Here is a 112,885-nt window from a genome sequence, read left to right as displayed (position 1 = left end):
CCGTGCCCAGGATCACGGGCAGGGCCCGGCGGCGGCCGCCGTCGGCCACCTGCTGGAGCAGCAGGGTCAGGCTCGTCCCGGGGGTCGCCACCAGGGGGAAGACGGCCGCCAGGAATCCGGCGACGGTGCAGACGGCGCAGGGGTGCTTCATCGGCGTCGCGGTCAGAGCACGACGCGGTAGTGGGTGGTCAGACGCAGGTCGTCGTCGAGGATGTGGAAGGCCAGGCCGGGCGGCTGCTCCCGGTCCGCGGGGTGGTCGCCCTCCCAGGGCAGGCGCAGGGTCCAGGTGACCGCCGGGCCGACGAGCAGGGGTCGCCCGGCGAAGCTGGAGGCGGCGGCGGTGTGCGCGTGGCCGGTGATGACCGCGGCGATCTGCGGGTACGCGGCCAGCAGGGCGGCGAGGTCCTCGGGCTGCCCGAGCCGGCTGGCGTCGGGGAGCGGGTGGTGGAGGTCGACGGGCGGCTGGTGAAAGGCGATCAGGGCCGGCGTGCCCTGCGGGAGGCCGTCCAGGGTGGTGGTGAGCCAGCTGAGGGTTTCGGCGGAGAGGAGCCCGTCGTCCTGTCCCGGGATGGTCGAGTCGCACATCAGGATGGCGGTGCCCGCGATGTGGTGCAGCTGGTTGACGGGAGCGTCGGAGGCGGGTTCGCCGAGCAGCGCCGTGCGGTACGGGGATCGGATGTCGTGGTTGCCCGGGCAGGTGAGCACGGGGAAGGGGGCGCTGAGGATGCGTGCGGCCTCCTCGTACTCGGCCGGGGTTCCGTGGTCGGCGATGTCCCCGGTGACCAGGACCGCGTCGACGGGCGTGGGGAGCGCGCGGAGGTGGTTCATGACGCGGTTGGCGCGCTCGGTGGCGCGCTCGCTGCCGTCGAGGTGGAGGTCGCTGATCTGGGCGAGCAGGAGCACGGGCTGGTCCACTTCGTCAGGTGCTAACGGATAATTGCAGTGTTACCGTTAGGGACGGTAGGGCATCCGGCGCGCTGTGATCAAGTGGCCCCGACAGACTTCTCGAGGAGGAACGCAGTGGATCGCCACCTGGCACTGGAACTGGCCACCACCATCCGCCACGACGGGCACGGCGGAGTCGCCGACGATCTGGCCACCGTCCAGGGGCTGGCCGACTGGCTGCGCGCGCAGTCCGACCTGCTCGATCCATCCCTGGGCACCGGCGACTTCGCCGCGGACGAGGCCGCCAGGGCCGAGGTCGTCGCGGTGCGCGCGGCGGTGCGCAGCCTGTTCGCCCGGGCGGTGAGCCCCGAACCTCCGAGCCCCGCAGACGCCGACCGGCTGCTCAGCACGGAGGACGCACTGCGCGCCCTCAACGCGGCCGCCGCCCGCCAGTCGGTAACTCCGCAGCTGGACTGGCCCGTTGGCGCCGATCCGCGGAAGTCGCTGCGCAGCGGGGAGCCCGATCCCGTCGTACGGCTGACGGCCGCCCTCGCCCGCGCGGCGATCGACTTCCTGACCGGACCGCAGCGCGAGCTACTGCGTGCGTGCACCGCACCCCGGTGCGTGCGCTACTTCGTCAAGGGGCACGGCCGCCAGGAGTACTGCAAGCCGTCGTGCAGCAACCGCGCCCGCGTCGCCCGCCACTACCAGCGCGCGAAGCCCACGGCACAGAAGCCCACGGCATAACGGACGGTCCGCGTCAGGCGCTGCTGTCGTCGCGCACGGTGATGGCCGCGATCCGCCAGCCCGCGGGCGTCCGCACCAGCTGGGTGCAGGCCGCGCCGCCACCGGTGAAGGGAACTCCGCGCAGGACACCGGACTTGGCGAATCGGACCAGGCGCTGCGCGACGTCGCCGGAGACCAGCGTGGTCCGACTCGTCTCCCACTCCCGGAAGTTGGTCAACTCACCATCCATTAGCAGTTTCTGTCGAGGCATCAGGAAGTTGGCCAGTGACTCGGTCCGCACCGGATCCGCGTGGGTCACGATGACGGCACCCGGGACGAACGAGGACTCCAGCGCGCCCGCCAGGTCGACCTTCCGGCCGTCGGCGTTGGTGAAGGCGTCGAAGAACGCCGCGCCCAGCGCGTCGATCTGGTCCTCATCCGAGGACTGGCTCGACCGCCGGCCGAGCCAGTCGTCGGCGGTGATCGACCAGATCTCCCTGGGGTGCTCGCCGGAGTCGTCCGCCTCCTGGAAGGTCAGGCCGAGGCGGCGGGCCGTGCTGATGCTCGGGACGTTGTCGGAGCGCGTGTCCCAGATGACCCGGCGCAGCCCCCGTTCGCCGAAGGCCCGGTCGAGCAGCATCCCGACCGCGCGCGTGACCAACCCGCGCCCCTGCGCCGCGGGCTCCAGCCAGCAGCCGACCTCGGCGACGCCCGTCACCGTGTCGATCGAGACGAACATGACGCCGCCGACCAGCACACCGTCCAACCGTATGCCGTGGACGCCGCCGCCGGTCAGCGCCTGCGCGTCCCAGTAGCGGCGCAGCACCGCCTCGGCCGACTCCAGGTCGGTGGCGACGAAGCTGCGCCCGACCCAGGGCGCGATGTGGGTGCGGCACCGGTCGAGGTTGGCGAGGAACTCCGCGGCCTGCCAGGGCTCCAGAGGAGCGAGGTGTGCTCCGGGACCGAGCGGGCGTGCGTACATGCGGACTCTCCTGTGGATCGGTGCCGTACCGCGGGTCAGAGCACCGTACATGCCGAGCCGTCGCAGCGTCAGGCGCGGGGCTTCGCGCGGACGTGCATGCGCTCGCCCTGCCGCCCGAAGAGGCTGAGGATCTCGACCGGCCGGCCGTCCGCGCTGCTGAACCAGTGCGGCGTCCGGGTGTCGAACTCGGCCGCCTCGCCCGGGCCGAGGACCAGATCGTGCTCGGCGAGGACGATCCGCAGCCGGCCGTTCAGCACGTACAGCCACTCGTAGCCCTCGTGCGTCCGCAGGTCCGGTTCGGTACCCCGGTCATTGATGATCATCTTGTACGCCTGAAGCGGCCCAGGGCCCCGGGTCAGTGGGACCACCGTCCCGCCGTTCGGCAGGGCGCGCGGGGTCAGCCGCACCCGGGGATCCCCCACCGCCGGGGCGCCGACCAGATCGTCCAGGGGGACCTGGTAGACCTCGGCGAGGGGCAGCAGCAGCTCCAGGCTCGGGCGGCGCTGTCCCGACTCCAGCCGGGACAGCGTGCTCTTGGAGATGCCGGTCGCCTCGGAGAGCGCGGCCAGCGTGAGACCGCGCTTGGCGCGCAGCCGGCGCAGCCGCGGGGCGACCTCGTCGAGGACCGCTTGGTAGGGCGCTGGGGTGTCCATCCGGGCATTCCACACCACTGTCCCGGAAACAGCAACGGAGGTTGCCACCAGCTGAACCGCCGGGCACGCTTCCCGGCATGAGCGCACACAACCACTCCGGACACGGACATGGACACGGACACGACGGCACCGAGCTCGACTGGGAGGCCATGGCCACCCACCTGGAGGCGAACGGCGAACTGCAACTCCCGGTCCTCCGGCAGGCGGCGGCGCACCTCGCCGAACTGGTCGGCCCGCGGAAGCAGGCCCGGCGCATCCTCGACATCGGCAGCGGCCCGGGCGTGATGACCTGCGTGCTCGCCGAGGCCTTCGCGGACGCCGAGGCGGTCGCCGTGGACGGCGCACCCGGGCTGCTGCACCGCGCCCTGGCCCGCGCCGAGCAGCTCGGCCTCGGCGACAGGGTGACCGTCCGGCACGCTGAGCTGCCCGAGGGCCTCAACAGCAGCGGCGGGCACGGACAGGACGGCCTCGGCACGGCCGACCTGGTCTGGAGCAGCAAGGCCGTGCACCACCTCGGCGATCAGCAGAGCATCCTGAACGCACTCGCCGGAGTGCTCAGGCCCGGCGGAGTGCTCGCCGTGGCCGAGGGCGGCCTGCCGATGCGCTTCCTCCCCCGCGACATCGGCATCGGACGGCCCGGCCTGCAGGCCCGACTGGACGCCGTCCAGGAGGACTGGTTCACGGACATGCGGGCCGAACTGCCCGGCAGCACGGCCGTGGTCGAGGACTGGCCCGCGATGCTCACCGCCGCCGGGCTCACCGACGTCGGCAGCTTCACCGCCCTCCTCGACCTGCCCGCCCCCCTTGACGCCCCTGCCCGCGACTTCCTCCTCGCCCAGCTGACCCGGCTGCGCGAGATGGCGAGCGATGCCCTGGACGCCGAGGACTGCGAGACCCTCGACGTGCTGCTCGACCCCGAGGACACGCGGGGCATCCTGCGCCGGCCCGACGTCTTCCTGCTCTGGGCCACCACGGTCTTCACCGGCGTGCGCCCGGCGCACTGATCCGGCCCGGATCAACCCTCCATCTCGTAGTCGAAGGTCTTCTGGTGGGCTTCCGTCAGCGTTTTCGCGAGGCTCAGGCAGCCCTTCTCGAAGTCGGCCAGGTCGTTCGGGTCGAAGCCGTTGCGCCGCAGGAGGCGGGCTATGTTGTCGTACTCGGCCACCGCCTGCTTCAGGAAGGCCTCGGTGGTGGTGTCGACGCCGGTGTTCCGATGGAACTGGGACTGCATCGAGCCACCGTTCGTCGGGCCGAAGAGCGTGGACTTGTAGATGGCGTCGGATATCCCCACCGTGCCCGAGGAGGAGATCACGCTGTTCAGGGCGGCGACCGCCGCGAGCGGGTTCATGGCAGCGCGGCGGAACTCCGCTCCCTGGAACAGCGCGACCATCTTCAGGCACTGCTTGACGGCCGCTTCGTCCATGCCCTCGAACGCCTTGGTGTTCCCTCCGAGGTAGGTGATCAGCCGTTCGGCGAGGGCCTCCTCCTTCAGGCCGGAGTGCGTCACGGCTTTCTCGACCAGGTCGTCGTAGCTGTGGCCGGTCCCTGTTCCGCCCAGCAGGAAGTTTCCGCCGGTACCGATCGTGTAGTACGGGTTCTGGCTGTTGGAACCACCCGTGAGAGGTTTGAACGAGGTGACCATCTGATTCCGATTGCGGAAATCGTGAAGCGCGGACGGAACGATCGCCGAGACCTCACGGCGAAGCGTGCTGAGCCGCTCGACCTTCTGCTGGTCGCTGAGCTGATCCCCGGAGTCGGACGAGTTGGACGGGTCGGACGGGTTGGACGAGTTGGACGACTCGTTGGACTGGTTGGACGAGCTCAAGGCTCCGGTTCTGATCGTCGTGGACGTGACCGTGCCAAGATTCTTCGCCAGCTTGGCCCGGTGCAATGCGAGAGCCGCGTTGATGAGGGCCTCGTAGCTGCCGAAGCGCTGGTGGTTCTCCTCCGAGCTCGCCATTTCCTGAATCTGCGCCCAGACATCGTCCTTCGTCCCGTCCGGCCAACTCTTCTGCTGCCCGACGGCTTTCGCGAACACCGACTCCCGGTTGATCGTGTGGATGTTGCCCGCGTTGAAGTCTTTTCTCGTCAGAGTAAAAACCCGCTGCACAGGCACAGGCACAGGCTCGGCTCGGCGCTGCTGCTCGAGCATCCGGACCACCGCCGCGTTCCCCGCCGTCCGCTGAAGCGCCAGCAGCGCCGCAGCGGACGGCGCGCCGCCCGGTCGCAGGGCGCGCTGGGGTGCGGCGCGCTCCTGCGCGACCTGCGCGTGGACGTGCGGTGCCCGGACGTGCGGTGCCCGCGGGCCGTGGCCGTGTGCAGACTGCTGCTCGACATCGTGCATCCGCCGATGTGACCACCGCCGCGACGAGTTCCGCAACGACCGAACGGGCAGCCGACAGGGCAGTGCCCGAGATGCGCGTCAGCCGGACTCCTCAGTCTCCGGCCACGCTCCGACGTACAGGCCGCGCGGGCGGTGTCGGCCGGCCGGTGCCTGGTACTCCTCCAGCGCGTGGGCGATCCAGCCCGCGCTGCGGGCCACGGCGACCACGGCTTCGGTCGAGTCGGCCGACATCCCGCCCAGATGGGCCAGGGCGGCCAGGGCGAAGTCGGAGTTGGGGAAGGTGCCGAGACGGTCCCGCGCCGCCTCGACCAGGGCCTGCACCACCGGGCGCACGCCGCCCGGGTCCGGCAGCGGCTCGATCAGCCGCAGCAGGGCCTCCGCGCGCGGGTCGGCGGCGCGGTAGAGCGAGTGCCCGAGCCCCGGCACGCCGCCCTCGCCGCGCAGGCGTTCGGCCAGCACGCCCAGCGAGTCGCCGCTCGCCACCGCGTCGGCGATCATGCGGTGTGCCAGCGCCCCGGCGCCGCCGTGCTGCGGTCCGTCCAGCACCGCGAGACCGGCGGTGATCACGGCGTACGGGTGCGCGCGGGTCGAGGCGGCGATCCGGGCGGCATAGGTGGAGGCAGCGATGTCGTGGTCGGCCAGCAGGATCAGGGCGCCGTCCAGTGCGCGCAGGCCCACCGGGTCCATCGGCCGGCGGGTGAGCCGGGGCCAGAGCAGTTCGGCGATCGGCGCGTCCGGCCGGTCCTCCCCCTCCGCCGGCAGGGCGGCCACCATGGTGGCGATCAGGCTCCGGGCGGTGGCGATGACGCCGACCGGCTGGATGTCGAAGCGCAGCGGATCGGTGACGGCCGCCGCGATCACCGCGGCCTGCAACCGGTCGACCACCCGCGCCCGGTCGGGCAGCACCTCGGCAGCGGCACGGGCGGCGGCGAGGGCGGTCGCGGAGGCGGTGAAGCGCCGGCCCGACACCTCGCCGCTCCAGAGCCACTGAGCAACCGTCTCGAACGAGCAGCCGCCCGCCAGGAACTCGGTGACGTCCCGGCCCCGGTAGCTGAGCCGGTCGGCCTCGATCAACGTGAGGCCGGTCCGGATCGGCTCCGCGGCGACGGCCGTCCGCCCGGCCGCTCCCCGCCCGCCCCGGACGGCCAGCGCCTCCACGGCGGCGGCGGGGTACAGGCTGCCCTTGCCGTCCGGTGCCCGCACCCGCTCCAGCAGGCCGCGGCTGACGTACGCGTAGAGCGTCTCGGGCTTGACGCCCAACCGCACCGCGGCCTGCTGGGTCGTCAGCAGCGGCTCGCCGTCGCCCGCGCCGCCCGAGTGCCTCCGTACGCCTGCCATCGTCCGTCCACCCTCCATCACATTGATCCAATCAACATTGACAAGGATTGACCGGATGGACGAGATTCGCAAGTACCGCGACACACCCGGACCGGACCCCCTACGAGGAGGACCCAGCCATGACCGTCCAGACCCCCACCTCCACGACCCCCACCCCCGCGACCCCCACTCGCGAGCTCAGCACGGTCGACGTCCCGCGCGGGCTCGCCGGCGTCGTCGTCACCGAGACCCGGGTCGGCGACGTCCGCGGCCGCGAGGGCTTCTACCACTACCGCCAGTACTCGGCGATCGACCTCGCCGAGCAGCGCGGCTTCGAGGACGCCTGGCGGCTGCTGCTCGACGGCTCACTTCCCGTCGACGCCGCCGAACGCGCGGCCTTCACCGCCGAGACCCTCGCGCCGCGCCGACTGCCGGACGAGCTGCGCCCGCTGCTCGCACCGGTCGCGCACGGGGTCGGCGCCAACGGGCCGCTGGCCGGTCTGCGCGCGCTGCTGCCGATAGCGGCCGGCCTGCGCGGCACCCGCCCGCTCTACGACACCGACCCGGACGGCCGCCGGGCCGACGCCCTGTACGTGAGCGCGCTCGCTCCGACCCTGATCACCGCGCTGCACCGGGTCGGCCAGGGGCTGGAGCCGGTCGAACCGCGCGAGGATCTCGGCTTCGCGGCCAACTACCTGTACATGCTGACCGGGCAGGAGCCGACCCCCGAGCACGCCCGGGCCATCGAGCAGTACCTGACCTCCACCATCGACCACGGCTTCAACGCCTCCACCTTCACCTCCCGGGTGATCGCCTCCACCGGCGCCGACCTCGCCGCCTGCGTCGTCGGGGCACTCGGTGCGCTCTCCGGACCGCTGCACGGCGGTGCCCCCAGCCGTGCGCTGGACACCCTGGACGCCATCGGGACGCCGGAGCGCGCCGAGGCGTGGGTCCGCGAGCGGGTGCTGAGCGGCGAGCGGATCATGGGCTTCGGCCACCCCGTCTACCGGACCGAGGACCCCCGCTCGCGGATGCTCCGCTCGGTGGCCGAGCGGCTCGGCGGCGGCTTCTCCGAGCTCGCCGTCCAGGTCGAGCGGCACGTGCTGGACGCGCTGACCGAACTCAAGCCCGGGCGCGAGCTGTTCACCAACGTCGAGTACTACGCCGGGGTGGTCATGGACCAGTGCGGCGTCCCGCGCGAGATGTTCACCCCGACCTTCGGCGCTGCCCGGATCGTCGGGTGGTGCGCCAACATCCTGGAGCAGGCCGAGGACAGCAAGATCATCCGCCCGGCCGCCCGCTACGTCGGCCCGACACCGCCTCAGCCCCTCCCCACGCTGGCGTGACCGGGTTGCCCCAAAGGGCAGCAGTCGCCGCTCCCGTGCCCACCCCTGCGCCTGTTCCGTCGCCGGCCGCCCGCGCGGTACGCATGACCCACCACGAGGGAGCAACCGGAGGGGTCCGCCATGCACGCTCACCAGCCGGAGCAGGCGCCGGACGTGTCGCCGTCCCGTCCCCCCGAGGCGCGCAGCGCCGTAGCGGTCCCCGGGCCCAGCGGCGACCTGTCGCCCGCCGCCGTCCTCGCTCTGCAACGGTCCGTCGGGAACGCCGCCGTGTCCCGCCTGCTGAGCGGGACCCGGCCCGCGCCGGTCCAACGGTCCGCCGTCCACGACGTGCTGCGCAGCTCCGGCCGGCCGCTCGACGCGCCGATCAGGAGCGAGATGGAGGACCGCCTCGGCGCCGACTTCTCCGACGTCCGGCTCCACACGGGTGAGGCGGCCCAGCGCTCGGCCGCCGAGATCGGCGCCCGGGCCTACACCTCGGGCCACCACGTCGTGATCGGCCCGGGCGGCGCGGACAAGCACACCCTCGCGCACGAACTCACCCACGTCATCCAGCAGCGCCACGGCCCGGTTGCGGGCGCCGACAACGGCTCGGGGCTCGCAGTCTCCGATCCCTCCGACCGCTTCGAACGCGAGGCCGAGGCCAACGCGTCACGGGCGCCGGCGGCGCCTGCGGCGCAGCGCACGGCGGCGGGTGCCTCGGCCCAAAGGGCCATCGTTCAGCGGTTCTACGACCCTGCGGTGACGGCGGCGAACCGCGCGGCGGCGACGGGATACCTCGAAGCGAACACACGCGCGATCATGAAGCGCTTCCACACCATGAACGAGACGTTCCTCTTCTCCACCCTGACACTCGCCGAATGCGTGCAGGACGCCCTGACGTCCCAGATTCGGGCCTCACCGCACAGGACCGCCGTGATCAGCCAGATGAGACTGCTCACCCGCGGGGTGCCGCTCGTCCCGGACCCGAACCCGGACCTGGACGCCGCGATCCTGGCCGAGCTGGTCCGGTGCACCAACCTGCTTGAGGAGCAGTGCCTGACATCCGACGCGGCCCGGAGGGAGATCGGCGACATCAGGTTCGGCACCGAGTTCACCTTCACCGACCTCGTCCTCCAGGGCCGGACCACCACCAACGGCAAGAAACCGAAACAGATCCCCGCGTTGCGCATGGTGAACGCGAAGGAGACGACGACCGAGCGGGACGAGCAGGCAGCGGTTCGCGCCCACGCGGACGAGATCATGGAAAGGTGGGAGACCCTGGTGGTGACGCGTCCCATCAAGGATGTCCCGACCCCGCGTACGAGCATCCCGCCCGGCGCCAAGGCCGGTCCCGGCAAGGGCATCCAGTTCAACTACCAGAAGGGGGAGACGACCTGGTACTGGATCCTCGACATCGACAACGCCTGCCTGGAGACCCAGACCATGCCGGTCACCGTGGCGGGCATCGGCCCGAGGAGCTGGATCTCCCAGGTGATCGACCAGCACATCTTCGCCATGGCGGCCGAGGCCGGCGTACGTCCGGACACCACGGTAGCCGGTGGCAGCGGACACATCTCCGTGGACATGGACACCGCCTTCGGCGGGAGCGTGACCCTGTTCACGAAGACCCTGCAGAGCCTGCAACGCAACGTCGACGACTGGGACAGGCGCTTCCACCGGACCGCGCAGGAGGGCTACGACAAGCGGAACTCCCCCTGGCTCAAGGATCTCGGGCTCGGGAAGTCCACGGCGAGCGCTGTCGACACGTACCACGCCGTGATCGCCCGCATCGCCGAAGCAGCCAACCGGGGCGACCTCGACATCGCCCGGGCGATGGAGCAACTCATCGCCTTCAACAGGGAACTCGACAACAAGGAGCTGCACAGCGGGTCCAAGGACGACCGGGAGATGCTGGCCGACATGGGCCACTACCAGGCAGTCAACATCGAGCACGCCGCCGAGGGAGACGGCCGGGCCCGCCTCGAACTGCGCGACATCCCCGCCCAGACCGGACTCGCCCGGCTGCGGGAGGACCTGACGGCGATCCAGGCCTTCCTGCAGTCGGTCCGGCGCAGTGTGACCGGCTGAGCCCCCGCGTCTCAGGAGGAGTGCCTAGAGCTTCGCTCCGTTGCCCCCCGGCCGCCGCCGCGCGGCAGCCGCTGAGCGCGGGCCCTGGGAGTACCCCCGAGGCCGCCTGTGCGCACGTATGAGTGCCAACAGCCCGCCGGTCGCAACAACCGCGCCGCCGGCGATGCCCCACCAGAAGATGCCGGTGTCGTCGGACCGCAGGTCGTCGTAGGAGTCAAGCCGCCTGCTGCCGTCGCTGGAGTGCGTCACGCAGACATCGCCTTGCGACATCCGCTGCCCGTTGCAGACGGGGTTGTTCGGGTCAGGGGCGGCTAAGAGTGCGAAAATGCACAGCGCAACGATGGCCATGCCGACCGTGACTACCTTGCCTGCTACTTTGACGGCGACCGGGTTGGGCTCTGTCATGGGTCCCCCCAACATGAGTGCTGACGACTCCCCCGCACCCCAAAGGTATTGGCGACGGAGGCGACGGGACAACCCGATCGAGACTCCCGTGATCCCCAGCCACCGCTGGACATGGCGCCGCCCCACCCGGGAGCTCGTTCCCCAGGTCTGTACGGTCTTCAGCTCGATCCCGCAGTCGGCAGGTGGCTTGTGGGGCCCTGGTGGTCCCAGCCCGGGGAACGGATCTCTATGCCGATGTCCGGGCCGCGCACCTCCGCCCCGCAGGTGCGGCAGGTCCAGGCCGCGTCCAACGGGTGGTCGGGGTGGTCCGAGTGGTCCGGGTGGTGCCGCAGCACCACCGGCGGCTCGGGCGACAGCCAGCGGTCGCCCCAGGCGAGCAGCGACTGGATGAGCGGGACGAGGTCCCGACCGGCCTCGGTGAGGTGGTACTCGTAGCGCGGCGGGCGCTCGCTGTAGGCGCGGCGTTCGATCACTCCCGCTTCCTCCAGGGCGCGCAGCCGGGCGGTGAGCCGGTCGCGCGGGGCACCGGTGTTGCGGACGATCCGGTCGAATCGGTGATTGCCGTAGAAGAGTTCGCGCACCGCCAGCAGTGCCCACTTCTCGCCGAGGACGTGGAGCGCGGCTGCGATGGAGCAGGGGCGGCCCGGCAGCGACTTGGCGGGGGAACGGTCGGCCGTGGGCTGGTCATCGGTGTGCGGGGTCACTCCACCAGCCTGCCATAGAGGGTTGCGTATTCAAACTCCCAGCCACTAGCGTTCCGCGCCATGGAGATAGTTCCAATATCAAACCCAGTGACTGCACCGACCGACCCGGCTCGGCCCCACCGCCGGGCCGCGTTCGCGGTGGTCGCCGCCGCGGTCTTCGTCTCGAACCTCGACCTGTTCATCGTCAACGTCGCCCTCCCGGCGATGCAGCGGCACTTCCACGGCAGCAGCCTGGCCACCCTGTCCTGGGTGTTGAACGGCTATGCCATCGTGTTCGCCGCACTGCTGGTCCCCGCCGGACGGCTGGCGGACCGCATCGGCCACCGCAGGGTGTTCCTCGCCGGGCTGGCCGTCTTCACCACCGCCTCCGCACTCTGCGCACTCGCCCCGGCCGTCGGCTGGCTCGACGCCGCCCGGGTGGTCCAGGCGGCGGGCGCGGCCGCGCTGATGCCGACCTCACTGGCGCTGCTGCTGGACGCCACTCCCCCGGCCGAGCGCCCAGGAGCCATCCGGGCCTGGGCCTCGATCGGCGGGATCGCCGCCGGGCTCGGACCGGTCCTCGGCGGACTGCTGGTCGAGGCCGACTGGCGCTGGGTGTTCATCGCCAACGTCCCGGTCGGCGTCGCCGCCATCGCCCTGGGGGCCCGAGTGCTGCCCAGGCTGCGCGGCAAGGAGAACGGACCGCTGCCGGACCTGTTCGGCGCGGGACTGCTCACCGCCGCCATCGCCGCCCTCGCCGTGTCCCTGGTCAAGGGCGACGACTGGGGTTGGGGCTCGGCCCGGGTCCTCGGCGGCCTGCTCGCGGCCGCCCTGCTGAGCGCCTGGTTCCTGCGCCGGTCAGCACGCCACCGCGCCCCCATCGTCGAACTGCCGCTGCTGCGGGTGCCCAGTTTCGCCGCCGCCAACACCGCAGCCCTGCTGTTCACCGCCGCCTTCGCCGGCATGCTGCTGACCTCGGTCCTGTGGTGCCAGCAGGCCTGGGGGTACTCGGCGCTGCGCACCGGACTCGCCATCGCCCCGGGACCGCTGCTGGTGCCGCCGGTCGCACTGGGCAGCGCCGCACTGGTGCGCAGGCTCGGCCCCGGACGGCTGGCCGCGCTCGGCACCCTGCTGTTCGCCGCAGGCATCGGCTGGTGGACCACCGCCATCGCGGTCCCGCCCGGCTACGCCACCGAACTGCTGCCCGGGATGCTGCTCACCGGCCTGGGTGTGGGACTGACCCTGCCCACCCTCATCGGGTCCGCCGCGGCGGCGCTGCCGCCCACGCGCTTCGCCACCGGCTCGGCGATCACCACGATGGCCCGGCAGGTCGGCGCGGTGGTGGGCGTGGCGCTGACGGTCAGTCTGATCGGCACCCCGCACGGGCCGCAGGCCGCGCTGGACGCCTTCCGGCGCGGCTGGACGGCGGTGATCGCGGCAGCGCTGCTGGCCTCCGCGGCCTCCCTGGTACTCGCCGCCGCCCAGCGCCGAGCAGCGGCGAGGTAACCCTCCGACCCAGTGGGGGCTCGCCCTGACGCACAGCAGCCCCACCGGCAGCGCCACGGCCGACGCCTTCACCGGGTCCGGCTTCGACCGTCACTCCGCCAGCAGCCGGACCGCCTCCTCGCGCATCTCCACCTTGCGGACCTTGCCGGTGACGGTCATCGGGAACGCGTCCACCAGGTGCACGAAGCGCGGGATCTTGTAGTGTGCCAACTTGCCGTCGCAGTAGGCCCGCAGAGCGTCGGCAGTCAGCTCGGGTGCGCCGGGGCGCAGCCGGATCCAGGCCATCAGCTCCTCGCCGTACTTCTCGTCGGGCACCCCGATCACCTGGGCGTCCAGGATGTCGGGGTGGCGGTAGAGGAACTCCTCGATCTCGCGCGGGTAGACGTTCTCGCCGCCGCGGATCACCATGTCCTTGATCCGGCCGGTGATGGCCAGGTAGCCGTCCGCGTCCATCACGGCCAGGTCGCCGGTGTGCATCCAGCCGTCCGCGTCCACCGCCTCGGCCGTCCGCTCCGGCTCCTCCCAGTAGCCGAGCATCACCGAGTACCCGCGGGTGCACAACTCGCCTGCGGTACCGCGCGGGAGGGTCTCGCCGGTGGACGGGTGGACCACCTTGACCTCCAGGTGCGGGCCGACCCGGCCGACGGTGGAGACCCGGTGCTCGAAGGAATCGTCCGTGCGGGTCTGGGTGGAGACCGGCGAGGTCTCGGTCATGCCGTAGCAGATCGACACGTCCCGCATGCCCATCCGCTCCATCACCTGCTTCATCACCTCGCTCGGGCAGGGCGAGCCGGCCATGATGCCGGTGCGCAGCGTGGAGAGGTCGTGCTCGGCGAAGGACGGGTCGTTGAGCTCCGCGATGAACATCGTCGGGACGCCGTAGAGCGAGGTGCAGCGCTCGGCGGCCACCGCCGCCAGCGTCGCCGCCGGATCGAAGGACGGCGCCGGGATCACCATGCAGGCGCCGTGCGAGGTGGCCGCGAGGTTGCCCATCACCATGCCGAAGCAGTGGTAGAACGGCACCGGGATGCAGATCCGGTCCTGCTCGGTGTACTCGCAGGACTCGCCGACGAAGTACCCGTTGTTGAGGATGTTGCGGTGCGAGAGGGTGGCGCCCTTGGGGAAGCCGGTGGTGCCCGAGGTGTACTGGATGTTGATCGGTTCATCCGCGCTCAACCCGGCGCCGACGAGGGCCGGTTGGGCAGGGTCGCCGGCCTGTCCGGCGGTCAGCAGGGCGTCCCAGGAGGGCTCGCCGATCAGCAGCACGTCGCGCAGTTCGGGGCAGTCCGGGCGGGCCTCGGCGAGCATGCCGGCGTAGTCGGAGGTCTTGTACGCGGGCGTCGCGACCACCGTGCGGACGCCCGACTGGCGCAGCACGTAGACCAGTTCGTGGGTGCGGTAGCCGGGGTTGATGCTGACCAGGACGGCGCCGATCCGGGCGGTCGCGTACTGCAACAGCACCCACTCCGCGCAGTTCGGCGACCAGATCCCGACCCGGTCCCCGGTGGTGACGCCCAGCGCCAGCAGTCCGCGGGCCACCACGTCCACGTCCTCGACGAGCCGGCGGTACGTCCAGCGCCGTCCGGTCGGCAGGTCGACCAGCGCCTCGCGGTCGGCGAAGGCCGCGGCGGTGCGGTCGAGGTTGGCGCCGATGGTCTCGGTCAGCAGCGGGGTGCCGGTGGCTCCGCGGGCATGGCTCAGATCAGCGACGGGCACAGGCTCGGACACAGGCACGGGCACGGTTCACTCCTGCAGAGGGTTTGGGACGGCTGCGGGGGCGATACCCACCCGTGCGACCGTCCATACCCCGCTCTTCGCCGGCTACTTCAGCAGGCGGGAGAGCCGGCGGTCGGCGAGGGGTTTGCCACCGGTCTGGCAGGTCGGACAGTACTGCAGCGCGGAGTCGGCGAACGAGACTTCGCGGATCACGTCCCCGCAGACCGGGCACGGCTGCCCGGCCCGGCCGTGCACGCGCAGGCCGGTCTTCTTCTCGGCCTTCAACTCACCGGCGGCCAGGCCGCGCGATCGCTCGACGGCGTCCCGCAGTGTGCTGCCGATCGCCGCGTAGAGGGTGGCGCTCTCGGCCTCGGTGAGCCTCCCCGCGATCTTGTACGGGGAGAGCCGGGCGGCGTGCAGCACCTCGTCCGAGTAGGCGTTGCCGATCCCGGCGATGGTGGCCTGGTCGCGTAGGAAGCCCTTGATCCGGCGCCGCTCGCCGCTCAGCAGCCCGGCGAAGAGCTCCTCGGTGAACGCCGGGTCCAGCGGGTCCGGGCCGAGCCGGGCGATGCCGGGCACCTCGTCGGGGTCGCGGACGCAGTAGACGGCGAGGCCCTTGTGGGTGCCGGCCTCGGTGAGGTCGAAGCCGGTGCTGGGAGGGTCGGCGAGGCGCAGCCGCAGGGCGAGCGGCCCCTTGCCGGGGTGCGGCGGTTCGGGCGGCAGGTTCTCCCGCCAGCGCAGCCAGCCGGCCCGGGCCAGGTGGACGACCAACTGGAGCTCACCGGTGCCGATCACGAGGAACTTGCCGCGCCGACCGACCTCCGAGACGGTGCGGCCCTCCAGGTCGCCGATCGGCGGCTGGTAGGTCTTGAGCGCGTTGATCGCCACCGGGTACACCCGGCCGATCGCGCGCCCGACCAGGCGCTCGGTCAAGAAGGCGCTGAGTGCTTCGACTTCGGGCAGCTCGGGCACGCCCTCCATTGTGCCGCAGCCCCAGCGCAGGCGCAGGGTGACCGGCGCCCGCTCGGCGCGCCACGCCCCCGTGCAGAATGATCGTATGAACTACCAGCTTGAACTCCAGCGCGCCGCCGAAGCCGCGCTGCCCGTGCTCGGCACCGGGCGGGTCGCGGACTACATCCCGGCCCTCGCCGAGGTCGACCCGGCCTCGTTCGGCCTGGCGCTGGCGACCGTCGACGGTGCGGTGTACGGCGCCGGCGACTGGGAGCAGCCGTTCTCGGTGCAGAGCATCTCCAAGCTGTTCACCCTCGCGCTGGCCCTGGCCACCGGGGGCGAGTCGGTCTGGCACCGGGTCGGCCGGGAACCCTCCGGCACGCCGTTCAACTCGCTGGTCCAGCTGGAGTCCGAGAACGGCATCCCACGCAACCCCTTCCTCAACTCCGGCGCGATCGTGGTCACCGACCGGCTGCTGACGCTGACCGGCGACGCCGGCCGGACCGTCCGGGACTTCCTGCGCGCCGAGTCCGGCAACCCGCTGCTCGACACCGACCCCGCGGTGGCCGCCTCCGAGGCCGCACACGGCCACCGCAACGCCGCGCTCGCCCACTTCATAGCGAGCTACGGCAACCTGGAGAACCCCGTCGAGGACGTGCTGAGCAACTACTACGCGCACTGCGCACTCACCGCCAGCTGCCGGGACCTCGCGCTGAGCGGCCTCTTCCTGGCCCGGCACGGACTGCTCGCGGACGGCAGCCGACTGCTCTCGCGCAGCGACGCCAAGCGGATCAACGCCGTCCTGCTGACCTGCGGGACCTACGACGCGGCCGGCGAGTTCGCCTACCGGGTCGGCCTGCCGGGCAAGAGCGGGGTCGGCGGCGGCATCCTGACCATCGTGCCCGGCCGCGGCGCGCTCTGCGCCTGGGGACCGGCCCTGGACCGGGCCGGCAACTCGGTAGGCGCCGTCGCGGCCCTGGACGCCTTCACCACCGCCACCGGCTGGTCGATCTTCTAAGACCTGAGCGACACGTCCTGGCGACCTCCTCGACACCCCCGGTGAACGTCTACGCTGAGCCGCGTCAGCCCGTCCGCACGGCGGCCACAGGAGGCGGAAGCCGATGACCCCGACGCCACGCGAGGTACTGCAGAGCATCCGCCGGGAGTTCGCCCCGGAGGACGGCGCGAACCGGCTCATCGCGCCGATCGAGCAGGGCACCGCGCCGCTCGCCGTGCTGCGCGAACTCGCCGCCCAGCAGCACCACGTCATCACCAGCGACCGGCGCAGCTTCCTGCTGCTGGCCACCCGCTGCTCCGACTCCCCCGTCGGCGGCTACTTCAGCCGGCTGGCCGACGGCGAGTCCCGCGCGCTCACCGCGCTGGCGTCCTTCACCGCCGGCTGCGGACGGGACGCGGCGACCGGGCCCGGGCGTGAGCCGCTGGCCGGCTGCCAGAGCTACCCCAACTACCTGGCCTGGCTCGCCCTGAACGGCGACCCGACCGCCGTGGTGCTGGCGCTGACCGCCAACTTCGCCGCCTGGGGCGAGTACTGCGCGATCACCGCGCGCGCCCTGCGCCGCCGCTACGGCTTCGACGACGCCTCCTGCGCCTTCTTCGACTTCTTCGCCGTACCGGCCCCCGAGTTGGAGGACGAGGCGGTCTCCGTGATCACCGCCGGCGGCCTGACGCCGGAGCGGATCGCCCTCGGTCGGCGCTACGCGCGGTTGTTGCAGCACTACGAGCTGCTGTTCTGGAACACCCTGGCCGAGCAGGTCCCGGGCCTTGGCTGAGTTGCCCGCCCCCGCGCGGAGGGCGCACGCTGGATAGGTCGGCGGGGACCCACCAGCAAGCTGGAGAAGGCGAGGCGCCGGATGAGCAGGCTCGAAGAGCAGATCGATGTCGACGTGCCGATACAGGTGGCCTGGGAGCAGCTGCACCGCGTCCACGACTACCCGCGCTTCGTCGACGGCGTGCTGCACGCCCACACCCACGGCGGCAGCAGGGCCCACCTCGACATCGAGGTCGACGGCAGTGAGCGGGCGTTCGAGACCGAGATCACCGACCGCGGCCAGAACCAGGTCATGACCTGGCAGACCATGGACGAGGCCCACCTGAAGGGCACCTTCGCCCTCCTCCCGATCGACGCCAGCACCACCCGCGTCCAGGTCCGCGTCGAGTACGAGCCGGACGCCGTCCGCGAGGTCTTCGGCGGCCCGCACGGCTTCGCCCAGGTCGCCGCGATCGAACGCACCGTCCGCGGCGACCTGGAACACTTCAAGCAACTGGTGGAAGAGGAGCGCCCCCTCCCAGGCAGCTGACGGCCCGCTACGCACCCTCCCGCGTTCGCTCGGCGGTGACGAAACGGGCCTGCGGGGACACGTAGTTGGGACGACCGTACGAGGCGGCGGCCGCCGCGCGGTCGTGCCGGGCCGCGCGCCAGCCGTCGCGGGCGAGCCAGGTCACCGGGTCCTCGTCCAGGCCGCCGCGCCACAGGGCGGCGACCGGCGCCAGTTCGGGTGCCACCTCGTCGCCGCTCAGCAGGTCGCGGTCACGCCGGCCGGGGCCGTGGGTGAGGGCCAACCGGCTTCCGGGGGCGGACAGTTCGCCGACGGTGGTGAGCAGCTGGGCCGCCTCGTCCGAGTCGAAGTAGATGAGCAGCCCCTCGACCAGCCAGACCGAACGGGCCGCCGGGTCGAAGCCGGCGCCGCTCAGCACGGCGGACCAGTCCTCGCGCAGGTCGGCGGCGAGCGCGGTGCGGCGGCAGGCGGCGACGGCGCCCTGCTCCGCCAGCACCCGCTCCTTGAACGCCAGCACCTCGGGCACGTCGAGTTCGAAGAACCGCACGCCGTCCGGCCAGGCGAGCCGGAAGGCCCGGGTGTCGAGACCGGCGGCGGGCACCACCACCTGTCGGCAGCCGTCCGCGGCGGCCTCCAGCAGGTAGTCGTCGAAGAACCGGGTGCGCACCACCAGGTTGCGGGCCATCGCGATCATGCCGGGCGAGACCTCGCCGGGCTTGCGCTCGGGCACCTCGCCGTACGCGGCGGTGACGAATCCGGCGGCGTACGGGTCGTCGAAGAGCCGGTCCGGGCGGCTGCTCTCGATCGCCCGGGTACGTGCCACGCCGATGGCCGTGCGGCCGACGCCTTCAGGGATCCCATGAGAGGTCATGCTGCGCATGCTACGCAGACGGCCGCCGCCGCCCAGGGTGGGGGTCCTGGGCGGCGGCGGCCGTCATGCGGGGAGTTGCGAGGTTGAGCGGGGCTGTCAGTGACCGCCCTCGTCGACCACCTCGACGTCGGCGATGTTCCGCTCGATCTCCTCGGCGGGCAGCGCGACCGCGCGGGCCCAGTAGTAGATGCCGAGCGAGAAGGCCGCGATCAGGCCCATGTCCACCCAGAGCGGGATGTTGCCCTGCGCGCCGACACCGAAGCCGCCCTGCCAGGAGATCACGCCGAGGCCGATCAGGTAGACCGGCAGCCACTGCGCGGACTTCCAGTTGAGCCGGGGCGCGTTCGGCAGCTGCTTCTTGATCGCGTACGCGGCGTAGGAGCCGAGCAGCAGGTAGCCGAGGATGATCGCCAGGCCCAGACGCCACAGGGTGTCCCAGCCGGACCAGTAGATGATCAGGCTGGCGACCACGAAGGACAGCGGGGCGACGATGTCACCCAGCGGCAGCCGGTAGGGGCGCTCGCGGTTCGGGAGCTGCTTGCGCAGGACACCGAAGGCGAGCGGGGCGCCGGCGTACATCAGCACGCTGGCGGAGGTGATGAAGCTGACCAGCTGCTGCCAGCTGGGGAACGGCAGGAAGCAGATCACACCGGTGACGAAGGAGATGATCAGGCCGAACCACGGCACGCCGCGGGCGTCGGTGCGCTCGAACAGCTGGGGAGCGTAGCCGTTCTTGCTCAGACCGTAGGAGATCCGCGAGGTGGAGGTGGTGTAGATGAGGCCGGTGCCTCCGGGGGAGATCAGCGCGTCGACGTAGAGCACCCAGGCCAGCCAGCCCAGGCCGACGACGGTGGCCAGACCCGCGAACGGGCCCTTGATGCCTTCGTAGGCGAGGTTGGTCCAGCCGTGGACGAAGGAGGCACCGGGCAGCGCGCCGATGTAGACGACCTGGAGCAGGGTGTAGATGACCGCGCCGATGAAGACCGAGCCGATGACCGCGCGCGGGATGTCGCGCTTGGGGTTCTTGCTCTCACCGGACAGCTGGATCGCCTGCTCGAAGCCGAGCAGCGCGAAGATGATGCCGCTGGTGCTGATCGCGCCCAGGACGCCCTTGACACCGAACGGCGCGAAGCCGTGCGAGGTGAAGTTGCCGAAGTGGAAGTTGGTGAGCGCGAGCACGAAGATCGTCACCAGCGGGATGGCGATCTTCCACCAGGTGGCGGCGCTGTTGGTGCGGGCCAGCAGGCGGACGCCGAGGAAGTTGACGGCCACGAAGACCGCCATCAGGAGCACCGAGACCACGAAGCCCGACTTGGTCAGCGTCCCGTTGTTGTTCAGGAAGTGCGCGGCGAAGGACCAGTGACCGGCGTAGCCGATCATGGCCTCGACCTCGATCGGCGCCACGGTGGCCGCCTGGAGCCAGGAGAACCAGCCGAAGGACATGCCGGCCAGGCCACCGAAGGTGTAGTGCGGGTAGCGGGCCGTGCCGCCTGCTACCGGGAAGAGCCCCCCGAGCTCCGCGTGGACCAGTGCGAGCAGCACGATCGCGACGGCCCCGATCCCCCACGAGATGACGGCCGCCGGTCCGGCGACGATCACCGCGTTCTTCGCTCCGAACAACCAGCCCGAACCGATGATCGAGCCGACCGAAGCCCAGAGCAGGCCGATCAGTCCGATCTCGCGGCGGAGCTTGGTCCCCGATCCGGAGGTCGGCGGAGATATTGTGTCAACAACTGCCATGTCACGAACCCTCTTCAATGACGGCGGAGTGAGAGTGGCCAAACGCTAACCGGCGATTAGGGATCTGCAAAGACCCAATGGCCGAATAGTTACGTTCGAGTGACCTCATAGCATGAAACTCTTAATACGTCGCGGGATGGCCACCGGGGCCCATCTGTGCAGGTCAAGCGGTATCGTGGCGCTCGCTGACAACTTTAGGGCTAAAGTCTGGACCAATATTTGAGGATGCCTTGAGCTTTCTCGCGCCGGGGCTCATAGCCTTCGCGCGAGTCGCATAGCAATGCGGATCGCAATTCATCCCACGAAATACTCGCCCTGCACGCCCCGTGCCCCCCGTCAAGCTTCTTGACGGACCGTCAGATTTTCGCGACTTGCCGCCTGCACCCCGGGCCCACCTTGATTGCACGGCCGGGCTGCGGCAGGCTCAGAGCCTGTGTCGACACCTAGAAGGACGGGACCCATGACGACCGACCGGAGCGCCGTGCCCCCGCTGTTCAGCGGACTCTGCGACGACGCCGCGATCTTCCCGCCCGGGGAGCTGCCGCTCGAGCAGGCCGTCCCCGCCCACCTGGTGCACCGCGCCGCCTGGTACGCGGAGCTGGTCGGCCCCTTCCTGTGCGGCGCCGGCGGGCTGGCGACGCTCGTCGCCCAGGATCCCGAGGAGCTGCGGATCGGCGTGATCGTGCCCGGCGGCAGCACCGGCCTGGAGCCGGCGCTGCGGGCCGTACGGGCCGGGCGCGGCCTGCGGGTGGTGGGCGCCGAGGTCGCCGCCGACCCGGGCGTCGAACCGGCCGAGGGGGTCCGCCGGGTCGTGGCGGCCTTCGAGCAGCTGCTGCCGCCGGAGGCCGCGGGCGCCGTCGAGGTGCCGCGCGGGCCCGGGATCCCGGCCGCCCTGGACGTGCTGGCCGGCACACGGTACCGCGCGAAGTTCCGCACCGGCGGGACGGCGGCCGCCGCCTTCCCGAGCGAGGACGAGCTCGCCGCGTTCCTGCTGGCCTGCGCCGAGCGCGAGCTGGCGTTCAAGTGCACCGCCGGCCTGCACAACGCGCTGCGGCACACCGACCCGGCCACCGGCTTCGAGCACCACGGCTTCCTCAACGTCCTGCTGGCCACCCACGCGGCCGCCGAGCGCGCCACCCCGTCCGAGGTGACCGAGCTGCTCGCCGAGCGGTCCGGTGCCGTCCTGGCCGACCTCGCCGCCAAGCTGACGGACGATCAGATCGCCGCCACCCGCCGGGAGTTCACCGCCTTCGGCACCTGCAGCGTGCTCGAACCGCTGGACGACCTGATCGCCCTGGGCCTGATCACCGCCCCCTGACGCAACAGCACTGAACGGCGTGCCGGCAGCAAGCCCCCGGCACGCTGTTCGCATGTCCGGGCAGGTCCAAAAGTTAAGTGTCGAGATTTGTTGACGCTTTCTCGGATTCCATGATCTACTCATGCCGAAGCGCACCGCCGCACACTTCCAGGGGGAACCACCATGGCCCAGCTCCAGCCCGCCGAGATCACCGCCATCATCGGCGAGACCAGCAAGCTGGTCACCGAGCGCTACGTCTTCCCCGACGTCGCCGCCGAGATCACCGCGGTGCTCGACGACAGCCTCGCCGCCGGCCGCTACCACCAGGCCGCGGACGCCGAGGAGTTGGGCCGCCTGGCCACCGAGGACCTGCAGTCCGTCAACAACGACCGCCACCTGCGGCTGAAGTTCCACCCCCGCACGATCCCGGCGGGCGAGGACGGCGCGGCGATGGCCGAGATGACCCGCGCCGCCGACCTCTCGATGGGCGGCGTGCCGAAGATCGAGCGGCTCGCCGGCGGTGTCGCGCTGCTGGAGCTCTCCCCGATCCTCTTCCCGCTCTCGATGACCGGCGAGTCGGTGACCGCCGCCCTCAACCTGGTGGCCCGCGCCGAGGCGCTGATCATCGACCTGCGCGCCTGCGTCGGCGGCGACCCGAACACCGTGGCCCAGATCGCCAGTTACCTGCTGGACCGGCCCACCCACCTGAACACCCTGTACGACCGCGAGGACGACGACTACAGCCAGTTCTGGAGCCGGCCGTTCGTCCCCGGCGCCAAGTTCGGCGGCACCAAGCCGCTCTACCTCCTGACCAGCCGGGCCACCTTCTCCGGCGGCGAGGAACTCACGTACGACCTCCAGCAGTTGGGCCGGGCCGTGGTGGTCGGCGAGCGCACCGGCGGTGGCGCCAACCCGCGCCAGGGCTTCACCATGCACCCGCACCTGGAGGCGACGATCCCGACCGCCCGCGCGATCAACCCGACCTCCGGCGTCAACTGGGAGGGCGTCGGGATCACCCCCGACATCGAGACCGCGCCGGCCGACGCCCTGGCCGTCGCGTACCAGGCGGCGCTGGCCGCGGTGGCCGCGCGGGACGTCGACTCCCCCTCCGCCGAGGAGGCCCGCCAGGCCCTCGCGGCACCCGGCACGTCCGTCGACTCCTCCGCTCCGACCGCACTCTGAGCCGCCTCCAGCGCCCGGAAGATTTCCTGGTCAGACCCCTTACCAGTTGATCTACCAGGCAGTAACCTCACCGGGTCCGACCCGCGCCGCGCCACCCGGGCGGCGGGCGGGTCACTTCGGGAGGGTCCATGCGTTCACTCAAGTCCGGTCGCAGACACCGGGCGGCCTGCGCCGTCCTGCTCGGCGGCGCCCTGCTCGGCGTCTCGGCCGCCCCCGCCTCGGCGGCGGCCCCCAGCCGCACCCCGCACTACTACCTCGCGCTCGGCGACTCGCTCGCGGCGGGCTACCAGACCCTGCCGGGCGGCGGCAGCGAGGTCGGCCACGGCTACGCGCAGGACCTCGCCCGCACCCTGGGCGAGCGCGCCGAGCACTCCGGCCACCCGTTCTCCTTCACCGACCTGGGCTGCCCGGGCGAGACCACCGGATCGATGATCAACGGCGGCTGCCCCTACCCGCACCCGTACGCCGGTGCGCAGGTCGACGCGGCGGTCGCCTATCTGAAGGACCACCACCGGGACGACGTCACGGTCACCCTGGACATCGGCGCCAACAACGTGGACGGCTGCGCCACCGGCGGCAACCTGGACATCGTCTGCGCCGGCAAGGGCATCGTCACGGCCGGCAAGGACCTCGGCACGATCCTGACCCGGCTCAGGGCGGCGGCCGGCCCGCACACGAAGATCGTCGGGATGAACCTCTACGACCCCTTCCTGGCGGCCTGGATGACCGGCGACAAGGGCAAGGTGCTGGCCGGCCTCTCGGTGCCGCTGGCGGACACCCTGAACACCACGCTGGACGTGGTCGACGCCGTGCACGGCGTGCCGACGGCCGACGTCGCCAAGGCGTTCAGCACCAACTCCTTCCTGCCGCTGGTCCCGCTGGCCGGCCAGCAGGTGCCGCTGAACGTGGACCGGATCATGACCTGGACCAACATGGCGCGCGGCGACATCCACGCCAACGACACCGGCTACCAGGTGATGGCCGACGCCTTCCTGGCGAAGATCTGAGCCCGACCGGGCTGTTCACCGCCGCCCGAGTGCGGCGGCGGTGAACAGCCCGGCCCTGCGGGTGATCGCGGCCCAGTCGCCGGCCGCCACCAGCTCCGGCGCCACCACCTCCGACCCCGCGCAGACGGCCAGCGCGCCGTGGGCCAGGAACTCGGCCGCGTTGCCCGCGCTGACGCCGCCCGAGGCCACCAACGGGACGTCCGGGTAGGGGCCGCCCAGGTCCCTGAAGTACCCGGGGCCGAACGCCCGGGCGGGGAAGATCTTGACGGCCGCAGCCCCCAGATCCACCGCTCGGCCGACCTCGGTGGGCGTGAGCGCGCCGAGCACCACCGGGACGCCCGCGCCGCGCGCCGCCCGCGCGACCTCCGGTCGGCAGCCCGGCGTGACCAGGAAGGACGCGCCCGCGGCGATCCCCCGCTCGGCCTGCTCGGCCGTCAGGACGGTGCCGACGCCGATCCGGCAGCCGGTGCCAGCCGCCACCGCCCGGGCCAGCTGATCGGTCACCCCCGGTGTGGTGAAGGTGAATTCGACCCAGTGGACGCCCCCCTGCGCGAGCGCGGCGCAGAGCGCGACGGCGTCGGGGATCCGCGGCGCCCGGACCACCGCGATCACGGGGTCGGCGGCCAGCGCGGCCCGCAGCTCCAGGGCCTGATCGGTGGGTGGAACGGTCATCGGGCTCTGGTCCCCCGCTCGGTACGGCGCAGCGCGCGGCCGGGGAGCGCTCCGGTGGGCCGGGCGTCCCGCAGCACGGCGGTGCCGTTGACGTAGACGTGCTCGATACCGGTGGCCGGCCGGCACGGATCCTCGAAGGTGGCGCCGGCCCCGACCGTCTGCGGGTCGAAGAGCACCAGGTCGGCGTGGTAGCCGGGACGGATCAGGCCGCGCCGGTGCAGCCGCAGCCGGCGGGCCGGGCGCCCGGTCATCCTGGCCACCGCCTCCTCCAGCGTGAGCACCCCCAACTCCCGTGTGTAGTGACCGAGATACCGCGGGAAGGTGCCCCAGGCCCGGGGGTGCGGCCGGGCCCCGACCAGCAGGCCGTCACTGCCCACGGTGTGCGAGCGGTGGCGCATGATGGCCCGGACGTTCTCCTCGTGGCCGACGTGCTGGAGGATCGTGGTGCCCAACTCGTCCTCGCGCAGCAGCTGGAAGAAGACCTCCGCACCGCTGCTGCCCCGCTCGGCCGCCAGCTGGGCGACGGTGGCGCCGACTGCCGGGGCGAGCCGCTGGTCGCGCACTCCGGAGATCTGGACGGTCGCCCAGTCCACCACCACGCCGTGGCAGCCGTCGCTGCCGGTCTGCTCCAGCTCGTACGCGATCCGCGCCCGCACCGACGGGTCGCCGAGCCGGGCCAGCGCCGCCGTCGGACCGCCCTCGGCCGCCCAACCGGGCAGCAGGGCGGCCAGCGTGGTGGATCCCGGCAGGTAGGGATAGCTGTCCAGGGTGAGGTCGCAGCCGTCGGCGATCGCCCGGTCGAGCAGGTCGAGCAGCTCCCCGGCCCGGCCCGCGTTGACGCCGAAGTTCATCGTCGCGTGCGCCAGGTGGAGCGGGCAGCCGGACCGCCGGGAGATCTCGACCATCTCCGCGTAGCCCTCCAACGCCCCTGCGCCGTACGAGCGCTGGTGCGTCGCGTGGAACCCGCCGTACGCGGCCACCAGTTCGCAGAGCGCGACCAGTTCGTCGGTCCCGGCGTACCGGCCGGGCGGGTAGCTCAGCCCGCTGGACAGGCCGACGGCGCCCTCGCGCAGCCCCTGCGCGAGCACCTCGCGCATCCGCACCAGCTCCTGCGGTGTCGGCGGGCGGTCCTGCCAGCCCAGCACCAGCATCCGCAGCGAACCGTGCGGGACGAGATAGCAGGCGTTCACCGCGACACCCCGGTCCAGCCGGTCGAGGTACTGCCCGACGGTGCGCCAGTCCCACCCGAAGTCCTCGGGATCGCCGTTCCAGCCGGCCAGTTGGCGGCGCAGCTGGGGCAGCGTGGTGTCGTCCACCGGCGCGTAGGAGAGGCCGTCCTGGCCGAGCAGCTCGCAGGTGACGCCCTGGGTGATCCGGGAGGGGTGAGCCGGTTCCACCAGCATCCGAAGGTCGGAGTGCGCGTGCATGTCGATGAACCCCGGTGCGAGCACCAGGCCTTCGGCATCAATGACCTGATGCCCAGTCAACTCTCCGCCCACGCCGGTGATGACGCCCGCGTCGACCGTGACGTCGGCGCGCCTCCGGTCGGCGCCCGTGCCGTCGATCACGGTGGCGCCGCGGAAGAGCAGCTCGGGCATCAGAAGAACGTCCGGACCAGGTCGACCACCCGGGGGTCGGCGCCGTCCGCGTCGTCCAGCACCGGGATCAGGGTCCACTTGTCGAAGGCGGTGCACGGGTGCGAGAGGCCCAGGCGCACGACCGCGCCGACCGCCGCCAGGTCGCCCGCACCGCGCAGGAAGGCGTGCTGGTCGTTGAGCGCCGTCACCGTGCCGGTCAGCGCGACCGGCCCGTCCGCACCGCGCACCAACTGCGGCTCGGGCAGGCCGAGGTCGTACGGGAAGTCGCGCTTCCCGCCGTCCAGCAGGGCGAGTTGGTCCTCGGGCCGGGAGAGCACCCGGGCCCAGCCGTGCATCGCCGAGCGCAGCGGCTCACCACCCTCGGCGCCGCGTACCAGCGGCGAGATGGAGCGGTAGAAGCCGTCGTCGTGCACCAGGTAGGCGCCGGAGCGCAGCACCACGCAGGTGTCCGGGTGGGCCCGCGCGATCGGGGTCAGCACCCGGGCGACCTGGTCGAAGTACGCGCTGCCGCCGGCCGTCAGCACCACCTCGTCGGCCTGGTCGAGGAGCCCCTCGGCGCGCATGAGGTCGTGCAGCGCTGCGAGTTGCTCCAGGTAGTGCTCGACCGTCGCCAGCCCGGCCGCGGTCGCGTCCTTGGCGAGCGCGGCTTCGTAGCCGCCCAGGCCGCAGAGCCGCAGGGTGTCCGCGGCGTGCGCGGCCCGGGCGATGTCGAGCGCGGCGTCCAGGTCGCGGGCGCCGGTCCGCCCGCCGGGGCCGCCCAGTTCGACCTGTACGTGGACCGGACGCCGGGCCCCGGCGGCGCGCAGCGCCCGGTCCATCAGCTCCACTCCCTGCACCGAGTCCACCCAGCAGCTCACCGAGAACTCCGGGTCTGCGTCCAACTCTCCTGCCAGCCAAGCGAGTCCGGCCGCATCCAGCAGGGAGTTGGCGAGCAGCACCCGGCGCACCCCGAAGGCGCGGGCGACCCGCAGCTGCGGCAGGTTGGCCAGCGTGATCGCCCAGGCGCCGGCCTCCAACTGGTCGCGCCAGAGCGCGGGCGCCATCGTCGTCTTGCCGTGCGGGGCCAGCCGGACCCCGGCTGCGGCGGCCCAGTCGGCCATGGTGCGCAGATTGTGCGCCATCGCGCCCGCGTCCAGGGTCAGCAACGGGGTCCCGAAGTCGGCCAGGGTGGGCGCGGTGGCCAGGTACTCGGCGACCGTCAGCCCCCAGGCCTCGGGCGGCAGGGCCTTGAAGCGCCAGTCCAGGCGTTCCTCGGCGAGCGCGGCCACCCGCACCGCATCGATTCCACGTGCATCGGACTGAGTCACCACTGCGCCTCCGAACTGGGATGTTGCAACATACGCAATCTGCGTTGCATATAGTGCTCGTCCCGTTCTAGCATCGACCCGCAACCAGGGTCAACGAAGGGGCGTGCGTTTCGGTGGCGGCAGCAGCAGTGGCAGCGGTCTGCCTCGGCGAGTCGATGGCCGTCCTGCTCCCGGACCGGCCCGGACCGCTGGAGAGCGTCGAGAGCTTCCGGCACACCATCGGCGGCGCGGAGTCCAACGTCGCCTGCACGCTCGCCGCCCTCGGCACCCCGACCGCCTGGATCAGCCGGGTCGGCGACGACGGCTTCGGCCGCCGCCTGACCGCCGAACTGGCCGCGCACGGCGTGGACACCTCCGCCGTGGCCGTCGACCCGCTGCGCCCCACCGGGCTGTACGTCAAGGAGGTCGGCTCCCCCGGCACCCACCCGCGCGACCTCGGCCCGGGCCGCAGCCGCCTGCACTACTACCGCACCGGCTCGGCCGCGGCCGCCCTCGGCCCCTCGCTGCTCGACGACCCGTCAGCGGCCGCGCTGCTGGCCGGGGCCGGCCTGCTGCACCTGTCCGGGATCTCCGCGGCCCTCTCCGACAGCTGCCTCGCCCTGCTCCACGCCCTGCTCGCGGACCGCCGCCCCGGACGCACCGTCAGCTTCGACCTCAACTGGCGCCCTGCCCTCTGGCACGGCCGCGACGCCTCCGTACTGCCCGCCCTGCTGGACGCCGCCGACCTGGTGCTGCTCGGCGCGGACGAGGCCGAGGCCGTGCTCGGCACCGGCGACCCGGCCGCCCTGCGGGCCCTGCTGCCCTCCCCCGCCACGCTGGTGGTCAAGGACGCCGATCGGCAGGCCACCGCGATCGGACGGGACGGCCGGACGGTGACCGAACCCGCGCCGGCCGTCGCCGTGGTGGAGGCCACCGGAGCCGGCGACGCGTTCGCCGCCGGCTACCTGCACGCCACCGCACGCGGCCTCGACCAGCGCCGCCGGCTGCGCCTGGGCCACCTCTGCGCCGCCGCCGCGCTCACCACCCCCGGCGACCGCGCCCGCCCACCCGCCCCGCAGGTCGTCGCGCGCCTGCTGGACGCCACGCCCGCGCAGTGGGCCGCGACCAGGGTCGACGCGTCTGGCATCGTCTCCCCACTACTCGTACAGACCAGGAGAGACGACCGATGAGCCAGACCGTCACCCGTGCCCTGCGGCTGCTCACCGAGCTGGGCGAGGGCGAGCGCTCGCTGGACCAGCTCGCGGCCCTGCTCGACGTGCACAAGACCACCGTGCTGCGACTCCTGCAGAGCCTGGAGGAGGCCCGGATGGTCCACCGCGACGCCGACTACCGCTACCACCTGGGCGCCGGGCTCTTCGCCCTCTCCAGCCGCGCCCTGGAGCAGCGCCCGGTCCGCCGGATCGCCGCCGCCCACCTGGCCGAACTCAACGCCGCCACCGGGCAGACCGTGCACCTGGCGGCCTACGAGGGCGGCGAGGTGGTCTACATCGACAAGTACGAGTCCCGCCAGCCGGTGCGGATGTACTCGCGGATCGGGCTGCCGGTGCCGCTGCACTGCGCGGCGGTCTCCAAGGTGCTGCTGGCCGACCTGCCCTTGGCCGAGCGCCGCAGGGCGGTGGCCCGGATCGACTTCACCCCCTTCACCGCCCGCACCCTGCGCACCCCGCAGGCCCTGCTCGCCGAACTGGCGACGGTGGCCGACCAGGGCTGGGCGCAGGACCACGCCGAGCACGAGCCGTTCATGAACTGCGTGGCCGCACCCGTCCGCGATGCCGCCGGACGGGTGGTGGCCGCCGCCTCGATCTCGGTGCCGGACCTGGTCCTGCCGTACGAGCGGGTGCTCGACCTGCTCCCGCAGCTGCTGGCGACCGCCGCCGCCGTCTCCGCCGACTGCGGCGCCACCCCCGGCCCCCCGTTGTGAGACGAACGAGACGAACGAGATGAGCGACATGACCGACAAGACCGAGATCCGTACCGACGGCGCCCCGGCCCCGGCCTGGGCCTACTCCCAGGGCGTCCGGAAGGGCCCGTTCCTCCAGGTCTCCGGCCAGGGCCCGCAGGACCCGCAGACCGGCGCCCACGTCCACCTCGGCGACGTGAAAGGGCAGACCCGGCGCACCCTGGAGAACGTCCGGGCGATCCTGGAGGCGGCCGGCGCGAGCGTCGAGGACGTGCTGATGTTCCGGGTCTACCTGACCAAGCGCGCGGACTTCGCGCTGATGAACGAGGCCTACTCCGAGTTCATCGAGGAGTATGTCGGCTCCGGGGTGAAGCCCTGCCGCACCACGGTCTTCGTGGAGCTGCCGCACGAGGCGATGCTGGTGGAGATCGACGCGCAGGCCGTGCTTTCCTGAGGCCGGCGGGCCCGCCCGCTCCGGGCGGGCCCGCAGCCTCAGCCCCGACGGCTCCTCGGGACGGCGCCCGAGCGCGACCTGGCCCGCGGCACCTTGGGCAGGGACGTCTTCTTCGGCTGCACCGGCCTCGTCTTCACCTGTGTCTGCGCCAGATGCGGACTGTCCGTCAGATAGTCCGACAGGAACCGCCGCTCCGACTGGCTCAGCTTCCGCGACCGCCCGGACGTACGGTCCCGGGCGACCACGACCGTGCGGGCCGTCATGTAGGTGAAGGGCTCGCGGCAGACGTCCACCCTGACCTGGGCGGAACTGCGCCCAAGCCGTTCCACCTGCAAGCGCACCAGCAGCGGCTCCGGCCGGTGGTGCAACTGCTCCAGATAATCGATCTCGTGGCGGGCGATCAGGAATCCGGCCGGAAAGAGTGAATCCTGGACCGACCGAGCGTGGTGGTAAAAGAGGTCGTGGATTCCCTCCTGGATGTAGCCGACCAGTCGGGCATTGTTGATGTGCCCGTTCTCGTCAACATCGCTCCAGCGCGTCGGGCAGGCCAGCACGTGCGCGTTCTCGTCCGACTCCGCAACGGTCGCGGGCGCGGTTTCGGGCGCGGCTTCCGGCTGCACGGTCGGCCGCGTGTCCAGTCGGCCCCCGTTCATCGCTGTGCTCCGGCGGTGACACGACGGCGGTGAGGACCGTCGGCGGCGAGCGCGTTCACCGCGAGCCGGCGACCGGCGGATGCGGCCGCACTGCTTTCCGGTTGGCAATTTTCGTGCACGGTGTCTCCCGGGAAATAGCGGATGGGCATGACAAGTGGTCCGGACGATTCCGGAGGCCACCCCACTGACGCAGCGGAGACGACGCTAGCCCAGCCCAACCGCCCCATTCGCGGTTTATGCACCTCCGGGGGGAATGAACCCACGTCCGGAGTAGTGGGAATTCACCGTGACCAATGAAGTAACCAGCCAATCGGCGGCACCGCACGGGTAAATCACGAGGAATGTGAAGAAATCTTGCGCAGCGGGCTTCGCTCAGACCGGTCGAGCTCCTTGCCCAGGCAGATGCTCAGCGGGGATTCCCGGTAGAAGCCGAACTTGGTGATCGGCTGGTACCCCTCCGAGGTGTAGAGCGCCACTGCCTCGGGCTGCTCGCTGCCGGTCTCCAGGATCACCCTTGCCCGCCCCGCCTCGGCGGCGGCGGCCTCCAGGTGGCGCAGGACGGCCCGGGCCAGCCCCTTGCCGCGGGCCGACGGGACGACGAACATCCGCTTCAGCTCGGCATCGCCGTCCTGCAGGCCCGGCCCACCGCTCTCCTTGGCGCGCCAGCCGCCGCAGGCGACCGGCGCGCCGTCCAGGTAGGCCACCACGAAGATCCCCTGCGGCGGCACGAAGTGCTCCGCGTGCATCACCGTCTCGTCAATCTCGCCGTAGCGGCGGATGTACTCCTGCTGGACCTCGGCGGTCAGCAGCTCGGCGTCGGGGTGGTCATAGCCAGTGGTACGAAGCTCCATAGCAGACAAGCATAGGACCTGATGATCTACGGTCCGTCAGAGTTTTCGAGCCTTCCGGGACCGGGTCCGCGGAGCGCCTCAGCGCGCGGCGAACCGTGCCAGCAGGTCGTCCTTGCCGAACATCTGCGCGGTGGCGACGGCCGACGGCTGGCCGGCCTCCGGGTCAGCGCCGCCCTCCAGCAGGGCGCTCAGCACGTCGTCGGCACCCTTGAAGACGGCACCGGCGAGGGGGGTCTGCCCGCGGTCGTTGGCCCGGTCCGGGTCCGCGCCGCGCGCCAGCAGCAGCCGGACGGCGTCGGCGTGCCCGTGGTAGGCGGCCAGCATCAGCAGGGTGTCGCCGCTGTCGTTCGACAGGTTCGCCGGCGTGCCCGCGTCCAGGAAGGCGGCCAGCGCCGCCTGGTCACCGGACCGGGCGGCGCCGAAGATCCGGCTGGCCAGCTCGATCAGCTCGGCATCGGCACCCTGGTCGTCTGCAAGGTTCTGGGGGTCGCGCTCGTCGGCCATCACGGGCCCTTCACTACGGAGGGTTGACAGGAGAGGGCGCGGCGGCGCGCACCGGCCCGCCGCGTGGTGCCCCCGCACCGTAACCGGCCGGTGACGGCCAGGGCCAGCGGTTGTCCGCAATGCGGGCATTCGGTGACGACACTCCGGGCGATCGGTCACGCACCCGTTCGGGGGAATTGCGCCGATTCCCCATCAACCCCACCCATCACATCCGTCACTCCGGAAACCACGCCGGAAAACCCCCGGGCACCGGGTCCCCCAGGGTCGCCGGGACCGCCGGGTCGATGCCCCGTTACCTCCCGACCCGCCTCCGGCCTGCGGCTTCGCGCAAAGTCCACCCATTTGCGCCGTTCCATCATCTATTACTTTTTGTCACGATAAGGGAACTTTCCGTGACACTGTCCCCTGTATGGCTTCGCGGACCGCTCACCGCCGCCATTCCCACGGCAGTGGTCCTTCCTGTCCCCCCTCTGAGGAGCAGACCCCGTGATCCTGTCCATCTCCGGCATCGTCCTGTTCGGCACCATCGCCTTCCTCTTCTTCCGCCGGGACGGACTCAAGGTGTCGCACGCCTTGGTCTGCGCCCTCTTCGGCTTCTACCTCGCCGGCACCGCCATCGCCCCGAGCATCCAGGCCGGCGGCGCGAGCCTCGCCAACCTGCTCGGCGGCATCAAGTTCTGACCTCTCCGGTCCCCGGGCCCCTCGTCCCGAGGTAGGCCCACCGGCCCGGGCGCGGATCCCACCGCCCCGGGCCGTCCTTCGTCGTCCCATCCGCCCGGGGAGTCAGGACCATGTCCCTCAACCGCCACCTCACCCGAGGGCGCGACATCGCCCGCACCGCCGGTGACCACGCCACCGACATGTTCGCGCCGCTCGCCCTGATCGGACGCGGCATGCGCCGCCACGCCGACTGGGCCAGGAGCCGCTGGCAGGCCACCCCCAAGGACCGCCGCGGCCCGACCCTGCTGCTCACCGCAGCCGCCCTGGTGGGCATCGTCCTACTGCCGCACGGCCCGCTGCTGGCGGTGGCCGCCCTGATCGGCAGCGCCGCCTGGGTCGGCCGCCAGCCCAAGGCCGCCGCTGCGCCGGAGCCGGACGTCGCCGATCTCAAGCTGAGCGCGCTCTACGCCGCCCTCACCCCCTACCTCGCCTCCCCCGACGAGGTCTGCCCGCTCTACAGCCCCGACGGCAGCTACAAGAACGCCTTCGCCGGCTGGGAGTTCGACGGCGACGGCCGGCTCTGCGCCCTGGAGCTCGGCTACCCGGCCTACTTCACCGACACCGAGCCGGCCGCCCGCGCCAGGATCGAGCAGGTCGTGCAGGGCAAGGCCGGCCGGGCCCGGGAGTACCGCTTCGACTGGGACGAGGAGTGCAACAAGCTCCAGGTCACCGCACTCGCCCCGCTGCCCGTCGACCTCCCCGCGCAGAGCTGGGTGACCGCCCCCGGCGAGATCGTGCTCGGCTTCACCGACACGCTGGCCACCCAGCGGATGATCCCGGTCAGCCAGGACGGCGGTCCCAGCCACCAGCCCCCCGTCATCTGGCGCACCGGCCCCCGCTCCTCCGAGCCGCACCTGCTGGCGCTGGGCGCGGCCGGCTCGGGCACCTCCACCCTGCTGCGCACCGTCGCCCTCCAGGCGCTGGTCCACGGCGACCTGCTGGTGATCGACGGCGCCGGTACCGGCGAGCACGCCTGCCTGGTCAACCGCCCGGGCGTGCACACCGTGGAGACCAGCCTGCACGGCGCGCTGGCCGCGCTGGACTGGGCGGCCCAGGAGACCGAGCGCCGGATCGCCGCGCTCAACACCGCCCGACACAACGGCACGCCCGCGCCCGCCGACGTCACCCGCCCGCTCTGGCTGCTGCTCGACCACCCCACCGAGCTGAGCGAGCTGGCCCAGGCGGAGGGCCGGCCCGACCCGCAGGACCTGCTGGAGATCCCGCTGCGGCACGGCCGCGCGGCCCGGGTCACCGTGGTGGTGGTGGACGCGATCGAGGCGGCCGACCGGATCTCGGCCACCGTGCGCGCCACCACCCGGGCGCGGGTGGTGCTGGGCAGCACCACCCAGGACGACCTGCGGATCGCCCTCGGCGTCCCGCTGGACATCGCCCCCGCCGCGAGTACCCCGCCCGGCCGCGGCTACGCCCGGATCGGCAGTACCGGCCCGGTCCGCGTCCAGGTCCCGGCCACCGTCGACCCGCTGGACGAGGAGGCCCCGGCCCGGCTGCGCGACGCCGTCATCTCGCTGCTCCCGCACCGCGACACCCGCACCGAGGCGGCCGCCGCCCCGCCGAGGCCGCAGGCGCCGCCCGAGGCGGGCCGCGAGCCGGCCAGGGTGGAACTGGGCAAGGAGCGCCCGGTGCGCCCCGCCCCCCTCCGGTGAGACGCGGTTCACCCGAACGGAATGGCCAATTCAGGTATCGCACCAGTACCCTCCGGAAGGCCATTACGCTCCGGAAACAAGAGACATTCGGTCACAGGGTGCGAATTTCGCGGCACTCAGGGTGATATCCGGCTCCAGATGTGACAAATCGGACGGAGATGGGTACAAACAGGGGCGGCACGACAGACGACGCATGTCCCGGTACGGGAATCTTCGTCGGCGGCCGAGCGTTGACCGAACGACGAAGACAGCGACCAACTAGTCCTGTGGGCCATAAGCCCTGGAGGCACGATTCATGAGCGAGCGAGCTCTCCGCGGCACGCGACTTGGGGCCACCAGCTACGAGACCGACCGTGGCATCGACCTGGCCCCCCGCCAGACCGTCGAGTACGCATGTCAGAACGGACACCGCTTCGAGGTGCCCTTCTCCGTCGAGGCGGAGATCCCCTCGGCGTGGGAGTGCCGCTTCTGCGGCACCGAAGCCGTCCTGCTGGACGGTGACGAGCCGGAGGAGAAGAAGACCAAGCCAACCCGGACCCATTGGGACATGCTGATGGAGCGCCGGACCCGTGAGGAGTTGGAGGAGGTGCTGGCCGAGAGGCTGGCCGTGCTCCGCTCCGGTGGGATGAACCTCGCGGTTCACCCGCGGGACACCCGTAAGAGCGCCTGAGTAACCGCCCCCGGGCGGACGAACTGCCGAAGGGCCCCGAACCAGAGTTCTGGTTCGGGGCCCTTCGGCAGTTCAAAAGCTCTAAGGACGGTCGGTGGGGTCCACCACCTCGCCCTGGATCACCTTGCCGTCCGGCCGGTGGATCCGCAGCTGCTCCTGAAGGCGCAGCGCGTCCGCGAGCGGCGCGGCATCGGCGGGGGCGGTGCCGCGCAGCGCGGAACTCGCCACCCGGCGGCCGACCAGCCGCCAGAGCGCCCTGGTCGGCGGGAAGAGCAGGGTCAGCCCCACCAGGTCCGACAGGAAACCGGGCAGGATCAGCAGCAGGCCGCCCGCCACGGTGAGGCTGGTGCCCGTCTCTGGAGCACCGGACGGCGGCACGGTGCCCTGCTCGAAGGCGGCGGTGGCGGCCCGGAAGGCCTTCAGCCCGGCGCGCTTGATCAGCGAGACGCCGAGCGCGGCGCTGAGCACCAGCAGGGCCAGCACGGGGAGCCAGCCGATCAGCGAGGCCACCTGGACCAGCAGCCAGATCTCCAGCACCAGCCAGGCGGCCAGCGTGAGCGGGACCACCCGGCGCAGCCGGCTGCGGCGCCCGGCGGGACGCCCTGCCGGACGCCCGGAGGCGGGGGTACTGCCATGGGCGGGGAATGCTTGGTGGGTCACGGTACGGGTCCACTCCATCGCGGCGCGCGGCACGCCGCAGGACGGGGTTCCTGACCAGCTAGGGCGCCACACTGGTCAACGGTTCGGCCCGGCCGGGTGTTCCGTCCGAGGTGCGCCGGCGGCGGCCCAGCAGGACGCCCGCGCCGCAGGCCAGCAGGCCGATGACGGACAGTGTCCACTCGGGCGCCGCGCCGACCTGGTCGGCGACGGTCTTGCCGTCGCGCAGCGGCACGTCGGCGCTCAGCTCGGCGGGTACCAGCTCGGCGGTGCGGCTCTCCACCGTGCCGTCCGGCCGGATGATCGCGCTGATCCCACTGGTCGCGGCGATCACCACGGCCCGGCCGTGCTCGACCGCGCGCAGCCGGGACATCGCGAGCTGCTGGTCCGGCTGGCCGCTGCGGGCGTAGGTGGCGTTGTTCGTCTGCACCACGATCACCCGGCCGCCGTCGTTGACGGTGTCGCGGACGATCTCGTCGTATGCGACCTCGAAGCAGATCACGTCGCCGATCCTGGCCGGGCCCAGCTGGAGCACGCCGCTCGACTTGCCGGGGTAGAAGTCCCGGGCGACCCGCTGAAGGCGGGTGATGACCTTCATCAGCACCGAGCGGAACGGCACGTACTCGCCGAACGGCACCGGGTGCTGCTTGGTGTAGTGGGCCCCGGGTCCGATCGCCGGGTCCCAGACGATGCCCTCGTTCTGCACGTGCTGGTTGTCCGGGCCGTCCACCAGGGCGCCGACCAGGGTCGGCACGCCTATCGCCTTGACCGCCTCGTCGATCCGCTCGTAGGCGGCGGGATCGCTGTACGGGTCCATGTCGGAGGAGTTCTCCGGCCAGATCACCACGTCGGGCTGCGGGGCCTGGCCGGCCTTGACGGCGGCGGCCAGCCGGTCGGTGGCGTCGGCGTGGTTGTCGAGCACCTGCATCGGGCGGCCCAGGAAGTCCATCCCCGGGTGCGGGACGTTGCCCTGGATGACGGCGACCTTGGTGGTGGCGTCGGCGTTGGTGGGGACCGGGACGGCGTAGCCGGCCACCGCCACCACGACCGCGCAGGCACCCGCGAGGACCGGCACCAGCACCGGACGGCGCGTGACGGGCGCAGCCTCGGGGACGCCTCGGCGCGCGAGCAGCGGCAGGTACGGGAGCGCCAGGAAGGCCAGCAGGGCGCCGGTCAGCGCCACCGCGAAGGTGACCAGCGGAGCCCCGCCCAGCGCGGCCAGCGGCGTGTACGGGCTGGCGGTGTTGGCGAAGGCGAGGCGGCCCCACGGGAACCCGCCGAGCGGCAGCCGGTCGCGGGCCCACTCCTGGGCCACCCAGAGGCAGGCCGCCCAGAGCGGCCAGGCGCGCAGCCGGGAGGTCAGTGCGAGCCCGGCGCCGAGCGCGCAGACGAACAGCGCCTCGACCGCCGAGAGCCCGACCCAGGCGTCCGACCCGATCACCCGGATCCAGTCGAGCAGCCCGAGGAAGAAGGGGAACCCGAAGGCGAAGCCCGTCCAGGCGCCCTGGCGCGCGGTGCGGCCGCGGGTCAGCAGCGAGAGCAGCGCCACCGCGACAATCGACAGCGGCCACACGCCGTAGGGCGGGAAGGCCGCGGCCAGCAGCAGGCCGGCCGCGGCGGCGACGGCCGTCCGGGGCAGCCCGGCCCGCATCACGGCCCTGCGCCGGGCGAACCGACCGGGCCGGACGGGCGCAGTCGACCCGGAGTCGGCGGACGCCTCGTCCGCGCCGTGGACCCGGGACTCCGAGTCGAGCGGCAATGCCACCTGCGCACCATCTCTCTGGCTGTATCGCCGGGGCCCGGCGGGTATCCGACGACGGTACCTCCCGCCGGAGGCCACCGGTAGTCGCGGTCAGGTGAGAATCCCCAGGTCAGCCGGGACGTCCGAGCTGGTGGACGGTCCGCCCGCGGACCACCGTGCGCAGACAGGTCGGCAGCGGGCCGCCCGGGGTGAGATCGGGCAGGCCAGGGGTGCCGGAGCGGGGGTCGGTGGACCAGCCCGCCACCCGGGAGTCCGGCGCCTGAACGACGAGGTCGCCGGTCTCCCAGACCGCGTAGCTGGCCGGTGCGCCCGGCACCAGCACGCCCTCGTGGTCGCGGCCGATCGCCCGCCAGCCGCCGCGGGTGTGCGCGTTGAAGGCGGCCCGCACCGAGATCCGGTGCTCGGGGGTGCGGTGGAAGGCGGCGGCGCGCACGGTGCCCCAGGGGTCCAGCGCGGTGACCGGCGCGTCCGAGCCGAAGGCCAGCGGCACGCCGGCCCGCAGCAGCGCCGCGAACGGGTTGAGTCCCGCCGCCCGCTCGGCGCCCAGGCGCTGCACGTACATGCCGTCCGGACCGCCCCAGGCGGCGTCGAAGGCCGGCTGCACGGAGGCGACCAGGCCGTACTCGGCGAAGGCCGCGACCGCCTTGTCGTCCAGCGCCTCGGCGTGCTCGACCCGGTGCCGCAGCGCCTTGACGGCGGGCAGGCCGAGCCGGGCGACCGCCGCGCCGACGCCGGCCAGCACGGCGCCGAGCGCTGCGTCGCCGATCGCGTGGAAGCCGGCCTGGAGGCCCGCCTCGGTGCAGGCGGTGACGTGGTCGGCGACCTGATCGGCCGTCAGATAGGCGGTGCCGGTGTGCTCGGCGTCCCGGTAGGGCGCGTGCAGGCAGGCGGTGTGCGAGCCGAGCGCGCCGTCCACGAAGAGGTCGCCGCCGGCGCCGACCGCGCCGAGCCGCCGGGCGGTGGCCACGCCGCCCAGCTCGCCCCAGTAGCCGTAGACCTCCGGGCCGTCGTGTTCGGCGGCCAGTGCGAGCAGCGCGGTGAGGTCCTGCTCCGAGGAGATCTCCGGTCCGGCGCACTCGTGCAGCGAGCCGATGCCGAGGGCGGCGGCGCGCTCCAGGGTGGCGAGCTGGGCGGCGCGGCGCTGAGCGTCCGTCAGGCGGGCCAGGGCGGTGCGGCGGACGGCGTGGTGGGCGTCGCGGGTGAGCGGGGCCTCGGGGTGGAAGCCGGGCTCGGCGTCCAGGCCCGGGGTGAGCGCGCGCAGGGCGGTGGAGGCCAGGGCCGAGTGCACGTCGGTGCGGGAGAGGTAGATCGCGGCGCCGCCCGCCGCGGCGTCCAGCTCGGCGCGGGTCGGCGGACGGCCCTCGGGCCAGCCGCTCTCGTCCCAGCCGTGGCCGATCAGCACGCCGCCCGCTGCGCTCTGGGTCGCGGCGAACGCGGTGATCCGGGTGAGCGCCTCGGCGAGGGTGGGGCAGCCGGTGAGGTCCAGTCCGGTCAGCGCGAGGCCGGCCGAGGTGGCGTGCACGTGGGCGTCCACGAAGGCGGGGGTGACCAGCGCACCGGCGAGGTCGACGACCTCGTCCGCGACCGAGGCGTAGCCGTCGGCGGCGCCCTCGCTGCCGACCCAGGCGACCTGTTCGCCCTCGATCAGCATCGCGGTGGCGAAGGGGTCGGCCGGGCTGTAGACGGTTCCGCCGCGCAGCAGCACGGTGCGGGAGGTGCGTTCGGTCATGGGCACTAGTCTGCACCCGGTTTGTCCGCCCCTCGGACACTGGGGCCGGAGCGGGGCTAGAGCTTGGGCGGCCGGGCCTCGTAGGGCGTGGAGAGCACCACGGTGGTCCGGGTGGAGACCCCGGCGGCACTGCGGATCCGGGCGAGCAGGTCCTCCAGGTCGCCGGGTGCGGAGACCCGGACCTTGAGGATGTAGCTCTCGTCACCCGCGACGCTGTGGCAGGCCTCGATCTCGGGCAGCGGGGCGAGCCGGTCGGGCACGTCGTCCGGGGCGCTCGGGTCAAAGGGCTTGACCGAGATGAAGGCCGTCAGCGCGAGGTCGACGGCGTCGGGGTCGATGATCGCCGAGTAGCCGCGGATCACCCCTCGCTGCTCCAGCCGGCGGACCCGCTGGTGCACGGCCGAGGTGGACAGGCCGGTCGCCTTGCCCAGGTCGGTGTAGCTCATCCGCCCGTCCTGGACGAGCAGCTGGACGATGCGTTGGTCGAGATCCTCCACAAGACGTCAACCTACCCCAGATCCCCGACCCGCTCGGCCCACTCGGTCGCGCCCCCGCGGGTCCACTGGTGGCACATGCCAGGGGAATGTGGCCAACGCCACACCGCAGTGCATCACCCTGCCGTCACCTGCAGGGTTATGAGCCCCCGTCGGCGGGAAGTGCTCGTGTTGGCCCCGGCCGAGCCGGCCCGGCCAGATCCAAAGGGGGATCAGATGCCTGCAGCTGACCAGCGCGCCCTCAGCGCCGACGGCACCCGGAACGAGCTCGACGGGCCGGAGGGCGAGGAGCTCTCGCCGGGCCTCGACCGCGCTCCGGGATCCGACCCCGGCGAGCCCGAGTCCTGGGAGATCTTCCGCGTGCACTGCCCGGAGTGCGACCGGCCGATCGCCCTGGTGGGCGAGGAGGAGCGACTGCCGCAGCATGCGGTGCTGCGGACCGCCTGGCACCCGTTCTCCCCCGCGCTCTGCCCGGGGTCGGGACTGCCGGCCGACGACCTGGAGGAGACCGGCCCCGAACCGGGTGCCGACACCGACACCGCGCTCGCTCTCCTGCTGACGCGGCCGGCCGAACTGGACTGGCGCACCCAGCCGTTCTCGCACGCGGGCGGCCCGGGCGCGGCGCCGGGCACGCACCGGGTGCCGCCGATGCGCAAGGCCCCGGCCGGGCGGCTCGTGCGGCACTAGGGAATGAGTCGGGCCCGGCACCGGAAGTCGGTGCCGGGCCCGCCTCATGCTCGGAGCGCGGTCAGCCCTTGGTGAGGTGGCGGCCGATCACCAGGCGCTGGATCTGGTTGGTGCCCTCGACGATCTGCAGCACCTTGGCCTCGCGCATGAAGCGCTCGGCCGGGAAGTCCTGGGTGTAGCCGTAGCCGCCGAGCACCTGCACCGCGTCCGTCGTCACCCGCATGGCGGTGTCGGTACAGAACAGCTTCGCCATCGCGGCCTCCTTGGAGAACGCGAGGCCGCCGTCGCGCAGCCGGGCCGCGGCCAGGTAGAGCGCGCGGCCGGCCTCGATCTGGGTGGCCATGTCGGCGAGCATGAAGGACAGCCCCTGGAAGTCGGCGATCGGACGGCCGAACTGCTTGCGGGTGCGGGCGTAGTCCACCGCGAGGTCCAGCGCCGCCTGGGCCACGCCGATCGCGCAGGCCGCGATGCCGAGGCGGCCGGAGTCCAGCGCGGAGAGCGCGATCTGGAAGCCCTGGCCCTCCTCGCCGATCAGCCGGTCCGCGCTCAGCCGCACACCGTCGAAGTGCATCTGCGCGGTGGGCGAGCTCTGCATGCCCATCTTGTGCTCCGGCGGCGCGGACGACAGGCCGGCGCTGTCGCCCGGGACGAGCAGGCAGCTTATGCCGCGCGGGCCGTCCTCGCCGGTGCGCACCAGGGTGCTGTAGAAGTCGGCCTGGCCGCCGTGGGTGATCCAGGCCTTGGTGCCGCTGACCACGTACTCGTCGCCGTCCCGGTCGGCCCGGGTGCGCAGCGCGGCCGCGTCCGAGCCCGACTGCGGCTCGGAGAGGCAGTAGGCGCCCAGCTGCGCGCCGCCGAGCATCCCCGGCAGCCAGCGGGAGCGCTGCTCGGCGCTGCCGAAGGTGGCCAGTGCGTGGCAGGACAGCGTGTGCACGCTCACCCCGAGGCCGACCGCCAGCCACCCGGACGACAGCTCCTCCAGGACCTGGAGGTAGACCTCGTAGGGCTGCTCGCCGCCGCCGTCGGCCTCCGCGTAGGGCAGCGAGAGCAGGCCCGCCTCGCCCAGCGTGCGGAAGACCTCCCGCGGGAAGCGACCGGCCGCCTCCTCCTCGGCTGCCCGGGGAAGCAGTTCACGGTCGACCAGGTCGCGAGTGAGCGCGAGCAGTTCGCGGGCCTCGTCGCTCGGCAGCTGACGTTCCACGGGCTTGGGGGGTGCGGCGTTCATGAGGGTGGGTCGCCTCCTCGATCGGGCCCCGGGGTCTGGGGCACGGCGCATTGGGGGGTACGGGGTGGCTCGGCCGCCACCGCTGTCAGCAGTAAACGGTCGTTCACACAGCTGGCGATGCGAGTATGCCCGATCCCGGGCCGCCCGTCACGAGCTGCCTGACCTGGGCATCCTGCGGCTGGTCAGCGGCCCGCCGCAGGCCCGCGTCGGGCACGTAGAGTGGCGGGCATGGATCACCCGGACGGCCTGGCAGCGCTCGCCGACCAGCTGGGGGCGCTGCCGCCGTCCTGCGGACCCGTCCGGCTGGTCGCCGTGGACGGCCACGCGGGTTCCGGGAAGACCACCTTCGCCGACCGGCTGGCCCGCGCGCTGGGCGGAGCGCCGGTGGTGCACCTGGACGACCTGGCGACGCACGAGGAGCTGTTCGAGTGGACCGGGCGGCTGCGCGCTCAGGTGCTGGAGCCGCTGGCGCGCGGGGAGCGTGCCAGCCATCAGGTCTACGACTGGGTGAGCCGGCGCTTCGCGGGGGCGCGCGAGGTGGCACCCGCGCCGGTCGTCCTCGTCGAGGGGGTCGGCGCCGGACGCCGCGCGGTGCGGCCGCTGCTGGCCGCGCTGATCTGGATGGAGCTGCCCGCCGAAGCCGCCCGCGCCCGGGGCGAGTTGCGCGACGGGCCGGAGCTGGCCGCGTTCTGGGAGCGGTGGTCGGCCGCCGAGGCGGCGCACTTCGCGCAGGACCCCAGTCGGCCGTACGCCCAGCTCCTGGTGGACGGGCGGACCGGTCGGATCACCCGGACGGCCGTACGCCGTGAAGTGGTTGACCAGGTTCCAGGGAGCAACTAGGTTCTCCTCGCAGTGGGAATAGTTGAGCCCGCAACCATAGACCCGGCACCTCCGACTCGTCCCCCGTGAGCCGGAGGTGCCGTTCTGCTGCCCCAGGTCCAAATCCTTTGTGCGCATTGACCGTTCGTTCACATACCTGGTGCGGCACCCTTCCGGATCAGCCCGGCGCCGGTACGATGAAGTGCAGGCGCATATGCGCCCCGGGGGCGCGGTGCTGACATGCATGCCAGCAGGCGGCCGCGTCTCGGTGCACACCACGGGGGGCGTGAGTGACCACTGTCGACAGTTCCGGCACCACGGGTCCGCACGGACCGGCCGACCGCGCATGGCTGCGCGCCATGGACGCGTACACGGCTGGCTCCTACGCCCGCGCCGAGGAGGAGTTCCGGACCGCCGTGCGGCTCGACCCGGGCATGGCCGACGCCTGGCTCGGCCTGCACGCCCTGCGCTGCGACACCTCGGGCGCGCTGCTCGCCATGCACCGGCACAAGAAACGTTTCGGCGAGCAGCGCCGCCACCACCAGCGGCCGCTGAGCTCCTGGTACTGGCTCGGCTGGTGGGTCCAGCCCGTCCTGGAGGACGCCCGCGACCTCGCCCTCGCGCACGCCTCGCACTGGTTGGACGGCCGGCACCTGGCCGAGCTGGACCGCGCGCTGGACCAGTGCCCGCCGGCCGACCAGGACGCCTCGGTGCGCTTCCTGCACGCCTGCCGCTCCTACCTGCTCAAGGACTGGGAGCAGCTCATCCGGGACACCGACCAGCTGCTCGACGACCCGCTGCTCGGCATCGAGGCCGGCCTGTTCGGCGGGATGGCCCGGGTCCGGCTGGACATGTGCGCGCAGGCGCAGTCCCCGCTCGCCGCCTCGCTGACCCGCTGCCGCTCCGAGCAGCCGCAGCGCAAGGAGCTGCGGTACTGGCTGGCCCGGGCGTACGAGGGCGCCGGGCGAAGCGCCGCCGCCCTGCCGCTCTACCGGGCGGTGCACCGCGCCGATCCGGCGTTCATGGACACCGCCGCCCGGCTGGCCGCGATCGCCGCCGAGGACGGGCTCGGGCTGCTGGACGAGCTGCCCGGCTTCACCGTCGTGGAGGACGCCGCCGACGCCCTGGGCGCCGCGGACTCGGCCGAGCCGCCGACCGCCGCGTTCGAGGCGCTGGCGATGGACGGACTGGACGGGCTGGACGGACTGGAGGGGCTGGAGACCTTCGACGGGCCGGGCATCGCGGACGCCCAGGAGCGCGCAGACCAGCTGGCCGAGCCGCTGGAGGCCACCGACACCGACGAACCGGACGCGGGCCCGCTGCAGCTCGGCGGTCGGCCGGGCGGCCCGGGACGCTCCGAGTCGGGGCCCGGCTTAGCTCCCGGTTCGGGATCCGGGGATGCCGCGCCGAGCGCCGCCGCCGCCGTCCGGGAGAACCTGGCCGCCACACCTGCCGAGGGCGGCGGCCCCGCACCCGTCGGCTCCCCCGCGGGCCGGCGCCAACTGGACGCCGCGCTCGCCGCGTTGGAGCAGATGGTCGGCCTCGACCCGGTCAAGCGCCAGGTCCGGGCGCTCTCCGCACAGCTGCGGATGGCCGGGTTGCGCGCCGACCAGGGCCTGCCGGTCCAGCCGCCCAAGCGCCACTTCGTCTTCTCCGGCCCATCCGGCACCGGCAAGACCACGGTGGCGCGGATCCTCGGCCAGGTCTTCCACGCGCTCGGCCTGCTCTCCGGCGACCACCTGGTGGAGGCCCAACGATCCGACCTGGTCGGCGAGTTCCTCGGCCAGACGGCGGTCAAGGCGAACGAGCTGATCGACTCCGCGCTGGACGGCGTGCTCTTCATCGACGAGGCCTACAGCCTCGCCAACTCCGGCTACAGCAAGGGCGACGCCTACGGCGACGAGGCGTTGCAGGTGCTGCTGAAGCGGGCCGAGGACAACCGGGACCGGCTGGTGGTGATCCTGGCCGGCTACCCCGAGGGGATGAACCGCCTGCTGGCGACCAACCCCGGCCTCAACTCCCGCTTCACCACCCGGGTGGACTTCCCCAGCTACCGCCCGGCCGAACTCACCGCCATCGGCAGCACCCTGGCCGCCCGGGACGGCGACGGCTGGGACGAGGACGCGGCCGAGGAGCTGGCCAGCATCTGCGCCCACGTGGTCGCCGAGGGCTGGATCGACGACCTCGGCAACGGCCGGTTCATCAGGACCCTGTACGAGAAGTCCTGCGCCTACCGCGACCTGCGGCTCTCCCAGGCCCGCAGCCTGCCCGGCCGCGAGGACCTGGCCACCCTGCGGCTGCCCGACCTGGTCCAGGCGTACGGCGAGCTGATCGACGGCCGCAGCTGAGAAGCCACGGCAGCCGGTCTACGCCCGCTCGGCGGCGGTGTGCCGGTGGTCCGGGTCGTGCATCTCGCCGACCAGCTCCTCCAGGACGTCCTCCAGGGTGACCAGGCCCAGCGTGCGCCCGTCCGGCGCGGTCACCGCGGCCAGGTGCGCGGCCGCCCGGCGCATCGCGGTGAGCGCGTCGTCCAGCGGGAGCCGCTCCCCCACCACCGTCATCGGCCGCCACAGCCGCACCGGGACGGCGGCCTCGCGGTCCTCCGCCTCCAGCACGTCCTTGACGTGCAGGTAGCCGAGGAAGTCACCGGAGTCGCCGACCACCGGGAAGCGGGAGAAACCGGTGGACACCGCCAGCTCCTCGACCTGGCGGGCGGTCACCGAGGAGTCCACGGTGACCAGCCGCGACATCGGCAGCAGCACCTCGGCGACCGGGCGGTGGCCCAGCTCCAGGGCGTCCTCCAGGCGTTCCTGCTCGCCCTTCTCCAGCAGCCCGGCGGCCCGCGACTCGGCCAGGATCCAGAGCAGTTGCTCGCCGTTGTAGACCGACTCCACCTCGTCCTTCGGCTCGACCCCGAAGATCCGCAGCACCAGGTTGGCGAAGGCGTTCAGCAGCCGGATCACCGGGTTCAGCAGGCGGGCGAGGCGGTCCAGCGGCGGGCCGAGCCAGAGCGCGGCGCGCTCCGGCGTGGCCAGCGCGATGTTCTTGGGCACCATCTCGCCGATCACCATGTGCAGGAAGACCACCAGGGCCAGCGCCAGCGCGTAGGCGATCGGGTGGATCAGCGCCGCGGGCAGGCCGAACGCGTGGAACGGGGTCTCCAGCAGGTGCGCGATGGTCGGTTCGGCGAGCGCGCCGAGCAGCAGCGAGCAGACCGTGATGCCCAGTTGGGCGGCGGCCAGCATCGCCGAGACGTCTGTGAGCGCGTGCAGCACGGTGCGCGCGCGGCGGTTGCCCGCGTCCGCGAGCGGCTCGATCTGGCTGCGGCGCACCGAGATGACCGCGAACTCGGCTCCGACGAAGAACGCGTTGCCGAGCAGCAGCAGGGCCGAGGCGAGGAGTTGGACGAAGATCACCGCTGGCCCTCCATCCCGCCGAGCCGGACCAGCCGGACCCGGGTCGTGCGGTGCCGGTCCACCGCCTGCGCGGTCAGCTCCCAGCCGGGCAGCTGGGCGCGTTCGCCGGGCTCGGGGATCTTGCCGAGCAGATCGGCCAGCAGTCCGGCCAGCGTCTCGTACGGGCCGTGCGGTGCGACCAGGCCGATCGGGCCGAGCTGGTCGATCCGGACCCGGCCCTCGGCCAGCCAGGCCGGCCGACCCTCGACGGGCGGCACCGAGAGCAACTCCGGGACGTCGCCCGGGTCGTGCTCGTCCTGCACCTCACCGACGATCTCCTCGACGATGTCCTCCAGGGTCACCACACCGGCCGTCCCGCCGTACTCGTCGATCACGATCGCCATCGGCGTCCGACTGCGCAGCTGATCGAGCAGCCGCTCGGCCGGCAGGGTCTCGGGGACCAGCAGCGGCACGCCGGCCAGCTGCGCGATCCGCACGCTGGCGCGCTGCTCGGGCCGCACCGCCAGGGCGTCCTTGAGGGTGACCGTGCCGGTGACCTCGTCGAGGCTGTCCCGGTAGACCGGGAAGCGGGAGAAGCCGGTGGCCCGGGTGAGGTTGACCACGTCGGCGGCGGTGGCGTCCTGCTGGAGCGCGGCCACGTCCACCCGCGGGGTCATCACGCTCTCGGCGGTCAGCTCGGCCAGGCCGAGCGAGCGCACGAAGAGCAGCGCGGTGTCCTCCTCTATGGCGCCCGCCCGGGCCGAGTGCCGGGCGAGGAAGGCCAGCTCCCCGGGGGTACGGGCGTGCGCCAGCTCCTCGGTCGGCTCCAGGCCGAGCGCCCGGACCAGCCGGTCGGCCGAGCCGTTCAGCGCCGTGATCACCGGTCGGCAGGCGGTCGAGAAGATCCGCTGCGGTCCGGCCACGGCACGGGCCACCTGGAGCGGGCGGGAGATCGCCCAGTTCTTGGGGACCAGCTCGCCGATCACCATCTGCACGACGGTGGCCAGCAGCATGCCGACGACCACCGCCACCCCGGTGGCGGCCGAGGAGGGCACGCCGATCCGTGCGAGCAGCGGGCCGAGCAGCGTGGAGAGGGCCGGTTCGGCCAGCATGCCGACCACCAGCGAGGTGACGGTGATGCCCAGCTGCGCACCGGAGAGCTGGAACGACAGCCGGCGCAGCGCCGCTCGGACGCCGATCGCCCGGCGGTCGCCGCCGGCGGCGGCCCGCTCCACGGCGCCGCGGTCGACCGTGATGAGGGAGAACTCGGCGGCCACGAAGAGGCCGTTGGCGAGGATGAGCAGAACGGCCGCGAGCAGCATCAGCCAGGCGGTGATCACAGTGCCGCCTGCTCTCCGTGCTGCGGGAGGGAGGCGGCGGGGGTACTACCGGACGGATCGTCCATCGAGGGGAGGGTTCACTCCTCAGGTCGCGGGCGGGCGGGGCTGCTTTGCCCCGGCTTTACCAGCGTAGACGATACCTGTGCGCATTCGGTTCTGGTGTTCTAGGGGCTAACGAGCCGCGCTGGGCTCCGACGCGGCACCGCGTGCCTCGACGAGGTCGCGCAGCCCGAGCGCGGCCCGGACGGCCTGCTCGCGCCCGCCGCCCGGCTGGATGCCGACGGCTGCCAGCGAGGTGCCGTCGGCCAGGTCCAGGGTCACCCACGGATCACCCTGACGGAGGTTCACCCGGACGATCTGCGCCCAGTGCAGCCGCCGGGTGCGCACGAAGTTCACCACGGTGATCCCGTCCGCATCGGCGACCACCTCGGGGCGCGCGAGCATCGCACCGGCCCCGGCGAAGATCAGACCGGTGGTGATCAGGGCGGCCCGGTCGTTGAGCTGCCAGCTGGCCGGGAGCGCCAGCGCGACGGTGACGAAGACGACCACGATCAGTCCGCTGACCGGGAGCAGCACCGCGCGGTTGCGGCGCGGCGCCCAGGTCACGGGCAGGGTGGGCAGGTCGGCGTCAGGCATGGCGGTGGCGCTCCCGGAACAGGCTGATCAGAGACGGCAGGCGTGGATGTTGGTCACCAGGATGGCCCGGGCGCCGATGCTCCAGAGGTCGTCCATGATCCGCTGGGCCTCCTTGCGGAGCACCATTGAACGGACCGCCACCCAGCCCTCGGTGTGCAGCGGCGAGACGGTCGGCGACTCCAGGCCGGGCGTCAGGGCGACCGCGTCGGTGACCTTCTCGGCGCGGATGTCGTAGTCCATCAGCACGTAGCGGCGGGCCACCAGCACGCCCTGCAGGCGGCGCAGGAACTGGTCGACCCCGGCGTCCTGGCCGGCGCCCTTGGGGCGGATCACCACGGCGTCGGAGATCAGGATCGGCTCGCCGAAGACCTCCAGACCGGCGTTGCGCAGGCTGGTCCCGGTCTCCACCACGTCGGCGATCACGTCGGCGACACCGAGCTGCACCGCGGTCTCGACCGCGCCGTCCAGCTTGGTCACCGTCGCCGTGACGCCGTGCTCGGCCAGGTGCTGCTCGACCAGGCCGGTGTAGGAGGTGGCGATCCGCAGGCCCTGCAGGCCCTGGACGTCCTTGGGCGAGCCGACCGGACCGGCGAAGCGGAAGGTCGAGCCGCCGAACCCGAGCGCGAGCACCTCCTCGGCGTTGGACGCCGAGTCGAGCAGCAGATCGCGGCCGGTGATCCCGACGTCCAGCCGGCCGGAGCCGACGTACACCGCGATGTCGCGGGGGCGCAGGAAGAAGAACTCCACCTGGTTGTCCGGGTCGACCAGGACCAGTTCCTTCGGGTCCTTGCGCTGGCGGTATCCGGCCTCATGGAGCATCTCCGCCGCGGGACCCGAGAGCGAACCCTTGTTGGGGAGGGCGATGCGCAGCATGAGAGGGGAATCCTTCGCTTGGTCGCGGATGGGGTGGGACGGCACTGCTTCAGAGATAGGCGTAGACGTCGTCGAGCGTCAGCCCGCGGGCGATCATCATCACCTGAACGTGGTACAGGAGCTGGGAGATCTCCTCGGCGGTCTGCTCCTGCGACTGGAACTCAGCCGCCATCCAGACCTCGGCGGCCTCTTCGACCACCTTCTTGCCGATGCTGTGGACGCCCTGCTGGACGAGCTGAGCCGTACGGGAGGACGAGGGGTCGCCGGTGGCGGCCTTCTGCTGGAGCTCGGAGAAGAGCTCCTCGAATGTCTTCGAAGCCATGATGGACTCACCTTACGTGCTGGACCTGGACGGACGGTAAACAGTCCCGGACCGTGGACAGTCCGCTGGACGGTCGGCCGTCCCTCCGGCCCACCGGGTGAGACTCGGGTCTCAGTGCCAGGGCTCGGAGACCGAGCGCAGCATGGCGGCGGTGGCGACCGCGGCGGTGACCGCCTCGTGGCCCTTGTCCTCGGCCGAGCCCGGCAGACCGGCCCGGTCCACGGCCTGCTGCTCGTTGTCACAGGTCAGCACGCCGAAGCCGACCGGCACCCCGGTGCTCACGCTGACCTCGGTGAGGCCCAGCGCCGCGGCCTGGCAGACGTAGTCGAAGTGCGGCGTGCCGCCGCGGATCACCACGCCGAGCGCGACCACCGCGTCGTAGCCGCGCCCGGCCAACTGCTTGGCCGCAACCGGGAGTTCGAAGGTGCCGGGGACCCGGACGATGGTCGGCTCCTCGATCCCCAGCTCCTTGAGGGCGCGCTGCGCGCCGTCCAGCAGGCCGTCCATCACCTTGGTGTGCCACTGGGCGGCGATCACCGCGACCCGCAGGTCCTGGCAGTTCTTGACGGTCAGCTCGGGTGCTCCGTGGCCGCTCACTGGTATCTCTTCCTTCGTCCGCGAATGTGTGGTGTGGAGGGGGATCAGGCGTTGCCGAGCCACGGCAGGTCGTGGCCCATCCGGTCGCGCTTGGTCAGCAGGTAGGCGAGGTTGTGCACGCCCGCCTCGACCGGGATCGGCTCCCGGCCCTTGACCTTGAGGCCGTGCTCGGTCAGCGCGGCAAGCTTGTCGGGGTTGTTGGTGAGCAGCGTCAGCGACCGCACGCCGAGGTCGGTGAGCATCTGCGCACCGATGCTGTAGTCGCGGGCGTCCGCGGGCAGCCCCAGGTCGAGGTTGGCGTCCACGGTGTCACGCCCCTCCTCCTGGAGCTGGTAGGCGCGCAGCTTGTGGGCCAGGCCGATGCCGCGGCCCTCGTGGCCGCGCAGGTAGAGCACCACGCCGCGGCCGGCGGCGGCCACCTTGGCGAGCGAGACCTGGAGTTGGGGGCCGCAGTCGCAGCGCAGCGAGCCGAGCACGTCGCCGGTCAGGCACTCGGAGTGCACCCGGACCAGCACGTCCTCGCCGTTCGGCAGCAGTCCGTCGGCGTCCAGGCCGCCCGCGACCAGGGCGATGTGCTCGATGCCGTCCAGCGTGCCGCGGTAGCCGACGGCCGTGAACTCGCCGTAGGCGGTGGGCAGCGAGGTGACGGCGACGCGGTCCACGTGCAGCTCGGTGCGGCGACGGTAGGCGATCAGGTCCTCGATCGAGATGATCGCCAGGCCGTGCTCGCGGGCGAAGGCGACCAGTTCGGGCAGCCGGGCCATCGTCCCGTCGTCGTTGACCACCTCGCAGATGGCCGCGGCCGGGGGCAGGCCGGCCAGTCGGGCCAGGTCGACGCCGGCCTCGGTGTGGCCGGGGCGCACCAGCACGCCGCCGTCCATGGCGCGCAGCGGGAAGACGTGGCCGGGGCGGGTGAAATCGCCCGGGCCGGAGGCCGGGTCGCCCAGCAGGCGGACGGTCATCGCGCGGTCGACCGCCGAGATGCCGGTGGCCTCCACGTCGCGGGCGTCCACCGAGACGGTGTAGGCGGTGCCCTTGCGGTCCTCGTTGACCCGGGTCATCGGGGGCAGCGCGAGCCGGTCGGCCTCGGCGCCGGTCATCGGGACGCAGATCACGCCGGAGCTGTAGCGGATGGTGAAGGCGAGCAGTTCGGGGGTCGCGGCCGAGGCGGCGAAGATGATGTCGCCCTCGTTCTCGCGGTCCTCGTCGTCGACCACGATCACGGCCCGGCCGGCCGCGATGTCGGCGATGGCGCGCTCGATCGGGTCCAGGCTGAGGTCCGGGCCGAGGCTCTGGGCACTGTCTTGGGTACTCATGCTGTGGCTCCCTGGAGGGTCGCAGTGGAGGAGGTCCGGGGGGTGCGGGTGCTCAGCCACCAGGTGCGCAGTCCGAGCAGGACCAGGACGAAGTAGATGCTGTAGGTGAGGCCGGAGAAGGCGTAGCCGCTGTTGAAGGCGAGCGGGACGCCGACCACGTCGACGGCGATCCAGGCGATCCAGAACTCCACCCAGCCGCGGGCCTGGGCGACCATCGCCGCCAGTGTGCCGACGAAGATGTAGGCGTCGGACCACGGGCTCCAGGACATCCAGGAGTAGTGGGTGAAGAGCAGTGCCACGCCCACCGTGGCCAGCGCGGTGGCGCCGACCAGCACCGCACGCTCGGTCCAGTTGGCGAACCGCACCTGGACCTCGCCGGTGTCGCGGCGGCCGCGCTGCCACTGGAACCAGCCCCAGATCGCGGTGACGATCACGATCACCTGCTTGCCCGCGAGGCCGGACAGGTGGCCCGTCGCGAAGGCTCCGAACAGCACGACCCCGGAGAGGAGTTGGGCCGGCCAGCTCCAGATCGAGCGCCGCCAGCCGAGCGCCAGCGCGCCCAGGCCCAGCAGGTTGCCGATCATGTCGGTCCACTTCACGTGTTCGCCGAATATCGAGAAGGCGACACTGTTGAGCCAGTTCACGAGGCGTCCTTCGAGATCGCCGGAACGGTACGGGAGTCGAGCAGGCGCTCGACGTACTTCGCCAGGACGTCGACCTCGAGGTTGACGGGCTCGCCAACGGCCCTGGCACCCAAGGTGGTCAGAGCGAGCGTGGCGGGGATCAGGCTGACCGTGAAGCTGTCCGCGGCGGCCTCGACCACGGTGAGGCTGATGCCGTCCACGGTGATCGAGCCCTTGTCGACCAGGTAGCGCGAGATGCTCTGCGGGAGCGAGAAGCGCAGCACCTCCCAGCGCGGCTTGCCCTCGGCGTCGAGCTCACCGGGCGAGCGCTCCAACAGCCTGCCGGTGGCGTCGACATGGCCCTGGACGAGGTGTCCGCCGAGCCGGGCGCCGAGCGCCATGGCCCGCTCCAGGTTGACCCGCGAGCCGGCCACCAGCGCGCCCAGGCTGGACCGCTGAAGAGTCTCCGCCATCACGTCCGCGCTGAACTCGCCGCTGTCCGCGGCCAGTTCCTCAGGGCTGTCGACAACGGTCAGGCAGACGCCGTTGACCGCGATGGAATCGCCGTGCCGGGCACCGGTACAGACCACCGGGCCGCGCAGACGGATGCGCGAGGAGTCGCCGAACTCCTCGATGGAGACGACCTCGCCGAGCTCTTCGATGATGCCGGTGAACACCCGGGTTCTCCTCGCGCTGTAGGGGCGCGGACTCCGGGGCGGCAAAGAACGGGAGATGACACGGATCGGTAGTGACAGGTGTACGCGGTCAACTCCACTCCGTCGCCGAAGAAGAGAGCCCTGGCCGTGCACCTTGAACACGGACCCCGAGAGGGACCCGTGGCACTGCTCGATCCGTCGCGCACGCCTCCCATCCGGACTTTAACCGTCGGTCCAGGAGTTTCACCTGGTCAACCGGCCGCTGGCTGCGGACGGGTCGCGGACTGTAACCGCCGGTTCGGATTTTCACCGACCCCGGAGTGCGCTGAACGTCACTGCTACTACTGCGCTCATTGTGCCACGGCCCGCAACCGTTCAGGGAGAGGGAGACGTTGTGGTCTGTTTCACTCATCCTCCCGGGAATGTCGGGGGTTGCGCCTACGATGCGGAACAACCCAAGGGGAGGATTCCAGTGAAGCACCAACTTCGGGGCCTGAGCCGGACGATAGGGCTCGTCGCCTTACTCTCGATGATCGCTGCGGGCACCGGCGTGGCGGACGCCGCCGGCGTCCGCAGCGCCGCACCCGCCACCGTCTACGACGGCACGACCGCCCTCGGCTCCACCTTCTTCCCGTCCTCGGTGGTCGTCGCCCCGGGCGGGCGGCAGGCCTTCGTCGGCGTCACCGCCACCAGCACCGGCCCGACCGGCTACAGCGCGGCGCTGGACGTCCTCGACACCACGACCGGCGCCGTGACCGCCACCATCGCGCTCCCCGCGCCCTCCTCGGAGGTCATCGAGCAGCTGGGGTTCAGCCCCGACGGGAGCCGGCTCTACGCGCTGACCGGACAGACCCTGTCGGTCGTCAACACCACCACCGACACCGTGCTCACCAGCGTCACCGCGCCCGCGCAGACCACCGCCCAGGGCTGGCTCCAGGGCACCCTCAGCGGCCTGGCGGTCAGCCCGGACGGCAGCTCGGTCTACGTCAGCCAGAGCGGCGCCACCGCCTACCGCCAGAACGGGCCCGCGCGACTGCTGGTCTTCTCCACCGCGGCCTCGGCCTTCACGACCTCGGTGCAGCTCCCCGGCGCATACGGGTACGCGGACGACGTGCTCGTGCGCGGCAACGGCCGGGACGCCTACGTGAGCACCGGTGCCGGCCTGGTCCACGTCGCCGTCGGCGGCGCACAGCCCACCGTGGTCGCGACCGTCGCGCAGCCCGCCAGCGAGCACGGCACGGACGGCGCGGTGATCAGCCCCGACGGCACCAAGGTCTACGCCATCGCCAACGGCACCGGCCTGGTGCACGTGATCAGCACCGCCACCGACACCATCACCAGCACGATCACCGTCGTCAGCGGCTACGCCGACCTGCGCTACCCGACGGTGAGCAGCGACGGCAGCACGCTGTACGCGGTGAACGACGACGTCAGCAACGGCCCGTCGGTGGCGGTGGCCGACATCGCCACCGGCCGGCTCGGCGACCCGCTCACCGACCTCGACGCCGACGAGATCTGGGGCGCCGCGCTCAGCGCCGACAGTGGCACGCTCCTGCTGGCGGGCACCTCCGCCGACAGCGGCGGCCTCCTGCAGTTCCAGCCGACCAGCTGAGATCCGGCCGGTGGCGGGGTGCGCGGCAGCCGCGCACCCCGCCACCGGTCTCTGTTTGCGCGGGCGCAGTGATCGTTGGAGGATGCGGAGCCATGACCACCGAACGCATCGGCCCACCCCTGGTCGGCGGCGAGCGCGAGATGCTGCGCGCCTTCCTCGACTACCACCGCGCCACCCTCGCCATGAAGTGCGACGGCCTCTCCGACGAGGAGCTGCGCCGCCGGTCGAGTCCGCCCTCGACACTCACCCTGCTGAGCCTGGTGCGGCACATGGCCGAGGTGGAGCGCACCTGGTTCCGCATCGTGATCAACGGCGAGACCTCGCTCCCGCTGGTGTGGTCCGAGGAGATGGACTACCAGGTGGCGTACGACGCGAGTTCGGCCACCCGCTCGGAGGCGTTCGCGGCCTGGCAGGCGGAGGTCGAGCACTCCCGCCGGATCGAGCGGGAAGCCGAGTCGCTCGACGTGACCGGCCACAACGCCCGTTGGGGCCAGGACGTCTCGCTGCGCATGGTGATGCTGCACATGCTCCACGACTACGCCCGGCACAACGGTCACGCCGACTTCCTGCGCGAGGCGATCGACGGCACCGTCGGCGCCTAGGAGGTGGGGGCCTACGGGCTCTGCGCCCCCGCACTGACGCACGAAGGCGAGGCGAGGGAAGCCGCCGAGGAGGACGACTCGGTGCTCGCAGAGGACGCGGTGCTCGCGGAGGACGCGGACGACGCGCACGACACGGACGGCCTGGCGCTGGAGCCGGAGCCGGAGCCCGACCCCGAGGCCGACTTCGTCGAGGCGGAGCCGGAGGTGAAGGACCCGGACCCCGAGGCCGAGTGGGACGACGAGGACGAAGAGGCGGACGAGGCGGACGACTCCGAGGACGAAGCGCTCCCCGAGGGCGAACCGGAGGACTCGCTGCCCGATGCGGAGGCCGAGGTCGAGGTCGAGGTCGACGTGGAGGCGGACGCGGACGTGGACCCGGACGTCGACGTCGACGTGGAGGCCGAGGTGAGCGGGCTCGGGGTCACGGTGGCGCGGGTGTCGTGACTGCCGGAGCTGCCCACCGGCCGGGAGATCGCCTTGCCGCTGTCCTGGTCGACGATCACGATCACGATCACCGGCGTCGGCGCCGGTTGGACGATGACCACAGTGTTCGCGTGGAACGAGGGCCAGGCGGTACCGCTGAAGGTCGGCGCCACGTTCAGTACGGCCGGCGGCAGCAGCGGGTTCCCGCAGGCGCAACGCGTCCGCAGCACACCGCGGTTGTCCACCAGCACCGCGGTGCCGGCCTGCAGCACGGACTGGAAGCCGTTGGCCACGCCGTTCGCGAAGCCGTGGTTGGTGACCCGGGTGTCCACCCGCAGCACCACGGGGGTCAGCGACTGCAGGTAGGAGGCGATGGAGTCCTGCGGGATGCCCTCGACCTGGGCCCATGCCCTGCCCTTGTCCGAGTGCGTGGTCAGGAAGTCGGAGAGCTGCCCGACGTCGCAACTGGCGGTCCGCTCGGTGCCGCCGTAGAGGCCGACCGAGCCGCCATCCACAGTCCCGCCGGCGCCGGTCGGCAGGACCGAGACGGCCGCCGCGGACGGCGCGCCGGTGGTCGTGGTCCGTGCGACGGCGACCGAGGCGGTGAACGGGTTGGGACCGGGCACGGTGGCCGACTGCAGCATCACCTGCGGCGAGGCGGCGGTTGCCTGGTTGCCGGTGCTCTTCGGCTGCCGCTCGGCCAGCGCGATGCCCACCCCGGCGGCGATCACGACGGCACCCGCGGCGGCCAGCAGCGCACGCCGTCGCCGCCACCACGGCTGGTGCGGCCCGCCACCGCTGCCCGACGCGCTGACCAGCGTGCGCGGCGGCGGCCCAGCCGGCGGCTGCGCCGACCCGACGGACGTCGGCTCCCCGGCCGCACCCGAGGACGGCGGTCCCGGCGGCCCGCCGGGCTGCGGGCCCGGCTGCGGTCCCGACGGCGGGCCGGGCACCTGCCCCGAGGGCGGCGGACTCCACGGGGGCCCGGACGGCGGACCCGAGGGCGGACCGGACGGCGGCGGCGGACCGGCCGCCCCGGACGAGCCCGAGGACCCTGACGGTTCCTCGGGCGACTGACCGGACGGCTGGCCTGACGGCGTTTCGGAGCTCACGGGTCATTCTCTGCGTGCGTCCGGGCCACCCCGCAACCGCAACCGACCTCACGAACCGCCACCCCATCGGGCCACTGCGCCCCCGTCCCCCGCGCCGATCCCGCCGCCCCGACGGAAGCTGGAGCTGCCGACAGCCCCGGCCCGACCCGCCCCCACCCGAGTAGGAGACAGCGTGCGTCCGAGTGACGGTCCCCCCGGCGCCGCCCGCCCCGACCACCCGACGGCCGGCTGGCTGGAGGCCCTCGGCGCCGCCCTCGCCACCCTCGCGGCGATGGCCGCCGTCGCCGCCCTCGGCCTCTGGTCGGCCGGCGCGGCCGGGCTGCCGTCCGGCTCGTTCCTCCCGGTGGTGGCCGCGACCGTGCTGAGCGCGCAGGGCGTCCCGCTCCGGCTGGACGGCGACGCCGGGTTCCTGGCCCAGGCCAGCGCGGCCATCGACGTGGTCCCGCTCTCGGTGGGCCTGGTCGGCGCTCTGGTGCTGGGGTGGGCGTTCCTGTGGCCGCTGCGGCTGCGGGCCGTGCTGACGCCGCGCGAGCTGGCGGCGCGGGTGCTGCGGACGGCGCTCTTCTGGGTGGGCGCCCTGCTGCTGCTCACCCGGCTGGCCCGGCACAGCTTCAGCATCTCCACCGGCAGCCCGGAGGCCGACCTGATCGGCGGCGCGCTCGGCATCACCCCCACCGTCGGGTTCCACGCCCCCTGGTCGGCCGCGGTCGGGTGGGGGCTGCTGTGGCTGGCCGTGGTGCTGCTGCTCGCCTTCGTGGTCGCCCGGCGGGCGCCGCTGCCGTCCGCCCTGCTGCGCCGCCAGCTCTGGGTCCGCCCGGCGGCGCACGGGGTGCTGCTGGTCCTGCTGGCGTACGTGCTGCTCGGGGTGGTCGCCGCGATCATCGTGATGATCAACGGGACGAACGCCCGGGACACCCTGGCGCTGGTCCTGCTCGGGCTGCCCAACCTGGCCTGGATGGCGCTGGGCGTCGGCCTCGGCGGCTCCTGGCACGGCCGGGTGACCGGCGGCAGCATCGGGTTGCCCGTCCCCGAGCCGCTCGCCTCGGTGCTGGGGGTCGGCGGCGACAAGGAGGCCGTCCTGGATCTCTCCTCCCTCGCGCAGCAGGACGGCCGGGCCTGGCTGCTGCTGCCGCTGGCGGCAGTCCTGGTGCTGGGCGCGGGGGTGCTGACCGCCCGGCAGACCGCCGCAGCGACACCGGACCCGGGCGCCGTCTCACCCTGGCAGCACGCGGTGCGGATGGCGGTCGGGCTCGGTGCGGCACTACTGGTGGTGGGGCTGCTGACCCGGATCGCGGCGAACTACGGGCTGTCGTTCCTGGGCGTCGGCGACCTGACCGGCCCGGCCGCCGCCGTGGCGCTGCACTGCGACCTGCTGGTGACGGTGGCCGCCGGCGTGGTCTGGGGTGCGCTGGCGGGCTTCGTCGGGGCGCTCAGCGTCCGCCCGTCCCGTCGCGGGAGTCCGTAGCACCGACACCGAACACCGGCGCAGCCCAGGCGGGCGGCGCCGGCGGGCGCGGCGGCAGGCTCGGCGGCTCCACCAGCTGCACCACCTGCGTCGGCTCCGGCGCGGCGACCTGCGCGGGCCCGGGCGCCTGCGCGCGCAGGTCGGTGGTGAAGGCCACGCAGGTGTCGTACCGGTCCTCCGGCGCCTTGGCCAGCGCCCTGGCCAGCACCGCCGCCACCCCGGGCCCGAGCCCGACCGGCGAGGGCGGGTCGTGCAGGTGGGCCCAGAGCAGCGCCATGTCGTCGTCCCGCTCGAACGGCGGATGCCCGCTCAGCGCCTCGTGCACCACGCAGCCCAGGCTGTAGACGTCGCACCGGCCGTCGACCGGCTTGCCCGCGATCTGCTCGGGGGCGACGTAGTCGAGGGTGCCGACGAACTGGCCCACCGTGGTGAAGCCGGTCAGCGAGAGCGACTTCTTGGTCAGCCCGAAGTCGGTGAGGTAGACGTGCTCCGGATGGTCGCTGTCGGTGCCCTCGGCGATCAGGATGTTGCCGGGCTTGACGTCGCGGTGGACCAGGTCGTGGTCGTGCGCGGCGTCCAGCGCGGAGGCCACCTGGCCGGCGATCCGGGCCGTCTTCTGCACGCCGAGCGGGCCCTCGCGGTCGAGCAGCGCGCGCAGGTCGCTGCCGTGGACGTAGCGCATCGCGATGAAGAGCACGCCCTGCGCCTCGCCGGCCTCGAAGACCGGGACGATGTGCGGGTGGTCGATCGAGGCCGCGATCCGCGACTCGTGCGCGAATCGCTCGCGGAACACCTCGTTGCGGGCCAGTTCGGGGGCGAGCACCTTGACGGCCACCATCCGGCCCAGCCGCAGGTCCTCGGCCTGGTAGACCACGGCCATGCCGCCGCGGCCGATCTCCCGTTCCAGGCGGTAGCCGGCGATCGTGCGGCCGAGCAGGTCCGACGGCATCGTGGTCATCGGCTGTCGGCCCCCCGATCGCGGCCGTCCGGCGGCGGCTGGACGGTGGCGTAGGTGCGCAGCCTGCTGCCGTCGCAGTAGTACCAGCTGCCCTGGTCCAGGTCGAGCAGCCAGGCGGCGGCGCCGTCGACCACCGCGCCCAGCCGGACGCCCGCGCTGCGGCGGCGGAAGGACTCCAGGTCGCAGCGTCCGGCGGCGAGCTCGTCCACCAGTCGGCGGTACTCGGCCAGCGCGCGCTCCAGCCTGATCAGCAGCGGGCGCGGGTCCTCCAGCACGTCCAGCGGGCGGGCGGCCGCCTCGGGGCTGTGCGGCAGCGCGACCAGCAGCCGCCCGTCCACCCACGCCGACCAGCCGTTGGAGCAGCGCACCTGCGCCCAGTCCCCGCGCAGCTCGGCCAGCTGGACGGGCAGCAGCGGGTCCAGCCGCGCGGACGGGTGCGCCGGGTCCGGGTCGGCCCAGGTCGGCAGGCCGCCGGGCGGGACCACGTGGGTCGCCAGGAAGCCGCTACCCCCTTCGCCGGTCTGGCTCATCGCCGCATGACGGCCGGCTCGTGCCGGCGCAGCAGGCGGGCGACCAGCACCCCCAGCACGGCGGAGAGGACCACCAGCATGCCCATGTCGAGCAGCCAGGTCCCGGCGCTGTGCCGGAAGATCGGGTCGGTGGTCAGGCTCCCGGGGACGATGGCGCGCAGGTCGATGGTGGAGGCCATCGCGCCCAGCGCCCAGCGTGAAGGCACCAGCCAGGAGAGCTGGTTGAGGCCCGGGACGCTGCTGACCCGGAGCAGCGCGCCGCAGAAGACCACCTGGACGATCGCCAGCAGCACCAGCAGCGGCATGGTCACCTCCTCCTTCTTCACCAGGGCGGAGATGAGGAGGCCGAGCATCATGGCGGTGAAGGAGAGCAGTGCGACGGCGAGGGTGATCTCGATCAGCGGTGGCAGGAAGACGCCGCTGCCGCCCTGTGGTCGCAGCTTCACGCCGCCGAGACCGACCAGGGTGAGGACGACCGCCTGCACCACCGTGACCGTGCCCAGCACCACCACCTTGGAGCAGAGGTAGGCGGATCGGGACAGGCCGACGGCGCGTTCGCGCTGGTAGATGACACGTTCCTTGACCAGCTCGCGGACCGCGTTGGCCGCGCCGGTGAGCACGCCGCCGACGCACAGGATCAGCAGTGCGTTGAGCGCGGTGGTGTTGGTGAGCTTGCTGCCGGCCAGCGCGTGTGCCATCGCGCCCATCACGAAGGGCAGCGCCACCATGATCGCCAGGAAGGTCCGGTCGGCGACCAGCGCGGTGGCGTAGCGGCGGACCAGGGTGCCCAGTTGGGAGTGCCAGCGCTGCGGGCTGGGCGGCGGCGAGGTCGGCCGGTCGGCGGCCCCGCTCGGTGCCCGCTGCTCGGTCATCGGCGCGACGTACCGGCGGTAGGACGCCGAGGAGCGGAACTGCCCGGCCCAGTCGCGGTCCTCCTCGGTCTCGAAGGCCTCGAAGGCCTCCGGCCACTGGCTGTAGCCGAAGTACGCCAGCGCGTCGGCGGGCGGGCCGTAGTAGGCGATCCGGCCGCCGGGGGCGAGCAGCAGCAGCCGGTCGCAGACGTCGAGGCTGAGCACGCTGTGGGTGACCACGACGACCGTGCGGCCGTCGTCGGCGAGAGCGCGCAGCATGTGCATCACCGAGCGGTCCATGCCGGGGTCCAGGCCCGAGGTCGGCTCGTCCAGGAAGAGCAGGGAGGGCTTGGTGAGGAGTTCCAGGGCCACGCTGACGCGCTTGCGCTGGCCGCCGGAGAGGCTGGAGATGACCAGGCCGGCCCGCTTCTCCAGGCCGAGTTCGCCGATCACCTCGTCGATCCGGGCCTCCCGCTCCGCCTCCGCGGTGTCGCCGGGGAAGCGCAGTTCGGCGGCGTAGCCGAGCGCCCGGCGCACGGTGAGCTGGGTGTGCAGGATGTCGTCCTGCGGCACCAGGCCGATCCGGCGCCGCAGTTCGGCGTAGTCGCGGTAGAGGTCGCGGCCGTCGTAGCGCACCGTGCCCTCGTCGGCCGGACGCAGCCCGGTCAGCGCGTTGAGCAGCGTGGACTTGCCGGAGCCGCTCGGTCCGGCCACCGCGAGCAGGCACTTCTGGCCGACCGGGAAGCTGATCCCGTCCAGCAGCAGCCGCCCGTCGGGGACCTTGACGATCAGCCCCTGGACGTCGAGCGTGACGTCGCCGGTGTCGACGAACTCCTGCAGCTCGCCGTCGACCAGGCAGAGCACCGAGTGCCCGATGCCGACCAGGTCCTGCGGGCCGACGATGGCCTGGAGCACCGGCTGGCCGTTGAGGTAGGTGCCGTTGTGGCTGCCGAGGTCCGCGATCTCGTAGCGGCCGTCCGCGCGGGCCCGCAGTTCGGCGTGCAGGCGGGAGACCGACAGGTCGTCCAGGACCAGGTCGTTGCCGGGCGCGCGGCCGATCCGCACGGTGCGGGCGGGCAGCGGCAGCACGTTGGTCGGCTGGCGGTAGGAGCCGGTGAGCGAGGTCAGCGCGGACGGCCGGGGCCGGGCGCGGACGGGCTCCGGGGCGCCGCTGAGCGCGACGCGCGGTCCGTCGCCGGGGCTGCCGAAGCGGATCACGCAGCCCGGCCCGACGTCCAGGTGGCCGACCCGGCGGCCTTCCACGTATGTGCCGTTGGTGCTGCCCACGTCGTCCAGCGTCCAGTGGTCGTAGTCGACCTGGAGCAGCGCGTGATGCCAGGAGACCCGGGGGTCGGCCAGCACGATCTCGCTGACCGGATCACGGCCGACGTGGTACGAACGGCTCGGGCTCAGAACCTTCGAGTCGTTCGCTGTCTCCAGGACCAGCTGGGGCGCGTTGGGCGCGACCTGTCGCTCTCCCATATGTCCGACGATAGCCCCGGAGCCCGGGGGCCTGCGATCGGAGCGATCGGAGCGGGCGGGCCGGGCTTCAGGGCTATCGTCGGACATTCGCACAAGCTGCCTGCGCGGCGCCTTCCGTACGGGCGCGCGATTTGGCATCGTGAAACCCCCCTGTCGAGGCGAGGTTGGCACGTTGACGGACGCAGTGGCTCCGGAGGTCCCGACGGTTGATCAGGTCATCGCACGAATGCGGGCGCTGGCTCCCGGATTCCCGGCCGGCGACGGCGTCGGCGTCTTCCACCGGATGTACCTGACCGTCACCGAGCTGGTGCACGACCGGCTCGCGGCCGCCTACTTCGCCGACCCGGACGCGATGGCCGCCCTCGACGTGGTCTTCGCCGGCCGCTACCTGGCCGCGGTCGACGCCGACGCGGCCGGGCGCCCGACCCGGCCCTGCTGGCGACCGCTCTTCGAGCTGCGCCGCCACCCCGGCATCCACCCGCTGCAGTTCGCGCTGGCCGGGATGAACGCCCACATCGAGCACGACCTGCCGCTCGCGGTACTGGACACCGCCCGACTGCTCGGCCGCGATCCGCTCTCCTTCGAGGCGGACTACCACCGGATCAACGACCTGCTGGCGCAGGTGGAGGCCCAGGTCCGCGAGGAGCTGCTGCCCGAGCCCGAGTCGGCGAAGGCCGCCGAGGCGCTGCTGCACGTGCTCGACGTCTGGAGCATCGACCGGGCCCGGGGCGCCGCCTGGGCCACCGTCCAGGTGCTGCACGGTCTGCGCGACGCGCCCCTCGCCGCCGCCGCTCTGGTCAGCGCGCTCGACGACTCGGTGGGCATGGTCAGCCGCGCCCTGCTGACCCCGATCGGCTCCTGACGGACCCTCACCGGACCTGCCCCACGGCGAATCCCGCTGCTCGGGTGTATTGACGCGCCCTATTGGTCTGTACCACTGTAAGGGAGCCGCGGCACTCCCCCACACTGTCCGGCGGCGTGCCCAGCGCCGCCCTTCGCCAAGGAGGACCCGCCCATGAGGCGTGTCACCCTGCCCACCGTCATCGCCACCGCACTGCTGGCGGGAGGCGCCCTACCCCTTACGCTGCCCGCCACCGCACAGGCTGCGAGCGGCGTGTCCGGCCTGGTCGCGACACTCACCGAACCGCAGAGCTGGAGCACCGGCTTCGAGGCGGACTACACGATCACCAACAACACCAACACCACGGTGTCCTCGTGGTCGCTCTCCTTCGACCTGCCCGCCGGCGAGAGCGCCGGCAGCGCCTGGAACGGCACGCTGACCCAGAGCGGCACCCACTACACGGTGACCTCCCCGAGCTGGGCCTCACCGCTCGCGCCCGGCGCCAGCGCCCCCGTCGTCGGGATGGACATCTCGACCACCGGCACCCAGGTGCTGCCCGCCAACTGCGCCATCAACAACGCCCCCTGCGCGGGTGCCCCGGCCGACAACACGCCGCCCACGGTCCCCGCCGGGGTCAAGGTCTCCGGCACCGGGCCGGAGAGCATCTCGCTCGCCTGGACGCCCTCCACCGACAACGTCGGGGTGGCCGGCTACCGGATCTACGAGGGCAGCAGCGTGGTGGCGACCACCACGACCGGCGCCTCGACCACCCTCACCGGCCTGCTGGCCGGCAGCAGCCACACGTTCACGGTCACCGCCTACGACGCGGCCGGCAACGAGTCGGCTCAGTCCGCCCCGGTGAGCGGCGTCGCGGGCAGCGGCACCGCCGCCGGAGTGGCCGCGCCCTTCGTCGACCTGGGGGCCTACCCGACGCCCAACCTGGCGCAGATCACCGCCACCACCGGCCTCAAGCAGCTCTCGCTCGGCTTCATCGTGAACGGCACCGCCGCCTGCACCGCCAGCTGGTTCAACGCCTACGACCCGGGCAGCGGCTGGGACAAGGCCGACTTCGACGCCGTCCGCGCGGCCGGCGGGGACGTCCGGCCGTCCTTCGGCGGCGAGGCCGGCACCGAGCTGGCCCAGTCCTGCACCGACGTGCCGAGCCTGACGGCCCAGTACCAGAAGGTCGTCGACGCCTACGGCCTGGACCGGATCGACTTCGACATCGAGGGCTCCGCGGTCTCCGACCACGCCTCGATCGACCGCCGCTCGGCCGCGGTCGCCGCCGTCCAGGCCGCCCAGCGGGCCAAGGGCCGCGACCTCAAGGTCAGCCTCACCCTCCCGGTGCTGCCCAGCGGCCTGACCGCCGACGGCGTCTACGTCCTGCAGTCGGCCAAGGCCGCGGGCGTCGCCGTCGACGTGGTCAACGTGATGGCGATGGACTTCGGCGACACCGAGGCGCCCAACCCGTCCGGGCAGATGGGCAGTTACGCGATCAAGGCGGCGCAGTCCACCCGCGCGCAGATCGCTCAGGTCTGGCCGGCCCTGACCACGGCGCAGACCTGGGCGATGGTCGGCGTCACCCCGATGCTGGGTCAGAACGACAACGCCGACGAGGTCTTCGGCCTCGCCGACGCCCAGCAGCTGCTCACCTTCGCCCAGCAGAACCACCTGGGCGAGCTGGCCTTCTGGGAGGTCACCCGGGACGCCAACGCCTGCACCGGCGCCCTCTTCAAGTGCACCAACATCGCCCAGACCCCGTACGAGTTCTCCAAGCTGTGGGCCGGCTTCACCGGCTGACGGACAGTGCGAAGCCCCCGGCCGTTGCTTCCAGCGACCGGGGGCTTTTCCGTTTGAGGGATCAGGCCCAGCTGGAGTGCAGCGGCTTGCCCTCGGCGTAGCCGGCCGCGCTCTGGACGCCGACGATCGCCTTCTCGCGGAACTCCTCCAGGCTGTTGGCGCCCGCGTAGGTGCAGGAGCTGCGCACGCCGGCGATCACCGAGTCGATCAGGTCCTCGACGCCCGGGCGGGCCGGGTCGATGAACATCCGCGAGGTGGAGATGCCCTCCTCGAAGAGCGCCTTGCGGGCCCGGTCGTAGCCGGACTCCTCGGCGGTGCGGTTGCGCACCGCGCGGGCGGAGGCCATGCCGAAGCTCTCCTTGTACTGGCGCCCGTCCGGAGCGGTCTGCAGATCGCCCGGGGACTCGTACGTCCCGGCGAACCAGGAGCCGATCATCACGTTGGACGCGCCGGCGGCCAGCGCCATCGCGACGTCGCGCGGGTGGCGCACGCCGCCGTCCGCCCAGACGTGCTTGCCCAGGCGGCGGGCCTCGTCGGCGCACTCCAGCACGGCCGAGAACTGCGGGCGGCCGACGCCGGTCATCATCCGGGTGGTGCACATCGCACCCGGGCCGACACCGACCTTGAGGATGTCCGCGCCGGCCTCCACCAGGTCGCGCACGCCCGCGGCGGAGACCACGTTGCCGGCCACGATCGGGATCTGCGGGTCGAGGCCGCGCACCGCGCGCAGCGCGCTGATCATCGACTCCTGGTGGCCGTGCGCGGTGTCCACCACGAGCACGTCCGCGCCGGCCTCGATCAGCGCCTTGGCCTTGCCGGCCACGTCGCCGTTGATGCCGACGGTGGCAGCGATCCGCAGCTTGCCGGCGGCGTCGACGGCCGGGGTGTACAGGGTGGCGCGCAGCGCGCCCTTGCGGGTCAGGATGCCGACCAGCAGCCCGTCCGCGTCCACCACGGGGGCGACCTTGCGGTGACCCTCGTTCAGGCGCTCGAAGGCGGCGCGCGGGTCGATGCCCTGGTCCAGCAGCAGCAGGTCGCGGGACATCACCTCGGCGACGCTGGTGAAGCGGTCCACCCCGTGGCAGTCGGACTCGGCCACCACGCCGACCGGCCGGCCGCCCTCGACCACGACCAGCACCCCGTGCGCGCGCTTGGGCAGCAGCGCGAGCGCGTCGGCGACGGTGGCGCCCGGGGCGAGCGTGACGGGGGTGTCGAAGACCAGGTGGCGCTGCTTCACCCAGCCGATGACCTCGGCGATGACCTCGGTCGGGATGTCCTGCGGGATGGCCACCAGCCCGCCGCGGCGGGCCACCGTCTCGGCCATCCGGCGACCGGCGATCGCAGTCATGTTGGCGACCACCAGCGGGATGGTCGTCCCGGTGCCGTCGTTGGAGGAAAGGTCGACGCCCTGCCGGGAGCCCACTGCGGAGCGGCTGGGGACCATGAAGACGTCGTCGTACGTGAGGTCGTACGAACCTGAATAACGGTCGTCGTAGCTGCCGGTCTGGGGATTCAAGAAGCGCATGAAGAAGGCTCTCTGGCTGCGGGAGGGTACACCTCGGGTGCGGTTAGGGCCGGCCGGCCGAGCGCACTCGGGCGCCCCGCACCCAACCGTCAATACTTGCCGATACCCAGTTCGAAAGCCAGTTCACTCGCAATCCTTGAAGATCCACCCAAAGATCACCAATTGACCGAGGAGTCACCTTGTAGGAAGCTACAAAAAATACGCCTGCAGCAGCCTACGGTCCAGCTTGCAAGCGGGTGGGGTGTGTGCATCGCAAGGCGGAGGAGGGAGTAGTAGCAGAGCTGCGGTGACAGACGAAAACGCGGCGAGGTGCGCACCCCACCACCGCTCCTTCATCCGGCAGCCACCCGGCCGGCACTGCCCGTCTGCCTGGGGCAGGCCAGGGCGAGTGAGCGGGTACATGGCGGGAGCTGGCTGTCGGCGGCCGTGGCAAAGTCCAGGTGTGCGGCCAGTCGAGTCCAGGCTGATGGCCACCGGGCGACACCGCCTGGCGGGCGCACCGCAGCCCCACCTTTGTCCGCAAGGTGTGGACCACGATGGATGGAGGCCACCGGCAAGACTCCCAATCATCGCCGCAGTCATGATGGGACCCCGCTGCAAGCGTGCGAGGACAACCGCCTCCCTGATGAATCCGGCGCACCCTGACCAACTTCCTGCCCTCAACAGGCGAGTAGTGCGCCCTCCGCCCTCTGGGCAGTAATGCCTGTCACCGGCAGGGCGGGTTGAACGGGGCCTCCGGAACGTGCTGGTGCCATTGCTGGACTGTCAGAGCGTTTCGGGTGGCGGCACAGATCCTCTGGATGTCCTGATTGGCATCCATCCCCCACAGGCGCACGACACCACCACTGAGGGTGGCGAACGTGCTTCCGTCAGAGCTGAACGCCACACCGGTGACGCCATCACTATTGGTGGCACCGGTGATGCTCAGGGGCTGGCCCAGCGCCGCGGGGTGGGACAGGTCACGGACATCCCACATCCGCACCGTACTGCCGCCGGTGGTGTCGCCTGTGACGCTGACCAGGGTGCTTCCGTCCAGGCTGAAAGCCACCGACCCGATGGGGCCGTTGTTCTCGGTGAGGGGCTGGCCCAGGCGCGCTGGTCGCGACCGGTCTCGGACGGTCCAGAGCTGGATCTTTCCACCGGCCCCATCGGCTTCTCTGTCCACCGCACTGCCCAGGGTGTTTCCATCAGGACTGAAAGCCACCGCCGTGACGCTGGCAGTCTGACTGCCGAGGGGCTGACCCAGCAATCTGGGGTGGTGTCGGTCCCCGATGTCCCACAGCTGCACGCTGCCCTCGAGGTCGGGGCCGGCGGTGGCAGCGGTCAGGGTTTTCCCGTCGGGACTGAATGCCACCGCGGTGACCGCCTGAGCATGAGTGTCGAGTGGATCGCCCAGCGGCACGGGGTTCGCCGGATTTGCGACGTCCCACAGCTGAATCGTGTTGCTAAAGCCAGCGATGGCCAAGGTATGACTGTCGGGACTGAAAGCCATCGATCGGATTTCGTCACCATTGATGCCAAATGGTCGGCCCAGCAGCACAGGGTGAGTCGGATCCCTGACGTCCCACAGCAGTGCAGGACCAACGACACCGCTGCTTCCGGCGATTCCGCCGGCGGCGGCAAGAGTGTGTCCGTCAGGGCTGAACGCCAAGGAGGTGACGCTCGCGGCCAGTGGCTGGCCCAACGGCTTCGGCTCACCTGAGTTCCTCACATCCCACAGCTGCACCGTTCCGCCACCGTCTCCATCAATGCCGATGGTCGAATCAGCCAAGGTGTGCCCATCGGGACTGTACGCCATTGCGGTGACGCCACCCGTGCGGCCGTTGAGAACGGTATCCGGGATACGCCACAGCTGCACGGTTCCATTACTTGCAATGCCTGCCAGAGTTCGCCCATCGGGGCCGAACACCATCGATCGGACGCTTCCGTTCGGGTCGATCAGGGGCTCACCCAACAGCGTTGGCTGCCGCGGGTCACTGGTGTCCCACAATTGGACCGTGCCACTGGCATCGACAGTTGCCATGATCTGTTTGGCGGTACTGAATACCACCCAGTCCGCTGATGTGCCGCTGACGGTCGGGAGCTGGTCGAGCAGACGAGGCTCGGTCGGGTCGCGGATATCCCAGACCTGCACCGCACCACCACTTATGGCCCCGGCACTGGCATCCGTCAGGATATGGCCGTCGGGGCTGAACACTGCCGAGGTGGCACCCCCCTGGATGCTGGCCAACGGCTGGCCGAGCCGTGTCGGCCGCGTACGGTCATGAAAATCCCACAACTGCACCGTCCCGCCGTAGGCAGCCTCGGCCAGAGTGTGCCCGTCCGGACTGAACGACACCGACGTGACAGCAACACTGGAGATGGCCATGGGATTGCCGATTGGTACGGGCTGAGCCAGGTCATCGAGATCCCACAACTGCATCGTACTGTGGCTGTTCCCGGGACCGGGACCACCGTCGACCAGGGTGTGCCCGTCGGGGCTGAACGCAAGCACGACGGATCCATCGATGGGGGTGGAGAGGGGCCGGCCCAGCAACCCTGGGCGAGTCAGGTTGTGGAGGTCCAAAAGCTGCACCGCACCGTTGACTGCGCCACCGAGCTGGTCGCCGTCACTGGCTGCCGCCAGCGTCTGCCCGTCAGGACTGAACACCATCGACGTGACAGCAAGGCTGGTAACCAGAGGCTGACCCAGCGGTAGCGGGTGAGCCAGATCGCGGATGTCCCACAACTGCACCGTACCGCTGTTCCCGGGACCGACGTCCGCAGTGGCGAAAGTGCGCCGATCAGGACTGAACGCCACCGAGCCCGCTACGGAACTGGTGCTACCCAGAGCGGTCGACTGCGGAACGTTCGTGTCGGCGACCAGTTGGGTGTAGAGATCCGGACTCGGTCGCAACCGGTAGGCGGCGATGTCTAATTGGGCTGACAAGGCGGGATCGGTGGTCCGCAGCCTATCGGCTTCGGAGATGATCTGACTCGCGGTGGCGATGTCGCGTTGGGCGCGCGCGCTGGCGCGCTGCTGGACTGCGACTACCGCCGTCCCGGAAGCGATGACAACCAGCGCAGACAGCGTGGAAATGACAACGCGTCGTAGCCAGGCGCCCCTGCGTTCCTGCTGTATCGAAGCGGCGAGAAACCTCGATGCGGTCGAACTAGTCTCGCCCTCGTGAGACAGGGCGGACCAATCGCGGGCCTCTGCCAGCAGACTACCCCGGTAGACAGTACTGCTGTCGCGGTGGCTGCGTTCCCAGACCGCGGCGGCTTCCTCAAGCTTCTGACGGGTGAGGCTGTCGGCCCGGTCGATGTCGATCCAGTGGCAAAGTCGCGGCCACGCGTGCAGCAGGGCTTCGTGGGTGATCTCGACAGTGTCACGACTACGGGTCAGCAGTCGGCCCTGGGTGAAGACGTCGACAACAGCAGCTGTCGAGCCCGAACGGGCTCCGGCATCCAACAGATCGGCGTGCGGGACGCGTCGGCGCGTGTCCTGGGCCTCGTCGCCGATCCTGACCAACCGGAGAAACATGGTCTGTGCCGCCCGCTGGCCGGCCGGGTCCAGTCCTGCGAAGAGGCGATCCGCGGTGGTGGCGACGGCGTGGTGGATTCCTCCCGTGGCACGATAGCCGTCCACCGTGAGGGTATGACCGTGCCGCTGCTGCCAGGTGGCCCGCAAGGCGTGCGCCAGCAGTGGAAGGCGCCCAGCCTCGTAGCTGGCTGCCTCACGGACACCTGGCACCTCACCTGCCGAGTGGTCGCTCGTGACCTGTCGGAGGTCACTCAGCAGAAGCTCGACCAGGCCCGGCTCCACATGCAGGCCCACCGCACGCGCTGGGAAGAGGATCGCTTCCCTCAACCCGGCTTCAGACATCGGTCCGACCAGCACCTGACCATCCTGCAGCACAGCCCGCAACTGTGGGTAGCCCGTGCACGCGGTATAGAAGTCCGACCGCAACCCGTACACGACCAGGGCCACCGGTCGTTCGCCTCCCGGCCTCACCCGGGTCAGCGAGGTGACCAGGTCAAGAAAGCCGTGCCGCTCCCGGTCGTCCGCGCAGAGCGTGAACAGCTCTTCAAGCTGATCGATCACGATGACTAACCGAACGTCATTGTCGTCGCCGTCGCACGGCATCGCATCAAGTGCCTTGCTCACCAGGCCGGTGAATGCGGTCTGTCCGGTCTCCAACACCTCGGCCAACGCGTCCAAGTCGACGCCGAGGAGCGGCGCCAGATGAACGGCCAGAGACAGGAGCGGGTGAGCTGTCGGAGTGAGCAGCACACAGGGCCATTGCGAGGACCCGGCGGTGGGAAGAGCGCCGCGCGTGATCGCAGGAAGCAGGCCTGCGCTCAGTAACGAAGACTTACCCGCTCCGGAGGGAGCGACCACTACCAGCGGGCCTCCCGTTCGCAGCCGATCGTCCAGACGCGCCGTCAGTTCCGCGGTCAGCCCCTCACGTCCGAAGAACCATCGAGCCTGCTGGGCGCCGAATGCGGCCAAGCCCGGATACGGGCACTCCTCTACCGTTGCGCCCGATCCAACACGTCGTGCGTACCGCACACCATCCTCGTAGTGCAGGTGTACGTCTCCCTGTTCAGCGATGTGCTGATCACCGCCAGCCTGATAGATCCGAGCCGAATCGGACGCCGCGGCGCGGAGATGCATGTGCTCCTCGCCGCCAGGTCGCTCGATCCGCGGATTCAACGGTCGATGATGTGCTGGTCGCGACCTGCCTGGTACACGCGGCCATGCCCGGAGACTTTCGCCCTCATCGTGATCATTGCGGACTCGATTGGACCGTCCGCTGCGAGCGCCGGGGCGAGCTGCTCGTCCAGCAAGCGACGCAGATCACCCTCAAGCGTTGGATCTGTGGCCAACAACTCTCTCAGCCGCAACTGCCAGTTCCCAGCGAGAACCTGCTCCGCCTCGGTGTTCCCAGCGCCCCGCGCGGCGATGACCTGGGCACGGACCTGGGCGAGTTCCACCTCGATCGCCCCGGCTTGGTCCTGGTGCACACGCCGCCATAGTGCGACCAGAGCGGCCCGGGCGCCCTCCCAGCTATCCGTGGCCATCGCTCCCACCAGCGCGGTGCCCGCCGCCAGCACGATCGGGTCCATACATCGCTCCCTACTCAGATGATCCGAGCAATCACGGTAAGAGAGTAGGGGTACCCGCCTTGATCTACTGCCAACTTCCTTCGAGAGAGCGCTATGTGGCTTTTCTGCGGGGACGAGCGGTCACGCCGTCTGTCTCCGCGTGCTGGAGCGGCCGGCCCCGGGCAGCGACTTCCTCGACTGCGAGTTCATCGTGTCGGCCGGGACAGTCAACGGCAGCTTCCCCGTCGGCATCACGTCCGATGACCTGGACAAGTAGGAGGAAGTCCTCGACAGGCTCGCCGGAAACCGGTTCGTCTCGTGGCTCAGTGTCGCTTCAGGACGCTCCTTCCTCGCAGGTGACGGTCAGTCTGCCTCACTCACCGTCGGCCGGCTGGATCGAGAACCAGCGTGCGCGCCTTGATCATGTGCGGCGTGCGTTCGCGGGCTGTCTGTCCCGGGCGGTGTTCGAGGGACGCTGCCAGGTGGCGACATTCTCCGAACACCGGGCTCAGGGCAGTCCTCAGCCGACGGCTTGCTGTTTGGTTTCCCCATCCCGTCCTTCTGACTGTCAGTATGTTTAGAGGGCGCAGCCAAAGGGGCAGACTTCCATCGCAGCGTCGGTTCATGGTGCGTCCAAATCCAGCGCCGCAGAGGCCCATTCCAGGGTGGACGGTGGCACAAGTCCGGCCTGCGTATTGAACTCCCACGCTCCCCGCCCCTTGCCACCGGCTGCCCGGCTGTCGCACCCTTGACCTTCGGGTCAAGCGGCCGATCGAGTCGACTACCAGGGGTGCCCGGTTACCCGAGCGCACATCCTGCTTTCGACCGGACCACGGCTGTCCCGTTCTCTCAGCAGACTTCTTCCGCATACGCGACAGCAGCCAACGCGTCTTCCCTGGGTGAGGCCGGCCCGAACTGTGCACGCGACGCCACTGGCGTGTTCTTCGCCTTGGTGGGAGCCGGGTCGACCCATACGGCGAGCCCATACTCGATCATCAGCTGGCCTCGCCGCTCGTCCGAGAGACCATGCCACACCTCGGCCAGGGACCGCCCGGTGCGGTGCTCCTCCCAGTGTGGCTCGACCTGAGGCACCGTCTGAAGAACCTTGCGGCGCTCGACCAAACGGGCCATCCGCTCTCGATAGTCGTCCTCGTCGTCATCGAAGAGGCCCACATCCCGGTCGTCCCGGAGTCGTCTGATGGCAGCCCGAACATCGGACAGCTCGCGGGTCGCATCACTACCGGGGACCCATCGCCGTTCCACCTCGGGCAAGATGCCGTACACAACCGGGAACTGCTCTCGGGCCCAGTCCGCCACCAGCGCCGCCGGAACGTAGACCGTCGGAGTGTGTGCTGCAGTCTCGCGGCCTCTGCAGGTGAACGCGCGCAGCCCTGTCCCGGAGACCCATTGCTTGAGATTGCCGCCGCACACCGTGCACTTGAGGACACCGGACAGCCAGTGCGAGGCAGCCGGCGCCTTGCGCGGGCCCTGCTCCATCTCGGCCAGGCATGTCTGCAGGGTGTCCCATTCGTCACGGCTGAAGACCGGGTCCCAGACGAGCACGGAATGCCCGTCGTCGTCTGCCTGCACTCTTCCGCCCGGGAGCGGCCGATAGCCGAGCATGGTGGGTGACGCGAGGATCCGCTTGAGCGAGACCCCTCGCCACTGCGCAGCCTCAGCCTTCGCCAATCCCTTGAGCACCGCGCCGCGCTGTCGACTCGTCGGTTCCTTGCGGTCGTTCAGGCGTCGAGCGCACTCCGCCATGGTCGCCCCTTCGAGCACCCAGAGCAGCACCTCCCGAAGGACCCCGACTGCGTGGTGATCCCGCACCAGCACCCGGCCCTTGCCATTTTGGTGGTCAGCCACGGTCAGGCCGTACGGGATGCGCCCGCCGTGGAAGCGGTTCTCCTCCTTGGCCTTCCGCATGGAGTCGGCAACCCGGGCCTTGATCATCTCGCGTTCCAACTCAGCGAAGACCGCGATCATCTGGGCCATCGCCCGGCCTGTCGGGCCCGTCATATCGATGGGCTCGGTCGCCGACACCAGCGCGATGCCGTACTTGTCCAGCTCCTTGACGATCTCGGCGAAGCCAAGGAAGGAACGGGCGATCCGGTCGATCTTCCAGACCATCACCGCATCCATCCCCGAGAGCTGCTGGAGCAACTCCTTCATCGCAGGGCGGTCCATCGGCGGGAGAGCCCCGGAGACCCCCTCGTCGACAAAGGTGCCGACCACCCGCCCACCGCGGCGCTTCACCTCCGCCCGGGCGGCCTCGTCCTGACGCTCGATCGACGTACTCGCCTCGGTGGCCCGCGAGAGCCGCTCGTACAACCCGTACCTGTCCAACGTTCGAACCCCCAGGCTCACGTGACCGTCAATCAGTATTCTACGTGAGGTCGTACGCGGGCTTGAGGTCGTTCCAGAAGCGCATGAAAGGGGCTCTCCGACTGGGAGCCGGTACACCTCGGATGCGAAGGCGGCTCGGCCGCAGGGCGCACTCGGGCGTCCCGCACCCAACCGTCAATACTTGCCGATACCCAGGTCGAAAGCCAGTTCACACGCGAACGCTGAAGATCCACACAACAGAGATCACCGATTCAACGTCCTGCTTCGTAGGAACCTACAAATGCCGGTCCCCTCACCCGTCCCCGTCGCGCCCCGATTGCGTAGTCGAACCGCGTATTTCTACCGATGCCGCCATGCCACCGACCTGGGCACAGTTCAGCTGGCAACAGGAATGAACGCGGAGAGGCAACAACGAGGCGATGACTGCGCCAAACGACCCGAGCAACCCGAATGACCAGCAACTGGCCGGCGATGACCGGCAGTTCACACAGAACGGCCCTCCCGGCTACTTCCCGCCCGCGAAGCCCAAGCGCAATCCGTTCCGGATCGCGTACTTCTCCGCCCTGGGTGCGATATTCGTCGTCGCGATCGGCGTCGTCGCCTTCGGCCTGCTGAGCGGCAACCTGAAGAGCACCGCCGCGCAGGTCGACGACAACGGCAACGTCACCAAGAGCGGCGGACTCGACATGGGCAGTCTGACCACCGGCCAGTGCTTCGACGAGCCGAGCACCGGCGACCAGAACCAGGTGGGCGGCGTCGAGGCCATCCCGTGCGCCCAGCCGCACGACGCCCAGGTGATCGGCTTCTCCACGCTCACCGACGACTCGTACGACGAGGCGACGGTCAAGAGCGAAGCCTCCGATGCCTGCCAGAAGACGTCCAACGGCCCGACCGTCGACCAGACCAAGCTCGGCAGCACCGCGAACGTCATCGACTTCATCCCCACCGCGCAGTCCTGGGCGAACCTCGACCGCCGGGTCACCTGCGCCGTGGACAACGGCACCGCAACCAAGCTCACCGGGTCGGTGCTGAAGTGACCAGGCGCAGCGAAACCGAACTCGGCCCCACGGTGGCGCGCTTTCGGGGCGTCCTCGCCCCCGGGGGGTACCTGTCGTACCTCGCCGCCCTCGCACTGATCGCGGGGGTGGTCGGAATCGGCAAGGGGATGGTCCTCAACGGGCTGTACGGCCTGGCGGTGGGCGTCCTGGCCGGGTCGCCGACCGTGCTCGGCTGGCGGCAGGAGGTGGCCGTCCACCAGCAGGGCTTCGTCTGGCGGCGGCTGACCGGGACCCGGACCGTCCTGCACGCCGAGATCCAGGGCGTGCGACGGATCAGTGTCCGCGGCTCCATGCGCGGCAACTACGAGGTGGTGGCGGTGACGCTGCCCGGGGGGCGGGAGGTCTTCATCGGGCGGATCGAGGACCCGCAGCGGCTCGCGCTGCTGCTGTCCGGCGCGGAGCCGGCTCCGATGTCGGCCTGGCAGCCGCCGGCCCCGACAGTGCAAGGGGGAACCCAGTGATCGCCGTTCTGATCGTTCCGCTGGTCGGCCTGCTGATCGGCGGGTTCGTCCTGGTCAGGGGCACCCTGCTGACGCGTGGGAGCAGCCGCACGTACGCCCGGTACCAGGCGGGACAGCTGGCCTGGCTGCTCGGGCTCGACCTCGTCGAGGGCGACCCGGCGACGAACCTGGCCGTCCGGATCGCCAACCCCGAGATGCGGCGCGGCCACTCGCCGGCCCAGCCGCTGCACGTGCAGGTTCGGCTGAGCGGCTCGCCGCACGGCGTGCCGGTGGAGCTGCACTACGAGTACCGGGAGCAGACGACCCGGGGCCTCGGGTCGGTCACCCGGGACGAGCAGTTCGGCTGCCGGCTGAGCGTCCTGACCGGTCAGCCGTTCCCGCCGTTCGAGGTGACCTCCCGAAAGGTGCCGCACGGCACCATCGACCGGCTCCTGGGACTGCCCGCAGTGGCCACCGGGCGGCCCGGGATCGACGCGGCCTACCTCGTCACCACCTCTGCACCGGCCATGGCGGAGCTGCTCGGCGAACTGCTGGAGGGCTTCGCGCCGCTCGCCGCCTCCGGCGTGCACCTGGTCGGCGACGGGCAGCGCGTGGCGTTCGTGATGCGGCGGCAGGGATTCCCGCATCTGCGCATCTCGCTCGACCACGCGGTCACCCTGCGGGACCAACTCACCGTCCTCGCACGGCGAGTCGGCGGCTGACCGACGACGACCGCCTCACCTCGCGCCAGGCGCCTCGCTCAGCAGGGCGCGGGTGAGGCTCGCCCGGTTGGAGACACCGAGTTTGCGGTAGATCCGGCCGAGGTGGCTGTCGACCGTCCGCACGCTGAGGAACAGCGTGCCGGCGATCTCACCGCTGGTCAGGCCGGTGCCGGCCAGCCGGGCGATCTGCTGTTCCCGCCCGGTGAGCACGGCCTGCCCCACACCGCCCTGCGCGGTGTGCGCGGCGAGCCGACCGCGCTGGTGGGCGACCTCGTCGGCCAGCCGGGCCGAGCCGCACTGCTGGGCCAGCACCGCCGCCCGGTCCAGCCAGCCGCCCACCCCCTCGGTCCGCCCCACGTCCAGCGCGAGCGCGGCCACCGCGAGCAGTGTGCGGCACACCTCGACGCGCTCACCGCCGGCGGTGAAGTCCGCGATCGCCGCCCGGGCGCTGACCACCGCCCGGTCGAGGTCCCCGCGCATCGCGTGGGCCCGCATCCGCGCGCGCCCGGCGAAGCCGCGCCGACTGGCGGAGGGAAGCTCAGCGACGGCGCTCTCGGCGCGTTGCGCCCAGTGCTCGACCAGCACCGGATCGCCCTCGGCCAGCGCGCTCTGCGCCAGCAGCTCGCAGCAGCGCGGTTGGCGCCAGACGGGGATCCGGGGCAGGTCGGGTCCGCCTGCGGCGTCCAGCAGCAGCTGGCCGGCCCGGGTCGGCTCGCCGGTGAGCAGCACGAGTTCGGCGTGGAAGCAGCGGACGTTGATGGCCCAAGCGGTCGGTTGACCGTCGGCGAGCGCCGCGGCGCGATCGGCCAGCGCGAGCACCTCGGGCAGGTCGGCGGAGCCGTTCAGCCAGAGCAGCGCCTCGGAGCGGAGCATCGCCAGGATTGCCTGGACCGCGGGGTTTCCGTCGAACTCGGCGTGCCGGGCGGCTTCGTCGAGCGTGGCCAGCGCGCGGAGCAGGTTCCCGCAGCGCAGTTGGCTGTTGGTCAGCGCCATCAGGAGCGAGGGCCGGATGTAGGTCTGCCCGGTGCGCCGGGACAGCGCCGCGCCACGGGTGAGATGGCGTTCGGCGGCGGTCAGGCGTCCCAGGATCCCTTCGGCCATGCCCACTTGGAACAGGGCCTCCAGGTTGGTCAGCAGGACGGCGTCGGAGGTGGCGTCGATGATTTCGGCCGCGCCGTCCGCCGCGCGCTCGGCCGCGGCCAGGTCCGCGGTGAAGAGGTGGGCCAGCGACATCTGGGCCAGGGCCTTGGCCTCGCCGACCCGGTCGTGGTTCCGGCGCGCGATCGCGGCGGCCGTCCCGGCGTGCCGGCGGCAGCTCTCGTAGTCCCGCAGGTCGTACGCGTGTTCGGCCAGCTCGGAGTGCAGGGCGGCGGCCGTCGCGCAGTCGCTGCCGACCAGTGCCGCGAGCCCGGCGCGAGCCACGGCGCCGGCTTCGCTCCAGCGGCCGAGCCGCCGTGCGGCGCGGCTCGCGTCGGCCAGTGCGGTGGGGTCCGCGTTCTCCTGCGGGGGCCGGCCGGGCACGGTCGGGCGCAGCGCGTCGAGCAGGGCCCGGCTCTCAGCGGCGTCCCCGGTCAGCAGCCGGGTCCGTGCGAGGAGCACCCGCGCTTCGTGCCAGTGCTCCTCGTCCTCCTGGAGCAGCGACAGCGCGGCCTCCAGATACTCGGCCGACGTCGCGGGAGACGCGTGCAGGGCGTCGCGCGCGGCGGCGATCAGGGTCGTGACGTGTTCCGGCACGTCGGGGTCGGCGGCCCGCGCCACGTGGTGGGCCCGCCGGGCGATCGGTGCCGCCCGCTTGGCGAGCGCGGCCGCAACCGCGCGGTGCAGCGTCAGCCGCCGACTGGGTTCGAGGCGCTGGTAGACGACCTCGCCCACCGCCCGGTGACGCAGCACCAGCTGCGACGCGGGTTCGGCCGGCCGCACCAGGTCGAGGGCGGTGAGCGCGTCCAGCACCCGCATGGTCTCGGCCGTCTCCAGCCCCGCGACCGCGGCGAGCAGCTCCGGGTGGAACGGCTCACCGAGCACCGCTGCGGCCTGGACCGCGGCGAGCGCGGTGTCGTCGAGGGCGGCCAACTCGCCGAGGATCGCCGTGCCGGCCTCGGCGATCGCCTCGCCGTCGGCGGCCAGGATCCTGAGGTACTGCGGGTTGCCCAGGCCCTCCCGGTGGATCTCCTCCAAGTCGGCCGGCTCGCCCAGCAGTTCCCCGGCCTGCGCCCGGGAGAGCGCGCCGAGCTTCCAGACCTCCAGCAGGCCCGCGGACGTCGCCCGGGACAGCACGGCGGCGAGCGCGGGCGAGAGCTGGCGCTGTCGGTAGGCCAGCAGGCAGAGCAGCGGACCGGTGGTCGACGCGTGGAGCAACCGCTCCAGGCCCGGGATCTGATCGGCCGCCAGATGGTGCAGGTCGTCCAGGACCACCACGGCGGCGGTGCCCTGCGCCACCTGCTGTCGCACATCGCAGTTGTCGTCCAGCAGCGGCCGGAATCCGGGGAGCGTGCCCGCGATCTCGTACTGCCCCTGGGACGCGGCCACCCGGACCCCGATCGCCCTGGCCTGCGCGGCGGCCGTGAACATCAGCGCGCTCTTGCCGATGCCCGGCTCCCCGACCAGCGCGATCGCCCGTCCGCCCGCCGGCTTCAGGCTGTCCAGCACCGCCAGCAGCGCCTCGATCTCCCGCGCCCGCCCGAACAACTGACGCCCTCCGGCAGCAACCCCACGCGCGGGCGAGCCCCTGAGGAGTGGGCCGCCATCCCGTATTTCGTCCGACATGAGCGGCACAGTAGTCGCCCCGGACGACAGTTGCGGCCTGGCCGAACACGGTCAGGATGCCGGATCGCCCCACCCTCACGGTCCACTTCGAGTCCGCCCATCGGCAGCTTCGCCCAGCTCCGCCGCGCCACTCCAGTGATCGCGCCACCGGCGACGGGCGCCCGGAATAGTTGAATGATGAACGATGTTCTGTCGTGCAGGTGCCAAGAGACACCGCCCGGGCCTCGCGAGAGAACCCGGACCGCCGGAAAGGACCCGACTTGAACGCCACCGCGAACCGACCGCAGATCGACGTCCGCCACGCCGGGGAGCGTCTCGCCACGAAGATCGACTGGCTGGACTCCAAGCACTCCTTCTCCTTCGGCGGACACTACGACCCCGCCAACACCCACCACGGACTGCTGCTCGTCAACAACGACGACATCGTCAAGCCCGGCAGCGGCTTCGAGACCCACCCGCACCGCGACATGGAGATCGTCACCTGGGTGATGCAGGGCTCCCTGGTCCACCAGGACTCCACCGGCCACTCCGGGGTGATCTATCCGGGACTCGCCCAGCGCATGAGCGCCGGCACCGGCATCCTGCACTCCGAGAAGAACGACTCCTGGAGGCTGAGCGGAGCCGACACCCACACCGACCCCGTCCACTTCGTCCAGATGTGGGTCATCCCCGACGAGCGCGGCATCACTCCGGGCTACGAACAGCTCGAAATCGACAACGCGCTGCTGTCCGGCGGCCTGATCCCGGTCGCCTCCGGGATGGACAAGCACGACGGCGCGTCCGCCATCCGCATCAAGAACCGCCACGCGGCGCTCCACGTGGCCCGCCTACAGCCCGGCCAGAGCGTCGACCTGCCCGACGCCCCCTTCCTGCACCTGTTCGTCGCCCGCGGCAGCGTCGCCCTGGAGGGCGTCGGCCCGCTGGCCACCGGCGACGCAGTGCGCTTCACCGCCATCGGCGGGCAGCAGGTCACCGCGGTCGAGCCTGCGGAAATCCTGGTCTGGGAGATGCACGCCACCATCGCCCACTGACCCGCCAGTGCCACCGGTACCGGCAGTGTTCACGGCTGCTCCGGTGGGCTGTCGGGCCTGACGGGGTTGATCGGGAGGCGGACCTGGAAGCAGGTGTCGCCCGGCACAGATGTGAGCCGCAGGTCGCCGCCATGGCGGTTGACGATGATGCGCCAGGAGATGTCCAGGCCGAGCCCGGTGCCTTCGCCGACCGGTTTGGTGGTGAAGAACGGGTCGAAGACGCGGTCGCGCACCTCGGGGGGCACGCCGGGGCCGGTGTCGCGGAACTCGACCAGCACGTGGTCGCCGTCCTGTGCGGTGCGAACGGTGAGGGTCCCGCCGGAGCCGCTGCTGCGCATGGCCCACACCGCGTTGTCGATCAGGTTCGTCCACACCTGGTTCAGCTCGGCGGGGTATCCGGGGATGCGGGGCAGGGCAGCGTCGTAGTCGCGCACGACCGTGATGTCCGGGCCGATCTGCGCGGCGAGCATCATCAGCGTGCTGTCCAGCAGCTCGTGTACGTCGGCGTTCTGGTACGGGGCCCGGTCCAGCTGCGTGTACTGCTTCGCCGCGCCGACGAGTGCGGAGATGCGGTGGGTGGCGTCGTCGATCTCGTTCAGCAGCAGTTCGGCCTCAACCGTGCAGCTCAGCCAGTTCAGGGCCCTGCCGAGGATGCCCTCGGGCAGGGTTGCGGCGATCCGGTTGAGCCAGTCGGTGCCCAGGTTCGCCTGCACGAGGACCGGCGCCATCTGCCAACCGTCCTCGATGCCGTGCTCGTGCAGCCAGTCGCCGAGCTCGTCCTCGCGGTCCGCGGCCTGCATCGGGCTGAGCGGCTGGGATCGGCCCATCTGGCCGACGGTCATGTCCACCAGCGCGCTCAGCTGGGCCAGGTCGTCGCCTCGGTGCGGTTCGGCCGCGAGTTCGCCGAACCCGCGGCGTACCGCGACGATGCGTTCCCGCAGTGCGGCGGCGGCACGCACGGCGGCGGCAGCAGGGTTGTTGAGCTCGTGGGTGAGCCCGGCGGTCGCCGATCCGAGCGCCAACAGCCGCTCCCTCTGGCCGACCGCCTCCTGGGTGCTCTTGAACCCGAAGAACAGGCCCTCCAGCAGGTGGACGGCCATGGGGAACCAGCTGCGCATGATCTGTGCGAATGCGTCCGCGGGCAGCACGAAGAACCGGGACCGCTCGGTCACCCGCATCGAGTTGTTGTACACCTGGGGCACCTGGTCGCCGAGGTACGCCTGGAAAGCCCCGGCATAGACGCCGGGCGCGGACGTGCGGCCGAAGTCCACCTCCTGCCCGCCGACAGTGCGCGAGAGGATCACGGTTCCCTGGAACAGGACGTACAGGTTCGCGGCCGGATCGCCTTCCCGGTACACCGGCCCCGGGTCGAACCACTCCACGTGACCGTCGCGGCACAGCCGCGCCAACTGGTCGGACCCCAGCTTCTCGAACAGGAACAGCGAACGCAGCTCGTCCTCCTTGCACCGAACCGGGCCGCCGGTCATGACTGCTCCAGGTAGCGGTGCACGAGCATGACGGCCATGGCACCCTCGCCGACGGCGGAGGCGACCCGTTTGGCCGACTCGGCCCGTGCGTCCCCCGCCACGAAGACTCCGGGAACGTTCGTCTCCAGGTGGTACGGCGGCCGGTCCAGGACCCACCCGGACGGCGGACGCCCGTCAGCCGTCAGGTCGGGGCCGGTGGGGAGGAAGCCGTGCGAGTCCCTGGTCACCGTGCCGTCCAGCCAGTCGGTCATGGGGGCCGCGCCGATGAACACGAACATCCACTGCGCGTCGACTTCTTCGGTCTCCCCCGTCACGGTGTTGCGCAGGGTCAGCCCCTCCAGATGCTCCTCACCGTGGACTGCCGCCACGACCACGTCGGTGCGTACCGAGATCGTGGGGGCGTCCTCGACGCGCTGCAGCAGATAGTGCGACATGGAGGCCGACAGCGACGAGCCGCGCACCAGCAGGGTGACCGACTTGGCGCCCCGTGCCAGGAACGTCGCGGCCTGGCCCGCGGAGTTCGCTCCGCCGACGATGTACACGTCGTGGTCTCGGCAGTCGGAGGCCTCCGTCAGCGCCGAGCCGTAGTACAGACCGCGCCCGGTCATCTCGGCCGCTCCCGGCACGTCCAGTTGCCGGTAGGACACGCCGGTCGCGAGGATCACGCAGTGCGCCGAGACGGTGGAGCCGTCCGAGAACCGCAGTGTGCGGGCGGCGCCGTTCGCCTCCAGGGCCGTGACCTCGCGCGCCGTCAACATTTCGGCGCCGAACTTCGCCGCCTGCCGGCGTGCCCGATCCGTGAGCTGCGCGCCGGATACGCCGTCGGGAAAACCGAGGTAGTTCTCGATCCGTGAGCTCTGGCCCGCCTGGCCTCCGGTCGCCGAGCGCTCGACCAGGACCGTCCGCAGCCCTTCCGAGGCTCCGTACACGGCCGCGCCCAAGCCCGCGGGCCCGCCGCCGACGATGACGAGGTCGTAGAAGTCGGCCGCCGGTGTCGTCGAAAGACCCACCCGTGTGGCCAGCTCCCGCTCCTGCGGCTCGACGAGCGTCGCACCGTCCGGAGTAACCACAAGTGGCAGCCGGAGCCCGTCCTGCCCCGCGGCGGAGAGCAGCCTCCGGCCCTCCGGCTCATCCGAGTTGTACCAGCGGTAGGGCACCTGGTTGCGGGCCAGGAACTCCCGGATCCGCGAGGACTGCGCCGACCAGCGGTGCCCGACGACCTTGATGGTGCCCGCCGTCCGGCCGTCGGTGACCCGCCAGGACTCCAGCAGATCGTCCACCACGGGGTAGAGCTTCTCCTCCGGCGGCTCCCACGGCTTGAGCAGGTAGTGGTCGAGGTCGACGACGTTGATGGCATCGATCGCCGCATCGGTGTCGGCGTAGGCGGTCAGCAGCACACGCCGCGCGCCGGGGAAGAGGTCGAGGGCCTGCTCCAGGAACTCGATGCCGTCCATCTGCGGCATGCGGTAGTCGGCCAGGATCATCGCGACCGGGGAGCCGCGCAGCTTCAGCTCGCGAAGGGCGTCGAGCGCCGACGCACCCGACTCGGCGCGCATGACGCGGTACGCGTCACCGTAGCGGCGGCGCAGGTCGCGAGCGACAGCCCGGGACACCGCGGGATCGTCGTCCACGGTCAAGATCACGGTCCGTGCCGCGTCGGTGGTCTCCGCCATGGTTCACCGCCCAGACTGTCGCGGGGCCGGAGAGGCAACAGCCCTTCCAGTGTGCTCGCCGACACGCGGAACGGCCCGACTTGCCGTGGGCAGAACGTGGGCGTGGTCAACGACCACATCCACCGGTGCATCCGGGCCGTCGACTACCACGCCACGGCCCGGAGCCGCTGAAGACCGGTATCCGCGGCCGCTGGGCGGCTACGCGACCGGGCGAACGGCTGCGCGGCGGGATGGGGGTGGGCCAGGATCTGGGGTATGACCTGGACTCTGAGCGATTCGGCAGCCGAGTGCAGTGCGGCTGCTGGGGCCGTGCTGGCGGCGTATCCGGCGCGGAACACGGTGCTGCTGACGGTCCTGGAGCAGCTTGGTGCGGGTCAGGAAGCCGGGGCGGCACGCTTCGGGTGGTGGCGGGCGCGTGAGGGTGGGGCGGTGCGGGCGGGGTTCGCGCTGACGGGCGCGGGCGCTGTTCGGCTGGGGCGGATGCCGCGGGCAGCGGCGGTCGAGCTGGCGGGCGTGTTGGCGGGCGAGGGGCTGCGGGTGGTGGCCGGAGCGGCGCCGGCTGCCGAGGCGTTCGCCGGCGCCTGGGCCGAGGCCACCGGCGGCACGGCCCGCACGCAGCAGCGCATGCGCCTCTACCAGCTGGGCACGTTGGCGCCGCCGACGGTCGGCGGCGGGTTCCGGCCGGCAGCGGCGGCCGAGCGGGAGCTGTTGGCCGACTGGTACACGGAGTCGGACGAGGAGGAGGGGGAGGAGCAAGTCGACCTGGGAATCGCAGCAGGCACCCTGCACGTCTGGGAGGACGGCGGCCGCCCGACCGCGATGGTCGCGACCTCGTCCATGGCGGCGGGCATGGCGTGGATCGCGTCGGTCTTCACCCCGCCGCAGCTGCGCGGGCGCGGCTACGGCAGCGCCGTCACGGCCGCCGCGTCGGCCGCCGCGCTGGCCGGGGGCGCGGCCGGGGTGCTGCTCTTCACCGATCCCGCCAACGCCACCAGCAACTCGATCTACCGGAAGATCGGCTACCGGCCGGTCGAGGACCAGGTGGTCCTGTCGCTGTCGGCCATCCTGCGCCAGACGGAGTCCACACAGCTGGTGGCGTTGCGCCCGAAGTAGTCGGTGTACCGGGTGTCGACCGCGTATGCGCCCGGGTGCGCGGCGGCGAAGGCGGCCAGCTCGGGTGCCTTGTCCGCGCTGTCCTCCACCATGAGGTAGTCCCCCGGTTCGAGCAGGCCGTGGACGTACTCCAGCACCTCCCGGACGGCCACGTGCGCGTCCTCCACCACCAGCCGGGGACCGTGCGCCAGGGCGTCCGCCGGCAGCGCCCCGGCGAGGTCGCGGGCGTCGCCGCGGACGAACCGCACCTCGGGATGGGCCGCCGCGACCGGCTCGACGTCGAGCGAGGTGATCCGGCACGGGAACCCGAACAGCTCGGCCAGGTCCGCCATCCACAGCGCACTGGCGCCGTTGCCCGATCCGATCTCCAGGACGGCGGCGGGCTGAAGCTCGGCCAGCAGCATGGGGATCAGGGTGAAGTCGAAGACGCTCTTGAACAGCGCCCGCCCCTGCCACTCCAGCGGCCGGGAGGTCCCCTGGCTCATCAGCATCACCGAATCGGAGATCTCGCTGCGGCGGCGCGGGTGCAGCCCCTGCGCGTCGACGCTCGCGCGCACCTCCCACGGGACGAACCGGCCCTGCGCGCGGGCCGCGGCGTGCCTGCGCAGGCGGGCGCGCCAGAGCGGATGCGGATCCTGCTCCTCATCGACGACCGAGCGGTCGTAGTAGGTGTGGATGCCGCCCTGCTCGCGCTCAACGCGCCGTCGGGTCTGCTCCAAGTAGGCTTCGTCATAAGCACCGTAGGCATCGTAGGCGTCGCAGACGTCGTCAGTGGTCATCGAGGCTCCAGTCCAGAGTGAGCGGCGCGCTCGCCGGGTACCGCGCTTCCCGCTGGGCGAGGAAGCGGCTCAGCAGCTGCGGATCGTCCCACCGGGCCAGTACCTGCGCACGCAGCCGGGCCAGGTACGCGGCCTGCTCGGACGCGTCGGCGAAGCGCGGCAGTTCGCCCTGCATGCCGGGGCTCTCCCGCAGCTCGCGCGCCACCCAGTCGACCAGGTCCGCCCCGCGCACCGAGGCGACCGAGCCGGTCAGGTGCAGTGAGGGGGCCGACCCCGCGGTCTGCGGGGCGTGCCAGAAACCGCGCGGCAGATAGAGCAGGTCGCCGGCGGTCAGCACGAGGTCGTCGACCGGCGTCAGGGCGTCGGCCGTCATGCCGAGTTCCTCCGCGTAGCCCAGCGGCTCGGGGGTCGGTGCGAAGATCTGCCAGCGCTTCTCGCCGGCCAGCTGGTGGACGAACACGTCGTGGTCGTCGCGGTGCACCCCGAAGCCCTGGACGGGGCGCCAGGAGGCGTACAGGTTGAACTCGAAGTCGGCGCCCAGTACTTGCTCGTACCCGCACGCCAACGTCCGCAGCGGCGGGTGGAGTTCGTCCACATAGCGGAGCGCCAGGGTGTGCCCGTCACGCAGTGCGGAGGTGAACCGGTCCGGGTCGATGTGGGTCCGGCTGCGGTCGCGCCGGGGCGGGGCCGAGCGGAGATAGGCGTGCTCGGGCAGCGGCTTCTTCTGCTGGACGAGCCGCAGTTGGGGGCTGCGCAGGGTGTGGGAGGACAGGATGTCCTGGAGGACCCCCCAGTCGAAGTACCCGGCGAACCGCTCGGGTTCGCCGCGGAACAGGCGGTGCTCCTTTCCGTGGCTGCGGACCAGAAAGTCCGTGCCGAACACATCGGACAGCAGTGCTTCCATTCGACTCCCCCTCGTGTGCGCGGCGCTCAGCCGAGCGGGCCCGTGAAGTCGGCGTCGACGTAGTGGAGTAGGCACACGGTGACCTGGCGGTCCTCCGCGAGCGCGTCGCGCCAGTGGTCCTGGTCCGTGCCGCTGTACATCACCGCGTCGCCGACGCCCAGCTGGATCGGCAGCCCGCCGTCCGGTCCCTCGACGTAGAACGGCCAGGCGTCGGCGCGGGGGCCCTCCGGGTCGGCGTCGACGCAGAACGACACGTTCGTCCGGCACTGCGGGCGGTCCCGATGGCGCTGCAGAACGGCGCCGGGGCGGTAGGCCATCACCCAGGTGTAGGACGGTCTGACCGCGCGACCGGTCCACCCGGCGACGGTGGCGGTCAGTTGGTGCTGGAGGAAGAGCGTGAGGCTGTCGCAGTACACACCGTCGCGCCGGTCGACCACCTGCTCCTGGTCGGGGCGGAAGTAGCCCTCCGCACGCAGGCGGCGGAAGTGCCGCCGCAGCGCCGCCAGGAAGAGCGGGCTGAAGAGGTCCCGCAGCACCCCGACGCGCTGCCCGCCGGAGCCTGCGGTCCCCACGGCCTCCACCGCCCCGGGTGCCGGAGCCGTCCGGTCCGAGCGCGGGAGCAGCACGCCGGCCAGCTGGAGCGGTCGCAGGCTCCCGGGCGGCAGGATCCGCGGGTCGGCGCCCTCGACCGCCACCCGGCGCAGCTCCGGTCCCCAGGTTCCGCCGCACCACAGCGGTGCCAGCGTCCCCCGGCGGGGATCCTCGACCCAGACGATCGGCCGCTCGGACGAGAACTCCCGCGGCCCGGGCCCGACCGGGCCGCCGTCGGCGCCGCCGAGCGCGACGCGCCCCACCAACTCCTCGGGCAGCTGCGGCTCCCACTGCACGCAGAGCCGCGGATTCAGCTCCAGCGCCTCGGCCGGCAGCACGGGCAGCGCGGCCGAGTGCTCGGACGGGAGGAGCCGCAGCAGCTCCTCGTCGACGTCGCAGCGGAAGCCCAGCTCCTCCTTGGCGGCGGGCAGGTCCTCGGGGCGCACCAGCAGGCCCAGCCGAGCCGCCGCCCGTCGCCGCTCGGCCTCATCCTGCGAAGAGCGCGCCGCCAGCAGCGGTTGGGCGAGGGCCAACTCGGCGGGCGTGCGCAGCCGTACCCGGCGCAGCGGCTCACCGCGTCGGCGGACCGTCAGATAGACCTCCAGCCCGACATGCCGGTTTTCCACGAGGTTCTCGTCCATGCCCGCTCCCCTCCCGAATAACCGTGCCGCGGTTCCCCGAGAGCGAAGCAAAGGTGATCGCCTCGGCACAAGGGTGCCGGCTAGATGCTTCGGTCAGATGCTTCGGTCGGGGGCTCCCGGCACCGAAATATCCACCACAGCATCTACCGAAATGTCTTGCTCCGACGGAATTCGATGTGTTCTGCTCCCCTCCGGAGACGTCCCGGTACCGTATTCTCCCGAAGTCCGAAGGGGACTCTTGTGAAGTTTCGCGCGCTCTCGCAGATCGTTCCTGATCCGGAGGCCTTTGTCTCGGCCCCGCCCGACCGCCCACAGGTCTGGTCGATGCCGCCGGGCCCGATTGTCGGCCTGCTCGGTCTCACTGATTTCGACCGGATGCTCCAGCAGGGAATTCCGGCGAGCGTGCTGCGGGTGGTCCGCGCCGGGGTGAACCTACCGGCCTCCGAATTCACCTGGGGAAGCCGGCCGATCGAGCGGCCTTTCGCCGACCATGTACGCCCGGGGGCGATCGGAAATCTCCTGCGGGACGGTTCGACGGTCGTCCTCGACGTGCTGCACCGATTCTGGGAACCGGTCGGTGACTTCTGCCGGCGGCTCTCCTACGAGGTGGGGCTGCCGGCGTCCGCGACCGGATTCGTGACGCCGGCGAACCACACCGGCTTCCCGTTCCACCACGACGAGGGGGGCAACCTGCTCGTCCAGACGGTCGGCAGCAAGACCTGGCGGCTGCGCGAGCCGCTGGCCGACCGCCCGCTCTCGCACGAGACCGCCCGGGCGAACAAGCCGACCGAGGCGCAGTGGGAGCGCATCTCCCAGCAGCCGCCCGCCCTGGAGGTGACGCTGCGGCCCGGTGACGTGCTGTGGATCCCGCGCGGCTGGCTGCACAGCGGGAGCGCGACCGACGAGCCGTCCGTCCACGTCGCCGTCGGTTTCGTGCCGATGCTGAGCCGGTACTGGCTGGCCGGGCAGCTGGTCGCCCGACTCGACGAGCGGCGGGCGGAGTTCGCCGGTCTGCGCGACGAGGTGCCGTGGGGCATGGCACAGCGGCCCGAGCTGCTCACCTCCGTCGTCGCGGACCTGATCAAGGAGCTCACCGCGATCCTGCCGCTGCTGGACTCCGGGGACGCGGCCGCCGACATCGCGAAGGAGATCCGCAAGACGTTCCTCGAACCGCCGCTGACGCCGGTGTCGGCGGCGCTGGCGGGCCCGGCGGACCCGGACACCGCGGTGGTCATGGTGACGGAGTCGCTCTTCGCCGTCGAGGGGACGGGCGACGGACGGGTGCGCCTGGTCCAGGCCGCGGGGGCGCTGACCGTCAGCGGTGCGGCGGCGCAATTCGTCCGGACCCGCTGGGAACGCGACGACCAGGAACCGTGGTGCGCCCGGGATCTGACCCCGGAGGTCGACGAGGCGACGGCGCTCGGCGTCGTCCAGGCTCTGCTGAAAGCGGGAATCGTGCGCCGGCTCGACCGGCTCTAGGGCCGGACAGGCCCTGGCAAGCGCGGCGGTCCATCCGGACGGCGCGAATGACCGCGCCGTCCGGATGGACCGTGGAAATCCGGAGGTTCCGGATCGATTAGTTGAGAATCCGGGGAATGGGCAGCGAGGCCCCGGAAACGTCGTCCAGCTCCTCTTCGAAGATGACGACGTCGGCGCCCTGCTCCCGGTAGGAGTCGGTCGCGCCGGTGATCTGGAAGTCGTTCTCGGTGGACATGGTCAGGTCCTTTCTTCGATCTGCGGACAAGAGGTGGTGCCCGACCATGGAGCCAGTGGACCGAGGCCGGTGTCAATGGCCGGGCTGAGTGTCGACGGTGAGGATTTCGGTCCCCGCAGCATTCGCGGTACCCCCGGTCGGCCAGGTCCGGGGCCGCACCCCAGCGGGCTCCACCCCCCTTCGATAGCACATCCGAGTCGGCGACAGAAGAGCGCCGAGCGGGAATTGCCCGAAGACGCACGGATCGCCTCGACCCGATCAGCGCGGGCCGTCGGGAGTTAGGGTGCGAAACCAGCCCCGCCGCTCCGGAGAGGGGTCTCGTGCGGACTCTGCGACCCGGGATGGGGGGACCTGTGGCATTCGACTCCGGTGTTCTCTTCGAACGCGAACAGCAGCTTCGGCAGATCGAGGAGGCATTCGACCGGGCCGCCGCCGGGTCCGGCGAACTCTGCGTGGTGGGCGGCGGCGCCGGCCTGGGCAAGAGCGGGCTGCTCGACGCGGCGGAGCTGAGCGCGGGCGGCCGCGGATTCCTGGTGCTGCGCGCCCGCGGCAGCCACGCGGAGCGCGAGCTGCACCTGGGGCTGCTGGGACGCCTCTTCGCCTCCGGCATCGGCCGGCTGGGCACCGGCGAGCGGCAACGGCTGCTCGCCGAGGTGCCCGCGCTCCAGGATCTGCTCGACGTGGCCCACCGGCCCGGCGCCGAGGACGTGTCGGAGCGGTCCCATGCCTTCCACGCCCTGCTGAGCCGCCTGATCCCGCCGGGCGCGGGGCGTCCGGTCCTGCTCGTGGTGGACGACGCGCACTGGGCGGACCCGTCCTCGCTGCGCTGGCTGGTCGCCCTCGCCGAGCGCGTCGACCAGCTCCCGGTGGTACTGCTGACGGCGGTCTGCGCCGGCGCGGGCAGTACCGACGCGGACCTGCTGGAGGACCTGCTCTTCAGCTGCTCGCGCGAACTGAAGCTCACCCCACTGGAGACCGGTTCGGCGGCCGCCGCCCTCGGCAGGGCGCTGGGCGCCGCACCCCATCCGGCGTTCACGGCGGCCGCGATGACCGCCACCGGAGGCAATCCGCTGCTGCTGACGGCCCTCGCCGCCAGGCTGGCGGAGCTGAGGACGGTGCCGGACGCCGAGGCGGCGCGGATCCTGCCGGACCTCGCCGTGGAGTCGCTGGCCCGCTCGGCGCACGTCCGCCTGCGCCGGGTCTCCCCCCACGCGCTGACGGTCCTGCACGCCCTCGCCGTCCTCGACACGGCGGCCACGGTCGAGCGGGTGGCCGCGATCACCGGGCTCGATCCGGACACCGTGCGGCAGATCTCCAGGAACACCGAGCGGCTGGCCCTGACCGTCCCGGCCCACCCGGCGGCGCCGCGCATCGCCCACCCGCTGCTGGCCACGGCCGTCCTGCAGGAGATCCCCACCGCCGAACTCCAGGCGCTGCACCGCCGGGCCGCCCGCCTGCTGCGGGCCGAGGGCGCCGACGACGCGGACGTCGCCGGGCACCTGCTGCACTGCGCAGCGCTGGCCGAACCGTGGGTGTCCCCGCTGCTGCTGGAGGTCGCCCGGCGGGCGCTGGCCGGGGGCGACGTCGAGACCTCGATCCACTGCCTGCGGCGCGCCCTGGCCGAACCGCTGGCGGACGGTCAGCGCGCGGGCGTGCTGGTCGAACTCGCCGAGGCGATCGCGCGCACCGACCCGCCCGGCGCCGCCCGCAGCCTCGCCGAAGCGGTACGGCTCGCGCCGGAGACCGCGGCGCGCGCCGCCGCGAGCAGCGGGCTGTCGGAGCTGCTGGCGCTGTGCGGGTACGGGGTCGGCGAACCCACCAGCCACACCGCCGCCAGCACGCTCGACTGGGCCACGACCGCCCTCGCCGCCCTGCACGACGGCTCGCCCGCCGACCTGGTCGCGGCCCGGGCCGAGCAGGCACTCACGTCCTCCCCGACCACGCCGGCCGAGGTCATCGCGCACCTGTACGCGGCCCGGGCTCTCTGCGGCCTGGGCCGGCTGGCCCAGGCACTGGCCCGCTGCGAGAGCGCGCTGGCCACCACCCGGCGCTGGCGGCACCGGCCGCTGCTGGCCTTCGCGCTGGCCACCCGCTCGCAGATCCACCACCGGGCCGGCCGGTTGCGCGAGGCCGCCGCCGACGGACGGGCCGGCCTGGAGCCGCTGGCCGACTGCGCGCCGGACCGCGCCACCGGCCTGTCCGCGCTGGCCCTGGCCGCCCTGGTCGGCGCCCTGGTCGACCTCGGCGAGTACGAGGCGGCCGACGCCGAACTCGAGCAGGCCGGCTGCGCCCGCAGCGCGCCGCCGGGCTACCCGGGGGCGCTGCTGCTCTTCGCCCGGGGCCGGCTCCGGACGGCCGCCGGGTACCCGAAGGACGGCGCGGCGGACCTGCTGGCCTGCGGCGACCGGCTCACCGCCTGCGGGGACGGCCCGCTGGCCGTCGCCGCCTGGCGCTCCGAACTCGCCCTGGCTCTCGCCGCGTTGGACCGGCCCGAGCTGGCTCAGCGGTATCTGGCCGAGGAGGTCGAGCTGGCCCGGTCCCAGCGCATCCCGGACCGCCTGGGCGGCGCGCTGCGCGCCCAGGCGGTGCTGGCGGGCCCCGGCGCACTGGCCGCCGCCGAGGAGTCGGTCGCCCAACTCCGCTCCTCGGAGGCGCGGTTCGAACTGGCGAGGGCGCTGGTCGAGCAGGGCCGGCTGCTGCGCCAGGCACAGCACCTGCGGCCCGCCCGGCAGGCCCTGCGCGGTGCGCTCGAACTGGCCCAGGAGTGCGGCTCCGGCGATCTCGTCGAGCAGGCCCGCTCCGAACTGGCCGCAGCCAACGGACGGTTGCGGCAGTCCCGACGCGGCGGGATCGACGGCCTGACCGGATCGCAGCTCAGGGTCGCGCGGTTGGCAGCCCAGGGCAGTACCAACCGGGAGATCGCCCAGGCGCTCTTCGTCGAGCTGCGCACCGTGGAACTCCATCTGACCAACACCTACCGCAAGCTCGGCATCGCAGGGCGGGACGAACTTCGGCCCGCTCTACGGGAGTCGGGGCCGACAGCCATCCAGAGGCCGGCATGAGCAGCGGCACGATCGGCGGCGCCGAGCACACCGTCGCGTTCCGGGCCGACGTGCGCCTGTACGCCCGGGAGGGTGGGCTGGTGGTCTTCCGCAGCCCGCGCTCCTACGTGCTGGAGGGCGTCTCCGCGGCGGTGCGGGCCGTGCTGGACCGGCTCGTCGAGCTGCCGGTCGCGCTGGACTCCGTCGAGGCGGCGGTGCCGCTCGCGGCGGACCGGCGCAACCTGGCACGGATCCTGGACCACCTCAGCCATCTCCTGGATCACCAACTCGGGATGGGCGAACGGGTCCTGGCCTGCATCGAGCCGCTGGCAGCGGTCCCGGTCGCGGGCTTTCCGGCGGCCGCGCCCGAAGGGGTGTTCCGGCTCTCCCGATTCGCCCTCTGCCGGTCCCTGGAGGACGAGTTCGTCCTGGAGGCCCCGCAGTCACCGGCTCGGGTGCGACTGCCCGACCGGGCCGCCTGCGCGCTGGTCGCCCGGCTGGCCCGGCCCGCCACCGCGGCGGAGCTCGTCAAGGCGACCGGCCTGGACGAGGCGGCCGTCGGCCGGCTCCTCGGCGCCCTGACCGGACTCGGGTTGGTGGTCCGGGCCTCGGACCCGGCCGGGAGCGAGCCGCCGGCCTTCGCCGAGGACGTCGACCCCGACCTGCGCCCGTGGGACTTCCACGACCGGCTCTTCCACGCCCGCAGCCGGCACGTCCGCCGCCCCGCCCTGCGCTTCCTGGACGAACTCCCCGCCCGCCCTGCCACCAAGGCGCCCGCCGCCGGGGAGCCGATCGCACTCTTCCGCCCCTCGCCGGCGGACGTCCTGCGCGCGGACCCGCCCTTCAGCAGCGTGCTGGAGTCCCGGCGCTCCCTGCTGCGCTACGGCGAACACGCTCTGACCGCCGAGCAGTTGGGCGAGTTCCTCTACCGGGTCGCCCGAATCCGCGCCCACTACGGCACGCGCCCGGGGAGCTACTACGACTGGGACACCCGTCCGCCGTTCGAGCGGACCTCGCGCCCGTACCCCAGCACGGACGCCGCGTACGAGCTGGAGCTCTACCTGACGGTCCGGCGCTGCCAGGACCTGCCGGCCGGCGTCTACCACTACGACCCGATGGCCCACGCCCTGCGCCTGCTGGACACCGCGCCGCGGGACCGGGCCGCACTGATCCGGCAGGTCGGCCGCGCGCACAAGGCCGAGCCGGACGTCCTGCTCCTGATCACCTCGCGGATCCAGCGGATCTCCTGGAGCGAGCAGTCGATCGCGTACGCCCTCACCCTCAAGCACGTCGGGGTGCTCTACCAGACCATGTACCTGGTGGCGACGGCGATGGGACTGGCACCGTGCGCGCTGAAGGACGCCGGCGAGCCGGAACTGACGGTCCGCCTGCTCGGCCTTGACGAGACGCAGGAGGTCCCCGTCGGCGACTTCGCGCTGGGGAGCGCGCCGGGCGGGTCACCCGCCGACGACGAGCGCCTCGCCGGCCCGAACTGGCAGCCGGTCAACGATCCGCAGTGGCCGACCGGCCACTGACACCTCGCACCGACGAAGAAGGGCAGGCGCAGCAGCATGGAAGAGCTCCCGTTGATCGCCTACACGGTCGCCGGAAAGGACGGGTCGACCCGGCAGCCACCGCTGCGGATCGTGCCGGCGCCCGCCCAGCGGGACTGGATCGCGGCCACCGACGAGGGCTTCGCCCGACGCTGCCTGCCGCTGGTGGTGGCGAACCAGAGCGAGTGGTGGATCCTCAACAACCGCCCGTTCACCGCGCAGTGGCTGGGCAACCGCGGCACGTCGAGCCTGAAGGTCGACTACGAGGACGGTCGGGAACCGGACGGGCCGGCGTTCAGCAACTTCGGACACGGGATCCTGACCTTCGAGATCCCCTTCCTCTTCCGCACCCCTCCCGGCTGGAACCTGCTCGTGCACGGCCCGACGAACCTGCCCAAGGACGGCGCCACGGCGCTCTCCGGCCTGATCGAGACGGACTGGTTCGGCTCGTTCTTCACCATGAACTGGCAGCTCACCCGCCCCCACCTCAAGGTGCACTTCGCCGCGGGGGAGCCGATCTGCGCACTCCTGCCGCAGCGGCGCGGCGAACCGAGCCGGTTCCGGCCCGAGTTGAGGCCGCTGACCGGCTCCCCCGCACAACCGGAGTACGACGCGTTCACCGAGAGCCGCGACCGCTTCGCCGAGGAGCGCCTGGTGCCCGGCACACCCGCCTTCGCGCAGAAGTGGCAGCGGCACTACCTCAGGGGCACCGACCAGGAGGGCAACCGCTTCGCGGAGCACCAGCGCCGGATCAAGCTCCACCCCTTCAGCGAATCAGCAGATTGACTTCCTCAACGGTCCAACAGCTCGATCAGCCGGCGCGCGAAGAGGTAGGCGTCGCCCGGCCAGCGGGCGGACAGGTAGGAACCGTCCAGCACGGTGAAGGCGCCGGTGTCGTCGTCCGCGGTGCCCCGGCGCGAGAGGGTGAGCGGGCCGCGCTCGAAGTCGCCCTCGCTCGCCAGCGCCGCCCGTACCTCGGTCTCCACGTAGGCGGGGTAGGTCCGGTAGTACCGGCCCAGCCGCCAGGCGGTGGCCAGGTAGGCGGAGCGCTCCATGTAGCCGGGCAGGCAGGTGGTGCGCCGGCCGTACAGCAGGCTGCGGCCGGTCGCCGGATCCTGGGCCCGGGCCAGCACCAGCACGCCGTGGCAGATCGCGGCCACCGGTCGGCCGGCGGCCCAGAAGGCCGCCACCTTGGCCTGAAGCAGCTCCGAGCCCAGGTACTGGCGCATCGCGGGCGCGTGGCCGCCCGGCAGCACCAGGGCGTCGAAGTCGGTGGGGTCGAGGTCCGCCCAGGCGAGCGAGGCCCGGAACTCGGGCGCGGCGACCAGCTGCGCGTAGCAGTCCTTGGCCTCGGGCGCCGCGCCGAGCTTGCCGAGGACGACGCCGGTCAGCAGCCGCGGGTCGGCGGCCGGTACGGTGCCGGCGGTCTCGGTGGCGAGGACCACCTGGTGGCCGGCCTCGGTGAGCAGCCGCCAGGGCACCGCGACCTCGGTCACGTCGAAGTCCCGGTCGGGCAGGGGCATCAGGACTCTGGCCACGCGGTCACCTTCTCCTTGGCGGGACGGCCCGAGCGGGCCGGCAGCGCGTGCCGCGAGCCTACTCGCCGCAAACTGGAGGCCGCCGCCGGGATGCGCACGGGCCGCCGCAGGCGCACGCTCGAACCGGGGACTGCCGGACGGGCCGCCCCCTCCGGCGCCGGGCAGGTCCCGGTCGCATCGCTGACCGACCGAGTTGGGAGTTCTGGATGGCCGCCGACGCCTGGGAATCCTGGACCACGAAGAGCATCATCGCCGGCCCCGGCGGAGTCCTGACCGCGGAGGTCGGCGCCATCACCGGCGATCTGACCATCCACACCACCTGGACCGGCACCGAGGCCATCATCACCGTCCAGTACACCGACGCCCTCGACTGGTACACCGTCCACGGCAGCCCGGTCCCCGCCGCCGACGAGCACACCGCCCGGGAGATCCACCAGGCCATGGTGGTCGCCACCAAGGCACGCGGGGAGGCCCGGGCCCCCGAGGCGGGCGCCTAGACGCACCGACCCAGATCAGCAGATCCGCGGCAGCTGCTCGCCGAGCGGCAGGTCGACCACCCGGGTGCCGCCGAGGCCGGTGCGGGCCACCACCATGCCCGGGTGCTCCGGCACGGCCTCGCCGATCACCACCGCGCCCGCGCCCAGCGGGTGCGCGCGCATCGCCGCCAGGACGGCGTCCGCGTGCTCGCGCGGCACGAACGCGACCAGCTTGCCCTCGTTGGCCACGTACAGCGGGTCCAGGCCGAGGATCGCGCAGGCGTTGGCGACGGCCGGCGGGACCGGGACGGCGCGCTCCTGGACGGCCACGCCGACGCCGGCGGCCGCGGCGATCTCGTTGAGCGCGGCGGCCAGCCCGCCCCGGGTGGGGTCGCGCAGCACGTGCAGGTCGGGGGTGACCGCGAGCATCGCCTCCACCAGAGTGCCCAGCGGCGCGCAGTCGCTCTCGATCTCCACCCCGAACTCCAGGCCCTCCCGGACGCTCATGATCGCCACGCCGTGCACGCCGATCTCGCCGCTGACGATCACCACGTCTCCGGGGACCACCCGCTGCGGCCGCAGGTCGACGCCGTCCGGGATCAGTCCGATGCCGGCGGTGTTGATGTAGACGCCGTCGCCGTGGCCGGCCTCGACGACCTTGGTGTCGCCGGTCGCCACCTCGACACCCGCCGCCCGCGCGGCCGCGCCGAGCGCCTGCGAGACCCGGGCGAGCACCGACATCTCCACGCCCTCCTCCAGGATGAACCCGCAGGACAGGTAGGCGGCCCGGGCACCGCTCATGGCCAGGTCGTTGACGGTCCCGTTGACGGCGAGGTCGCCGATACTCCCGCCGGGGAAGAACAGCGGGCGCACCACGTAGGAGTCCGTGGAGAACGCCAGCCGGACGCCGCCGAGCGAGACGGACGCGGCGTCGCCCAACTGCGCCAGCACCGGGCCCCCGAAGGCGGGGGCGAACACGTGCTGGACCAGCTCGGCGGAGAGCGCCCCGCCGCCGCCGTGGCCCATCACCACGCGGGGCTGGTCGCGCAGCGGCGCCGGGCAGGTCCAGGAGCTGAAGTCCGGCGCGGCCGGGTCCACCGCCTGGAGCAGCTGCCGGGCCGCCGGGCTGAGGGTTCGGGCGCCGAACGGCAGGGGTGTGGTCTCAGACAACGGGGCTCGCCTCCTGGCGTGCGGGGGTGAGGTCGAGTCGGCGGTAGAGGTAGTAGGCGGCGCACGCGCCCTCGCTGGAGACCATGGTGGCGCCGAGCGGGTTGCGGGGGGTGCAGACGGTGCCGAAGGCCTCGCACTCGTGCGGCTTCAGCAGGCCCTGGAGCACCTCGCCGGCCCGGCAGGCGGCCGGTTCCCGGGTCTGGATGCCGGTCACCGAGAAGCGCTGCTCGGCGTCGAACTCGCGGTAGCGCTCGGACAGTCGCCAGCCGCTCTGCGGGATCACCCCGATCCCGCGCCACGCCCGGTCGGTGACCTCGAAGACGTCCGCGAGCATGGCCTGCGCCGCCGGGTTCCCCTCGGGGCGCACGGCACGCAGGTAGGCGTTCTCCACCGTGTGCTCGCCGCGCTCCAACTGCCGTACGGTGCGCCGCACTCCCTCCAGGATGTCGAGCGGCTCGAAGCCGGTCACCACGATCGGCACCCTGAACCGCTCGGCCAGCTCCGGGTACTCCCCCGTCCCCATCACGCTGCACACGTGCCCGGCGGCCAGGAAGCCCTGCACCCGGCAGCTCGGCGACTGCATGATGGCCTCGATCGCGGGCGGCACCCGGACGTGCGAGACCAGCAGGCTGAAGTTGCGGATGCCCAACTTGCGTGCCTGGTAGACCGTCATGGCGTTGGGCGGGGCGGTGGTCTCGAAGCCGATGCCGAAGAACACCACCTCGTGCTGCGGGTTCTGCTGGGCGATCCGCAGGGCGTCCAGCGGCGAGTAGACGACCCGCACGTCGCCGCCCTCGCTGCGGACCCGGAACAGGTCGCGGCCGGTCCCCGGGACCCGGAGCATGTCGCCGAAGGAGCAGAAGATCACCCCCGGACGGGACGCGATCTCCAGCGCCTTGTCGATCACCTCCAGTGGCGTCACACAGACCGGGCAGCCCGGTCCGTGGATCAACTCCACCAGATCGGGCAGCAGTTGGTCGATCCCGTGCCGGATGATGGTGTGCGTCTGGCCGCCGCAGACCTCCATCAGCGCCCACGGCCTGGTCACCGTGGCGTGGATGTCGTCGAGCAGCCGCCGGGCCAGCTCCGGATCCTGGAACTCGTCGATGTACTTCACTTCTCTGCCTCCTGGAAATCGCTCGGGAAGACGAATCCGCCTTCCCTGGCCGCCAGTTCCCAGGGATCACCGAACTCCTCCTGGAGCATCCCGAGGTCGGCGAAGAGCTCCAGGGTGTGCCTGGCCGACTCCTCGTCCAGGCGCTGCAACGCGAATCCGACGTGGACGATGGCGTACTCGCCGACCTTCAGGTCCGGCAGGTACTCCAGGCACACCTCCTTGACCACGCCGCCGAAGTCGACGTTGGCCATCCGGGTGCCGTCCCGTTCCTCGATGTCCAGCACTCTGCCGGGTACCGCCAAACACATGGGGTGTCTCCTTGCTGTGGGAAGTCGGGAGTCAGGAGTCGGTCAGCGACCGGGCCGCGACCATCAGCTGCCCCAGGGCCAGTCCGCCGTCGTTCGGCGGGACCAGCCGGTGGCGCAGGACGGTGAAGCCGTCCCGGGTCAGGTCCGCCGAACAGGCCGAGGAGAGCACGGTGTTGGCGAACACCCCGCCACTCAGCGCGACGGTGTCCAGGCCGGTCTCGGCGCGCGCGGCCGCGCAGAACCGGCGCACCAGGTCGGCCACCGCCGCGTGGAAGCGGGCCGCGATCAGAGCGCGGGCGGCACCCGCGCGCAGGTCGGCGACCACGGCCGCCAGCACCGGCGCCGGATCGGCGAGCAGCCGCCCCGACGGCCCCGGGCGCAGGTCGAAGGCGTAGCCGAGGCCGTCCACCACCGCGGCCAGTGCCGCCGCCTCCAACTCGATGGCGGCCTGCGCCTCATAGCCGGCCAGCTGGCAGACACCCGCCAGCGAGGAGACGGCGTCGAACAGCCGGCCCATGCTGGAGGTCGGCACGCAGTTCAGATCGCGCTCCAACTGGCGTTCCAGCAGCCTGAGTTCATCGGGCGGACAGGCCGCCACACAGGGCAGGTCGGGCGTCCAGGGCAGGCCCGCCGCGCGCAGGTGGGCCAGCGCCATCCGGTACGGGCGGTGCACGGCGGCGTCGCCACCGGGGAGCGGAACATAGGCCAACTGTCCGAAGCGGCGGTAGCCGTCGTAGTCGGCCAGCAGGATCTCGCCGCCCCAGACCGCGCCGTCCTCGCCGTATCCCGTCCCGTCGAAGGCGACCCCGATCACCGGGCGCCCGCCGTCCAGGCCGTGTTCGGCCATCGCCGAGGCGATATGCGCGTGGTGATGCTGGACCTTGGCCAACTGACGCTCACCGCGATGCCGTTCGGCCCAGCGGCCGGAGCGGTAGGCCGGGTGCCGGTCGGCGGCCAGCAGCGCCGGGCGCACCCCGGTGATCGACTCCAACTGCGCCTCGGCGCGCTCGAAGGCGTGCTGGGTGGCGAGGTCGTCCATGTCCCCGATGTGCGCCGAGAGCCAGGCCCGGCGGCCCTCGGCGAGGCAGAAGGTGTTCTTCAGGTCTCCCCCGACGGCGAGCGCCGCCCGCACCGGTACCGGCAGCGCCACCGGCAGCGGCGCATAGCCGCGCGAGCGGCGCAGCATCAGCGGAGCACCGTCGCAGATGCGCAGCACAGAGTCGTCGCAGGGCACGTGGATCGGCCGGTCGTGCGTGAGCCAGGCGTCGGCCAGGTGCGCCAGCCGTTCCAGCGCCTCGGCGTCGTCGGTGACGATCGGCTCGCCGGACAGGTTGCCGCTGGTCATCACGAGCAGCCGGGGGCCCGGCGGGTCCCCGGGCAGGCCGAGCAGCAGGTGGTGCAGCGGCGTGTAGGGCAGCATCACCCCGAGGTCCGGGCTGCCCGGCGCCACGGCCTGCGCCAGCTCCGATGACTCGTCAAGCCGCTTTCGCAGCAGGACGATCGGTCGGATGCCGCCGGCCAGCAGCGCCCGTTCGGCCGAGCCCAGCTCGACCAGCCGCTCGACGTCCTCGGGACTGCGGGCCATCAGCGCGAACGGCTTGTCGCCGCGCGCCTTGCGCCGGCGCAGCCGGGCGACGGCAGCGGCGTCGGTCGCGTCGCAGGCCAGGTGGTAGCCGCCCAGGCCCTTGACGGCGAGGATCGCGCCCGCGGAGAGCAACCCGCGGGCCGCCGCAATCGGGTCCGCCCCGGCGCCGTCGTCCGGCAGCAGGCGCAGCCGCGGCCCGCAGGCGTGGCAGGCGACCGGCTGCGCGTGGAAGCGCCGGTCGGCCGGGTCCGCGTACTCGCGCGCGCAGTCCGCGCACATCGGGAAGCCGGCCATCGTGGTGTGCGCCCGGTCGTAGGGCAGCCCGGTGACGATGGTGAAGCGCGGCCCGCAGTGGGTGCAGGTGATGAACGGATGCCGGTAACGGCGGTCGGCAGGATCGGCCAGCTCGGCGAGGCAGTCGGCGCAGGTGGCGACGTCCGGGGAGACCAGGGTGCGGGCCGGGCCGCCGGTGCGCGAGGCGAGGATGGCGAAGCCGGAGCCCCCGGCGGCGGCGAGCTCCTGGTGGTCGACGGACTCCACCACGGCCAGCGGCGGCGCGTCGGTGGCGATCCGGTCGCAGAACTGCGCCACCGCGCCGGGCGCGCCCTCGACCTCCGCGATCACGCCCTCGCCGGTGTTGCTGACCTGCCCGGCCAACCCGAGGCCGGTGGCCAGGGTGTAGACGAAGGGCCGGAAGCCGACGCCCTGCACCACGCCCCGGACGGTGACCCGGCGGCGCAGCACGGCCTCGCCGACGGCGGTGCCCGGTTGCGCGGCGGTCACGGCCGGTGCGCCCGCGCGGTGGTCGCCGCCCCGGCCGCGTGCGCGTGGCTGTGGCCGTCGCCGTCCTGGGCGTTCGGGTGGGCGTGCAGCAGACCGCCCTCGTGGCTGTGCAGTTCGCCGCCCCCGTGGTGGCTGTGGTGGGCGTCCGTCCGGTGGGCCATCACCGGCAGGTGCGCCTCGGCGCCGTCCGCGACCGCCGCCGCCCGGTCCAGCAGCAGGCCGGCCCCGGCGCCGCTGCGTGCGGAGGTCAGCACCACCTCCACGCCCGGGTTGACCTGCTGCACGTTCGCCCGGAACGCCGCCTCGTCGAAGCCGACGGCCTCGGCGATGTCCATCTTGGTCACCACCACCAGCTGGGCCAACCCAAAGGCCGTGGGGTACTTGAGTGGCTTGTCCTCCCCTTCGGTCACCGAGGCGAGCGCGACCCGCAGTGACTCGCCGAGGTCGTAGGAGGCCGGGCAGACCAGGTTGCCGACGTTCTCCACGAACAGCAGCCGGGTGTCCTCGGGGAGCCAGTCCTCCAGGTGGGCGCCGAGCATGCCGGCCTCCAGGTGGCAGAGCCCGTCGGTCAGCACCTGCTTGACCGGGACGCCGGAGCGGGCCAGGCGCACCGCGTCGTTCTCGGTGGCCAGGTCGGCGGTCAGCGCGGCCACCGGCAGGCCGCGCCGGCGGGCCAGCAGCAGTTCCTGCTCCAGCAGCGCGGTCTTCCCGCTGCCGGGACTGGAGAGCAGGTTGACGACGATCGTGCCGCGAGCGGCCAGTTCGGCGCGCAACTCGTGGGCACAGATGTCGTTCTTGGCGAGTACCGCCTGCTGCAGGTCGACCACACGACACATGGGTTCAACGCTCCTCGGGGATCCGTTCACGGGTGGGGGCGGGCACCGGGCCCTCCTCCCAGCACACGCCGGCGATCTGCAGCTCGCGGCCCGCGAGCAGCTCCGCGGCCGCCGCGCCGCAGACCGGGCAGCACAGCTCCGGCGGCATGCCGACCGCCCATTCGTCGGCGCAGGGCCCGCACCGGGCGCGCCCGGGCACCGACTCGGTGAGCAGCTCGGCACCCTCCAACACCGTCCCCGAGCAGGCCAGTTCAAAGCAGAAGGCGAGCGAGTCGGGGACCACCCCGGCCAGCTCGCCGACCTGCAGCCGGATGGACCGGACGGCGGTGGCGCCGGCGGCCTGCGCCGCCTCCTCCACCTGGCCGACCACGGCCATCGCGATGGACATCTCGTGCATCGCCCCATTACAGGACGGCGGCGCACGAGCGGGACCAGCGCCACGCCGCCACCTGCGGGCGGGGTAGCCCACTTGGCCCAACCTGGCTCAACAACAAGCCACCTGACGCTGGTTCACATCCTCCGGATCCGCAGATAGCGCTTGATGTCCGGCAGGACCTGCGAGACCAGGGCGGCCAGCGCCGCCACGGTCGCGCCGGAGACGACGATCTTCTTCAGCATGGGACGTGTTCCTCTCTCGGTTCAAGGTCGTGATCGGCTTCCAGCAGGCGCAGCACCAGCCGGACGGCCTCCGGCACCGCGGCGGCCACCGGCGCGCTGAGCCCCAACCCCTCCTCGACGCAGGCGGGTTCGCAGCCCACCACCAGCGTGCGGTGGGGCGGGGAGGCCCCGGTGCCGGCGCACAGGGTGCCCAGCAGCGCCAACACCGAGTCCGGGGACATCCGGTGGCCGTCGAGCAGGGCCTGCTCCACCTCCACGCCGCCCTCGCCGGGCTCGATCAGATACAGCGTGCCCGGCTCGCCGCCCCGCATCGTCGCGTCGACCAGGATCAACGTGTGGTAGCCCTCAAGGAGTTGGTAGGCCAGGTGGACCCCGCGCACCCCGATGTCGACCGCCTCGACGTGCTCGGGCAGCGACTGCCGGCTCAGCTCCCGGACGGTCTCCACGCCGAAGGCGTCGTCGCCGAGGAAGATGTTGCCGACACCCGCCACCAGGGTCCGCCGGCTCTGCGGCACGCTCACGCGTCCTCCAGCGGGGCGACCTCGTCGGGCTGGAAGTACAGGAACCGGCCCTGCTCGCGCCGGATGTCGGCGCCCGGGTCGCCCTCCACGATCACCGCCAGGTGCACGGCGCCGTCCACGTCGTGCAGCACCGCCTCGACCTGAGCACTGCGCCCGTGCAGGAAGAGGTCCTGGGCGTCGCTGCGCCGAAGTCCCGGCTTGAGCAGCACCCGGCTGCCGGCGCCCACCGACCGGCCGTCCACCACCACCCGGTCCCGGGCCGGGTCGAAGGAGCGGTCGCCGGCCGGATCCCACCAGGGAGTGTCCGGCTGCAGGACGTCGACGAGGTCGACGCCGTCCTGCTCGCGAGGCTCGGTGACCTCCCGCAGCGCCCGGACCGCGCCGTGCAGGCGCTCCAGGACCTCGGGCGGCATCGAGTCGGCCAGGTCGATCACGGCCGCAGCCCGCGCGTCGGTACCGCGGGCCTCGCGCTTCTCCTGGTCGGTCAGCGCCGAGGTGCGCAGAGCGAGGATCTCGTCGATCTCCAGGGCGTCGTAGAGGGCGCCGGGGCTCTCAGGGGCGATCGCCGGGTGGTCCTCCAGGATGATCGGCGAGGAGAGCAGCACGTCCGTCCCGCCGGACCCGCCGGCCAGCACCGGCCAGGTGTGCAGGTTCTGGCAGGCGGCGGTGGCGCCCTTGGCCCATTCCGGCGGGTCGGCCATGGACAGGAAGGACCCGGCGCTGAGCCCGAGCATCAAGTGGGCCGAGACCAGCGCCCGCGGCAGCGCGGACTCCCGGTCGGCCGGCCCGGCCAGCGGCGTCCAGTCGTTGGTGTTCTCCACCACCGCGGTCAGCCGCTGCACCGCGTACGGGCCCTCCAGGTCGGTGGCGGTCAGCCGGATCACCCCGCTGAGCGCCTCCCGCCGGCGCAGCAGCCGCCCGACGGTGCGGCCGGACTCGTCGCGAACCGTCTCGACCTCCTCGTGGACCGGCAGCCCGAACGGCAGGCTGTACCCCGCACCGCCCAGCTCGGCCACCGGAACGGTCAGCCGCACCCGCTCCTCCACGCCCTCGTCCCAGGGCGTCAGCACCCGGTCGGAGAGCTCCAGTTCGGCCACCGTGCGGTAGCCACCGGCGGGGCCGAGCTGCTGGACGGTACGCCGCTGGGCGTGCAGGAACCGCAGCTCGACCAGCAGGGTCGCGCCGCGGCGCGGCTCCATCAGGCACTCGGTGCGCTGCATCGCGTGCTCGCCGCAGTCGGCTCCCCAGGCCGGCGGCACCAGCACGCCGAACTGCCAGCGCAGCCGGTTCTTGGCCGCCGAGGCCCGGTAGGGGTAGAGCACATAGCCCTCGAACAGGACGGCGTCCGCCACCTGTCGAGCGGCGGCGAACCGGGTGTCGAACTCGGTTTCCGGTTCGGTGATCGTCACTGGCCCGTCCTTCCGGTGGCGAGCGGGGCCGCCGCGCCCGACAGGACGCAGGCGGGCGGCGGGGGTTCGACAGCCGAGGCAGCCGAGGCGGCCGGCGAGGCAGCCAGCAGCTCGCGCACGGTCGCGTCCCAGGAGGGCAGCGCCCGGCGCGAGCGGTAGGCGAGCAGCGCGTCCATGGTCTCGCGGGGCAGCCGCAGCCAGCCGCAGCCGGGGAAGTGCTGCTCGACCATCTCGCGCCAGACGGCCACGGGCATCCGGAAGTTCGCCTCCCGGTCCCAGGGCACCGGCTCGACCTGGTAGCCGCCGGGCCCGGTGAACGCGGTGCCGGAGAAGAGCATCAGCAGCGGCACCTCGCCCTCCTCCAGCGCGTGGAAGTACCGGGTGGGCGCGAGGTCGAGGTCGTAGCTGCACGGCACCGGGAGGTCGACCTCGGTCTCGCCGGTGAAGCCGGGCACCACCAGGGAGACCTGGGCGAACTGCACCGGCAGCAGCGTGCTGCCCCAGCGCGAGCGCTCGCCGAACAGGTCCGCCAGGCCGTCCGCCTCGGCCGGCTGGTAGCCGCGCCGGGCGGGCTCGATCCGCAACTGGCAGCGCAGCGCGAGCGCGTGCACCCGGGCCTCAGGGGAAGCGGTGATCCGCAGCTTGAACACCAGGGTGGGACCGGCCGCGTAGCGGTCGGCGCGCACCCCGGTGCAGGAGAAGGCGAACTCCGTCACGGCGCTGGGTCCTCCTTCGGCGTCCGGGCCCGGCGGTTGACCCGCGCGAAGAGTTCCGCCAGGTCGGCCCTGGCCTCCGCGCCGCCGTCGAAGCCCTGCCAGTGCAGCCGCATCCGCCCGACCAGCTCGTAGCAGATGTCGATCGGCACCAGGAAGCACTCGTAGCGGCCCTCGCTGCGGCGCACCAGCAGCGCCTCGATGTCGGGTTCGAGCAGCTCGGCCAGCCGGGTCCCGCCCAGCACGGTCTGCCAGGTGGCCGGGTCCAGCTCGCTCTCGGTGGCGCCGGCCGGGCTCGGGTAGAGCGCGACCAGCCGGTCCAGCGCGGCGTTGCGGAAGAAGAAGGCGACGCTGACCGGGATCTGCAGCAGGTCCCAAGCGCCGTCGTCCAGGCTGTGTCCGGGGTCGGCGAAGTACCGGTCCGGCACGGTCCGGAACCGTCCGCCGGCAGCTCCCGAATGGTCGAAGAGCATCGCGCAGGCGGTGCAGGCGCAGGCCAGCGAGCGCTTCTCGGTGTCCACCAGGTGCCGGTGCCCGGCTTCGGCCACCACCACCCCGCACAGCTCGCAGCGCTCCTGCTGCGGCTGCGGCGGCCGGACGAAGCGGCGCAGGCCGCCGCGGGCGGGCGAGGGCCCGGTCCGCGGCGGCCACGCCTGAGCGGTGCTCACGAGGTCTTCACCGGGACGGCCCCAGCGGCCGCGCCCGGCGGACGGGTGCCGATCTGCAGCAGCGCCGGCTCCTTGGCGGCGGCCTCCACGCGCACCGAGGTGACCTCGGGCGCGAAGCAGGCCATCGCGTCCATGACCAGCTGCTCGGTCTCGTCGCCGGTGGCCGAGCAGCCGCAGCCGCCGCCACCACTGGCCCGCACGTGCAGCGTGCCGTCGGCCGCGTCGAAGCGCACCAGCTCCACGGGCTTGTTGCGCAGCCCGGCCAGCGCGCGGCCGATCCGGGTGCCGGCGTCCTCGGGGTGCAGCTCGTGCAGCACCAGCAGGCTGGACACCAACTCGTCGCGCAGCAGCCGGTCCAGCGCGCGGGCGTGCTCGGTGCCCCGGTCCAGCACCTCCACGATCCGGGCGAGCCCGGCGCCGTGGAAGTCCATCAGCAGCCGGACCAGCTCCTCGGCCGAGGCGCAGACCTCGCGGTCGCCGGTGGCCGCCAGCCGGTCCAGCACCTCCTCCACGCGCCGGCCGGTCAGCTCGGCATCGGCCGTCCTGGGCCTGGCGGGGGTTTCCACGGAGGCGCTCATCCGCCCATGCCGCTCAGGCCGGTGGGCACGTGCATCTTCTGCACGGTCTTGCCCTCGCCGAGGTACATGTGGACGCCGCACGGCAGGCAGGGGTCGAAGCTGCGTACGGCGCGCATGATGTCGATGCCCTTGAAGTTCTCGGGCGTGTTCTCCTCGAAGATCGGGGTGTTCTGCACGGCGTCCTCGTAGGGGCCGGGCGTCCCGTAGGTGTCGCGGGTGCTGGCGTTCCACGGAGTCGGCGGGTACGGGTGGTAGTTGGCGATCTTGCCGTCGCGGATCACCATGTGGTGCGACAGGACGCCGCGCACCGCCTCGGTGAAGCCGACCCCCAGGCCCTCGTCCGGCACCTCGAACTTCTCCCAGGTCTGGGTGCGTCCGGCGCGGACCTCGGCCAGGCCCTTCTCGGCGAAGTGCAGGGCGACGGCCGCCGCGTAGGCCTGGAAGTACGTGCGGGCGCGGTTGCGCTCCAGCGCGTTGCTCCACTTCGGGATCTTCCACTCGAAGCTGGTCTCGGGCTTGGTCATGGTGCGTGGCAGGTTGATCTGCACGCTGTGGCCGGTGGCCTTGACGTAGCCGATGTCGACCAGCCCGGACAGCGCGGTGGACCAGAGCCGCGCGATCGGGCCGCCGCCGGTGTCCAGCGCCAGGTAGTCCTTGCCGTCGAACCAGCGCGGCGACATCACCCAGCTGTACTTGTCGTCGAAGTTGCGCTTCTGCGGCGCCGGGATGGTGTGCTGGTTCCACGGGTGGCGCGGGTCGACCGGGTTGCCGAGCGGGTCGTGCGTGACGAACTGCTCCTTGCCCTCCCAGTCCTGGTAGTAGGAGCTGCCGAGCAGGATCCGGATGCCGAGGTTGATCTCGGTGAGGTCGTTGGTGACCAGCTTGCCGTCCACGATGATGCCCGGGGTGACGAACATCCGCCGGCCCCAGTCGGTCATGTTGCGATAGGTGAAGTCGCAGTACTCCGGGTCGTTCAGCGCGCCCCAGCAGCCGAGCAGCACGCGCCGGCGGCCGACCTCCTCGTAGCCGGGCAGCGCCTCGTAGAAGAAGTCGAAGAGGTCGTCGTGCAGCGGGACGACGCGCTTCATGAACTCCACGTAGCGCATCAGCCGGCTGAGGTAGTCGGTGAAGAGCTGGACCGAGGCGACCGTGCCGACGCCGCCCGGGTAGAGGGTGGAGGGGTGCACGTGGCGTCCCTCCATCAGACAGAACATCTCCCGGGTGTAGCGGGAGACCTGGAGCGCCTCGCGGTAGAACTCGCCCTCGATCGGGTTGAGCGATCGCATGATGTCGGCGATCGTCCTGTACCCGTGCTCCCCGGCGTGCGGGGCGGCCGTGCGCTCGGCCAGCTCCAGCACGCCGGGGTTGGTCTCCTTGACCATCCGCTCGCAGTAGTCGACCCCGACCAGGTTCTCCTGGAAGATGTTGTGGTCGAACATGTACTCCGCGGACTCGCCCAGGTTGATGATCCACTCGCCCAGATGCGGCGGCTTCACCCCGTAGGCCATGTTCTGCGCGTACACCGAGCACGTGGCGTGGTTGTCACCGCAGATGCCGCAGATGCGGCTGGTGATGAAGTGCGCGTCCCGGGGGTCCTTGCCCCGCATGAAGACGCTGTAGCCGCGGAAGACCGAGGAGGTGCTGTAGCACTCCGCGACCTTCTTCTGCTTGAAGTCGATCTTCGTGTGGATGCCGAGACTGCCGACGATCCGGGTGATCGGATCCCAGGACATCTCCACCAGGCCGCTGCCGTCGCCGGTCGCCTTCGTGGTCGGTGTTGCCATCGTGTGTGCCGTGCCCTTCTTCAAGCGGGGAGCGCTGCTGGACGGTTCGGGTTCTGAGGCGGGATCACCAGGGCGGCCGGTAGCCGGTGGTCAGCTTGTCCCCGGTGTGGCGCCACTTGGGCTCCTTGTCCACGGTGGCGGCGGTGACCGCGCGCAGCCTGCGGACGACCGCTCCGTAGGCGGCGCTGGCGGTGCTGGAGATCTTGCCGCCGGGCGGCTCGTCCATGAACGGCATGAACTTGTCCGGGAAGCCGGGCATCGTGCAGGCGATGCAGATGCCGCCGACGTTGGGGCAGCCGCCGATGCCGTTCATCCAGCCGCGCTTGGGCACGTTGCACTTCACCACCGGGCCCCAGCAGCCGAGCTTCACCAGGCACTTGGGCGAGTCGTAGGTGGTCGCGAACTCGCCCTGCTCGTAGTAGCCGGCCCGGTCGCAGCCCTCGTGCACGGTGGCGCCGAACAGCCAGGTGGGGCGCAGGTGTTCGTCCAGCGGGATCATCGGGGCGGCGCCGGTGGCCTGGTGGAGCAGGTAGACCAGCGTCTCGGAGAAGTTGTCGGGCTGGATCGGGCAGCCGGGGACGCAGACGATCGGGATGCCGGCCTTGGACTTCCAGTCCCAGCCCAGGTAGTCGGGCACGCCCATCGCGCCGGTCGGGTTGCCGGCCATCGCGTGGATGCCGCCGTAGGTGGCGCAGGTGCCGATCGCGACCACCGCCAGCGCCTTGGGTGCGAGGCGGTCGATCCACTCGCTGGTGGTGATCGGCTGGCCGGTCTCGGGGTTGTCACCGAAACCGCACCAGTAACCCTCGGCCTTGATCGCCTCGTTGGGGATGGACCCCTCGATGACCAGGACGAACGGGTCGATCTCGCCGCGCTCACCCTTGAAGAACCACTCGATGAAGGTGTCCGCGCCCTGGACCGGACCGCACTCGAAGTCGATCAGGGGCCAGTGGACGGCGATCTTGGGCAGGCCCGGGAGCACGCTGAGTGCGATCTCCTCGATGCTGGGCTGGGTGGCGGCGGTGAGCGAGACGGAGTCGCCGTCGCAGCTGAGCCCGGCGTTGATCCAGAGGATGTGGATCGGGGACTCGTCGGTGCCCGGGCCCGACGCGGCCGCGGTGGCGGTCGTGGTCGGCGATGCTGCGTTCATGGGGGGCCTCCTCGGGGAGGTGGGGGACGAAATACCCTCAGGTCAGTCTCAGCGTGCTCGGAACAGGGCCCCGGTGTGACGTCAGGCGCGGCCAATCCGGTGACGTCCCCGGTGCCGCAGGGCCAGAGCCGATGGTCACGCACCGTGGGGACGGCGCCGCGTGCGGCCAGCCGCCGTGTCACTCGAAAGCGGAAGCCCCGCCAGGCCCACTTGGCGCAAGTGCGGGTCCCGGAAATTGGGCGGTGCCCGGGTGGGGAGCTCTGTTACGGTCGGCGGGCCGGCCGCGGGACTCCGGTGCGACTTCCGGAACCTGCCTTTAACGCAATGATTCGCAGTTCGCGCCCCCATTCCCCGGCCGGCATTTCCGTTCACGACCGGGGGGATCCGCCGATGGACTCGTACGGCGACCTGATCGCCGCCGACGACGTGCTGCTCTTCGTCAACGCGGCGATCACCTCCACCGGGCAGCGCGAGTTCCACAGCGAGGAGGGCGAGCAGCGGCTCTCGCTGGACTTCCTGCACGCGTACATGATCGGCAACTACCGGGACCTGTACGCCGCCGTCCTCGCGCTCGACATCAACGATCACAACGCGGCGCTGATCGTCCGGCGGCTGCTGGAGACCGCGCGCGAGGCGAGCGAGCAGCAGCGCCGCAGCGAGGGCCGGCTGATCGCCCGTCGGCTGGCACTGCTCCCGCCGCAGCGGGTGTACGGGCTGTTTCGCGAGCTGCGCCGCGCCAAGGTCAACAACCGGCGCACCCGAGCCGTGATGCGCGACTGGATCGCTGCCCGACCGGACCCGGCGTTCGATGCCGTGAAGTACCGCGGCGGACTCAAGCTGGCTCTGCGGCACGCCCATCTGGTGCCCACGGGTGAGGAGTTGGGGCCCTTCGTGTTCGCGCCGCGGAGCCGCAAGCGGTACGCCACGCCGATCCTGGAGAGCTGGCGGCGGGCGCACTACGAGCAGGCTGCCCTCTACGAGCTGCCCTACACGGTGGCCGAGGGCTTCGCCGCCAAGCACGGGATCGCGCGCGCCGCCTTCCTGGAGCGGATCGCCCCGCGGATGACCCGCCTGGAGCAGCTGCGGTTGCAGGAGTCCGGACGTACCCACAGGGCCGGCGCGGTGCGGGCCGACCTGACCCGGATGCCGCTGACCCGGCTCGCCTCGTACGTGCTCGGGCTGCCGCTCGCGGACCGGGTCGCCCGGCGCGCCGAGCTGACGGACGCCCTGCGGGCGGCCGCGCGCCGGGTGGCGGGCGCGCACCGGGGCAGCTGGGGGCGGGTGGCCGCCGTGCTGGACGACAGCTTCTCCACCGTCGGGTCGGGGCAGAAGCGCCGCCGCCCACTGGCGGCCGCGCTGGCCGCGCACCACCTCCTTGAGGCGCTGGCCGGCCACTACACCGCGCTGTGGACCTCGGGTCGCACCGACGCGCTGCTCAGCCGCCCGTTCGGCGCGACACCGCTGGGCCACCGGATCCTGGACGCGCTCGACACCGCGCCCGAGCGCCTGGTGATCGTCTCCGACGGCTGGGACAACGCGCCGCCCGGGCTGGCCGGCGAGGTGCTGCGGATCTGGCGCACCCGGCTGGATCCCGAGCGCCGCACCAGCATCGTGCACCTCAACCCGGTGTACGACGCGGACGACTTCGACGTGCGCCGACTCGCACCGACCGTGCCCACCGCGGGACTTCGCGACGCCGAGGACCTGCCGGCCCTGGTCGAGCTCGCCCAGTTCGCCGAAGGCCGCACCGGCCTGGCCGAGTTGACGGCCTATCTGGACGCCCGCACCGCCCACTTCCTGAAGGACCCGTGATGATGGACCTGACCGGCCTGAGCACCCGCCCCTCGCAGGTCTGGGGCGGCGTCCGGTTGGTACCGCTGGTGCGCGAGGAACCGCTGACGGACCTGCGGTTGCACCAGGAGCTGTACGACGAGGGGCCCGGGCTGGTCGAGTTGGGCCCGCGCGACTCCTATCTCTCGTACATCCCGCACGGGTTCGTCGCCAGCTGGACCGGCGACGGCTCGCCGGCCGCCGCCTACGGTACCCAACTGACCTCCGGACGCGGCGAGTTGCCGACGCCGTGCATGCCGCTTCAGTTCCACCGCCGGATGGTCCGCCGGCAGGCCAAGGACCGGCTGCGCTTCCTGCCGCTGCACCTGGCGCTGGAGGGCTACCTGGCGCTGCACTTCGGCGGTCCGGCGATCGCCTGGCAGGAGTGGTCGCAGCGGGCGATCCGCAACGGCCTGTCGCCGCGCGCCGAGGAGGCCTACGCCGGTGGGCAGGTGCACGGGCTGGCCGACGCGCTGCGGATCTTCGAGATCCATCCGAACCAGTGCGGCCTGCTGGTCTACACCGGCGACGCGCTGGCGGCCGCCTTCGCCGTCCCGCACCCCGAGGACTACCGCGCCCTGCACCCGAGCCTGGTCAACGACCTCTACGGCGAGTTGATCCACCACTACGCGCTGCTGTCGGCGCCGCTGGCGGACTTCCGGACCAGGATCGCCGATGCGGGCATCCGCTCGCTGGCCGACCTGCGGGCGGCGGCGCGGCGCCAGGAGCAGGACTGGGCGCTCTTCCACGACTCCGCGATGGCCGGCGGTCTCCTCGACGTCCCGTACACCGCGCAGACCGTCTACCGCCTGGGCCGGTTCACGCTCTCCAGGTTCCTGCCGCCGTTCGCGCTGAAGCAGGAGAACCACATCGGCGAGACGATCACCGACGAGCACGGCCGGATCGCGTACCTGAAGACCTTCCGGCTCTCGGAGAACCAGGTCCGGCGCGGCCACCTGCTGACCCGGCTGGCCGCGCGCGACTGGCACCTGGCCGAGACGGCCGCCGAGCTCGGGATCACCGAGGCGCAGCTGGGGCTGCGCCTGGAGTCGGCCGGCTTCGGCTACCTGCTGCGCCAGGACGTGCTGGACGGGTACCGCAAGGCGGCCCGGAGCCGTCGGGGCTGAGCTGTGACACCCCCCGTCCCCGTATTCCCAGCGGGCAGCAAGATCCCGTCAAGATACCGTCAAAAAAGCCGATTGGATCATGTTCAGGGGCTCCGAGGCGCTCAAAAGGCGTTAAGAAGATAACCGTCAAAAAAGGTGACGGCACCTCACGGCCGTCAGCAGTACCACGGTCAACGCAGCGCAGCGCCCCCAGGTACTCACGGCCGAAAGGATGGCGCATGGCCGCGCCTGCCCCCGCCCCCGAAAAACCCTCCGCACTCCCCGGCGGTGTCGACCTCCCGGAGAGTGCCGGCTACCGCCTCAAGAAGGCCCTGCTGGGGCCGCCGCTGGTCAGCTCGGAGCTGCACAACGAGAAGCTGTCCAAGCCGATCGCGCTCGGCGTGCTGGCCCCGGACTGCATCAGCTCCAGCGCGTACGGCACCGAGCAGATGCTGACCCAGCTGATCCCGGCCGTCGGTGTGGCCGGGTTCGCGCTGGTCATGCCGGTCACCGGCATCATCCTCGCGCTGCTCTTCCTGCTCACGCTGTCCTACCGCGACGTCGTCATGACCTACACCAAGGCCGGCGGCTCGTACGTGGTGGCGCGCGAGAACTTCGGACCGCGGGTCGCCCAGATCGCCGCCGTCGCGCTGCTGATCGACTACATCGTGACGGTGGCGGTGCAGACCGCGGCCGGGACCGACGCGGTCGCCTCGCTGCTCCAGCTGCTGCTGCACACCAACATCGACCACGAGAAGATCTGGATCACCTGCGGGGTGGTCGTGCTGCTCTTCTACGGCAACCTGCGGGGCATCCGCGAGGCCGGCAAGGCCTTCTCGCTGCCGACCTACCTGTTCATCCTGGCGACCGGGCTGACCGTCGTCGTCGGCATGATCCGGCTCTTCACCGGCAGCCTGCCCCAGCTCACCGACGCCCAGCTGCACGCACCGGGTGTGATCGACATCGGCCACCCCGGCGGCGGCATCCTGATGGGCGCCTCGCTCTTCATCATGATGCGGGCCTTCGCCAACGGCGGTTCCTCGCTGACCGGCCTGGAGGCCATCTCCAACGGCGTCAGCGCCTTCCGCAGCCCGCAGGGCCCCAACGCCCGGCGCACCCTGGTGATCATGAGCGCCATCCTCGGCTCCCTGGTGCTCGGCGTCTCCACGCTGGCCTGGAAGACCCACGCCGTGCCGTTCTCCTCGGGCAGCCCCACGGTGCTGGCCCAGGAGGCGCACCTGGTCTTCGGGCAGAGCGGCTTCGGCAACGTGATGTTCGCCTTCGTCCAGATCGCCACCGCGCTGATCCTGTACACCGGCGGCAACACCTCCTTCAACGGCTTCCCGTTCCTGGCCAGCTTCGTCGCCGAGGACTCCTTCCTGCCCCGGCAGCTGACCATCCGCGGCCACCGGCTCGCCTTCTCCAACGGCATCATCGTGCTGGCGGTGGCCTCGCTGGTGCTGCTGATCGGCACCGGCGGCGACCTGACCAAGCTGGTGGCGCTCTACGCGATCGGGGTCTTCACCGGCTTCGTGATGGCCGCCGCCGGCCTGGTGAAGTACAACTGGGTGCGCCGCGACCCGCATCGGACGATGAAGATCGTCGTCAATGCCGCAGCGTCGGTGGCCTCCGCCGCGGTGGTGGTGATGTTCGCGGTCACCAAGTTCACCGAGGGCGCCTGGATGGTCGTCGTCATCTTCCCGATCGGCGTCTGGGCGCTGATCCGCACCAACGGCCGCTACCGCGCCGAGACCGCCGCGCTGGCGGCCGCTCCGGCCTCGGCGACCACCGCCGCCAACACCCGCAGCGTCGTCTACGTGCTGGTGGACCGCCTCGACCTGGCCGTCGTCAAGGCCCTGCACCACGCCCGCAGCCTGCGCCCGACCGAGCTGAGCGCCGTGCACTTCATGGTCGACGACCGGCAGGCCGAGCGGCTGCAGCGCAGCTGGGAGGCCCACCACGCCGCGGACGTCCCACTGGAGGTCATCGAGTGCCCCGACCGCCGGCTGCGCCGCGCGGTGGCCGAGCTCTCGGCGCGCGCCACGGCGGACGGCCGCACCGACGTCACCCTGCTGATACCCCGGCGCGCCTACGGCCCGCTCTTCGGTCGGCTCTTCCACGCCCGGGTCGGCGACCGGATCGCGCAGGCCGCCAGCCGGCTGCCGCACACCGCGGCCACCATCGTGCCGTTCGACGTCACGCAGGCCATCGAGGAGCTCGGCCCCGACCTGGTGAGCGCCCCGGTTCCGACCGCTGCCGCCGCCCGCAGCGAGGGCTCGAAGGGACGGCGGCGCGTCGTGGAGTCCGCCGGGCCCGAGGAGGACCGGGCGCCGGCCACCCCGCGCGCGGACGGCACCACGGCCATCGCCGACCTGCACTGGCGCAACCGCGCCAGCGTCCGGGGCCAGATCCGCTCGGTGAACGTCACCCCGGTCTCCGGCACCCCGCACC

At 72.1% G+C, this 112,885-nt stretch carries 100 protein-coding genes, 2 pseudogenes and 1 riboswitch (1 of these 103 running past the window's edge); of the genes and pseudogenes, 42 read left to right on the top strand and 60 right to left on the bottom strand.

Annotated features, from left to right (window positions below; translation table 11 throughout):
• Together P3T37_RS03630 and P3T37_RS03625 are read right to left on the bottom strand one after the other, a co-directional pair.
• On the bottom strand, window positions 1-151 hold the 5' portion of the coding sequence (locus P3T37_RS03630; protein WP_280721917.1) for a LysE family translocator. 464 nt of this gene lie to the left of the window's left edge; only the first 151 of its 615 coding nucleotides appear in the window; the start codon lies at window positions 149-151; its stop codon lies beyond the left edge, outside the window.
• An 11-nt stretch (window positions 152-162) separates the two neighbouring features.
• A complete protein-coding gene (locus P3T37_RS03625; RefSeq protein ID WP_280722113.1) occupies window positions 163-903 on the bottom strand; it encodes a metallophosphoesterase in 741 nt (246 codons plus the stop codon).
• 117 nt (window positions 904-1,020) lie between these two features.
• Between P3T37_RS03625 and P3T37_RS03620 the strand changes: the two genes are divergently transcribed.
• On the top strand, window positions 1,021-1,632 hold the full coding sequence (locus P3T37_RS03620) for a CGNR zinc finger domain-containing protein (RefSeq protein ID WP_280721916.1): 612 nt from the start codon (window positions 1,021-1,023) through the stop codon (window positions 1,630-1,632).
• 13 nt (window positions 1,633-1,645) lie between these two features.
• Here the strand turns inward: P3T37_RS03620 and P3T37_RS03615 are convergent, their stop codons facing one another.
• Entirely contained in the window at window positions 1,646-2,593 is a 948-nt protein-coding gene (locus P3T37_RS03615) for a GNAT family protein (protein ID WP_280721915.1), read from the bottom strand.
• Between the two features lie 68 nt (window positions 2,594-2,661).
• Window positions 2,662-3,246 (bottom strand): XRE family transcriptional regulator, encoded by a 585-nt coding sequence (locus P3T37_RS03610; protein WP_280721914.1) that lies wholly within the window; start codon window positions 3,244-3,246, stop codon window positions 2,662-2,664.
• 77 nt (window positions 3,247-3,323) lie between these two features.
• Here P3T37_RS03610 and P3T37_RS03605 point away from each other — a divergent pair, with 77 nt between their 5' ends.
• Window positions 3,324-4,250 (top strand): class I SAM-dependent methyltransferase, encoded by a 927-nt coding sequence (locus tag P3T37_RS03605; protein ID WP_280721913.1) that lies wholly within the window; start codon window positions 3,324-3,326, stop codon window positions 4,248-4,250.
• Window positions 4,251-4,261: 11 nt separating this feature from the next.
• On the opposite strand, the gene P3T37_RS03600 is transcribed toward P3T37_RS03605, so the two are convergent.
• Both P3T37_RS03600 and P3T37_RS03595 read right to left on the bottom strand, forming a co-directional pair.
• Window positions 4,262-5,398: a hypothetical protein gene (locus tag P3T37_RS03600; RefSeq protein WP_280721912.1), complete on the bottom strand. Its 1,137-nt coding sequence runs from the start codon at window positions 5,396-5,398 to the stop codon at window positions 4,262-4,264.
• 270 nt (window positions 5,399-5,668) lie between these two features.
• A complete protein-coding gene (locus P3T37_RS03595; protein WP_280721911.1) occupies window positions 5,669-6,928 on the bottom strand; it encodes a citrate synthase in 1,260 nt (419 codons plus the stop codon).
• A gap of 119 nt (window positions 6,929-7,047) precedes the next feature.
• On the opposite strand from P3T37_RS03595, the gene P3T37_RS03590 reads away from it, so the two are divergent.
• Together P3T37_RS03590 and P3T37_RS03585 are read left to right on the top strand one after the other, a co-directional pair.
• Window positions 7,048-8,253: a citrate synthase/methylcitrate synthase gene (locus tag P3T37_RS03590; protein ID WP_280721910.1), complete on the top strand. Its 1,206-nt coding sequence runs from the start codon at window positions 7,048-7,050 to the stop codon at window positions 8,251-8,253.
• A gap of 120 nt (window positions 8,254-8,373) precedes the next feature.
• Window positions 8,374-8,922: pseudogene (locus tag P3T37_RS03585) on the top strand (DUF4157 domain-containing protein); the annotation flags it as partial.
• Between the two features lie 1,422 nt (window positions 8,923-10,344).
• Here P3T37_RS03585 and P3T37_RS03580 read toward each other — a convergent pair.
• A complete protein-coding gene (locus P3T37_RS03580) occupies window positions 10,345-10,725 on the bottom strand; it encodes a hypothetical protein (RefSeq protein WP_280721909.1) in 381 nt (126 codons plus the stop codon).
• Between the two features lie 158 nt (window positions 10,726-10,883).
• Complete coding sequence (locus P3T37_RS03575) at window positions 10,884-11,429, bottom strand: helix-turn-helix domain-containing protein (RefSeq protein ID WP_280721908.1); 546 nt, start codon at window positions 11,427-11,429, stop codon at window positions 10,884-10,886.
• A gap of 87 nt (window positions 11,430-11,516) precedes the next feature.
• On the opposite strand from P3T37_RS03575, the gene P3T37_RS03570 reads away from it, so the two are divergent.
• Window positions 11,517-12,914 carry an MFS transporter gene (locus tag P3T37_RS03570; protein WP_280721907.1) on the top strand — a complete coding sequence of 466 codons (1,398 nt, stop codon included), beginning with the start codon at window positions 11,517-11,519 and terminating at the stop codon, window positions 12,912-12,914.
• A gap of 90 nt (window positions 12,915-13,004) precedes the next feature.
• On the opposite strand, the gene P3T37_RS03565 is transcribed toward P3T37_RS03570, so the two are convergent.
• Together P3T37_RS03565 and P3T37_RS03560 are read right to left on the bottom strand one after the other, a co-directional pair.
• Window positions 13,005-14,654, bottom strand: coding sequence for an AMP-binding protein (locus P3T37_RS03565; protein ID WP_280721906.1), 1,650 nt, complete (start codon window positions 14,652-14,654; stop codon window positions 13,005-13,007).
• Between the two features lie 81 nt (window positions 14,655-14,735).
• On the bottom strand, window positions 14,736-15,602 hold the full coding sequence (locus P3T37_RS03560) for a DNA-formamidopyrimidine glycosylase family protein (RefSeq protein WP_280721905.1): 867 nt from the start codon (window positions 15,600-15,602) through the stop codon (window positions 14,736-14,738).
• Window positions 15,603-15,687: 85 nt separating this feature from the next.
• Between P3T37_RS03560 and P3T37_RS03555 the strand changes: the two genes are divergently transcribed.
• The 3 genes from P3T37_RS03555 (at window position 15,688) to P3T37_RS03545 (ending at window position 17,899) form a co-directional block, all read left to right on the top strand.
• The gene (locus tag P3T37_RS03555; protein WP_280721904.1) at window positions 15,688-16,599 is read left to right on the top strand and encodes a glutaminase; all 912 of its coding nucleotides are present in this window, start codon (window positions 15,688-15,690) and stop codon (window positions 16,597-16,599) included.
• A gap of 103 nt (window positions 16,600-16,702) precedes the next feature.
• Window positions 16,703-17,371, top strand: a complete 669-nt coding sequence (locus P3T37_RS03550; protein ID WP_280721903.1) for a transcriptional regulator — start codon at window positions 16,703-16,705, stop codon at window positions 17,369-17,371.
• 81 nt (window positions 17,372-17,452) lie between these two features.
• Window positions 17,453-17,899 (top strand): SRPBCC family protein, encoded by a 447-nt coding sequence (locus P3T37_RS03545; protein WP_280721902.1) that lies wholly within the window; start codon window positions 17,453-17,455, stop codon window positions 17,897-17,899.
• Window positions 17,900-17,906: 7 nt separating this feature from the next.
• Here P3T37_RS03545 and P3T37_RS03540 read toward each other — a convergent pair whose 3' ends face one another.
• Together P3T37_RS03540 and P3T37_RS03535 are read right to left on the bottom strand one after the other, a co-directional pair.
• Window positions 17,907-18,749, bottom strand: a complete 843-nt coding sequence (locus tag P3T37_RS03540) for an SAM-dependent methyltransferase (RefSeq protein ID WP_280721901.1) — start codon at window positions 18,747-18,749, stop codon at window positions 17,907-17,909.
• Window positions 18,750-18,845: 96 nt separating this feature from the next.
• Window positions 18,846-20,489, bottom strand: a complete 1,644-nt coding sequence (locus P3T37_RS03535) for an APC family permease (protein ID WP_280721900.1) — start codon at window positions 20,487-20,489, stop codon at window positions 18,846-18,848.
• Window positions 20,490-20,949: 460 nt separating this feature from the next.
• Between P3T37_RS03535 and P3T37_RS03530 the strand changes: the two genes are divergently transcribed.
• The 3 genes from P3T37_RS03530 to P3T37_RS03520 all read left to right on the top strand — a co-directional run bounded on the left by P3T37_RS03530 (window position 20,950) and on the right by P3T37_RS03520 (window position 23,975).
• Complete coding sequence (locus tag P3T37_RS03530; protein WP_280721899.1) at window positions 20,950-21,807, top strand: hypothetical protein; 858 nt, start codon at window positions 20,950-20,952, stop codon at window positions 21,805-21,807.
• Between the two features lie 162 nt (window positions 21,808-21,969).
• Window positions 21,970-22,968: a S41 family peptidase gene (locus P3T37_RS03525; protein ID WP_280721898.1), complete on the top strand. Its 999-nt coding sequence runs from the start codon at window positions 21,970-21,972 to the stop codon at window positions 22,966-22,968.
• Between the two features lie 128 nt (window positions 22,969-23,096).
• On the top strand, window positions 23,097-23,975 hold the full coding sequence (locus P3T37_RS03520; RefSeq protein ID WP_280721897.1) for an SGNH/GDSL hydrolase family protein: 879 nt from the start codon (window positions 23,097-23,099) through the stop codon (window positions 23,973-23,975).
• Between the two features lie 15 nt (window positions 23,976-23,990).
• On the opposite strand, the gene P3T37_RS03515 is transcribed toward P3T37_RS03520, so the two are convergent.
• From P3T37_RS03515 to P3T37_RS03505, 3 genes are read right to left on the bottom strand one after another with little or no spacing between them, the layout of a single operon-like run.
• Window positions 23,991-24,647: a bifunctional 4-hydroxy-2-oxoglutarate aldolase/2-dehydro-3-deoxy-phosphogluconate aldolase gene (locus P3T37_RS03515; RefSeq protein WP_280721896.1), complete on the bottom strand. Its 657-nt coding sequence runs from the start codon at window positions 24,645-24,647 to the stop codon at window positions 23,991-23,993.
• Complete coding sequence (locus P3T37_RS03510) at window positions 24,644-26,245, bottom strand: D-aminoacylase (RefSeq protein WP_280721895.1); 1,602 nt, start codon at window positions 26,243-26,245, stop codon at window positions 24,644-24,646. The genes P3T37_RS03515 and P3T37_RS03510 overlap by 4 nt, the downstream gene beginning before the upstream one ends.
• Window positions 26,245-27,552, bottom strand: a complete 1,308-nt coding sequence (locus tag P3T37_RS03505) for an alanine racemase (RefSeq protein WP_280721894.1) — start codon at window positions 27,550-27,552, stop codon at window positions 26,245-26,247. The genes P3T37_RS03510 and P3T37_RS03505 overlap by 1 nt, the downstream gene beginning before the upstream one ends.
• Window positions 27,553-27,665: 113 nt before the next feature.
• Between P3T37_RS03505 and P3T37_RS03500 the strand changes: the two genes are divergently transcribed.
• From P3T37_RS03500 to P3T37_RS03490, 3 genes are read left to right on the top strand one after another with little or no spacing between them, the layout of a single operon-like run.
• Window positions 27,666-28,721, top strand: coding sequence for a sugar kinase (locus tag P3T37_RS03500; RefSeq protein WP_280721893.1), 1,056 nt, complete (start codon window positions 27,666-27,668; stop codon window positions 28,719-28,721).
• Window positions 28,718-29,473, top strand: coding sequence for an IclR family transcriptional regulator (locus P3T37_RS03495; RefSeq protein ID WP_280721892.1), 756 nt, complete (start codon window positions 28,718-28,720; stop codon window positions 29,471-29,473). Before P3T37_RS03500 ends, P3T37_RS03495 begins: the two co-directional genes overlap by 4 nt.
• A 28-nt stretch (window positions 29,474-29,501) precedes the next feature.
• Complete coding sequence (locus P3T37_RS03490; protein ID WP_280722112.1) at window positions 29,502-29,906, top strand: RidA family protein; 405 nt, start codon at window positions 29,502-29,504, stop codon at window positions 29,904-29,906.
• A 38-nt stretch (window positions 29,907-29,944) separates the two neighbouring features.
• On the opposite strand, the gene P3T37_RS03485 is transcribed toward P3T37_RS03490, so the two are convergent.
• The 3 genes from P3T37_RS03485 to P3T37_RS03475 all read right to left on the bottom strand — a co-directional run bounded on the left by P3T37_RS03485 (window position 29,945) and on the right by P3T37_RS03475 (window position 31,914).
• Window positions 29,945-30,559, bottom strand: a complete 615-nt coding sequence (locus P3T37_RS03485; RefSeq protein ID WP_280721891.1) for a thioesterase family protein — start codon at window positions 30,557-30,559, stop codon at window positions 29,945-29,947.
• A 332-nt stretch (window positions 30,560-30,891) separates the two neighbouring features.
• Window positions 30,892-31,410 (bottom strand): GNAT family N-acetyltransferase, encoded by a 519-nt coding sequence (locus tag P3T37_RS03480; protein WP_280721890.1) that lies wholly within the window; start codon window positions 31,408-31,410, stop codon window positions 30,892-30,894.
• Window positions 31,411-31,488: 78 nt separating this feature from the next.
• The gene (locus tag P3T37_RS03475; RefSeq protein WP_280721889.1) at window positions 31,489-31,914 is read right to left on the bottom strand and encodes an ankyrin repeat domain-containing protein; all 426 of its coding nucleotides are present in this window, start codon (window positions 31,912-31,914) and stop codon (window positions 31,489-31,491) included.
• Window positions 31,915-32,400: 486 nt separating this feature from the next.
• Here P3T37_RS03475 and P3T37_RS03470 point away from each other — a divergent pair, with 486 nt between their 5' ends.
• From P3T37_RS03470 to P3T37_RS03460, 3 genes are all read left to right on the top strand, one after another.
• Complete coding sequence (locus P3T37_RS03470; protein WP_035840595.1) at window positions 32,401-32,595, top strand: hypothetical protein; 195 nt, start codon at window positions 32,401-32,403, stop codon at window positions 32,593-32,595.
• Between the two features lie 110 nt (window positions 32,596-32,705).
• Window positions 32,706-34,298 carry an FtsK/SpoIIIE domain-containing protein gene (locus tag P3T37_RS03465; protein WP_280721888.1) on the top strand — a complete coding sequence of 531 codons (1,593 nt, stop codon included), beginning with the start codon at window positions 32,706-32,708 and terminating at the stop codon, window positions 34,296-34,298.
• Between the two features lie 295 nt (window positions 34,299-34,593).
• Entirely contained in the window at window positions 34,594-34,968 is a 375-nt protein-coding gene (locus P3T37_RS03460) for an RNA polymerase-binding protein RbpA (protein WP_035795456.1), read from the top strand.
• Window positions 34,969-35,049: 81 nt separating this feature from the next.
• Here the strand turns inward: P3T37_RS03460 and fxsA are convergent, their stop codons facing one another.
• The 4 genes from fxsA to P3T37_RS03440 form a co-directional block, all read right to left on the bottom strand.
• Window positions 35,050-35,628: an FxsA family membrane protein gene (fxsA, locus tag P3T37_RS03455; RefSeq protein ID WP_280721887.1), complete on the bottom strand. Its 579-nt coding sequence runs from the start codon at window positions 35,626-35,628 to the stop codon at window positions 35,050-35,052.
• A gap of 58 nt (window positions 35,629-35,686) precedes the next feature.
• Window positions 35,687-37,390, bottom strand: a complete 1,704-nt coding sequence (gene lnt / locus P3T37_RS03450; RefSeq protein WP_280721886.1) for an apolipoprotein N-acyltransferase — start codon at window positions 37,388-37,390, stop codon at window positions 35,687-35,689.
• A 106-nt stretch (window positions 37,391-37,496) separates the two neighbouring features.
• Entirely contained in the window at window positions 37,497-39,116 is a 1,620-nt protein-coding gene (locus P3T37_RS03445; RefSeq protein WP_280721885.1) for an amidohydrolase, read from the bottom strand.
• Window positions 39,117-39,172: 56 nt separating this feature from the next.
• On the bottom strand, window positions 39,173-39,613 hold the full coding sequence (locus P3T37_RS03440) for an Lrp/AsnC family transcriptional regulator (RefSeq protein ID WP_280721884.1): 441 nt from the start codon (window positions 39,611-39,613) through the stop codon (window positions 39,173-39,175).
• A gap of 213 nt (window positions 39,614-39,826) precedes the next feature.
• On the opposite strand from P3T37_RS03440, the gene P3T37_RS03435 reads away from it, so the two are divergent.
• Window positions 39,827-40,297, top strand: a complete 471-nt coding sequence (locus tag P3T37_RS03435) for a hypothetical protein (protein ID WP_280721883.1) — start codon at window positions 39,827-39,829, stop codon at window positions 40,295-40,297.
• A gap of 61 nt (window positions 40,298-40,358) precedes the next feature.
• On the opposite strand, the gene P3T37_RS03430 is transcribed toward P3T37_RS03435, so the two are convergent.
• Window positions 40,359-41,522, bottom strand: coding sequence for an acyl-CoA dehydrogenase family protein (locus P3T37_RS03430; protein WP_280721882.1), 1,164 nt, complete (start codon window positions 41,520-41,522; stop codon window positions 40,359-40,361).
• Window positions 41,523-41,750: 228 nt separating this feature from the next.
• Between P3T37_RS03430 and P3T37_RS03425 the strand changes: the two genes are divergently transcribed.
• A complete protein-coding gene (locus P3T37_RS03425) occupies window positions 41,751-42,362 on the top strand; it encodes an AAA family ATPase (protein WP_280721881.1) in 612 nt (203 codons plus the stop codon).
• A gap of 338 nt (window positions 42,363-42,700) precedes the next feature.
• Window positions 42,701-44,689: an AAA family ATPase gene (locus P3T37_RS03420; RefSeq protein ID WP_280722111.1), complete on the top strand. Its 1,989-nt coding sequence runs from the start codon at window positions 42,701-42,703 to the stop codon at window positions 44,687-44,689.
• 18 nt (window positions 44,690-44,707) lie between these two features.
• Here the strand turns inward: P3T37_RS03420 and P3T37_RS03415 are convergent, their stop codons facing one another.
• The 9 genes from P3T37_RS03415 to P3T37_RS03375 all read right to left on the bottom strand — a co-directional run bounded on the left by P3T37_RS03415 (window position 44,708) and on the right by P3T37_RS03375 (window position 52,120).
• Window positions 44,708-45,757 carry a hemolysin family protein gene (locus P3T37_RS03415; protein ID WP_280721880.1) on the bottom strand — a complete coding sequence of 350 codons (1,050 nt, stop codon included), beginning with the start codon at window positions 45,755-45,757 and terminating at the stop codon, window positions 44,708-44,710.
• Window positions 45,754-47,076: a hemolysin family protein gene (locus tag P3T37_RS03410; protein WP_280721879.1), complete on the bottom strand. Its 1,323-nt coding sequence runs from the start codon at window positions 47,074-47,076 to the stop codon at window positions 45,754-45,756. Before P3T37_RS03410 ends, P3T37_RS03415 begins: the two co-directional genes overlap by 4 nt.
• Before the next feature lie 171 nt (window positions 47,077-47,247).
• Entirely contained in the window at window positions 47,248-47,712 is a 465-nt protein-coding gene (locus tag P3T37_RS03405; protein ID WP_280721878.1) for a PH domain-containing protein, read from the bottom strand.
• A 27-nt stretch (window positions 47,713-47,739) separates the two neighbouring features.
• Entirely contained in the window at window positions 47,740-48,585 is an 846-nt protein-coding gene (hisG, locus tag P3T37_RS03400; RefSeq protein ID WP_280721877.1) for an ATP phosphoribosyltransferase, read from the bottom strand.
• A gap of 49 nt (window positions 48,586-48,634) precedes the next feature.
• Window positions 48,635-48,907, bottom strand: a complete 273-nt coding sequence (locus P3T37_RS03395) for a phosphoribosyl-ATP diphosphatase (RefSeq protein ID WP_280721876.1) — start codon at window positions 48,905-48,907, stop codon at window positions 48,635-48,637.
• Window positions 48,908-49,018: 111 nt separating this feature from the next.
• On the bottom strand, window positions 49,019-49,504 hold the full coding sequence (gene ribH / locus P3T37_RS03390; RefSeq protein WP_280721875.1) for a 6,7-dimethyl-8-ribityllumazine synthase: 486 nt from the start codon (window positions 49,502-49,504) through the stop codon (window positions 49,019-49,021).
• Between the two features lie 44 nt (window positions 49,505-49,548).
• Window positions 49,549-50,820 carry a bifunctional 3,4-dihydroxy-2-butanone-4-phosphate synthase/GTP cyclohydrolase II gene (locus P3T37_RS03385; protein ID WP_280721874.1) on the bottom strand — a complete coding sequence of 424 codons (1,272 nt, stop codon included), beginning with the start codon at window positions 50,818-50,820 and terminating at the stop codon, window positions 49,549-49,551.
• Window positions 50,817-51,404, bottom strand: a complete 588-nt coding sequence (locus tag P3T37_RS03380) for a nicotinamide mononucleotide transporter family protein (RefSeq protein WP_280722110.1) — start codon at window positions 51,402-51,404, stop codon at window positions 50,817-50,819. The genes P3T37_RS03385 and P3T37_RS03380 overlap by 4 nt, the downstream gene beginning before the upstream one ends.
• Window positions 51,405-51,460: 56 nt before the next feature.
• A complete protein-coding gene (locus tag P3T37_RS03375; protein ID WP_280721873.1) occupies window positions 51,461-52,120 on the bottom strand; it encodes a riboflavin synthase in 660 nt (219 codons plus the stop codon).
• A gap of 178 nt (window positions 52,121-52,298) precedes the next feature.
• Window positions 52,299-52,426: riboswitch (FMN riboswitch) on the bottom strand.
• A gap of 145 nt (window positions 52,427-52,571) precedes the next feature.
• Here P3T37_RS03375 and P3T37_RS03370 point away from each other — a divergent pair.
• The 6 genes from P3T37_RS03370 (at window position 52,572) to P3T37_RS03345 (ending at window position 57,313) form a co-directional block, all read left to right on the top strand.
• Window positions 52,572-53,711 (top strand): hypothetical protein, encoded by a 1,140-nt coding sequence (locus P3T37_RS03370; RefSeq protein ID WP_280721872.1) that lies wholly within the window; start codon window positions 52,572-52,574, stop codon window positions 53,709-53,711.
• Window positions 53,712-53,803: 92 nt separating this feature from the next.
• A complete protein-coding gene (locus P3T37_RS03365; RefSeq protein WP_280721871.1) occupies window positions 53,804-54,313 on the top strand; it encodes a DinB family protein in 510 nt (169 codons plus the stop codon).
• A gap of 3 nt (window positions 54,314-54,316) precedes the next feature.
• Window positions 54,317-54,757 (top strand): hypothetical protein, encoded by a 441-nt coding sequence (locus tag P3T37_RS03360; protein WP_280721870.1) that lies wholly within the window; start codon window positions 54,317-54,319, stop codon window positions 54,755-54,757.
• Between the two features lie 33 nt (window positions 54,758-54,790).
• Complete coding sequence (locus tag P3T37_RS03355; protein WP_280721869.1) at window positions 54,791-55,102, top strand: hypothetical protein; 312 nt, start codon at window positions 54,791-54,793, stop codon at window positions 55,100-55,102.
• A 204-nt stretch (window positions 55,103-55,306) separates the two neighbouring features.
• Window positions 55,307-55,813: a hypothetical protein gene (locus P3T37_RS03350; RefSeq protein ID WP_280721868.1), complete on the top strand. Its 507-nt coding sequence runs from the start codon at window positions 55,307-55,309 to the stop codon at window positions 55,811-55,813.
• Window positions 55,814-56,020: 207 nt separating this feature from the next.
• A complete protein-coding gene (locus tag P3T37_RS03345; RefSeq protein WP_280721867.1) occupies window positions 56,021-57,313 on the top strand; it encodes a streptophobe family protein in 1,293 nt (430 codons plus the stop codon).
• On the opposite strand, the gene P3T37_RS03340 is transcribed toward P3T37_RS03345, so the two are convergent.
• Genes P3T37_RS03340 through P3T37_RS03330 form a run of 3 tightly spaced genes read right to left on the bottom strand, consistent with a single transcriptional unit; the run spans window position 57,279 to window position 61,134 of the window.
• Window positions 57,279-58,271 (bottom strand): serine/threonine-protein kinase, encoded by a 993-nt coding sequence (locus P3T37_RS03340; protein ID WP_280721866.1) that lies wholly within the window; start codon window positions 58,269-58,271, stop codon window positions 57,279-57,281. The genes P3T37_RS03345 and P3T37_RS03340 overlap by 35 nt on opposite strands.
• Entirely contained in the window at window positions 58,268-58,801 is a 534-nt protein-coding gene (locus P3T37_RS03335) for a hypothetical protein (protein ID WP_280721865.1), read from the bottom strand. The genes P3T37_RS03340 and P3T37_RS03335 overlap by 4 nt, the downstream gene beginning before the upstream one ends.
• Window positions 58,798-61,134 carry an FHA domain-containing protein gene (locus tag P3T37_RS03330; protein ID WP_280721864.1) on the bottom strand — a complete coding sequence of 779 codons (2,337 nt, stop codon included), beginning with the start codon at window positions 61,132-61,134 and terminating at the stop codon, window positions 58,798-58,800. Before P3T37_RS03330 ends, P3T37_RS03335 begins: the two co-directional genes overlap by 4 nt.
• A 139-nt stretch (window positions 61,135-61,273) precedes the next feature.
• Between P3T37_RS03330 and P3T37_RS03325 the strand changes: the two genes are divergently transcribed.
• Both P3T37_RS03325 and P3T37_RS03320 read left to right on the top strand, forming a co-directional pair.
• Complete coding sequence (locus P3T37_RS03325; RefSeq protein WP_348533208.1) at window positions 61,274-61,996, top strand: DUF5995 family protein; 723 nt, start codon at window positions 61,274-61,276, stop codon at window positions 61,994-61,996.
• Window positions 61,997-62,149: 153 nt separating this feature from the next.
• Entirely contained in the window at window positions 62,150-63,775 is a 1,626-nt protein-coding gene (locus tag P3T37_RS03320) for a cellulose binding domain-containing protein (protein ID WP_280721863.1), read from the top strand.
• A gap of 61 nt (window positions 63,776-63,836) precedes the next feature.
• Here P3T37_RS03320 and P3T37_RS03315 read toward each other — a convergent pair whose 3' ends face one another.
• From P3T37_RS03315 to P3T37_RS03305, 3 genes are all read right to left on the bottom strand, one after another.
• Window positions 63,837-65,300 (bottom strand): GuaB1 family IMP dehydrogenase-related protein, encoded by a 1,464-nt coding sequence (locus tag P3T37_RS03315; protein WP_280721862.1) that lies wholly within the window; start codon window positions 65,298-65,300, stop codon window positions 63,837-63,839.
• A 706-nt stretch (window positions 65,301-66,006) separates the two neighbouring features.
• Window positions 66,007-69,996, bottom strand: coding sequence for an NACHT and WD repeat domain-containing protein (locus tag P3T37_RS03310; RefSeq protein WP_280721861.1), 3,990 nt, complete (start codon window positions 69,994-69,996; stop codon window positions 66,007-66,009).
• The gene (locus P3T37_RS03305; protein ID WP_280721860.1) at window positions 69,993-70,409 is read right to left on the bottom strand and encodes a hypothetical protein; all 417 of its coding nucleotides are present in this window, start codon (window positions 70,407-70,409) and stop codon (window positions 69,993-69,995) included. Before P3T37_RS03305 ends, P3T37_RS03310 begins: the two co-directional genes overlap by 4 nt.
• Before the next feature lie 67 nt (window positions 70,410-70,476).
• Here P3T37_RS03305 and P3T37_RS03300 point away from each other — a divergent pair, with 67 nt between their 5' ends.
• Window positions 70,477-70,665, top strand: a complete 189-nt coding sequence (locus tag P3T37_RS03300) for a DUF5959 family protein (protein WP_280722108.1) — start codon at window positions 70,477-70,479, stop codon at window positions 70,663-70,665.
• Between the two features lie 572 nt (window positions 70,666-71,237).
• Here the strand turns inward: P3T37_RS03300 and P3T37_RS03295 are convergent.
• Window positions 71,238-72,719 (bottom strand): recombinase family protein, encoded by a 1,482-nt coding sequence (locus P3T37_RS03295; RefSeq protein WP_280721859.1) that lies wholly within the window; start codon window positions 72,717-72,719, stop codon window positions 71,238-71,240.
• Between the two features lie 434 nt (window positions 72,720-73,153).
• On the opposite strand from P3T37_RS03295, the gene P3T37_RS03290 reads away from it, so the two are divergent.
• From P3T37_RS03290 to P3T37_RS03280, 3 genes are read left to right on the top strand one after another with little or no spacing between them, the layout of a single operon-like run.
• Complete coding sequence (locus P3T37_RS03290) at window positions 73,154-73,771, top strand: septum formation family protein (protein ID WP_280721858.1); 618 nt, start codon at window positions 73,154-73,156, stop codon at window positions 73,769-73,771.
• On the top strand, window positions 73,768-74,253 hold the full coding sequence (locus P3T37_RS03285; RefSeq protein WP_280721857.1) for a hypothetical protein: 486 nt from the start codon (window positions 73,768-73,770) through the stop codon (window positions 74,251-74,253). Before P3T37_RS03290 ends, P3T37_RS03285 begins: the two co-directional genes overlap by 4 nt.
• Window positions 74,250-74,954 (top strand): hypothetical protein, encoded by a 705-nt coding sequence (locus tag P3T37_RS03280; RefSeq protein WP_280721856.1) that lies wholly within the window; start codon window positions 74,250-74,252, stop codon window positions 74,952-74,954. The genes P3T37_RS03285 and P3T37_RS03280 overlap by 4 nt, the downstream gene beginning before the upstream one ends.
• A gap of 15 nt (window positions 74,955-74,969) precedes the next feature.
• Here the strand turns inward: P3T37_RS03280 and P3T37_RS03275 are convergent, their stop codons facing one another.
• A complete protein-coding gene (locus P3T37_RS03275) occupies window positions 74,970-77,639 on the bottom strand; it encodes a LuxR family transcriptional regulator (protein WP_280721855.1) in 2,670 nt (889 codons plus the stop codon).
• A 338-nt stretch (window positions 77,640-77,977) separates the two neighbouring features.
• Between P3T37_RS03275 and P3T37_RS03270 the strand changes: the two genes are divergently transcribed.
• Complete coding sequence (locus P3T37_RS03270) at window positions 77,978-78,748, top strand: pirin-like bicupin family protein (protein WP_280721854.1); 771 nt, start codon at window positions 77,978-77,980, stop codon at window positions 78,746-78,748.
• Window positions 78,749-78,777: 29 nt separating this feature from the next.
• On the opposite strand, the gene P3T37_RS03265 is transcribed toward P3T37_RS03270, so the two are convergent.
• Both P3T37_RS03265 and P3T37_RS03260 read right to left on the bottom strand, forming a co-directional pair.
• Window positions 78,778-80,235, bottom strand: coding sequence for an ATP-binding protein (locus P3T37_RS03265; RefSeq protein WP_280721853.1), 1,458 nt, complete (start codon window positions 80,233-80,235; stop codon window positions 78,778-78,780).
• A complete protein-coding gene (locus P3T37_RS03260) occupies window positions 80,232-81,908 on the bottom strand; it encodes an FAD-dependent oxidoreductase (RefSeq protein ID WP_280721852.1) in 1,677 nt (558 codons plus the stop codon). The genes P3T37_RS03265 and P3T37_RS03260 overlap by 4 nt, the downstream gene beginning before the upstream one ends.
• Before the next feature lie 255 nt (window positions 81,909-82,163).
• Here P3T37_RS03260 and P3T37_RS03255 point away from each other — a divergent pair, with 255 nt between their 5' ends.
• Window positions 82,164-83,021, top strand: a complete 858-nt coding sequence (locus P3T37_RS03255; protein WP_280721851.1) for a GNAT family N-acetyltransferase — start codon at window positions 82,164-82,166, stop codon at window positions 83,019-83,021.
• Here P3T37_RS03255 and P3T37_RS03250 read toward each other — a convergent pair.
• From P3T37_RS03250 to P3T37_RS03240, 3 genes are read right to left on the bottom strand one after another with little or no spacing between them, the layout of a single operon-like run.
• Window positions 82,928-83,800, bottom strand: a complete 873-nt coding sequence (locus P3T37_RS03250) for a CmcI family methyltransferase (RefSeq protein WP_280721850.1) — start codon at window positions 83,798-83,800, stop codon at window positions 82,928-82,930. The two genes, P3T37_RS03255 and P3T37_RS03250, sit on opposite strands and share 94 nt — an antisense overlap.
• Window positions 83,790-84,704, bottom strand: a complete 915-nt coding sequence (locus P3T37_RS03245) for a cupin domain-containing protein (RefSeq protein WP_280721849.1) — start codon at window positions 84,702-84,704, stop codon at window positions 83,790-83,792. The genes P3T37_RS03250 and P3T37_RS03245 overlap by 11 nt, the downstream gene beginning before the upstream one ends.
• A 26-nt stretch (window positions 84,705-84,730) precedes the next feature.
• Entirely contained in the window at window positions 84,731-85,936 is a 1,206-nt protein-coding gene (locus P3T37_RS03240) for a hypothetical protein (protein WP_280721848.1), read from the bottom strand.
• Between the two features lie 240 nt (window positions 85,937-86,176).
• On the opposite strand from P3T37_RS03240, the gene P3T37_RS03235 reads away from it, so the two are divergent.
• A complete protein-coding gene (locus tag P3T37_RS03235) occupies window positions 86,177-87,415 on the top strand; it encodes a cupin domain-containing protein (RefSeq protein WP_280721847.1) in 1,239 nt (412 codons plus the stop codon).
• A 97-nt stretch (window positions 87,416-87,512) separates the two neighbouring features.
• Here the strand turns inward: P3T37_RS03235 and P3T37_RS03230 are convergent, their stop codons facing one another.
• A complete protein-coding gene (locus P3T37_RS03230) occupies window positions 87,513-87,650 on the bottom strand; it encodes a hypothetical protein (protein ID WP_280721846.1) in 138 nt (45 codons plus the stop codon).
• 353 nt (window positions 87,651-88,003) lie between these two features.
• Here P3T37_RS03230 and P3T37_RS03225 point away from each other — a divergent pair, with 353 nt between their 5' ends.
• The 3 genes from P3T37_RS03225 to P3T37_RS03215 are packed head-to-tail and all read left to right on the top strand — an operon-like array spanning window position 88,004 to window position 93,030.
• A complete protein-coding gene (locus P3T37_RS03225) occupies window positions 88,004-90,712 on the top strand; it encodes a LuxR family transcriptional regulator (protein ID WP_280721845.1) in 2,709 nt (902 codons plus the stop codon).
• Window positions 90,709-92,226: a SagB family peptide dehydrogenase gene (locus P3T37_RS03220; protein ID WP_280721844.1), complete on the top strand. Its 1,518-nt coding sequence runs from the start codon at window positions 90,709-90,711 to the stop codon at window positions 92,224-92,226. Before P3T37_RS03225 ends, P3T37_RS03220 begins: the two co-directional genes overlap by 4 nt.
• 36 nt (window positions 92,227-92,262) lie before the next feature.
• On the top strand, window positions 92,263-93,030 hold the full coding sequence (locus tag P3T37_RS03215; RefSeq protein ID WP_280721843.1) for a DUF6065 family protein: 768 nt from the start codon (window positions 92,263-92,265) through the stop codon (window positions 93,028-93,030).
• A 5-nt stretch (window positions 93,031-93,035) separates the two neighbouring features.
• Here P3T37_RS03215 and P3T37_RS03210 read toward each other — a convergent pair whose 3' ends face one another.
• Window positions 93,036-93,782 (bottom strand): type 1 glutamine amidotransferase domain-containing protein, encoded by a 747-nt coding sequence (locus P3T37_RS03210; RefSeq protein WP_280721842.1) that lies wholly within the window; start codon window positions 93,780-93,782, stop codon window positions 93,036-93,038.
• 206 nt (window positions 93,783-93,988) lie between these two features.
• Between P3T37_RS03210 and P3T37_RS03205 the strand changes: the two genes are divergently transcribed.
• A complete protein-coding gene (locus tag P3T37_RS03205; RefSeq protein ID WP_280721841.1) occupies window positions 93,989-94,279 on the top strand; it encodes a hypothetical protein in 291 nt (96 codons plus the stop codon).
• Window positions 94,280-94,294: 15 nt separating this feature from the next.
• On the opposite strand, the gene hypE is transcribed toward P3T37_RS03205, so the two are convergent.
• From hypE to P3T37_RS03140, 13 genes are all read right to left on the bottom strand, one after another.
• Window positions 94,295-95,284 carry a hydrogenase expression/formation protein HypE gene (gene hypE / locus P3T37_RS03200; RefSeq protein WP_280722107.1) on the bottom strand — a complete coding sequence of 330 codons (990 nt, stop codon included), beginning with the start codon at window positions 95,282-95,284 and terminating at the stop codon, window positions 94,295-94,297.
• A gap of 136 nt (window positions 95,285-95,420) precedes the next feature.
• Complete coding sequence (hypD, locus tag P3T37_RS03195; RefSeq protein WP_280721840.1) at window positions 95,421-96,545, bottom strand: hydrogenase formation protein HypD; 1,125 nt, start codon at window positions 96,543-96,545, stop codon at window positions 95,421-95,423.
• Entirely contained in the window at window positions 96,542-96,853 is a 312-nt protein-coding gene (locus P3T37_RS03190; RefSeq protein ID WP_280721839.1) for a HypC/HybG/HupF family hydrogenase formation chaperone, read from the bottom strand. The genes hypD and P3T37_RS03190 overlap by 4 nt, the downstream gene beginning before the upstream one ends.
• Window positions 96,854-96,884: 31 nt before the next feature.
• Entirely contained in the window at window positions 96,885-99,221 is a 2,337-nt protein-coding gene (hypF, locus tag P3T37_RS03185) for a carbamoyltransferase HypF (protein WP_280721838.1), read from the bottom strand.
• The gene (gene hypB / locus P3T37_RS03180) at window positions 99,218-100,057 is read right to left on the bottom strand and encodes a hydrogenase nickel incorporation protein HypB (RefSeq protein ID WP_280721837.1); all 840 of its coding nucleotides are present in this window, start codon (window positions 100,055-100,057) and stop codon (window positions 99,218-99,220) included. Before hypB ends, hypF begins: the two co-directional genes overlap by 4 nt.
• Before the next feature lie 4 nt (window positions 100,058-100,061).
• Complete coding sequence (locus P3T37_RS03175) at window positions 100,062-100,454, bottom strand: hydrogenase maturation nickel metallochaperone HypA (protein WP_280721836.1); 393 nt, start codon at window positions 100,452-100,454, stop codon at window positions 100,062-100,064.
• 214 nt (window positions 100,455-100,668) lie between these two features.
• Window positions 100,669-101,196 carry a hydrogenase maturation protease gene (locus P3T37_RS03170; protein ID WP_280721835.1) on the bottom strand — a complete coding sequence of 176 codons (528 nt, stop codon included), beginning with the start codon at window positions 101,194-101,196 and terminating at the stop codon, window positions 100,669-100,671.
• A complete protein-coding gene (locus tag P3T37_RS03165; protein ID WP_280721834.1) occupies window positions 101,193-102,605 on the bottom strand; it encodes a hypothetical protein in 1,413 nt (470 codons plus the stop codon). The genes P3T37_RS03170 and P3T37_RS03165 overlap by 4 nt, the downstream gene beginning before the upstream one ends.
• The gene (locus tag P3T37_RS03160) at window positions 102,602-103,321 is read right to left on the bottom strand and encodes a DUF6084 family protein (RefSeq protein WP_280721833.1); all 720 of its coding nucleotides are present in this window, start codon (window positions 103,319-103,321) and stop codon (window positions 102,602-102,604) included. Before P3T37_RS03160 ends, P3T37_RS03165 begins: the two co-directional genes overlap by 4 nt.
• Window positions 103,318-103,986, bottom strand: a complete 669-nt coding sequence (locus tag P3T37_RS03155; RefSeq protein ID WP_280721832.1) for a DUF5947 family protein — start codon at window positions 103,984-103,986, stop codon at window positions 103,318-103,320. Before P3T37_RS03155 ends, P3T37_RS03160 begins: the two co-directional genes overlap by 4 nt.
• A complete protein-coding gene (locus P3T37_RS03150; protein ID WP_280721831.1) occupies window positions 103,983-104,564 on the bottom strand; it encodes a hypothetical protein in 582 nt (193 codons plus the stop codon). The genes P3T37_RS03155 and P3T37_RS03150 overlap by 4 nt, the downstream gene beginning before the upstream one ends.
• Entirely contained in the window at window positions 104,561-106,348 is a 1,788-nt protein-coding gene (locus P3T37_RS03145) for a nickel-dependent hydrogenase large subunit (RefSeq protein WP_280721830.1), read from the bottom strand. The genes P3T37_RS03150 and P3T37_RS03145 overlap by 4 nt, the downstream gene beginning before the upstream one ends.
• Before the next feature lie 64 nt (window positions 106,349-106,412).
• The gene (locus P3T37_RS03140; RefSeq protein WP_280721829.1) at window positions 106,413-107,498 is read right to left on the bottom strand and encodes a hydrogenase expression protein HypE; all 1,086 of its coding nucleotides are present in this window, start codon (window positions 107,496-107,498) and stop codon (window positions 106,413-106,415) included.
• Between the two features lie 390 nt (window positions 107,499-107,888).
• Between P3T37_RS03140 and P3T37_RS03135 the strand changes: the two genes are divergently transcribed.
• The 3 genes and pseudogenes from P3T37_RS03135 to P3T37_RS03125 form a co-directional block, all read left to right on the top strand.
• A complete protein-coding gene (locus P3T37_RS03135) occupies window positions 107,889-109,310 on the top strand; it encodes a hypothetical protein (protein ID WP_280721828.1) in 1,422 nt (473 codons plus the stop codon).
• Window positions 109,310-110,455, top strand: coding sequence for a hypothetical protein (locus tag P3T37_RS03130; RefSeq protein ID WP_280721827.1), 1,146 nt, complete (start codon window positions 109,310-109,312; stop codon window positions 110,453-110,455). The genes P3T37_RS03135 and P3T37_RS03130 overlap by 1 nt, the downstream gene beginning before the upstream one ends.
• A gap of 218 nt (window positions 110,456-110,673) precedes the next feature.
• A pseudogene (locus P3T37_RS03125) lies at window positions 110,674-112,644 on the top strand (APC family permease); the annotation flags it as partial.
• Between the last annotated feature and the right edge of the window lie 241 nt (window positions 112,645-112,885).

It is taken from the genome of Kitasatospora sp. MAA4 (assembly GCF_029893355.1).
Classification (GTDB): Bacteria; Actinomycetota; Actinomycetes; order Streptomycetales; family Streptomycetaceae; genus Kitasatospora.
Note: the sequence above shows the minus strand (reverse complement) of the source record. Positions and strands in the feature narration are given on the sequence as shown.

Excerpts from the sequence above, each read along its gene's own strand:
- P3T37_RS03475 (WP_280721889.1), bottom strand. The coding sequence starts at position 31,914 with ATGGCCGACGAGCGCGACCCCCAGAACCTTGCAGACGACCAGGGTGCC.
- P3T37_RS03380 (WP_280722110.1), bottom strand. The coding sequence starts at position 51,404 with ATGATCGGCAACCTGCTGGGCCTGGGCGCGCTGGCGCTCGGCTGGCGG.
- P3T37_RS03545 (WP_280721902.1), top strand. The coding sequence starts at position 17,453 with ATGAGCAGGCTCGAAGAGCAGATCGATGTCGACGTGCCGATACAGGTG.
- P3T37_RS03425 (WP_280721881.1), top strand. The coding sequence starts at position 41,751 with ATGGATCACCCGGACGGCCTGGCAGCGCTCGCCGACCAGCTGGGGGCG.
- P3T37_RS03580 (WP_280721909.1), bottom strand. The coding sequence starts at position 10,725 with ATGACAGAGCCCAACCCGGTCGCCGTCAAAGTAGCAGGCAAGGTAGTC.
- P3T37_RS03510 (WP_280721895.1), bottom strand. The coding sequence starts at position 26,245 with ATGCCCGAGCTGCTCTTCCGCGGCGCCACCGTGATCGACGGCACGGGC.
- P3T37_RS03485 (WP_280721891.1), bottom strand. The coding sequence starts at position 30,559 with ATGAACGGGGGCCGACTGGACACGCGGCCGACCGTGCAGCCGGAAGCC.
- P3T37_RS03305 (WP_280721860.1), bottom strand. The coding sequence starts at position 70,409 with ATGGACCCGATCGTGCTGGCGGCGGGCACCGCGCTGGTGGGAGCGATG.
- P3T37_RS03260 (WP_280721852.1), bottom strand. The coding sequence starts at position 81,908 with ATGGCGGAGACCACCGACGCGGCACGGACCGTGATCTTGACCGTGGAC.
- P3T37_RS03190 (WP_280721839.1), bottom strand. The coding sequence starts at position 96,853 with ATGTGTTTGGCGGTACCCGGCAGAGTGCTGGACATCGAGGAACGGGAC.
- P3T37_RS03340 (WP_280721866.1), bottom strand. The coding sequence starts at position 58,271 with ATGACCACGATGCCGTCGGACCTGCTCGGCCGCACGATCGCCGGCTAC.
- P3T37_RS03395 (WP_280721876.1), bottom strand. The coding sequence starts at position 48,907 with ATGGCTTCGAAGACATTCGAGGAGCTCTTCTCCGAGCTCCAGCAGAAG.
- P3T37_RS03315 (WP_280721862.1), bottom strand. The coding sequence starts at position 65,300 with ATGCGCTTCTTGAATCCCCAGACCGGCAGCTACGACGACCGTTATTCA.
- P3T37_RS03605 (WP_280721913.1), top strand. The coding sequence starts at position 3,324 with ATGAGCGCACACAACCACTCCGGACACGGACATGGACACGGACACGAC.
- P3T37_RS03535 (WP_280721900.1), bottom strand. The coding sequence starts at position 20,489 with ATGGCAGTTGTTGACACAATATCTCCGCCGACCTCCGGATCGGGGACC.
- P3T37_RS03205 (WP_280721841.1), top strand. The coding sequence starts at position 93,989 with ATGGCCGCCGACGCCTGGGAATCCTGGACCACGAAGAGCATCATCGCC.
- P3T37_RS03175 (WP_280721836.1), bottom strand. The coding sequence starts at position 100,454 with ATGCACGAGATGTCCATCGCGATGGCCGTGGTCGGCCAGGTGGAGGAG.
- hypB (WP_280721837.1), bottom strand. The coding sequence starts at position 100,057 with ATGTGTCGTGTGGTCGACCTGCAGCAGGCGGTACTCGCCAAGAACGAC.
- P3T37_RS03460 (WP_035795456.1), top strand. The coding sequence starts at position 34,594 with ATGAGCGAGCGAGCTCTCCGCGGCACGCGACTTGGGGCCACCAGCTAC.
- P3T37_RS03265 (WP_280721853.1), bottom strand. The coding sequence starts at position 80,235 with ATGACCGGCGGCCCGGTTCGGTGCAAGGAGGACGAGCTGCGTTCGCTG.
- P3T37_RS03490 (WP_280722112.1), top strand. The coding sequence starts at position 29,502 with ATGACCGACAAGACCGAGATCCGTACCGACGGCGCCCCGGCCCCGGCC.
- P3T37_RS03600 (WP_280721912.1), bottom strand. The coding sequence starts at position 5,398 with ATGCTCGAGCAGCAGCGCCGAGCCGAGCCTGTGCCTGTGCCTGTGCAG.
- P3T37_RS03290 (WP_280721858.1), top strand. The coding sequence starts at position 73,154 with ATGACTGCGCCAAACGACCCGAGCAACCCGAATGACCAGCAACTGGCC.
- P3T37_RS03595 (WP_280721911.1), bottom strand. The coding sequence starts at position 6,928 with ATGGCAGGCGTACGGAGGCACTCGGGCGGCGCGGGCGACGGCGAGCCG.
- P3T37_RS03150 (WP_280721831.1), bottom strand. The coding sequence starts at position 104,564 with ATGAGCGCCTCCGTGGAAACCCCCGCCAGGCCCAGGACGGCCGATGCC.
- P3T37_RS03385 (WP_280721874.1), bottom strand. The coding sequence starts at position 50,820 with ATGAGTACCCAAGACAGTGCCCAGAGCCTCGGCCCGGACCTCAGCCTG.
- P3T37_RS03610 (WP_280721914.1), bottom strand. The coding sequence starts at position 3,246 with ATGGACACCCCAGCGCCCTACCAAGCGGTCCTCGACGAGGTCGCCCCG.
- P3T37_RS03615 (WP_280721915.1), bottom strand. The coding sequence starts at position 2,593 with ATGTACGCACGCCCGCTCGGTCCCGGAGCACACCTCGCTCCTCTGGAG.
- P3T37_RS03140 (WP_280721829.1), bottom strand. The coding sequence starts at position 107,498 with ATGAACGCAGCATCGCCGACCACGACCGCCACCGCGGCCGCGTCGGGC.
- P3T37_RS03590 (WP_280721910.1), top strand. The coding sequence starts at position 7,048 with ATGACCGTCCAGACCCCCACCTCCACGACCCCCACCCCCGCGACCCCC.
- P3T37_RS03255 (WP_280721851.1), top strand. The coding sequence starts at position 82,164 with ATGACCTGGACTCTGAGCGATTCGGCAGCCGAGTGCAGTGCGGCTGCT.
- P3T37_RS03445 (WP_280721885.1), bottom strand. The coding sequence starts at position 39,116 with ATGACCGAACGCACCTCCCGCACCGTGCTGCTGCGCGGCGGAACCGTC.
- P3T37_RS03495 (WP_280721892.1), top strand. The coding sequence starts at position 28,718 with ATGAGCCAGACCGTCACCCGTGCCCTGCGGCTGCTCACCGAGCTGGGC.
- hisG (WP_280721877.1), bottom strand. The coding sequence starts at position 48,585 with ATGCTGCGCATCGCCCTCCCCAACAAGGGTTCGCTCTCGGGTCCCGCG.
- P3T37_RS03220 (WP_280721844.1), top strand. The coding sequence starts at position 90,709 with ATGAGCAGCGGCACGATCGGCGGCGCCGAGCACACCGTCGCGTTCCGG.
- P3T37_RS03525 (WP_280721898.1), top strand. The coding sequence starts at position 21,970 with ATGGCCCAGCTCCAGCCCGCCGAGATCACCGCCATCATCGGCGAGACC.
- hypE (WP_280722107.1), bottom strand. The coding sequence starts at position 95,284 with ATGGGCCACGGCGGCGGCGGGGCGCTCTCCGCCGAGCTGGTCCAGCAC.
- P3T37_RS03135 (WP_280721828.1), top strand. The coding sequence starts at position 107,889 with ATGGACTCGTACGGCGACCTGATCGCCGCCGACGACGTGCTGCTCTTC.
- P3T37_RS03245 (WP_280721849.1), bottom strand. The coding sequence starts at position 84,704 with ATGGAAGCACTGCTGTCCGATGTGTTCGGCACGGACTTTCTGGTCCGC.
- P3T37_RS03405 (WP_280721878.1), bottom strand. The coding sequence starts at position 47,712 with ATGCCTGACGCCGACCTGCCCACCCTGCCCGTGACCTGGGCGCCGCGC.
- P3T37_RS03230 (WP_280721846.1), bottom strand. The coding sequence starts at position 87,650 with ATGTCCACCGAGAACGACTTCCAGATCACCGGCGCGACCGACTCCTAC.
- P3T37_RS03430 (WP_280721882.1), bottom strand. The coding sequence starts at position 41,522 with ATGAACGCCGCACCCCCCAAGCCCGTGGAACGTCAGCTGCCGAGCGAC.
- P3T37_RS03420 (WP_280722111.1), top strand. The coding sequence starts at position 42,701 with ATGGACGCGTACACGGCTGGCTCCTACGCCCGCGCCGAGGAGGAGTTC.
- P3T37_RS03555 (WP_280721904.1), top strand. The coding sequence starts at position 15,688 with ATGAACTACCAGCTTGAACTCCAGCGCGCCGCCGAAGCCGCGCTGCCC.
- P3T37_RS03435 (WP_280721883.1), top strand. The coding sequence starts at position 39,827 with ATGCCTGCAGCTGACCAGCGCGCCCTCAGCGCCGACGGCACCCGGAAC.
- P3T37_RS03145 (WP_280721830.1), bottom strand. The coding sequence starts at position 106,348 with ATGGCAACACCGACCACGAAGGCGACCGGCGACGGCAGCGGCCTGGTG.
- P3T37_RS03480 (WP_280721890.1), bottom strand. The coding sequence starts at position 31,410 with ATGGAGCTTCGTACCACTGGCTATGACCACCCCGACGCCGAGCTGCTG.
- P3T37_RS03335 (WP_280721865.1), bottom strand. The coding sequence starts at position 58,801 with ATGAGCCAGACCGGCGAAGGGGGTAGCGGCTTCCTGGCGACCCACGTG.
- P3T37_RS03365 (WP_280721871.1), top strand. The coding sequence starts at position 53,804 with ATGACCACCGAACGCATCGGCCCACCCCTGGTCGGCGGCGAGCGCGAG.
- P3T37_RS03215 (WP_280721843.1), top strand. The coding sequence starts at position 92,263 with ATGGAAGAGCTCCCGTTGATCGCCTACACGGTCGCCGGAAAGGACGGG.
- P3T37_RS03240 (WP_280721848.1), bottom strand. The coding sequence starts at position 85,936 with ATGGACGAGAACCTCGTGGAAAACCGGCATGTCGGGCTGGAGGTCTAT.
- P3T37_RS03250 (WP_280721850.1), bottom strand. The coding sequence starts at position 83,800 with ATGACCACTGACGACGTCTGCGACGCCTACGATGCCTACGGTGCTTAT.
- P3T37_RS03520 (WP_280721897.1), top strand. The coding sequence starts at position 23,097 with ATGCGTTCACTCAAGTCCGGTCGCAGACACCGGGCGGCCTGCGCCGTC.
- P3T37_RS03550 (WP_280721903.1), top strand. The coding sequence starts at position 16,703 with ATGACCCCGACGCCACGCGAGGTACTGCAGAGCATCCGCCGGGAGTTC.
- P3T37_RS03330 (WP_280721864.1), bottom strand. The coding sequence starts at position 61,134 with ATGGGAGAGCGACAGGTCGCGCCCAACGCGCCCCAGCTGGTCCTGGAG.
- P3T37_RS03465 (WP_280721888.1), top strand. The coding sequence starts at position 32,706 with ATGTCCCTCAACCGCCACCTCACCCGAGGGCGCGACATCGCCCGCACC.
- P3T37_RS03320 (WP_280721863.1), top strand. The coding sequence starts at position 62,150 with ATGAGGCGTGTCACCCTGCCCACCGTCATCGCCACCGCACTGCTGGCG.
- P3T37_RS03540 (WP_280721901.1), bottom strand. The coding sequence starts at position 18,749 with ATGACCTCTCATGGGATCCCTGAAGGCGTCGGCCGCACGGCCATCGGC.
- P3T37_RS03130 (WP_280721827.1), top strand. The coding sequence starts at position 109,310 with ATGATGGACCTGACCGGCCTGAGCACCCGCCCCTCGCAGGTCTGGGGC.
- P3T37_RS03515 (WP_280721896.1), bottom strand. The coding sequence starts at position 24,647 with ATGACCGTTCCACCCACCGATCAGGCCCTGGAGCTGCGGGCCGCGCTG.
- P3T37_RS03530 (WP_280721899.1), top strand. The coding sequence starts at position 20,950 with ATGACGACCGACCGGAGCGCCGTGCCCCCGCTGTTCAGCGGACTCTGC.